The 108,922-nt window shown below is 49.3% G+C and carries 107 protein-coding genes, 2 tRNA genes, 1 other RNA gene and 2 pseudogenes; 66 read left to right on the forward strand and 46 right to left on the reverse strand.

The genetic code is table 11. The features are described from left to right. Positions 1-182: 182 nt before the first annotated feature. The 3 genes from galU to IJG50_08145 form a co-directional block, all read right to left on the reverse strand. Positions 183-1,052 carry a UTP--glucose-1-phosphate uridylyltransferase GalU gene (gene galU, locus IJG50_08135; protein MBQ3379812.1) on the reverse strand — a complete coding sequence of 290 codons (870 nt, stop codon included), beginning with the start codon at positions 1,050-1,052 and terminating at the stop codon, positions 183-185. Between the two features lie 13 nt (positions 1,053-1,065). Then, entirely contained in the window at positions 1,066-1,572 is a 507-nt protein-coding gene (locus IJG50_08140) for a QueT transporter family protein (GenBank protein MBQ3379813.1), read from the reverse strand. Positions 1,573-1,887: 315 nt separating this feature from the next. Next, positions 1,888-5,202 (reverse strand): leucine-rich repeat protein, encoded by a 3,315-nt coding sequence (locus IJG50_08145; GenBank protein ID MBQ3379814.1) that lies wholly within the window; start codon positions 5,200-5,202, stop codon positions 1,888-1,890. A 237-nt stretch (positions 5,203-5,439) separates the two neighbouring features. Here IJG50_08145 and IJG50_08150 point away from each other — a divergent pair, with 237 nt between their 5' ends. From IJG50_08150 to IJG50_08165, 4 genes are all read left to right on the forward strand, one after another. Further along, a complete protein-coding gene (locus IJG50_08150; GenBank protein ID MBQ3379815.1) occupies positions 5,440-8,010 on the forward strand; it encodes a phosphoenolpyruvate synthase in 2,571 nt (856 codons plus the stop codon). 174 nt (positions 8,011-8,184) lie between these two features. After that, positions 8,185-8,904: an SDR family oxidoreductase gene (locus IJG50_08155; protein ID MBQ3379816.1), complete on the forward strand. Its 720-nt coding sequence runs from the start codon at positions 8,185-8,187 to the stop codon at positions 8,902-8,904. A 171-nt stretch (positions 8,905-9,075) separates the two neighbouring features. Further along, positions 9,076-10,044 (forward strand): P1 family peptidase, encoded by a 969-nt coding sequence (locus IJG50_08160; protein MBQ3379817.1) that lies wholly within the window; start codon positions 9,076-9,078, stop codon positions 10,042-10,044. 70 nt (positions 10,045-10,114) lie between these two features. Beyond that, complete coding sequence (locus IJG50_08165; GenBank protein ID MBQ3379818.1) at positions 10,115-10,351, forward strand: hypothetical protein; 237 nt, start codon at positions 10,115-10,117, stop codon at positions 10,349-10,351. Positions 10,352-10,400: 49 nt separating this feature from the next. Here the strand turns inward: IJG50_08165 and IJG50_08170 are convergent, their stop codons facing one another. After that, on the reverse strand, positions 10,401-10,649 hold the full coding sequence (locus tag IJG50_08170; GenBank protein MBQ3379819.1) for an iron-only hydrogenase system regulator: 249 nt from the start codon (positions 10,647-10,649) through the stop codon (positions 10,401-10,403). Between the two features lie 190 nt (positions 10,650-10,839). Between IJG50_08170 and IJG50_08175 the strand changes: the two genes are divergently transcribed. The 26 genes from IJG50_08175 (at position 10,840) to IJG50_08300 (ending at position 35,985) form a co-directional block, all read left to right on the forward strand. After that, positions 10,840-11,136, forward strand: coding sequence for a 30S ribosomal protein S6 (locus IJG50_08175; protein ID MBQ3379820.1), 297 nt, complete (start codon positions 10,840-10,842; stop codon positions 11,134-11,136). 13 nt (positions 11,137-11,149) lie between these two features. Then, on the forward strand, positions 11,150-11,614 hold the full coding sequence (ssb, locus tag IJG50_08180; protein MBQ3379821.1) for a single-stranded DNA-binding protein: 465 nt from the start codon (positions 11,150-11,152) through the stop codon (positions 11,612-11,614). Between the two features lie 21 nt (positions 11,615-11,635). After that, complete coding sequence (locus IJG50_08185) at positions 11,636-11,875, forward strand: 30S ribosomal protein S18 (protein ID MBQ3379822.1); 240 nt, start codon at positions 11,636-11,638, stop codon at positions 11,873-11,875. A 282-nt stretch (positions 11,876-12,157) separates the two neighbouring features. Further along, positions 12,158-13,576, forward strand: coding sequence for a hypothetical protein (locus IJG50_08190; protein MBQ3379823.1), 1,419 nt, complete (start codon positions 12,158-12,160; stop codon positions 13,574-13,576). Between the two features lie 109 nt (positions 13,577-13,685). Next, complete coding sequence (locus IJG50_08195; protein MBQ3379824.1) at positions 13,686-15,077, forward strand: UDP-N-acetylmuramoyl-L-alanine--D-glutamate ligase; 1,392 nt, start codon at positions 13,686-13,688, stop codon at positions 15,075-15,077. A 10-nt stretch (positions 15,078-15,087) separates the two neighbouring features. Continuing rightward, positions 15,088-16,119, forward strand: coding sequence for a M20/M25/M40 family metallo-hydrolase (locus IJG50_08200; protein MBQ3379825.1), 1,032 nt, complete (start codon positions 15,088-15,090; stop codon positions 16,117-16,119). Positions 16,120-16,126: 7 nt separating this feature from the next. Further along, the gene (locus IJG50_08205; GenBank protein ID MBQ3379826.1) at positions 16,127-17,158 is read left to right on the forward strand and encodes a M42 family metallopeptidase; all 1,032 of its coding nucleotides are present in this window, start codon (positions 16,127-16,129) and stop codon (positions 17,156-17,158) included. Further along, positions 17,148-18,134, forward strand: coding sequence for a M42 family metallopeptidase (locus IJG50_08210; protein ID MBQ3379827.1), 987 nt, complete (start codon positions 17,148-17,150; stop codon positions 18,132-18,134). The genes IJG50_08205 and IJG50_08210 overlap by 11 nt, the downstream gene beginning before the upstream one ends. A 54-nt stretch (positions 18,135-18,188) precedes the next feature. Beyond that, positions 18,189-19,451: a methionine gamma-lyase family protein gene (locus IJG50_08215; GenBank protein MBQ3379828.1), complete on the forward strand. Its 1,263-nt coding sequence runs from the start codon at positions 18,189-18,191 to the stop codon at positions 19,449-19,451. 85 nt (positions 19,452-19,536) lie between these two features. Then, on the forward strand, positions 19,537-20,814 hold the full coding sequence (hflX, locus tag IJG50_08220) for a GTPase HflX (GenBank protein MBQ3379829.1): 1,278 nt from the start codon (positions 19,537-19,539) through the stop codon (positions 20,812-20,814). Then, positions 20,804-21,421: a YigZ family protein gene (locus tag IJG50_08225; protein ID MBQ3379830.1), complete on the forward strand. Its 618-nt coding sequence runs from the start codon at positions 20,804-20,806 to the stop codon at positions 21,419-21,421. Before hflX ends, IJG50_08225 begins: the two co-directional genes overlap by 11 nt. Before the next feature lie 12 nt (positions 21,422-21,433). Continuing rightward, the gene (locus tag IJG50_08230) at positions 21,434-22,450 is read left to right on the forward strand and encodes a deoxyguanosinetriphosphate triphosphohydrolase (GenBank protein ID MBQ3379831.1); all 1,017 of its coding nucleotides are present in this window, start codon (positions 21,434-21,436) and stop codon (positions 22,448-22,450) included. A 41-nt stretch (positions 22,451-22,491) separates the two neighbouring features. Further along, positions 22,492-24,213, forward strand: coding sequence for a DNA primase (locus IJG50_08235; GenBank protein ID MBQ3379832.1), 1,722 nt, complete (start codon positions 22,492-22,494; stop codon positions 24,211-24,213). 20 nt (positions 24,214-24,233) lie between these two features. After that, positions 24,234-25,313 (forward strand): RNA polymerase sigma factor RpoD, encoded by a 1,080-nt coding sequence (rpoD, locus tag IJG50_08240; protein ID MBQ3379833.1) that lies wholly within the window; start codon positions 24,234-24,236, stop codon positions 25,311-25,313. Positions 25,314-25,334: 21 nt separating this feature from the next. After that, positions 25,335-26,453 carry an RNA polymerase sigma factor RpoD gene (gene rpoD / locus IJG50_08245; protein MBQ3379834.1) on the forward strand — a complete coding sequence of 373 codons (1,119 nt, stop codon included), beginning with the start codon at positions 25,335-25,337 and terminating at the stop codon, positions 26,451-26,453. A 73-nt stretch (positions 26,454-26,526) separates the two neighbouring features. Beyond that, an RNA gene (gene ffs / locus IJG50_08250) (signal recognition particle sRNA large type) lies at positions 26,527-26,792 on the forward strand. A 50-nt stretch (positions 26,793-26,842) separates the two neighbouring features. After that, positions 26,843-28,552 (forward strand): DNA polymerase III subunit gamma/tau, encoded by a 1,710-nt coding sequence (gene dnaX / locus IJG50_08255; protein MBQ3379835.1) that lies wholly within the window; start codon positions 26,843-26,845, stop codon positions 28,550-28,552. A gap of 36 nt (positions 28,553-28,588) precedes the next feature. Beyond that, complete coding sequence (locus IJG50_08260) at positions 28,589-28,924, forward strand: YbaB/EbfC family nucleoid-associated protein (GenBank protein MBQ3379836.1); 336 nt, start codon at positions 28,589-28,591, stop codon at positions 28,922-28,924. Between the two features lie 3 nt (positions 28,925-28,927). Further along, complete coding sequence (recR, locus tag IJG50_08265) at positions 28,928-29,527, forward strand: recombination protein RecR (GenBank protein ID MBQ3379837.1); 600 nt, start codon at positions 28,928-28,930, stop codon at positions 29,525-29,527. A 72-nt stretch (positions 29,528-29,599) separates the two neighbouring features. Then, the gene (locus IJG50_08270) at positions 29,600-30,580 is read left to right on the forward strand and encodes a macro domain-containing protein (GenBank protein ID MBQ3379838.1); all 981 of its coding nucleotides are present in this window, start codon (positions 29,600-29,602) and stop codon (positions 30,578-30,580) included. A gap of 102 nt (positions 30,581-30,682) precedes the next feature. Further along, positions 30,683-31,330: a VWA domain-containing protein gene (locus tag IJG50_08275; protein ID MBQ3379839.1), complete on the forward strand. Its 648-nt coding sequence runs from the start codon at positions 30,683-30,685 to the stop codon at positions 31,328-31,330. 135 nt (positions 31,331-31,465) lie between these two features. Further along, positions 31,466-32,575 carry an NADH:flavin oxidoreductase gene (locus IJG50_08280; GenBank protein ID MBQ3379840.1) on the forward strand — a complete coding sequence of 370 codons (1,110 nt, stop codon included), beginning with the start codon at positions 31,466-31,468 and terminating at the stop codon, positions 32,573-32,575. Between the two features lie 134 nt (positions 32,576-32,709). Further along, the gene (thiM, locus tag IJG50_08285; protein ID MBQ3379841.1) at positions 32,710-33,531 is read left to right on the forward strand and encodes a hydroxyethylthiazole kinase; all 822 of its coding nucleotides are present in this window, start codon (positions 32,710-32,712) and stop codon (positions 33,529-33,531) included. Further along, positions 33,518-34,180, forward strand: a complete 663-nt coding sequence (thiE, locus tag IJG50_08290; GenBank protein ID MBQ3379842.1) for a thiamine phosphate synthase — start codon at positions 33,518-33,520, stop codon at positions 34,178-34,180. The genes thiM and thiE overlap by 14 nt, the downstream gene beginning before the upstream one ends. A gap of 149 nt (positions 34,181-34,329) precedes the next feature. After that, positions 34,330-35,100 (forward strand): DUF134 domain-containing protein, encoded by a 771-nt coding sequence (locus IJG50_08295; GenBank protein MBQ3379843.1) that lies wholly within the window; start codon positions 34,330-34,332, stop codon positions 35,098-35,100. A gap of 18 nt (positions 35,101-35,118) precedes the next feature. After that, entirely contained in the window at positions 35,119-35,985 is an 867-nt protein-coding gene (locus IJG50_08300) for an Mrp/NBP35 family ATP-binding protein (GenBank protein ID MBQ3379844.1), read from the forward strand. A gap of 41 nt (positions 35,986-36,026) precedes the next feature. Here the strand turns inward: IJG50_08300 and IJG50_08305 are convergent, their stop codons facing one another. The 8 genes from IJG50_08305 to hisZ are packed head-to-tail and all read right to left on the reverse strand — an operon-like array spanning position 36,027 to position 42,646. Beyond that, positions 36,027-36,461, reverse strand: coding sequence for a GNAT family N-acetyltransferase (locus IJG50_08305; GenBank protein MBQ3379845.1), 435 nt, complete (start codon positions 36,459-36,461; stop codon positions 36,027-36,029). A 26-nt stretch (positions 36,462-36,487) separates the two neighbouring features. Beyond that, on the reverse strand, positions 36,488-36,817 hold the full coding sequence (gene hisE, locus IJG50_08310; GenBank protein ID MBQ3379846.1) for a phosphoribosyl-ATP diphosphatase: 330 nt from the start codon (positions 36,815-36,817) through the stop codon (positions 36,488-36,490). Positions 36,818-36,830: 13 nt separating this feature from the next. Then, positions 36,831-37,883 (reverse strand): 1-(5-phosphoribosyl)-5-[(5-phosphoribosylamino)methylideneamino]imidazole-4-carboxamide isomerase, encoded by a 1,053-nt coding sequence (hisA, locus tag IJG50_08315; GenBank protein MBQ3379847.1) that lies wholly within the window; start codon positions 37,881-37,883, stop codon positions 36,831-36,833. Between the two features lie 15 nt (positions 37,884-37,898). After that, positions 37,899-38,468 carry an imidazoleglycerol-phosphate dehydratase HisB gene (gene hisB, locus IJG50_08320; protein MBQ3379848.1) on the reverse strand — a complete coding sequence of 190 codons (570 nt, stop codon included), beginning with the start codon at positions 38,466-38,468 and terminating at the stop codon, positions 37,899-37,901. Between the two features lies 1 nt (position 38,469). Beyond that, complete coding sequence (hisC, locus tag IJG50_08325) at positions 38,470-39,528, reverse strand: histidinol-phosphate transaminase (protein MBQ3379849.1); 1,059 nt, start codon at positions 39,526-39,528, stop codon at positions 38,470-38,472. Beyond that, positions 39,525-40,817, reverse strand: coding sequence for a histidinol dehydrogenase (gene hisD, locus IJG50_08330; protein MBQ3379850.1), 1,293 nt, complete (start codon positions 40,815-40,817; stop codon positions 39,525-39,527). Before hisD ends, hisC begins: the two co-directional genes overlap by 4 nt. 13 nt (positions 40,818-40,830) lie before the next feature. After that, positions 40,831-41,472, reverse strand: a complete 642-nt coding sequence (locus IJG50_08335; protein ID MBQ3379851.1) for an ATP phosphoribosyltransferase — start codon at positions 41,470-41,472, stop codon at positions 40,831-40,833. Further along, on the reverse strand, positions 41,444-42,646 hold the full coding sequence (gene hisZ, locus IJG50_08340) for an ATP phosphoribosyltransferase regulatory subunit (GenBank protein ID MBQ3379852.1): 1,203 nt from the start codon (positions 42,644-42,646) through the stop codon (positions 41,444-41,446). Before hisZ ends, IJG50_08335 begins: the two co-directional genes overlap by 29 nt. A 181-nt stretch (positions 42,647-42,827) precedes the next feature. On the opposite strand from hisZ, the gene IJG50_08345 reads away from it, so the two are divergent. Then, positions 42,828-43,628 (forward strand): type III pantothenate kinase, encoded by an 801-nt coding sequence (locus IJG50_08345; GenBank protein ID MBQ3379853.1) that lies wholly within the window; start codon positions 42,828-42,830, stop codon positions 43,626-43,628. A 108-nt stretch (positions 43,629-43,736) separates the two neighbouring features. On the opposite strand, the gene IJG50_08350 is transcribed toward IJG50_08345, so the two are convergent. Continuing rightward, positions 43,737-44,900: a hypothetical protein gene (locus IJG50_08350; GenBank protein ID MBQ3379854.1), complete on the reverse strand. Its 1,164-nt coding sequence runs from the start codon at positions 44,898-44,900 to the stop codon at positions 43,737-43,739. A 198-nt stretch (positions 44,901-45,098) separates the two neighbouring features. Here IJG50_08350 and IJG50_08355 point away from each other — a divergent pair, with 198 nt between their 5' ends. From IJG50_08355 to IJG50_08380, 6 genes and pseudogenes are all read left to right on the forward strand, one after another. Beyond that, entirely contained in the window at positions 45,099-46,211 is a 1,113-nt protein-coding gene (locus tag IJG50_08355; GenBank protein ID MBQ3379855.1) for an ankyrin repeat domain-containing protein, read from the forward strand. Positions 46,212-46,378: 167 nt separating this feature from the next. After that, positions 46,379-46,465: pseudogene (locus IJG50_08360) on the forward strand (ADP-ribosylglycohydrolase family protein). Then, positions 46,451-46,522 (forward strand): annotated as a pseudogene (locus IJG50_08365) (cupin domain-containing protein). The pseudogenes IJG50_08360 and IJG50_08365 overlap by 15 nt, the downstream one beginning before the upstream one ends. Positions 46,523-46,586: 64 nt before the next feature. Continuing rightward, a complete protein-coding gene (locus IJG50_08370; GenBank protein MBQ3379856.1) occupies positions 46,587-47,579 on the forward strand; it encodes an alpha/beta hydrolase in 993 nt (330 codons plus the stop codon). 25 nt (positions 47,580-47,604) lie between these two features. Then, positions 47,605-48,597 (forward strand): S-layer homology domain-containing protein, encoded by a 993-nt coding sequence (locus tag IJG50_08375; protein MBQ3379857.1) that lies wholly within the window; start codon positions 47,605-47,607, stop codon positions 48,595-48,597. Between the two features lie 70 nt (positions 48,598-48,667). Beyond that, positions 48,668-49,204 (forward strand): flavodoxin family protein, encoded by a 537-nt coding sequence (locus tag IJG50_08380; GenBank protein MBQ3379858.1) that lies wholly within the window; start codon positions 48,668-48,670, stop codon positions 49,202-49,204. A 423-nt stretch (positions 49,205-49,627) separates the two neighbouring features. On the opposite strand, the gene IJG50_08385 is transcribed toward IJG50_08380, so the two are convergent. Further along, positions 49,628-49,996, reverse strand: coding sequence for a helix-turn-helix transcriptional regulator (locus IJG50_08385; GenBank protein ID MBQ3379859.1), 369 nt, complete (start codon positions 49,994-49,996; stop codon positions 49,628-49,630). Positions 49,997-50,141: 145 nt separating this feature from the next. Between IJG50_08385 and IJG50_08390 the strand changes: the two genes are divergently transcribed. Next, on the forward strand, positions 50,142-51,005 hold the full coding sequence (locus IJG50_08390; protein ID MBQ3379860.1) for a hypothetical protein: 864 nt from the start codon (positions 50,142-50,144) through the stop codon (positions 51,003-51,005). Beyond that, positions 51,002-53,704: a bacterial Ig-like domain-containing protein gene (locus IJG50_08395; protein ID MBQ3379861.1), complete on the forward strand. Its 2,703-nt coding sequence runs from the start codon at positions 51,002-51,004 to the stop codon at positions 53,702-53,704. Before IJG50_08390 ends, IJG50_08395 begins: the two co-directional genes overlap by 4 nt. Before the next feature lie 343 nt (positions 53,705-54,047). Here IJG50_08395 and IJG50_08400 read toward each other — a convergent pair whose 3' ends face one another. Both IJG50_08400 and IJG50_08405 read right to left on the reverse strand, forming a co-directional pair. Continuing rightward, the gene (locus IJG50_08400; protein MBQ3379862.1) at positions 54,048-56,210 is read right to left on the reverse strand and encodes an SH3 domain-containing protein; all 2,163 of its coding nucleotides are present in this window, start codon (positions 56,208-56,210) and stop codon (positions 54,048-54,050) included. A 145-nt stretch (positions 56,211-56,355) separates the two neighbouring features. Further along, on the reverse strand, positions 56,356-56,514 hold the full coding sequence (locus IJG50_08405; GenBank protein ID MBQ3379863.1) for a hypothetical protein: 159 nt from the start codon (positions 56,512-56,514) through the stop codon (positions 56,356-56,358). A gap of 225 nt (positions 56,515-56,739) precedes the next feature. Between IJG50_08405 and IJG50_08410 the strand changes: the two genes are divergently transcribed. The 4 genes from IJG50_08410 (at position 56,740) to IJG50_08425 (ending at position 60,396) form a co-directional block, all read left to right on the forward strand. Then, a complete protein-coding gene (locus IJG50_08410) occupies positions 56,740-57,792 on the forward strand; it encodes a thiamine pyrophosphate-dependent dehydrogenase E1 component subunit alpha (protein MBQ3379864.1) in 1,053 nt (350 codons plus the stop codon). Beyond that, positions 57,789-58,763, forward strand: coding sequence for an alpha-ketoacid dehydrogenase subunit beta (locus IJG50_08415; protein ID MBQ3379865.1), 975 nt, complete (start codon positions 57,789-57,791; stop codon positions 58,761-58,763). Before IJG50_08410 ends, IJG50_08415 begins: the two co-directional genes overlap by 4 nt. A gap of 40 nt (positions 58,764-58,803) precedes the next feature. After that, the gene (locus IJG50_08420; protein ID MBQ3379866.1) at positions 58,804-60,090 is read left to right on the forward strand and encodes a 2-oxo acid dehydrogenase subunit E2; all 1,287 of its coding nucleotides are present in this window, start codon (positions 58,804-58,806) and stop codon (positions 60,088-60,090) included. 81 nt (positions 60,091-60,171) lie between these two features. After that, complete coding sequence (locus IJG50_08425; protein ID MBQ3379867.1) at positions 60,172-60,396, forward strand: hypothetical protein; 225 nt, start codon at positions 60,172-60,174, stop codon at positions 60,394-60,396. A gap of 25 nt (positions 60,397-60,421) precedes the next feature. Here IJG50_08425 and IJG50_08430 read toward each other — a convergent pair whose 3' ends face one another. The 7 genes from IJG50_08430 to IJG50_08460 form a co-directional block, all read right to left on the reverse strand. Continuing rightward, a complete protein-coding gene (locus tag IJG50_08430; GenBank protein MBQ3379868.1) occupies positions 60,422-60,631 on the reverse strand; it encodes a hypothetical protein in 210 nt (69 codons plus the stop codon). A 174-nt stretch (positions 60,632-60,805) separates the two neighbouring features. Beyond that, positions 60,806-61,456, reverse strand: coding sequence for an L-fuculose-phosphate aldolase (locus IJG50_08435; GenBank protein ID MBQ3379869.1), 651 nt, complete (start codon positions 61,454-61,456; stop codon positions 60,806-60,808). Between the two features lie 30 nt (positions 61,457-61,486). Beyond that, positions 61,487-62,425: a 3-keto-5-aminohexanoate cleavage protein gene (locus IJG50_08440; protein MBQ3379870.1), complete on the reverse strand. Its 939-nt coding sequence runs from the start codon at positions 62,423-62,425 to the stop codon at positions 61,487-61,489. Between the two features lie 18 nt (positions 62,426-62,443). Continuing rightward, on the reverse strand, positions 62,444-63,520 hold the full coding sequence (locus IJG50_08445) for an alpha/beta hydrolase (GenBank protein MBQ3379871.1): 1,077 nt from the start codon (positions 63,518-63,520) through the stop codon (positions 62,444-62,446). Between the two features lie 16 nt (positions 63,521-63,536). Beyond that, entirely contained in the window at positions 63,537-64,529 is a 993-nt protein-coding gene (locus tag IJG50_08450; GenBank protein ID MBQ3379872.1) for a hypothetical protein, read from the reverse strand. 37 nt (positions 64,530-64,566) lie between these two features. Beyond that, positions 64,567-66,078 (reverse strand): FGGY-family carbohydrate kinase, encoded by a 1,512-nt coding sequence (locus IJG50_08455; protein ID MBQ3379873.1) that lies wholly within the window; start codon positions 66,076-66,078, stop codon positions 64,567-64,569. Between the two features lie 632 nt (positions 66,079-66,710). Then, positions 66,711-67,256 (reverse strand): NADH peroxidase, encoded by a 546-nt coding sequence (locus tag IJG50_08460; protein ID MBQ3379874.1) that lies wholly within the window; start codon positions 67,254-67,256, stop codon positions 66,711-66,713. A 178-nt stretch (positions 67,257-67,434) separates the two neighbouring features. On the opposite strand from IJG50_08460, the gene IJG50_08465 reads away from it, so the two are divergent. Further along, positions 67,435-69,096, forward strand: coding sequence for a glutamine--tRNA ligase/YqeY domain fusion protein (locus IJG50_08465; GenBank protein ID MBQ3379875.1), 1,662 nt, complete (start codon positions 67,435-67,437; stop codon positions 69,094-69,096). A gap of 128 nt (positions 69,097-69,224) precedes the next feature. Then, on the forward strand, positions 69,225-69,767 hold the full coding sequence (locus IJG50_08470; GenBank protein ID MBQ3379876.1) for a TIGR00730 family Rossman fold protein: 543 nt from the start codon (positions 69,225-69,227) through the stop codon (positions 69,765-69,767). A gap of 180 nt (positions 69,768-69,947) precedes the next feature. Here IJG50_08470 and IJG50_08475 read toward each other — a convergent pair whose 3' ends face one another. From IJG50_08475 to IJG50_08485, 3 genes are all read right to left on the reverse strand, one after another. Beyond that, positions 69,948-71,069 carry a DHH family phosphoesterase gene (locus IJG50_08475; protein MBQ3379877.1) on the reverse strand — a complete coding sequence of 374 codons (1,122 nt, stop codon included), beginning with the start codon at positions 71,067-71,069 and terminating at the stop codon, positions 69,948-69,950. Positions 71,070-71,308: 239 nt separating this feature from the next. After that, a complete protein-coding gene (locus tag IJG50_08480; GenBank protein MBQ3379878.1) occupies positions 71,309-72,106 on the reverse strand; it encodes an enoyl-CoA hydratase/isomerase family protein in 798 nt (265 codons plus the stop codon). Positions 72,107-72,139: 33 nt separating this feature from the next. Next, entirely contained in the window at positions 72,140-72,499 is a 360-nt protein-coding gene (locus tag IJG50_08485; GenBank protein MBQ3379879.1) for a hypothetical protein, read from the reverse strand. Positions 72,500-72,642: 143 nt separating this feature from the next. On the opposite strand from IJG50_08485, the gene IJG50_08490 reads away from it, so the two are divergent. The 4 genes from IJG50_08490 (at position 72,643) to IJG50_08505 (ending at position 74,854) form a co-directional block, all read left to right on the forward strand. Then, entirely contained in the window at positions 72,643-72,906 is a 264-nt protein-coding gene (locus tag IJG50_08490; protein MBQ3379880.1) for a type II toxin-antitoxin system Phd/YefM family antitoxin, read from the forward strand. A gap of 188 nt (positions 72,907-73,094) precedes the next feature. Next, positions 73,095-73,970 (forward strand): GIY-YIG nuclease family protein, encoded by an 876-nt coding sequence (locus IJG50_08495; GenBank protein MBQ3379881.1) that lies wholly within the window; start codon positions 73,095-73,097, stop codon positions 73,968-73,970. A gap of 59 nt (positions 73,971-74,029) precedes the next feature. Next, positions 74,030-74,506, forward strand: a complete 477-nt coding sequence (locus IJG50_08500; GenBank protein ID MBQ3379882.1) for a pyridoxamine 5'-phosphate oxidase family protein — start codon at positions 74,030-74,032, stop codon at positions 74,504-74,506. 57 nt (positions 74,507-74,563) lie between these two features. Next, positions 74,564-74,854, forward strand: coding sequence for a DUF4298 domain-containing protein (locus tag IJG50_08505; protein ID MBQ3379883.1), 291 nt, complete (start codon positions 74,564-74,566; stop codon positions 74,852-74,854). 112 nt (positions 74,855-74,966) lie between these two features. Here IJG50_08505 and IJG50_08510 read toward each other — a convergent pair whose 3' ends face one another. The 3 genes from IJG50_08510 to IJG50_08520 all read right to left on the reverse strand — a co-directional run bounded on the left by IJG50_08510 (position 74,967) and on the right by IJG50_08520 (position 79,269). Then, positions 74,967-77,204, reverse strand: a complete 2,238-nt coding sequence (locus IJG50_08510; GenBank protein ID MBQ3379884.1) for an ATP-dependent RecD-like DNA helicase — start codon at positions 77,202-77,204, stop codon at positions 74,967-74,969. 342 nt (positions 77,205-77,546) lie between these two features. Next, entirely contained in the window at positions 77,547-78,734 is a 1,188-nt protein-coding gene (gene metK / locus IJG50_08515; GenBank protein MBQ3379885.1) for a methionine adenosyltransferase, read from the reverse strand. 43 nt (positions 78,735-78,777) lie between these two features. Beyond that, entirely contained in the window at positions 78,778-79,269 is a 492-nt protein-coding gene (locus IJG50_08520; protein MBQ3379886.1) for a small multi-drug export protein, read from the reverse strand. A gap of 310 nt (positions 79,270-79,579) precedes the next feature. Here IJG50_08520 and IJG50_08525 point away from each other — a divergent pair, with 310 nt between their 5' ends. Next, positions 79,580-81,859, forward strand: coding sequence for an amino acid permease (locus tag IJG50_08525; GenBank protein MBQ3379887.1), 2,280 nt, complete (start codon positions 79,580-79,582; stop codon positions 81,857-81,859). A gap of 42 nt (positions 81,860-81,901) precedes the next feature. On the opposite strand, the gene murC is transcribed toward IJG50_08525, so the two are convergent. After that, positions 81,902-83,218: a UDP-N-acetylmuramate--L-alanine ligase gene (murC, locus tag IJG50_08530; protein ID MBQ3379888.1), complete on the reverse strand. Its 1,317-nt coding sequence runs from the start codon at positions 83,216-83,218 to the stop codon at positions 81,902-81,904. Between the two features lie 220 nt (positions 83,219-83,438). Here murC and spoVG point away from each other — a divergent pair, with 220 nt between their 5' ends. Both spoVG and IJG50_08540 read left to right on the forward strand, forming a co-directional pair. Further along, complete coding sequence (gene spoVG / locus IJG50_08535; protein MBQ3379889.1) at positions 83,439-83,726, forward strand: septation regulator SpoVG; 288 nt, start codon at positions 83,439-83,441, stop codon at positions 83,724-83,726. A gap of 116 nt (positions 83,727-83,842) precedes the next feature. After that, a complete protein-coding gene (locus IJG50_08540; GenBank protein ID MBQ3379890.1) occupies positions 83,843-84,613 on the forward strand; it encodes a YdcF family protein in 771 nt (256 codons plus the stop codon). Here IJG50_08540 and IJG50_08545 read toward each other — a convergent pair. From IJG50_08545 to IJG50_08560, 4 genes are all read right to left on the reverse strand, one after another. Then, positions 84,610-87,102 carry a hypothetical protein gene (locus tag IJG50_08545; protein MBQ3379891.1) on the reverse strand — a complete coding sequence of 831 codons (2,493 nt, stop codon included), beginning with the start codon at positions 87,100-87,102 and terminating at the stop codon, positions 84,610-84,612. The genes IJG50_08540 and IJG50_08545 overlap by 4 nt on opposite strands. A gap of 186 nt (positions 87,103-87,288) precedes the next feature. After that, positions 87,289-87,364, reverse strand: a tRNA-Thr gene (locus IJG50_08550). 36 nt (positions 87,365-87,400) lie between these two features. Next, positions 87,401-87,476: transfer RNA gene (locus IJG50_08555), tRNA-Thr, on the reverse strand. Between the two features lie 115 nt (positions 87,477-87,591). Then, entirely contained in the window at positions 87,592-87,822 is a 231-nt protein-coding gene (locus IJG50_08560) for a hypothetical protein (protein ID MBQ3379892.1), read from the reverse strand. A gap of 242 nt (positions 87,823-88,064) precedes the next feature. Between IJG50_08560 and IJG50_08565 the strand changes: the two genes are divergently transcribed. The 6 genes from IJG50_08565 to IJG50_08590 all read left to right on the forward strand — a co-directional run bounded on the left by IJG50_08565 (position 88,065) and on the right by IJG50_08590 (position 92,762). Further along, a complete protein-coding gene (locus IJG50_08565) occupies positions 88,065-88,718 on the forward strand; it encodes a sigma-70 family RNA polymerase sigma factor (protein ID MBQ3379893.1) in 654 nt (217 codons plus the stop codon). Between the two features lie 134 nt (positions 88,719-88,852). Beyond that, positions 88,853-89,146, forward strand: coding sequence for a zinc-ribbon domain containing protein (locus tag IJG50_08570; protein ID MBQ3379894.1), 294 nt, complete (start codon positions 88,853-88,855; stop codon positions 89,144-89,146). 179 nt (positions 89,147-89,325) lie between these two features. Continuing rightward, positions 89,326-89,532: a DUF1858 domain-containing protein gene (locus IJG50_08575; protein MBQ3379895.1), complete on the forward strand. Its 207-nt coding sequence runs from the start codon at positions 89,326-89,328 to the stop codon at positions 89,530-89,532. 74 nt (positions 89,533-89,606) lie between these two features. Beyond that, positions 89,607-90,308 carry an SAM-dependent methyltransferase gene (locus tag IJG50_08580; GenBank protein MBQ3379896.1) on the forward strand — a complete coding sequence of 234 codons (702 nt, stop codon included), beginning with the start codon at positions 89,607-89,609 and terminating at the stop codon, positions 90,306-90,308. Beyond that, positions 90,305-91,396: a Nif3-like dinuclear metal center hexameric protein gene (locus IJG50_08585; protein ID MBQ3379897.1), complete on the forward strand. Its 1,092-nt coding sequence runs from the start codon at positions 90,305-90,307 to the stop codon at positions 91,394-91,396. The genes IJG50_08580 and IJG50_08585 overlap by 4 nt, the downstream gene beginning before the upstream one ends. A gap of 16 nt (positions 91,397-91,412) precedes the next feature. Further along, positions 91,413-92,762 (forward strand): S-layer homology domain-containing protein, encoded by a 1,350-nt coding sequence (locus IJG50_08590; protein MBQ3379898.1) that lies wholly within the window; start codon positions 91,413-91,415, stop codon positions 92,760-92,762. Between the two features lie 282 nt (positions 92,763-93,044). On the opposite strand, the gene IJG50_08595 is transcribed toward IJG50_08590, so the two are convergent. From IJG50_08595 to IJG50_08635, 9 genes are all read right to left on the reverse strand, one after another. Next, entirely contained in the window at positions 93,045-93,656 is a 612-nt protein-coding gene (locus IJG50_08595) for a hypothetical protein (GenBank protein MBQ3379899.1), read from the reverse strand. A 5-nt stretch (positions 93,657-93,661) separates the two neighbouring features. Next, complete coding sequence (locus tag IJG50_08600) at positions 93,662-93,970, reverse strand: hypothetical protein (GenBank protein ID MBQ3379900.1); 309 nt, start codon at positions 93,968-93,970, stop codon at positions 93,662-93,664. Between the two features lie 14 nt (positions 93,971-93,984). Beyond that, positions 93,985-95,262: a hypothetical protein gene (locus tag IJG50_08605; GenBank protein MBQ3379901.1), complete on the reverse strand. Its 1,278-nt coding sequence runs from the start codon at positions 95,260-95,262 to the stop codon at positions 93,985-93,987. Between the two features lie 212 nt (positions 95,263-95,474). Then, positions 95,475-95,864, reverse strand: coding sequence for a DUF1273 family protein (locus tag IJG50_08610; protein MBQ3379902.1), 390 nt, complete (start codon positions 95,862-95,864; stop codon positions 95,475-95,477). A gap of 91 nt (positions 95,865-95,955) precedes the next feature. Next, a complete protein-coding gene (locus tag IJG50_08615) occupies positions 95,956-96,303 on the reverse strand; it encodes a hypothetical protein (GenBank protein MBQ3379903.1) in 348 nt (115 codons plus the stop codon). Then, on the reverse strand, positions 96,287-97,075 hold the full coding sequence (locus IJG50_08620; protein ID MBQ3379904.1) for a pentapeptide repeat-containing protein: 789 nt from the start codon (positions 97,073-97,075) through the stop codon (positions 96,287-96,289). Before IJG50_08620 ends, IJG50_08615 begins: the two co-directional genes overlap by 17 nt. After that, positions 97,076-97,453 carry a pentapeptide repeat-containing protein gene (locus tag IJG50_08625; GenBank protein MBQ3379905.1) on the reverse strand — a complete coding sequence of 126 codons (378 nt, stop codon included), beginning with the start codon at positions 97,451-97,453 and terminating at the stop codon, positions 97,076-97,078. A gap of 110 nt (positions 97,454-97,563) precedes the next feature. After that, a complete protein-coding gene (locus IJG50_08630) occupies positions 97,564-97,866 on the reverse strand; it encodes a hypothetical protein (GenBank protein MBQ3379906.1) in 303 nt (100 codons plus the stop codon). Positions 97,867-98,017: 151 nt separating this feature from the next. Further along, the gene (locus IJG50_08635) at positions 98,018-99,232 is read right to left on the reverse strand and encodes a hypothetical protein (GenBank protein ID MBQ3379907.1); all 1,215 of its coding nucleotides are present in this window, start codon (positions 99,230-99,232) and stop codon (positions 98,018-98,020) included. Positions 99,233-99,395: 163 nt separating this feature from the next. On the opposite strand from IJG50_08635, the gene IJG50_08640 reads away from it, so the two are divergent. Beyond that, positions 99,396-100,133, forward strand: coding sequence for a DnaB-like helicase C-terminal domain-containing protein (locus IJG50_08640; GenBank protein ID MBQ3379908.1), 738 nt, complete (start codon positions 99,396-99,398; stop codon positions 100,131-100,133). 165 nt (positions 100,134-100,298) lie between these two features. Here IJG50_08640 and IJG50_08645 read toward each other — a convergent pair whose 3' ends face one another. The 3 genes from IJG50_08645 to IJG50_08655 all read right to left on the reverse strand — a co-directional run bounded on the left by IJG50_08645 (position 100,299) and on the right by IJG50_08655 (position 102,255). Then, entirely contained in the window at positions 100,299-100,865 is a 567-nt protein-coding gene (locus IJG50_08645) for a sce7726 family protein (protein MBQ3379909.1), read from the reverse strand. Between the two features lie 73 nt (positions 100,866-100,938). Continuing rightward, the gene (locus tag IJG50_08650; protein MBQ3379910.1) at positions 100,939-101,703 is read right to left on the reverse strand and encodes a hypothetical protein; all 765 of its coding nucleotides are present in this window, start codon (positions 101,701-101,703) and stop codon (positions 100,939-100,941) included. Positions 101,704-101,772: 69 nt separating this feature from the next. Further along, positions 101,773-102,255 (reverse strand): hypothetical protein, encoded by a 483-nt coding sequence (locus IJG50_08655; protein ID MBQ3379911.1) that lies wholly within the window; start codon positions 102,253-102,255, stop codon positions 101,773-101,775. 364 nt (positions 102,256-102,619) lie between these two features. Here IJG50_08655 and IJG50_08660 point away from each other — a divergent pair, with 364 nt between their 5' ends. The 7 genes from IJG50_08660 to IJG50_08690 all read left to right on the forward strand — a co-directional run bounded on the left by IJG50_08660 (position 102,620) and on the right by IJG50_08690 (position 108,772). Continuing rightward, positions 102,620-103,474 carry a hypothetical protein gene (locus IJG50_08660; protein ID MBQ3379912.1) on the forward strand — a complete coding sequence of 285 codons (855 nt, stop codon included), beginning with the start codon at positions 102,620-102,622 and terminating at the stop codon, positions 103,472-103,474. A 63-nt stretch (positions 103,475-103,537) separates the two neighbouring features. After that, positions 103,538-103,981 (forward strand): dual specificity protein phosphatase family protein, encoded by a 444-nt coding sequence (locus IJG50_08665; protein ID MBQ3379913.1) that lies wholly within the window; start codon positions 103,538-103,540, stop codon positions 103,979-103,981. Between the two features lie 193 nt (positions 103,982-104,174). Continuing rightward, positions 104,175-104,618: an NADAR family protein gene (locus tag IJG50_08670; protein MBQ3379914.1), complete on the forward strand. Its 444-nt coding sequence runs from the start codon at positions 104,175-104,177 to the stop codon at positions 104,616-104,618. A gap of 161 nt (positions 104,619-104,779) precedes the next feature. After that, on the forward strand, positions 104,780-105,850 hold the full coding sequence (locus IJG50_08675) for a Dam family site-specific DNA-(adenine-N6)-methyltransferase (protein MBQ3379915.1): 1,071 nt from the start codon (positions 104,780-104,782) through the stop codon (positions 105,848-105,850). A gap of 229 nt (positions 105,851-106,079) precedes the next feature. Further along, the gene (locus tag IJG50_08680) at positions 106,080-106,940 is read left to right on the forward strand and encodes a type II restriction endonuclease (GenBank protein MBQ3379916.1); all 861 of its coding nucleotides are present in this window, start codon (positions 106,080-106,082) and stop codon (positions 106,938-106,940) included. A gap of 14 nt (positions 106,941-106,954) precedes the next feature. After that, positions 106,955-108,019 (forward strand): hypothetical protein, encoded by a 1,065-nt coding sequence (locus tag IJG50_08685; GenBank protein MBQ3379917.1) that lies wholly within the window; start codon positions 106,955-106,957, stop codon positions 108,017-108,019. Positions 108,020-108,025: 6 nt separating this feature from the next. Further along, entirely contained in the window at positions 108,026-108,772 is a 747-nt protein-coding gene (locus IJG50_08690) for a methyltransferase domain-containing protein (protein ID MBQ3379918.1), read from the forward strand. The last annotated feature ends 150 nt before the right edge of the window (positions 108,773-108,922 follow it).

Below are 108,922 nucleotides of genomic sequence, written 5' to 3' on the forward strand. Positions count from 1 at the left end.
GCCGCCGCCCTTGACATGCATTCCGTTCCCGCTTATACTGCAAGAAAGGGAGGCCGGAATAATCCGCCCTCCCGCAATATATTATTTTTGCTCTGTTTTACACCATGCTTCGGACTTTACACAAATTTTGGGACAGACCCAAAAAAGATGCAGCGTTTTTTCTTCGCTGCATCTTTTTTTCGTTAGATCCCTTTTACGAGCTGTGTTAAATACGCCTTGAAATCTTTTCCTATTTCGGGGCTTCTCAGCGCATATTCGACTGACGCCTTCATATAGCCTAGCCTGTTTCCCGCATCGTATCTCTTGCCGGCAAAATCAACGGCGTAAACGAGGTTTTTGTCTATAAGCTTTCTTATGGCGTCGGTAAGCTGTATCTCGCCGCCCACGCCGGGGACTGTCGCGTCTATCGCGTCGTATATTTCGGGAGTCAGGATATAATGGCCGAGCGCGGCGTAATTGGACATTTTCTCCTCGACCTTCGGCTTTTCGGCCATGTCGGTCACGCGGAAGAGGCCGTTTTCTATGGTTTGGGGCTTTATTACGCCGTACTTTGAGATGTTTTTGTCGTCTATATACTGCACGCCCAAAATAACGCCGTGAAGCTTCTCATATGCGTCGATAAGCTGGCGCGTGGCAGGCGCGCCGTCGTTATATACTATATCGTCGGCAAGGATAACGGCGAACGGCTCGTCTCCGGTAAAGGCTTTGGCGCAGCGTATCGCATGCCCAAGCCCTTTTTGTTCCTTCTGATATACGAAGTGTATGTTGCCGAGCTCCGTAAGCTCCTTTAGCTTTTTAAGCTCGTCGAACTTTTTCGACGCCGAAAGCTTTGCCTCAAGCTCAAAGTGCGGAACGAAGTATTCCTCCATAGCCGTTTTGCCTCGGCTCGTGATTATCAAGATATCCTCGACGCCCGACGATATGGCTTCCTCCACCACGTAAGATATAGAGGGACGGTCAACGAGCGTAAGCATTTCCTTCGGTACCGTTTTTGATGCGGGAAGCATTCTCGTGCCGAAGCCCGCCGCAGGGATAACGGCTTTTTTTACCATAGTGATTCCTCCTCTATTTTGCAAATGCGTATTTTTGATTTGCCTTCTGTAAGGCGATGACGAGGGGTATGCCTATAACATACACTACGCCTGCCTGGCTTATAAGTATCTGCGTGCCGTTTATCGCAAATAAGGCGGGGTCGAATACGCCCAGCTCAACGAACGTAAGCATCGCGCCTATAACGACGGCGTTGAAGAGGACGGGCGGCAGGGCGCCGAGTACGAGCCTGGGCGCGCGCGCAGTTATGTGCGTTCCGATATAGCGCGTTACTATCGCAGCCGCAAGCGTTGCAGCCGAGCCGCATACTATATCTATCGCGCCGTAGCCGCCGAATACGTTGGCAAGCAGGCATCCGATAAAAAGCCCCGGCACAGCCTGGGGGAATATGAGCGGAAGCAGCGTGAGCGCCTCCGACACCCTAAACTGGATGGGGCCGTAGGAGATAGGCGCAAGCACCAGCGTAAGAGCCAGATATGCTCCCGCGATAAGCGCGCCCGTTACAAGGTCTTTTGTTTTCATTATTCTGTTTTCCTTTCGTAGTTTTGTTTTAAGTCAGGATGTTGCGACTGACTTTTAAGGCGTATGCCTCAAGAATTTCATTATACAGTACAAGCGCAAATTAGGCAAGCTTTTTTTGAAATAAAAATCAGGATCCAGCCGGAAAGATTTTCTTTTACACCTCGGCGGCGGTGGTTTTTCGGCCGTACGACGATAATTAAACGGACATTTCGGTGCGAGAGGCCGTTTTGCTGAAACCTGACTTTTCGCCCCTCCGCTATAGCCTGTGCGCCGGGTCCGCACTTCGGCGGACCCCATCCTGCCTGCGAGCGGTTGTCACGACGCGAGCATAACCGACTCGCATAGCGGAATGCAATCAGCGTTTATGAGGAACAGTTTGTAAATATAGCCGCTCTCTGCGGGTAAGACTCCCGATCTTGGCGGGAGGAACGTACAGTCTTCCATATTGGCCCCATGAAATCGGGCGATAAGGAGCTGCGCGTCGTCTTCAAGCACAGTGGCGCTGTATTTCAGAACGGTACCATCGGAACTTTTCTCCACGCTTGCATATATGTGGCCAGATTCTCCTATGAGGAAACGGAATTCGGCCGTTTCGCTGAAGCATCCGTCCTTTTCGCAGCATGCCTTGAGAGTTGCGCTGGTCCACAGGGTAAAGGGTCCGTAGTATTCTATTCCTTCAATTGCGGGATCGCTCCCGTCGAGAGTGTAATAGATCTTCGCCCCTTCCTCGGCGGTCAGTTCCACCGTGACCGGCTCGTCGCTGATCCCCTGCGGTGTGACGCAGGTCGGCGCGGAAAGGAATGGAGGAACGTCCAGAGACACGATATCGCTTATAAGATATCCCTCTTTCACCGCCGCCGCCTGGATCGTCATGGGCCGGTTTATCTCGATGGGACCAATGTAGACATGCCCGTTATCCTCGTCCGGTTCGGTCCCGTCCGTGGTGTAGTAGATGACCGCTTCCGGATCGCTTTGATCGAAAGTCAGTGTCCACGGACCGGAGGAAGCTTTGATGATTTCCGGTACGGGCTTTTCTGTTTTCTGACGTTGTGAAAGCGGCACGGCGTCCGTGACCGTCTCGCCGCCGGCCAGGATCTGAAGAGCGGCTTTTTCATCCGCGGCGGCGTTTAATACTACACAGGCGTCCGAAGCCCCGACCTCGGAGGAAACGCTACTCTCTTGGCCGCCTACCGTTACCGCGGCACGGATCGTATCGGCTCCGCGCACATCTGCGCGGCTCATGTCTTCCCGCAGGGAAAGAGCGACGCCGGAAGCCGCCGAACCGGTCAGCTTAAGCGAGTCATAGTCGTTTCCTTCCGCGGTATAGGTCACTTCAAAATCTCCTCTAAGATCTATGCTGCGCAGATCGTCAGATACCGTAACCGGTCCCTCTTTGGCAGAAACGCTGATGAAGAGTTCGTCGTTGGCCATGTTTACGCTGCCGACCCCGTCGAATGTGTATTCGCCCGCAGGCATAAGCAGCGTATATACGGGCGTTTCCGCCCGGTCGCCGGGAAGAAGCAGGTGAATGTCAGGGATATCTCCGATGAGTTCTCCGTCTTTCAGCGCAGCGCTTCTGCCGTCAGCATCGGTAACGGTGAACTCGGACGCGGGAACGATGCAATAAGTGTAATCTCCGGCTTCTTCGGCACTGCTAAGCAGCGCAGCCGCGTCTTTTTTATTTTTTTTGGCAAGGCTCGTATAGATATTCTCAACGCTGTAATACGAGGCATATGCGTGCACTTTAAAATCATGATGATCTGACGCGCTGTAAAATATAGACACGCCGTCCTCCGAGATATCGACAGACGCTATCTCATCGCTTGGATCGTATGCATAGAAAGTATATCCGGAGTCTGTTTTTTCATACCCGTACAGGACGATGGTGTGCTCGATCCAGAACTCTTTGAGATGCTCCGCTTTCAGCCACAGCAGCACCGGATACCCACTGTCCATCTGTCTCGCCATTTCGTCGGCCCGCAGGGACTCCGCGAAACTGAAGAGTTTCCAGGCGATGTCCCAGTCCTTCAGATATGTGTACTGGGACAGATGGAAAAGCTCGATCATCTCTCTGAGCTTTTTATGGGCATCGTCGCCTATCTGCGAAGGAAAATAATACGGGTATTTTGCCGTTTTATCATAGTCTGTCGGGTCAAGCTTGCCCTTATAGAACAGCATTGAGGAAACCGCCATTCCATAGCAGCCTCCGTCCCATTTATACATGGAACTGAACAGTTTTGCCTTCGGATACGACAGGCCGGCCTGCTGGTATCTCAATACCGGAAGGTGGTTGTCTTTTTTATATCCGAACGATTCCCGAGTATTGACGAACGGATACCCGTAGTTTATATAATCTCCGTTTTTTTCTATCTGCACCTGTATATCAAAGGTCTCGGTCAGGTTTTCCGTGTTGATGTCAAGTGAGGTATGTCCCGGCCATTGGCCGGTGATGATCCCGTCGTCACTGATCGACGCGTAAGGAATGCCCCCGACTCCTTTTTTGAGGATGTTGTAACTGAGAGTCGTATCCTTCTCTGTTGTGACGGAGGGCCGCAGTGTGATGTACAACTGTTGGCTGGTACCCTTCGTCACAATATGGGGATAGCAAATGATCCCGGTGAGCGGGATATCAACGAGGTTTACGCAGCCGGAAAAAGCGCTGTCCTCGATATAACTTACGTTTTTGGGGATAACGATCCTTGTAAGACCGGTGCAGTCTCTAAAAGCCTCGATCCCAATCTCGGTCAGGCTTTCCGGCAAAGTTACGCTCGTAAGGCCCGTGCAGTTTTTAAACGTCAAGCTCTCGATGACGGTCACGCCTTTTGGTGTTGTCACCGCACTTAAGTTTATGCAGCCGAGGAACGCCCCTTTTCCGATCTTGGAAATGCTTTCGGGCAGCGCGGCCTCGTTAAGGCTCTCGCAGCACGAGAACGCGTACTTGCCTATCGTCGTTACGCCGTTCGGTATCGTCACGGAGGTCAGAGCAGTACAGTTCTCGAAGGCATAATCGCCTATGCTTTTAACCCCGTCCGGAATGTTGATGCTTCGAAGCGAGGAACAGTCTTGGAACGTTTCATTGCCGATGGCTGTAACTTGCTTCGGTATGGCAATATCGGTAAGCTCGGTGCATCCTGAAAACGTGCCGTTCCCGATGTTCGTAATGCCGGAAGGGAGCGAAACGGATCTAAGGCCCGTACACCCTGAAAACGTGTTGTCACCGATGGTAGTAACGCTTTCGGGGAGCTCTATGTGTGTCAGTCCGGTGTGGCCTGAAAAAACGGGACCGGAGATCTCGGTGATCCCTTCGCCAAGGACCACTTCTTTTATATGGTCGTAGGTATAGACCCATATCTGGCCGTTGTTATATGACATTAAATGTTTCTGCGCCCAGGGCTGGACCAGCTGGTTATGATTATACTGGTCATATTTAGCGGTGAGAGCCCCGGCCCCGCTGATGGTCAGCGTTCCGGCGTCGTCCAGGGTCCAGGTAAGGTTGTCCCCGTCCGCGCCGCAGACGCCGGAGACTTCCTCGGCAGAGGCCCATACGGGAAGGGATGTACACAGGACCGCAGCCATGACAAGTATAACAAGCAGCCTCTTTTTCATGGTTTTAAAACGCGTTTCGGGCATTTTTCACCACTCCTTCATTTTCACATATTATCTATGATCATATCACATCATGCGCCAAAAGGATAGCGCCGATTCGCATTTTACCTTGTTTTGGATGTTTTGAAACAAAAAATTCGTGCGGTATTTAAGCGCGGACGCTTGACATATGCGGGCAGCCGTAATAATATAAACTATAGAAAGCAAAGGCGCTTCTTTTATGAGAGGCGTCTTTTTTTTATTTATACGGGAGGTATAGTTATGGCTGCATTTGACAGAGTTAAGTCGGGGATACCCGAAATGGACGCCGCTCTTGATAATATCAGGCTTGGCGACAACGTAGTGTGGCGGGTCTCGGACCTTTGGGAGTTTCGCCTTTTTATGGAACCGTATCTTTTGCAGGCGATAGAGGACAAGAGAAATATAATCTACTTCAGATTTGCAAGCCACGAGCCGCTTGTGGAGGACCGTCCCGAGGTGAAAACGATAAAAGTGCCGCTGTCGCACCGCTTCGAGACGTTTACCGTCGATATACACAACGCCATAGAGCGCGAAGGCAAAGACGCATTTTATATTTTCGACTGCCTTTCCGAGCTTCAGGTCATGTGGGCGACGGATCTTATGATGGGCAACTTCTTTCGCGTAACGTGTCCGTTCCTTTTTATACTTGACACAGTCGCGTTCTTCCCGATAATACGGGGAAAGCATTCCGTTCACGCGATAAACAAGATACTCGATACGACGCAGCTTTTTCTTGACGTATATTCGGATAATAAGAACGTATACGTGCGCCCCGAAAAGGTGTGGAACAGAAGCTCCGATACGATGTTTTTGCCGCACACGTACGAGTCTGAAACGGGACGCTTTCGCCCGGTGCTCGACGGCGTAAAGTCGAGCCGCTTTTATCAGGTGCTCGGCAAAGCGCAGCGTTCGGCAGACGAGCAGTTCATGGATTCGTGGGACAGGTCGTTCAAAAAAGCGAAGGTGCTTTACGAAAACGGAGTGGACATATCGGGCCAGTGCGCCAATATGTGCAACATAATGATGACGCGCGACACGAAAATGCGCGAGATGGTAAAGAAGCATTTTACGCCCGAGGACTATTTCGACGTGCGCGACCACATGATAGGCACGGGCATGATAGGAGGCAAGGCCTGCGGCATGCTTCTTGCAAGGGCGATAATAAGAAATACGGAGCCCGAGATAAACGAGTTTTTGGAGCCGCACGATTCGTTTTACGTAGGCTCGGACGTTTACTATACTTATATCGTTGACAACAATTTCTGGGATCTGCGTATAAAGCAGCGTACCGAGGAGGGGTATTATTCCCTTGCCGCCGATTTTGCAAAGCATCTGATGAACGGCAGCTTTTCCGACGAAATGCGAGAGCAGTTCGCTCATATAATCGAGTATTACGGCCAAGACCCGTATATCGTCCGTTCGAGCAGTATACTTGAGGACGGGTTCGGCAACGCCTTCGCGGGCAAGTACGAGTCGGTGTTCTGCGCAAACAGGGGAACGCTTGCGGAACGCCTTTCGGAATTTGAGAAAGCGATAAAGACGGTATACGCAAGCACGATGAGCCTTTCGGCGCTTGACTACCGCAAGAGGCGCGGGCTTGATAAGCGCGACGAGCAGATGGCGCTTCTCATACAGCGCGTTTCGGGTTCTTACTACGGAGCGTATTATATGCCCTGCGCGGCGGGCGTGGGATATTCGTACAGCCCGTACAGCTTTCTTAAAAGCTCGGATCAGTCGGCGGGCATGCTCCGCTTGGTCATGGGTCTCGGCACTTCCGCCGTTGACAGAACGGAGGGCTCGTACCCGCGGCTAGTAAGCCTCGATATGCCCGAAAAGACTATATATTCAAGCGACGCCGACCGCCACAAGTTCTCGCAGGGCAGAGTTGAGGTCATAAACGCTTCGCTGCAGGATATGGAGCGGCTGCCGCTTCGTGATATAGAGCCCGTGATGCCGGAGTATCTTAAAAATATTCTGCTCGAACACGACTTTGAAGTTGAGAGCCGACTCCGTGAAATGGGGAGAAACGTCTCGTCTACGTTCATATCGTGCCGCGGCCTTGTGAGCAATAAGGCGCTCATGTCGCAGATGCGAAGAATGCTTAAGCGAATACAGGATGAGTACGATTATCCGGTCGATACGGAATTTACGATAAACGTCTCCGACAACGGGGAGTATTCCATAGATCTTCTGCAGTGCAGGCCGCTTCAGGTAATAAGCGACAGGGCGGGCGTTACGATACCTTTGGACGTGCCGAAGGAGCATATACTGTTAGAGAGCAGAGGGGCGTCGATGGGGCTTTCAAAGACTTCGAAGCTTGATTTGATAGTTTGGGTAGATCCTGTGGCCTATTACAATATGCCTTACAGGGAGAAGGCCTCCGTGGCAAAGCTTATCGGCAAGATTAACTGGCATTACCGCGATAAAGACAAGCATATGATGCTGATGGTGCCGGGAAGAGTGGGCACTTCGTCGCCCGAGCTGGGCGTTCCCACTTCATTTGCGGAAATAAGCGAGTTTCAGGTCGTTTGTGAAATGGAGGAATCGCGGGCGGGCTACAATCCCGAGCTCTCTTACGGCAGTCACTTCTTTCAGGACCTTGTTGAGGCCGAGATATTATACACCGCCGTATTCAATAACGAAAAAACATTGCATTTTGCTCCCGAAAAGCTAAAGGGACAGAAAAATATTTTAAAAGAGATAGACGAAAACAGCCAGCTTGAAGAAATCGTTTTTGTTTACGACGTAAGCTCATGCGGCTGCAGGCTTTACAACGACATAAAAAATGAGCATCTTTTGATAACCATATAATAAAGTCGATAAAAAAAGTAAATGCGTATTAAAAAAGGCGGATCGAGCGATATAACCTAAAAAAAAAGCGCGAGCTTGACGCATATTCTTCGGTAATATATAATTTTATCGAAAAAAATAAAGTCGCCGCTTTTTAAAAGCGTTTCAGCGCGACATAAAAATACGGGTGAGACAATGCTGAAAGATAAAACAGCCGTTGTAACGGGCGCCGGCAACGGCATAGGAAAAGCGATATGCGACGTTTTTTTAAATAACGGCGCAAGGGTCATCGGCCTTGATATAATGGATATCGAAGGACCCCGGCAAAATGAGATAAGCTTTTTTAAGGCGGACGTGGCAAGCACTGCCGACTGCGAAAGAGTATATAAAGAGATCGCGGCTTTGCACGATCATATAGATATTCTCGTAAACTGCGCCGGTATAACGATGGACGCCATGACAAAAAAGATGACGGAGAAACAGTTTGACCGCGTGATCGCCGTAAACTTAAAGGGAACGTGGAATCTGACGCGCCTTATAGGTCCCGCCATGCAGCAAAGAAGATCGGGCTCTATAATCAACATATCTTCCGTTGTAGGAGTATTCGGAAACGTAGGTCAGGCAAATTATGCGGCGACCAAAGCGGGCGTTATAGGGATGACAAAGAGCTGGGCAAAGGAATTTGCGATGAAAGGCGGAAACGTTCGCGTAAACGCCATAGCGCCGGGATATACGATGACCGACATGATGAAGACCGTTCCGCCGGACCTTCTGGAAAAATTCAGGGGCATGACCATGTTGGGCAGGCTTGCCGAGCCTTCGGAGATAGCAAACGCCGCATTATTTCTTGCGTCGGATCTCTCAAGCTATGTTACGGGCGAGCTTTTGAATGTAAACGGCGGCATGAGACTTTAAGAAACGTTTTGACTTTAGATGAATAACCGGTATTAAGGCGGCGGAGCATAGGGTCTTTGCCGCTTTTGTTTTTTATGAGGGCGGGGCATAAATCATCTTGTTTTTTCCGTCGTGAAACGGTATAATTATAAAAGTGAAAAACTGCAATGAAAAACGGAGACGTATCGCTTTATGGAAAAGAAGCTCATAAAGATAACAGACATAGACGGTATAAAGATAGGCCACGCGCAGGACGAAAAAAACGCCACGGGCTGCACCGTTATTATATGCGAGAAGGGCGCTTCGTGCGGCTGTGACGTAAGAGGCGGCGGCCCCGCCACGAGAGAAACGGGGCTTTTTCTTCCCGGCAGCGCGCCGCGCAAGATGCACGCCGTTATGCTTTCGGGCGGCAGCGCGTTCGGGCTCGACGCCTGCGGCGGCGCAATGGCGTATCTTGCCGAGAAAAGCATCGGCTATAAGGTGGGTCCTTTTTATGTGCCGCTCGTCGTCGGCGCGTCGGTTTTCGACCTCCCCGTGGGCAGCGGATACGTGTATCCCAATAAGAAAATGGGCTATGAGGCGGCAAAGAACGCAAGCTCGGGCGATATAGCCGAAGGCAATGTGGGCGCGGGCATAGGATGCATAGTAGGCAAGTTTGCGGGCAAGGACTACGCCATGAAGACAGGACTGGGCATATACGGCGTGTCGTACGGTCCGCTCAAGGTGGCGGCTTTGGCCGTTGTGAACGCCGTGGGAAACGTCGTAGATCCCGAAACGGGTAAGTTCGTCGCCGGGATACTCAGCGAAGACGGGCAAAGCATTAGGAGCGCGAAGGAATACTTTCTTAACGCCGCGATCCCCGAAGGCGGCATAGAGAACACAACGCTCTGCTGCATCGTGACGAACGCCGACCTTACTAAGGGCGAGGCGAACCGCACGGCCGTGATAACGCACAACGGCTACGCAAGGACGATAAGCCCCGTACATACGTCGAAGGACGGCGACGCCGTGTTCGTGATGGCTACCGGCGAAATAAAGACCACGCCCGACGTAGTGGGTACGATAGCGGCCGACTGCGCCGCCGAGGCCATACTTCGCGCATCGAAAGTTAAGGGCGCATACGGCTTTAAGGGATATTACGATATTTTCGGAGACGAATAATAACAGTTCCCGCCGCTTTTTTGGGAATGACGATCATAATATAAGAAAACGATATAACGGAGGATATTTTATGGATTACAATTACAATGCGCTGCGATTTGATATCATGTATATGCTCGACGGACTCTATAATCAGGGATTTCCGGGCGCGTTGGAAGCGTATAACATGGCGGAAAAAGCGTCTAACGAGGAGCTTTTGAAGATAGCCGAGGATATGGAGTTCGATTTGAACGATTATCCCGTACCGAGGCGCGAGGATCTGTGGCTGCCGGAGAATAAGAAATTAAAGCGATATAGAGAAGATTAAAAAAGCGCGCCCGTTTTGGGCGCGTTTTTGGCTTTTCGAAAAGCTGTTTCTAATATGATTTTGACGTCACCGTCTTGGTTGAAACGCCCGAAAGTGCGCCAAGCTTTCCCGAAAGCGCGCTCGTAACGTCGTTGGGGGCGTCTAAAACTACGCAGATGACCGAAATACCGCGCTCGCGGTACGGTATTCCCATGCGGCCTATTATGTAATTGCCGTACTCATGAAGCAGGGCGTTTATTGAATCCGCTATGCTTTTATCCTCAACTATTATGGAAATTATGGATATGCGTTTTTCCATATATATGCCTCCTTTGTTATTTCGCTGTTTAAAGGATATCAAAGAAGGGCGGGGCGAGTCAAGCAGACGAGCCTTGGGGAAAAATATATGTTTTTTTACTTGACAAACGCGGACGCTTTTAATATAATTTTATAGTCCTTGCCGCATAAAAACAAAATGCGGCCAAAAGTCCAGAAGGAGGTATAGAAAAATGGAGAAAAAACTTGTCAGCTACGAGACGATTTTTATCGTTGATATGACGGGCGGAGAAGAAGCCGTTGCAGCTGCCGTAGACAAGTTCAAGACTTTGATAGAAAAGTCTGCGACTGTCGAAAGCGTTGACGAATGGGGAAAAAGACGCCTTGCGTATCCGATAAATGACCTTACCGAAGGCTATTACGTTCTCGTCAACTTCCAGAGCGATCCTGAGTTCCCGAAAGAGCTCGACCGTATCTACAATATCAATGATGCTATTTTACGTTCCATTATTATCAGAAAAGATGCGTAAGGTGGTGTAACGGGTGAATAAAGTTATATTATTGGGACGCTTAACAGCCGACCCCGAGCTTAGAACTACCCCGTCAGGCATTTCAGTTACTACTATACGTGTTGCCGTAAGCAGGCGTTTCGCCCGTCAGGGCGATCCCGTGACCGCCGATTTTTTTGATGTAGTCTGCTGGAGACAGACGGCCGAATTTGTATCGAGATATTTTACAAAGGGCCGTATGATCGCAATAGTCGGCAGCCTTCAGACAAGAAAATGGCAGGACAAGGACGGCAACAACCGCTATTCCACAGAAGTTGTGGCGGATGAGGTATATTTTGCCGATTCCAAAAAAGACGCTTCCGCTTCCGGAGCCGACTCCTCGTTCAGAAGTGCGCCGCAAGCCCCTCAGGGCGATATGGGCGCGCCGATAGGAGGATACACGCCGGCACAGCGCGGAGATTTTGAAGAAGTTGACGACGGCGACGAACTGCCGTTTTGATCCGAAACAGGAGGTAAGACGATGGAAAGAGAAAGACCTTATAAGAACAGACGTGCAAAGAGAAAGGTTTGCCAGTTCTGCGTTGATAAAGTTGAACATATCGATTACAAGGATACTGCTCGTCTGAGAAGATACATTTCGGACAGAGCAAAGATACAGCCCAGACGCATCACCGGCACCTGCGCTAAGCATCAGCGCCAGCTCACCGAAGCTATCAAGCGCGCACGTCATATCGCTCTTTTACCGTTCACGGCTGAATAAGAGCAAAAAACGTAAACATAGACCCTTTTTGCAAATGAATGCAAAGAGGGTCTGTTTTTTTATGATCTGATATGATATCGCCCTAAGAAATGAACAAATAAAAAATATATAAAAGCCGCAGGCATAAAGAGGGGAAAAAGGCAAAATATGCTTTTTTCTTTTTTTACAAATATGATCCATATCATTTGACGGCGCGTCGATTTAGGACCGTTTATTGAAAAACGAGGTAATTTCGGGTAAAATAATAATAAACTTGATTTTGTGGGAAAGGCGGTGAGTGCGGTGCCGGATAAAAAAGACGATCTTTTTGGAGATATGTTTGATTTTAACGGCGACAAAAAGACAGATATGAGCGAGAAGTATATCGCATATAAGATCTTTCAGGAAACGATCAAAGATCTTGACGGCGAACACGACGACGAATTTGATGATGAATATGACGACGAACATGACGACGAATATGACGATAAACACGACGACGCGACAGAATACGCCGAGCCTGATTCGTATAGAGCGCCGCCGCCCGCGCCGTCCGTGCCGCCGCCGGACGAGAGCGACGACCCCGACCGGATAGGATCGCCGCCGGACGGACCGATAACGCTCGAGGAATACCGAAAAAGGCAGCGCGAAAGCGCAAAGGGCGCATTTTATGTATTCCTTATTACTCTTGTGCTGTCGGCCATACCTATACTTCTCATAATCGGCGGCATAAGCACGCTACTCGACTATCATATGAACGCCACAGGCCTTGGGCTCGTGCTTTTGTGCGTCGGCGTGATCCTTTTATGCATTGTATTCGCGCTTGCTTTTATGCCGCTGCTTGGCTTTGTGACAGAGGAGGTGTCAACAAACCGACGATTGTACGAAGCGTCTCTGACGGAGGAGACGAAAAGTCGCAAGATTAAAAAAACGCGCGTGGCCGGAGTGATATTTCTCGTCGTTTTTCTTGCAGCCGTCCTGTTCGTATGCGCCTACGTTCTGCTTGACCTGCACAGCGCGCACGAAATATATCTTAACGCCGAGGAGTACGCTCTTGAGGGACGTTACGAAGAGGCGCTTACGCTGCTTGAGTCTATTGAAGGCAAGGAACAAAATAGGGCAGGCGCGCTTGCCGCGTATTGCAGGGCGCGCTTGGATTACAATAACGGCCTCGTCTATAAGGCATATGAAGAGTTTGGTTGGAAAGATTATAATTATGAATCGGAGGAGCTTTCCAAAAAGGCAAAAATGTTTAAGCAAATGCTTGAGCAGCGAAAAGATGAGCTTGATCGTAAAGCTGAGAGGGAAGCAAAAAAGCTCTATGGCGACAAGGAGCCTTACGTCGGTATGAGCGAAGCATACATAAATTACACATCGCTCGGCAGAGCGGACGACGTGGACTTACAGTTTGACGAAGTCAGCAGCTATGAAGCGGGCAAAACGAGATACAGAATGACTAGCACGTATTATTTTTACCGCGGATATACGCTCATAGTCAAAGTGCAATGCGTTGACGGACGCGTAAAGCAGATCTGGGATTACAGAGAAAAGGAGACGGTAAACGATAAACCGGGCGCCGCTTCGCATTCCGCGTACACGGATCCGGGCTTACCCGCGTCCGAGGACTTTGACCACCCCTCGGATTTCTACGAGTGGTATATTGACGACTTCATAGATTACGAAGAGGCGGAGGATTATTATTACGACCACGGCGGACGCTGACAAAAGGCGGGAAATCGACGACGCCCGCCTTTTTTCTTTTTTTAATTGAAAAAAACCTCATATGTGTATATAATATATTAGTTAAATAAAAATTATTTCGGAGGCTTTTATGGACAACGCCTATAAAAAATATTTTGAAGGCTTAAAAGGGAAAAAGGTGGCGGTAATAGGTATCGGCATATCGAACCTGCCGCTTATATATATGCTTCTTTCCTGCGGAGCGGACGTTTGCGCGCGCGACAAAAAAACAAAGGAGGCGCTCGGCAAAACGTATGACGAGCTTGTAAGCCGCGGCGCGCGCGTTATAGCGGGCGACGACTATCTTTTGGATCTTACGGAGGAGATAATCTTTAAAACGCCCGGTATGCGCTACGACGTGAAGGAGCTTGCCGCCGCTCGCGAGGCGGGACGCACGGTGACGAGCGAGATGGAAGTCTTTATGGAGCTTTGCCCGGCGCGCGTATTCGCCGTTACGGGTTCAGACGGGAAGACAACTACGACTACGCTCATATACGAAATGCTGAAAAAAGAAGGATATACGTGTCATTTGGGCGGCAATATCGGCGCGCCTCTTTTGCCGAAGATAGCCGAGATAAAAAAAGACGACATGGTAGTTTTGGAGCTTTCAAGCTTCCAGCTCCACACGATGAAAAAGAGCCCCGACGCGGCGCTCATCACCAATCTTTCGCCGAACCACCTTGATTATCACAAGTCGATGGACGAATACGTAGACGCAAAGAAGAACATATATCTTCATCAGCGCGCCGACGCGCGCCTCGTATTGAACCGTGACAACGATATAACGAACGATATATATTCCAAAATGAAGGACAAGCGCGAGACGCTCGGCTTTTCAAAAACGCTTCACGCCGAAGACGGCGCATATCTTGACGGCGGCGATATAGTTATGTTAAAAAACGGGGAAAAGACGCGCGTCATGTCGAAAGACGACATTTATCTTCCCGGAATGCGCAACGTTGAGAATTATCTTGCAGCGACGGCCATGGTGTGGGGATACGTTTCGCCCGAGACGATACTTTATACGGCGAGAAACTTTAAAGGCGTGGCGCACAGGATAGAATTCGTAAGAGAGCTTCACGGCGTCCGCTATTACAACGACTCCATCGCCTCAAGCCCGACGAGGACGCTTGCGGGACTCAACTCGTTCGACCAAAAGCTTATCGTTATCGCCGGAGGATACGACAAGAACCTCGACTACACGGTAATGGGCGACGCGCTCATAGAGAAAGTAAAAACGCTCGTCTTAACGGGCGCGACGGCCAAAAAGATAGAGACCGCCGTAACGGAGAATAAGAATTATCGCGGCGCGCCCGAAATAATACGCGCCGACAGCTTTAAAAACGCGGTCATTGCGGCTGCATACGCGGCGCGCGAGGGCGACACAGTCATTCTTTCTCCCGCATCCGCAAGCTTCGACTTATTTAAAAACTTTGAGGAAAGAGGAAACGAGTTTAAGCGTATAGTAAACGAATTAAACTGACAAGACGCATATGAAAACGGACGAAATACTTGAAAAATTATGCCGAACGGACGGGGTGTCCGGATTTGAGGAGAAAATCGCCTCGCTTTGCACAGAGCTTTTAAAGGACGCGGGCGCAGACGAGGTATATACCGACGCATTGGGGAGCGTACATGCCGTTTTTGAGCCGCGGGGCGAGGCTGTGCGCACCGTGCTTTTGGACGCGCATATGGACGAGGTCGGCCTTATGGTGAGCGGCGTATGTGAAAACGGAATGATAAAATTTGTAAACATTGGCGGCGTAGACGCGCGCGTTCTGCCTGCCATGCGCGTGAAGATCCACGGCAAGCGCGATTATTTCGGCGTTATAACCAATCTTCCGCCTCATATCACAAGCTCGGGAGACTATAAAAAAGCCGTGCCCATAGACGAGATGTTCATTGACGCGGGCCTTTCGTATGAGGAGGCTTCGGAAAACATCTCCGCAGGCGACGCCGTGAGCTTTTTTACACCGGCGGGAACGATGCTCGGCGGGCGCTTTCTTTCAAAGGCGCTCGACGACAGGGCGGGTATCACGGCGCTTTTATACGCGGCGGGCGAGCTTAAAGGAAAGCTTATGAATACGCGTATCCACGTGCTTTTTTCCACGCAGGAGGAATTTTCGCTGTCAGGCGCGGCGGCGGGAGCGTATCTTTCCGGCGCCGATATGTGCATATGCGTTGACGTTGGACATGCAAGTACGCCCGATTCGAGATCCGACGATACATTTGAGCTTTCGGGCGGTCCTATGATAGGCGCGGCTCCGAGCCTTAAAAAGCGGTTCACGCGCGAGATCATAGATTTGGCCCGGTCGCTTGATATGACGTATCAGGTGGAAGTAATGGGCGGATCGTCCGGCACCAATGCATGGAGCATAGCGATATCGGGGCGCGGCATACCGTGCGCGCTGATCTCGATACCGCTAAGATATATGCACACGGGCGCGGAGGTGGTCTCCGTCTCCGATATCGAGGACGCAGGCAGGCTTGCGGCCGAGTATGTTTTACAAAAGGACAGGGGGTAGAAGGACCGTGGAGCTTATTGAGACGCTGTGCCGCCTTCGCGGAGTGACGGGAGACGAGGACGACGTTTCGTCGTATATAGAAGCGCGCATGAAAGAGGCCGGGTGCGAAGTCGTCGGCGACAGAATGGGGAACCTCATAGTAAAAAAACAGGGAAAAAACAGGCCGAAAACGCCCGTAACGCTGTATGCGCACATGGACGAGGTGGGCCTTATCATATCGAAGATACAGTCGGACGGGTTTTTAAGGTTCAAAACGGTGGGCGGCATTGACCCTCGCGTTCTTTTGTCAAAGACTGTTTTTGTAGGAGAAAATCGCATACGCGGCGTTATCGGCGTAAAGGCGGTACATCTTCAGACTAAGGAGACGCGCGAAAAGGCGCCCGATATCGACAAAATGTATATAGACGTCGGAGCAAAGGACGGGGACGAAGCAGAAAAATACGTGTCTTTGGGCGACTTCGCCTGCTTCGACGATGAGACTGTATATTTCGGTCAAAGGCGCATTTGCGCAAAGGCGCTTGACGATCGCGCAGGCTGCGCCGCGATAATGGAGACGCTGTCGGGCGAGCTTGAATACGATGTAAAAGCCGTATTTACCGTGGGCGAGGAGATAGGAACGCGCGGCGCGCGCGTAGCAGCAAAGGAAGCCGAAAGCGGCGTGGCCGTTATCGTTGAAACGACGACGTGCGCCGATTTTGACGGCGTGCCCGAAAACAAGAAGGTAACTCGGCTGGGCGAAGGGCCTGCGATATCGTTCATCGACAACTCTACGTTCTACGATCCAAAGCTCGTAAAGCTCGCGCTCTCGTGCGCCGAACAAAACGGTATATCGCATCAGATAAAAAAAAGCGGCGCAGGCGGAAACGACGCGGGCGCCGTATCGCAGGGCTTCGGAGGACATAAGGCGCTGAGCGTGTCCATGCCGTGCAGATATCTTCATTCGCCGTCAAGCGTGATATCGCTTGACGATTACGACAATACTAAGCGGCTTATCGCCGCGCTTATAAATAAATTGGGGGAACAGGGCTATGAATATTGATACGTCTCTTTTACTTGAATTATGCTCCGCTTTCGGCCCGTCGGGACATGAGAGCGGGATATCCGAGCTTATAGCGTCGAAGCTTCGGCCTTTTTCCGATGAGATATACAGCGACGCTTTGGGAAATCTCGTGGTGAGAAAGAAGGGCGCGGGCAAGCGCGTCATGCTGGCCGCGCATATGGATTCGGTCGGCCTTATAGTTACGAATATCACGGATGACGGATTTTTATACTGCGCGCCCGTAGGCGGCGTGTCGCCGTTTTACGCGCTTTCGGGATACGTGCGCTTCGAGAACGGTACGCGCGGCGTGATCATGTGCGGCACGAAGACGAAACGCGCCGAATTAAAGATTTCGGATATGTTTATAGACATAGGCGCGCGGGACGACAAAGAGGCGCAGAAGCTCGTCTCAGTAGGCGACGCCTGCGTTGTTGAGCACGAGGGCTTTGTTCAGAACGGACGCGTATTTTCAAACTTTCTTGACGACCGTATAGGCTGCTTTGTGCTTTTGGAGGCCTTTAAACGCTTAAAGGAGACCGACAATGATATATACTTTGTTTTCACCGTGCAGGAGGAGCTGGGCCTTAGGGGCGCGCGCGCCGTTTCGTATTCTATTGAGCCGGACGTCGCCCTTTCGGTGGACGTTATGACTGCGCCGGACACGCCCGATTCGTCGGGACACGGGCTTAAGCTCGGCGGCGGAGCAGGCATAAAGGTGAAGGACGGCTCGGTCATCACGCACAGAGAGGTGCGCGCGGCGCTTTGCGATATCGCAAAGGAGAAAGGCGTAAAGTATCAGCTCGAGGTCGCGCCGTCGGGCGGGACCGACGCGGGCGCGATACATCAAAGCCGCGCCGGAGTAAGAACTGGCGGACTTTCCGTTCCGTCGAGATATACCCATTCGGCGGGAGAATGCATAGACATTGCGGACGCGGAAGCCGCAATAAGTCTGGCGGCCGAATTTGCGGTAAGATAAACAAAAAAAATAAAAATTCCGCAGGAGGCGGAATTTTTATTTAAGGAGAAGACGATGTTCGATATAGACGAAAGAGTATTGAATTTATGCGGCGAGGCTGAAAAGAGCGTACGCCCCCAGTTTGAGCGCATAGACGAGATATGCAGATACAACACGATGAAGGTGCATCATGCTTTTTATAAGAACAAAGTAAGCGAGACGCACTTTATAGGCACCACAGGATACGGCTATTCCGACAGGGGCAGAGACGACCTTGACCGCGTATACGCCGACGCCTTTGAATGCGAGGACGCGCTTGTGCGCCATTCGATAGTTTCCGGCACGCACGCGCTTGACATAGCGCTTTTCGGACTTATGAGGCCAGGGAAAACGCTTTTATCGATCACGGGAAAGCCCTACGACACGCTTGACGAGATAATAGGCATAGCGGGGAAGAAGGGCGCGGGATCGCTTATTGATTTCGGAGTAAAATACCGCCAGACGGAGCTTAAAGACGGCCGAATAGATACTGACGCGGCCATAGAGGCGATGGACGATACGGTGAGCGTCGTGTTCGTGCAGCGCTCAAAGGGATACGCCTCCGACAGGCGCACGCTCACCTCAAAGGAGATAGGCGACGCGGCGAAAACAATAAAGGAAAAGTATCCCGACGTCGTCGTTTTGGTCGATAACTGTTACGGCGAATTCGTAGAGAAGCACGAACCGGTATACTACGGCGCGGACGTTATCGTAGGCTCGCTTATAAAAAATCCCGGCGGCAGCCTTGCGCGTTCGGGCGGCTATATGGCGGGCCGCGCCGATCTTATCGAGCTTATATCATACAGACTCACCTCGCCCGGAATAGGGCGCGAGGTGGGCGCCTCGCTAGGACAGAACCTCGATATGTACCGCGGATTTTATATGGCGCCGCATATAACGGCGCAGGCGTTAAAGACGAGCGTGTTCTGCGCGGAGGTTTATAAGCGGCTCGGATTTCATGTGAGCCCCGCGCCCGACGAGATAAGAAGCGATATAATCCTTGCGATAACGCTGGGAAGCGATAAGCTGCTTTCCGCGTTCTGCCGGGGGATACAGATGGGGGCGCCCGTTGATTCGTTTGTAACGCCCGAACCGTGGGATATGCCGGGCTATCAGGATAAGGTCATAATGGCGGCGGGCGCGTTCATCGGCGGCGCATCCATAGAGCTTTCGGCGGACGGACCGATGCGCGAGCCTTATATAGCTTACGTGCAGGGCGGCATAACGTGGGAAAGCGGATATCTTGGGATCGCGCTTTCAGTCGAAAAGCTGTTCTCGGAAGGACTTATAAATATTTAACGCGCGAAAAAAGTGTTTTTTGAGTGAAGCGGCGTATTAAATATATAGACAGGTGTTTTTTTAGAGTATTTTTTCGAGAGTTGTAATGAATAATTTTGACAAAGAAGAAAAAAGACCGCGTGAAAAAGCAATATTGGTAGGCGTTGAGTTTACTGCGGCGGGTCATAAGGGCAGCAGCCTTGAAAGCTTAAAGGAGCTGTCAAGGCTTTTAGACACTGCGGGAGGAGAAACTGTTTTTACAGTATTCCAAAAAAGGCCCGCTCCCGATCCCGCCACTTATGTGGGAGAGGGCAAGACTGACGAGATAAAGCGCGCCGCGGAGGCGCTCTCTGCGACTTTAGTCGTTTTCGACGCGGAGCTTAAGCCCACGCATATCAAAAATCTTTCGGACGAGCTCGGCGTAATGGTCATAGACAAAAGCACGCTGATACTCGATATTTTTGCGCTTCACGCCTCCACGCGAGAGGGAAAGATAGGCGTGGAGCTCGCTCAGCTTAAATATCAGCTTCCGCGGCTTCTCGGCATGGGACGCAATCTGTCGAGGCTGGGCGGCGGCATCGGCACGCGAGGCCCCGGCGAAACGAAGCTTGAGACAGACCGCCGCCATATCCGCGCGCGCATCGAGATGCTTGAGCGTGAGCTTTCCGACATACAGCGCACGCGGAGCGTGCAGAGGAAGGCGCGCACGAAAAGCACGATACCCAAAATAGCCATAATAGGATATACGAACGCGGGCAAATCAACGCTTCTTAATCATCTCACCGACGCCGGAGTGCTTGCCGAGGACAAGCTGTTCGCAACGCTTTCGACCACTACGAGAAGGCTTAGTATATCGGACACATGCGAAGCGCTAATAACCGATACGGTAGGTTTTATAAACGATCTGCCGCGCCATCTTTTCGAGGCGTTTGCCTCTACGTTCGACGAACTTAGGTGGGCTGACCTTTTTTGGCACGTAGTGGATATATCTGACGAGGATCATAAAGACCAGATGAAAGCGGTGCATGAGCTTATCGCGCGCATGGACGCTGAGGCGACCGACTGTATAACAGTTTACAATAAATGCGACGCTTCAAGCGGCGAACGGCTTGATTTTTCGTCGGATGCCGTATATATTTCCGCAAAAACGGGCGAAGGCATAGGCGAGCTTCTTTCTCTTACCGAGAAGAAGCTTCAGAACAGGAAAAAACAGATGCGCCTTATTATACCTTACGACAAAGGAGGCCTTGTAAGCCTTCTTCATGAAACGTCGAAGGTCATATGCGAGGAATACCGCGAAAGCGGCGTTCTTATAAGCGCGATAGTCGATGCGCAGGTTTACGGGAAAGTGAAAGAGCACGAGGTGGCGGACGATGGAGTATAAAACGGTAAAAAGCGAGGCAACTGGCGAATTTATTGAAAAGCGTTCGCGCTTTTTATGTCACGTAAAGCCCGTTTCGACTAATGAGGAAGCCGTTAAATTCATAAACGAAAAGAAGTCCAAATACTGGGACGCCACGCATAACGTGTACGCGTACATACTGCGCGAAGGCGGTATAATGCGCTACTCCGACGACGGAGAGCCGCAGGGCACGGCGGGACAGCCCGCGCTGGAGGTTTTGCGCCGCGAAGAGCTTTATGACCTTGTCGTCGTTATAACACGCTATTTCGGCGGTATAATGCTTGGCGCGGGGGGCCTTGTGCGCGCCTACGCAAGAGGCGCGAAGGAGGCCGTTGAGGCCGGCGGCGTCGCGCTCATGTGTTTGTGCCGAGACTTCGAGCTTAAAATAGAATACGCTCAGTACGAGCAGACGAAAAAGACTTTGGAAGCCATGGGCGCGGTTATTGCCGATACAGAGTACGCCGACAAGGTGACGATAAAGTATTACGTAAAGAAAAGCGAAGAGGACAAGCTTTCACACGCTCTTACGGAGCTTACGAACGGAGCGGCTTCGCCGAAGGCTTTGAAAGAAAGATTTATGCCTATTTAAGGAGGCGGTCTTATGACGATAAAGGACAGGATAGAGTTATTCGAGGAGAACTGTCTTTCGCCTTACGCGGCGAAGAGCAAAAACGCTCACAGAAGCGCGCCCGACACGCCCAACGATATGAGAGGCGAGTTTCAGCGCGACCGCGACAGGATAATCCACTCAAAGGCTTTCCGCCGCCTTATGCATAAGACCCAGGTATTTATTTCGCCTCAGGCGGACCATTACAGAACGAGGCTTACGCATACGTTCGAGGTCATGCAGATAGCGCGCTCAATTGCGCGCGCGCTTATGCTCAACGAGGACCTGACGGAGGCCGTTTCGCTGGGACACGACCTCGGTCATACGCCGTTCGGCCACGCGGGCGAGCGCGCCCTTTCCGAGCTTTTCAAAAGCGAGGGCGGCTTTGACCACGCCTGCCAGAGCGTGAGAGTCGTGCGGCTTTTGGAAAAGGACGGGCGCGGACTTAATCTTACGGACGAGGTATGCGACGGCATACTCAATCATTCTACGGGCAAAAGGGCAAAAACGCTTGAAGGCCGGATAGTCAATTTAGCCGACAAGATCGCCTATATAAACCATGACATAGACGACGCGATAAGCGCGGGGATCCTGTCGTCGGAGGCGCTGCCTTCCGAGCTTACGGATATATTCGGCGATACGGGGCGAAAGCGCATCGATACGATGATACGAAGCGTCGTTGATTATAGCAGGAACAAAGGCGACGTGAAGATGGAGCCTTCTTCGCTTAAAGCAATGTACGAGCTTAGAAAGTTTCTTTTTGAGAGCGTATACAACAATCCGAAGGTGCGCGGCGAGGAGCCGAAGGTCCATTCGCTCATCATGCAGCTTTTTGAGTATTTTACGGCGCACCCCGAAAAGCTGCCGAACGATTACGCCTTTGTCGCAGAGCGCGACGGCGTGAGGGCTTCGGTGCGCGATTATATCGCCGGCATGACGGACAGATACGCGCTTGAGATGTATAAGTCGCTGTTTTTGCCGAGGTCGTTTACCATGAAGGCGAACGACTGACACAAACGGCAAATAAATTGCAAAGGCAGGAGGTGGACGACGTGGATATAATAGGGCGGGAAACGCTGGCCGACATACGCGCGGCATGCGATATTGCAGATATAGTGTCGCAGTATGTGCCGCTTACAAAAAGCGGGAGCGGATATCTTAAGGGACTTTGCCCGTTCCATTCGGAAAAGACGCCGTCGTTTACCGTAACTCCCGCCAAAGGCATATATAAATGCTTCGGCTGCGGCGAAAGCGGCGACGTAATAACATTTATAATGAAAATAGAGGGCCTTGAATTTGTAGAGGCCGTGAAATTTCTTGCACAGAAGGCAAATATCGAGATAAAAATGAGTAAAGAGGGCGAGCAGCTTTTAAAACAGAGGCGCTCTCTCTATGAAATAAACCGCGACGCCGCGCGCTACTATAACGCCGTGCTTACTGCGGACAACGAAAACGACGGTATCTTGTATCTTAGGAAACGCGGGCTTTCGGACAGGCTGATAAAAACATACGGCCTCGGATTTTCTCTTAATACGTGGGACGGCGTAACTTCGCATCTTTTGGCGAAGGGGTATTCGCCCTCGCAGCTTGTCGAGCTGGGCCTTTCGGTAAAAAACAAGTCAGGAGGGCTTTACGACAGATTCAGAAACCGCGTGATGTTTCCTATAATCGACATATCGGGCAATGTTATAGGCTTCGGAGGACGTACCGTGTCAAACGAAGGAGCGAAGTACTTGAATTCTCCCGAAAGCCCGATATTCAAAAAGAGCGAAAACCTGTTTTCACTCAATTTTGCAAAAGCTCAAAAAAGCGACACGCTCATTCTGGCTGAAGGATATATGGATGTTATATCGCTTTACGGCGCGGGCTTTAAATATGCCGCGGCGTCTTTGGGCACCTCGCTTACGGCGCAGCAGGCGCGTCTTGCCGCCAGATTTTTTAAAAAGATAGCGATAGCATACGATTCCGACAACGCGGGAAGGGCGGCCTCGGCAAAAGCATTGAATCTTTTTTCCGATCTGAACGTCGAAGTAAAGGTGCTCGATCTGGGAGACAAAAAGGACCCGGACGAATTCATCCGCGCATACGGAGCGGGCGCGTTTTCAAAGCTTTTCGACTCGTCGAAGGGATACATAGATTACTCGCTTTATGAGCTTTCGCAAAAAAACGACGTAAGCGACCCGCGAGGGAAGGTCTCTTTTCTTCGCGGCGCGGCGGCCATACTTGCCGACGTGAAAAGCTCGCTCGAACGCGACGTATATATTTCAAAGATCGCGGCGGAATACGACGTATCGCGCGAGGCGCTGGAGGGCGAGATAAAGCGCATTGTAAGAAATAACAGGCGGCAGGCCGAAACAAAGCGAAAACGCGAGCTTATATCGCCTGCGGCAAAGAAGAACGCTCCGCCGACGTCAGAGCAGCTTCTACTTTCCATATTATTCGACGAGCCCGCGCTTTGGGACGAAATAAGCCAAAGGATCTCGCCTGAGGATATGAAAGACGAAAAAGATGCAAAAATACTTAAATATATCATCGACGCATACGACGAAGGCCGTCTTCCGGATATATCCGAAGCCCATTTATACCTTTCGGCAGATGAGGTGGGATATCTTGCTTCGATGATGCAGCACAGCTTTACCGACAGGAAAGGCGCTCTTTTGGATATTACGGCTCATCTGGAGGAGGAGCGCCTTAAAGAGGAGAGCGTTCTAAAAGAGGACGTTACGAAAAAATGGGTAGAGCTTCTTAAGAAGAAAAAAGCAGGCAATTCTTAAAAAGAAGGACGGAGATAAATATGGCAGAAGAAAAGACCAATATATTAAAGGAACTTGTAGAGACCGCCAAAAAGCGCGGAAGCATGTCCAATAAAGAGATATTGGATATGCTGGAGGATGTGGATATCGACGTAGAGGTGATGGAAAAGCTCTATGAAACGCTTGAAAGCCTTGGCATAGAGATAGCTCCGGATGAGGAGGATTTTTCACCCGAGGATCTGTCCTTACCTGAGGAACAGGGCGAATCGCAGCCTTCGTCCGGCGAGTCGTTCGCAATAGACGATCCCGTGAGAATGTATTTAAAGGAAATAGGAAAGGTAAATCTTCTGTCGGGCGATGAGGAGATAGAGCTGGCAAAGCGAATGGCCGAGGGCGATGAAGAGGCCAAAAAGAAGCTTGCCGAGGCAAACTTAAGACTTGTGGTAAGTATAGCAAAGCGCTACGTGGGGCGCGGTATGCTCTTTCTCGATCTTATACAGGAGGGCAACATGGGCCTTATCAAGGCAGTGGAAAAATTTGACTATACACGCGGATATAAATTTTCCACTTATGCGACGTGGTGGATACGTCAGGCCATAACGCGCGCGATAGCCGACCAGGCGCGCACGATACGCATACCCGTTCACATGGTGGAGACCATAAATAAAATAATAAGAGTTTCGCGTCAGCTGCTTCAGGAATTGGGACATGATCCGCAGCCGGAGGATATAGCAAAAGAGATAAATATGCCCGTTGAAAAGGTGCGCGAGATCATGAAGATAGCACAGGAGCCCGTATCGCTTGAAACGCCGATAGGCGAAGAAGAGGACAGTCATCTCGGCGATTTTATTCAGGACAACGACTCTCCGGAGCCTGCCGTTGCCGCCGCCGAAACGCTCTTAAAGGAGCAGCTTGCAGAAGTGTTAAAAACTCTTACCGAAAGAGAAGCTACAGTGCTGCAGCGCCGCTTCGGCTTGATCGACGGGCGCGCCAGAACTCTTGAGGAAGTCGGCAAGGAGTTTAACGTTACAAGAGAGCGTATACGTCAGATAGAAGCGAAAGCTTTAAGAAAACTGCGTCATCCCAGCCGCTCCAAACGGCTCAAAGACTTTTTGGACTAGAATATTATTTTGGAGGAAAGCATGGCTGACGATAAGAACATAATCCTAAACAGAATAATTGCGATAGTTAAAGAAAAGGGTAGCATATCGCAAAAGGATATGCTTGATATACTTGACGAAGCCGATATGGACGTTGACGCAGTTGAAAAACTGTATGACGCCATGGAAGACGTTGGAATAAAAATAACGGAAGACCTTGAAGGAGATATGGAGTTTACACAGGAGGAATTCCAAAATGCCGAAACTGACGAGGAGCCTTCCGTTTCGGACGCACACACAGCCCACACCGACCGTGCGGTATACGATCCTGTAAGAATGTATTTAAGGGAAATAGGCAGCATATCGCTTTTGTCAGCTCCACAAGAGCTTTTATATGCGGAGATGATGACAAACGGAGATATGGATGCAAGGAACAAGCTCATAGAAGCCAATCTCCGCCTTGTTGTGAGCATAGCAAAAAGATATGTCGGCCGCGGCATACCTTTTTTAGACCTGATACAGGAGGGCAACATAGGCCTTATGAAGGCGGTAGAAAAGTTTGATTATACGCGCGGCTATAAGTTTTCCACATATGCAACGTGGTGGATACGCCAGTCGGTATCGCGCGCAATAGCTGATCAGGCGCGCACGATACGCATCCCCGTACATATGGTGGAGACTATAAACAAGATAAACCGCGTTTCGCGCAGGCTTACCCAGGAATTGGGGCATGAGCCCACGCCCGAAGAGATAGCGCGCGAGCTTTCAATGAGTCCCGAAAGAGTAAACGATATAATGAAGCTCGCTCAAGAGCCTGTGTCGCTTGATATGCCTATCGGCGAGGAGGACGACGGAACTTTGGGAGACTTTATCAAGGATTCCGACTCGCCGGACCCCGAACAGCTTGCATCGCTTGAAATGCTGAAGGCTCAGATCGCCGAAGTGCTTACAAAGCTTACTCCCAGAGAAGCGGAGGTGATACGTATGCGCTTCGGGCTTTTGCCCGACGGACGAATACGAACGCTCGAAGAAACGGGCATGCACTTCAATGTAACGCGTGAGCGTGTGCGTCAGATAGAGGCCAAGGCTTTAAGAAAGCTGAGACATCCGAGCCGCTCAAAGCAGCTCAGGGATTTTTATGCATACACAAAGGGTTTGTAATTTAGTTAAGATTGGGGATTGCAAACTATGAGCGTATAAGTTATAATATTAAAAGCTGTGGCTTTAAGTAAGGCTGTGCTAGCCGGGGAGGCAGCGGCGCCCTGTCGCCTGCAATCCGCTATAGCAGGGGTGAATCCCCGTTTTAGGGGCGCGTCGGTGTGGTCAGTCTTTTGTAAGTGGTTATGACGAATTGGTCTTGTGCAATAAAAACCTGTGAACCTTGTCAGGCGGGGAACCGAGCAGCAATAAGCAGTGATTTTTGTGTGCCGCAAGGGCGCCTGTTCCGAGCTAACTGCAAAATAAACGCATGGCGGTGTCGTTTCGAGATCGGGTGCGCAGCCTTACTTGGAGCCGCAGCTTTTGAATTTTAAAAAAAGAAGGGTGCAAATATGTATCAGGCGCTTTACCGGAAATACCGTCCAAAGGTCTTTTCGGACGTGGTAGGTCAGGACCATATAACTACCACGCTTAAAAATGAGATAAAGCTTGGCCGTATCGCCCATGCATACCTTTTTACGGGTACGCGCGGAACGGGCAAGACAACGTGCGCCAAAATATTTGCAAAGGCAATAAATTGTCTTTCCCCGCATGACGGCGAACCGTGCGGAGAATGTGAAATATGCAAAGGCGTAGAAAACGAGAGCATCTTAGACGTTATCGAAATGGACGCGGCGTCTAATTCCGGCGTTGACAACATGCGCGATATCATTGAAGACGTGCGCAGCGCGCCGCTTATGACAAGGTATAAGGTTTACATAATCGACGAGGTGCACGCCCTGTCGGCGAATGCCTTCAACGCGCTTTTAAAGACGCTTGAGGAGCCGCCTGCGGATACGGTCTTTATACTGGCCACTACCGAAGTACATAAGCTTGCGGCAACTATTCTGTCACGATGCCAGCGCTTCGATTTCAGACGTGTGGATACGGAACTTATTGCCGAAGTCATCTCAAAGATACTTAAGAGTCAGGAGATATCGTTTGATGAAGACGCAGCCATGGAAGTTGCGCGTATGGGACGCGGATCTGTGCGCGATGCGCTTTCGGTGCTTGAGCGCTGCATATCGGCAGACGAACGCTTAACGCGCGAGCATGTGCTGTCCATATTGGGCATGGCGAACGATGAGATGCTTTTGACCTTTTTGGACTGTTTTCATAATAAAGATCTTACGCGCGCCCTTTTGACGATGGAGCAGGTTTACGCCGGCGGAAAGGATATAAGCGTGCTTTGCGAGCGGCTTATCTGGATGTGCCGCTGCGTACTTGTGGCAAAGTCGGGAAAGGCGGGAGCCGCGCTTATACAAAACAGCGAAAGCGGTGCGAAGGAAATAATCGAATTTTCGCGCAAGGTATCGCTTACCGAGGCGCTTTGGTGGTCTAAGGAGCTGTCGTCAACGCTTGACCGACTGCCGCGTACCACATCTCACCGTATAGTATTTGAAATGTGTTTGATACGCCTTTGCGAGGAAAGGCTTTCTAATGACGAGGCGGCGCTTTCGGAGCGCGTAGCGAGGCTTGAAGATATGGTGTCGTCACAAGATCTCGTCATGCGGCCGGCAGGCGACTTAAAGCCTGCAAGTGTTTCCCCCAAAATGGCAAAGCCCGAAGAATATGAAGCGCCGCAAATAAATATATGTGCGGCTGATGAAAAAGAAGATGAAACGGCGCCCTTTGAGCCCGCAAAGCCCGAGGAAAACAAAGATGAGGCGATGACGCCCATAAAGGAGGAAGCCGCCGCTTCGCCTGCGCCTGAATATGAGGAAGGCCTCCCGTTCGGCAAATACGCAAGGACGATAGCCGAGATAATGAAAGACGATCCGATGACGGGAAGCCTTATGAAAAATACGGCAGCATATGCATATAAAACGCATATCGAGATAATCTGCGCAAACATTTTTGATAAAGAGCTTTTGGAAAAGAATAAAAAAACCATAGAAGAAGCTATATCAAAACAGCTCGGCAAAAAGATGAAGGTAGAGCTTGCAGCAGGTAAAAAAAGCGATGCGCCGAAGATGCAAAAACGCGCTGCTGCCGAGCCCGATCCGCTCGATTCCATAGCGGAATATGACGAAGACAACAATATAACTTTTGACGATCTATAAAAACTAACATTTAAAGGAGAGAACGATATGGCAAAAATGCCCAGAGGAGCAATGCCCAGAGGCGGTATGCCCAACATGAACAATATGATAAAGCAGGCACAGAAAATGCAGGCTGAGATGCAGAAAATACAGGACGAGTTTGAAACGAAGGAATTTGAGGTATCCTCAGGCGGCGGGGCCGTGAACGTGAAGATAAGCGGCAAGCTTGAGATACTTGCTCTCGACATAAAGCCCGACGTGGTAGACCCCGAAGATATCGACATGCTGTCTGATCTTATAACTGCCGCCGTGAACGAAGCTATAAGAAAGGCGACGTCTGAAAGAGAAGAGGCCCTCGGCAAGATAACGGGCGGTATGGGCGGCCTGTTTTAAGCTATGAGCTATTATATAGCGCCCGTTGCAAGACTTATAGAACAGTTCGAGCGTCTGCCCGGCATAGGCCATAAGAACGCGCAGAGGCTTGCTTTCTATGTGCTTCGCATGGAGGAAAGCGAGGCCGAAGCCTTTGCCAGGGCTATAATCGACGCAAGAAAAAACGTGACCTACTGCCGCGTTTGCCAAAACATTTCGCAAACGGAGGTCTGCAAGCTCTGCGCCGACGAGACGCGCGACAAAAAGACGATATGCGTAGTCGAGCAGCCGAAGGACGTGGCCGCGATAGAGCGCACGCACCGCTACCGCGGCAGCTATCATGTGCTGCACGGCGTGATCTCGCCCATTGACAACGTGGGACCCGCCGATATACGCGCGCGAGAGCTTTTAATGCGCTTAGGCGAGGACGATATATCCGAGGTGATAATGGCGACGAATCCCACGGTGGAGGGAGACGCCACGGCCATGTATCTTTCGCGCCTTATAAAGCAGCTCGGCGTCAAGGTGACGCGCATCGCCTACGGCATACCCGTCGGCGGCGACCTTGAATACGCCGACGACGTGACGCTCATGCGCGCGCTGGAGGGACGGCGGGAAATATAGAAAAACACGCGGCGGCTTTGGGCTTGCCGCGTATTGTTTTATTATTGTAAGATACTTAAGGACGGTGAAAAAATGCCCCTTTTATTTGTAAGAAGCGACGTCACGAAAATGAAATGCGACGCCATAGTTAACGCCGTTGACAACGATATGGATCCCGGAGGCGGCGCCGACGCGGCCATACATAAGGCGGCCGGACCGGGGCTTTTTGAGGAATGCGCGGCTTTGGGCGGCTGCGCCACGGGCATGGCGAAGATAACGGGCGCATACGATCTGCCGTGTAAGTATATAATACATACGGCGGGGCCGCGCTGGCGCGGGGGAAACGCGGGCGAGGAGGACGCGCTCGTATCATGCTACAGTCAGTCTCTTTTACTTGCCCTTTCCCACGGCTGCGAAAGCATAGCCTTTCCTCTTATATCGAGCGGCAGCTTCGGTTATCCGAAAGAAAAGGCGCTGAAGACGGCGGAAAACGCCATACGCGCTTTCCTTTCGGAAAACGATATGACGGTTTATATCGTTTTCTACGATAAAGAAAGCTTTGCCATAGGAAAGAGCCTTAAATACGATATAGAGGAATATATCGACGAGCGAAGCGTCGACGAGGTATACCATCAAAGGCCTCTCCACTCTGAGAGGGAGCGCTTTTCCGTTTTTGCAGGTTCGGCGGCGGCGCCTAAGGAGGACAAAAGCTTAAAGGACGCGCTTTCGGCGCTGGACGAGAGCTTTTCGCAGATGCTTTTAAGACTGATAACCCAAAAGGGCATGACGGACGCCGAATGCTACAAAAAGGCCAATATCGACAGGAAGCTCTTTTCCAAGATAAGAAACAACGTAAACTACAAGCCGAAGAAAACTACGGCCGTCGCGTTCGCCGTCGCGCTCGAGCTTTCGCTTGACGAAACGCGCGAGCTTCTTATGAAGGCGGGCTTTGCGCTCTCGCACAGCAGCAAGTTCGACGTGATCATAGAGTATTTCATAAGCAGAGGAAATTATAATATATTTGAGATAAACGAAGCGCTGTTCGAGTTCGATCAGGCGCTTTTGGGCGCGTAAAAATGTCGCATACGAAGCGACCCAAGGAAAAGTTTCCCGGGATATAATGTGACCGTAAGATAAAGACACGGTCACATTATTTTATTAAGGGAGGAAACGACGATGAAAAACGACGTAACGGAGCTTGTGTTCATTCTTGACCGCAGCGGTTCCATGGCGGGGCTTGAGGACGACACGATAGGAGGCTTTAATTCGCTTATTGAGAAGCAGAAGAAAGAGACGGGCAAATGCCTCGTGTCCACGGTGCTTTTTAACAGTGAAAGCAAGGTGATACACGACCGCATGGGCCTTGACGACGTGCCGAAAATGACGCGCGGGGACTACGTGCCCTGCGGCTCGACCGCGCTTATAGACGCGATAGGCTGCGCTGTAGGCCATATCGGGAACATACATAAATACGCGCGCCCCGAGGACGTGCCAAAGCATACGATGTTCATTATAACGACGGACGGCATGGAAAACGCGAGCCACATATATTCGAGCGACGAAGTAAAGCGCATGATAAGCCGCCGAAAGGAGAAAGAGGGCTGGGAGTTCATATTCATCGGAGCGAATATAGACGCCGTAGAAACGGCGGGGAGATTTGGCATCGACGCGGGGCACGCCGCAAATTACCACGCCGACAGAGAGGGCACGGCTGTAGTTTACGAGGCGGTGAGCGATACCGTAAGAGCCGTAAGACGCGTCGGCAGCGTAGGCTCCGGCTGGCAAAAGAAGATAAACGACGACTATAATAAGAGAAGAAAGTAAAATACTGCGCGGACGGCAGACACCGTCCGCGCTACGCTTTCTAAATTGTAAGTACTTGAATTATAATAGAATATATGATATTTTAAAAGCACAGATACCGCGGTTATTAAAAAATAAAAATAAGGGGTGCGAAAAATGTCAGGTTTATTTTCCGAGATCACGATAAAGAATACGAAATTAAAAAACAGGATAGTCTTTCCGGCGATGCTCGTGTGCGATATAGACGCGCCGAACGGACATGTAAGCCGAGCTTATCTCGATCATTACGAGTGGGTAAGCGACAGAGGCGTGGGCATGATAATCGCCGGAGCGGCTTACGTCAGCGAAAACGGCAAAATGACGCCCAAATCACAGCTTGGTGTATCTTCCGACGAACATATAGAGGGCCTGTCCAAGATCCCCGAAATATGCCATAAAAAAGGAGTGCCGGTGCTCATGCTCATAAACCATGCGGGAGTAAATGCAGCAGGTACGGATGATTATGTGGCGTCGTCCGTTTTAAGAGTGGAATCGAAGATCTTCAACACGGTGGCGATATCGAGAGAAATGACGAAGGAAGAGATAAAGAAATACGAGCAGGATTATGTTGACGCTGCCGTAAGATGCGAAAAAGCAGGCTTTGACGGAGTGCAGGTGCAGTGTGCGCACACATATCTTTTCGATACCTTCCTTTCGAGTGAAAAGAATAAGCGCACCGACGAATACGGCGGAAGTCTTGAGAACCGCGCAAGGATAGTCGTTGAGACGATACAAGCGATAAAGAAGCGCGTAGGCCCCGACTTCATCGTGGCCGTAAGAATGCCGTACAATGCGCCTTCGATAGAGGACGCAGTAGAGTTTGCAAAGATGTTTGAGGCGGCGGGCGCGGATTATATAGAGGTATCATGGGGAACGCTCAGCTTCGTTGCCGTAACGGCGGGCGAAGGCCCCAAGGCCCCCGAAGGCTTTAAATTTGACAATATCCCCTACGGCGCATCACAGATAAAAAAAGCCGTATCCGTTCCGGTAGGCGGCGTGTGGATGATGCGCTCGGAAAGCGCGCACGAAATGATAGAAAACGGATACAGCGACACCGTGGACGTGCTTCGCGGCATACTTATAGACCCCGACTGGGTAGAGAAGGCAAAAGAAAAGAAGCCGTCTAACAAGTGCTTAAACTGCAAGCCCATATGCCGCTGGTATATGGACAGAACAAAGTGTCCGCAGTGGAACAAGCTGCCCGCAGAGATACGCTTAAATCGGTAATAAAGATCCCCTTTTTATGTTGTTCCTATCGGCAGGGCGCACGGTCATACGGCCGTGCGCTCTGCCTATATATTGACAATAGCGTTTGAGGCGTTATAGAATATATAAAAAACATACAAAACGGAGGCGGAGCAATGTTTGAGAATATAATAAAAAACGTAAGAGAAAAAACGCCCCTCGTTCATTGCATCACAAACAACGTTACGGTAAACGACGTTGCAAACATACTGCTTGCATGCGGAGGCTCTCCGATAATGGCGCAGGACGCGCGTGAAGCCGCCGAAATAACGGCGCTTTCAGATGCGCTTTATCTCAATATCGGCACGTTGAGCGAACAGTCCGTTAAAAGTATGATAATATCGGCGCGCGCAGCCGAAAAGAAGGGCATACCCGTCGTGCTCGATCCCGTGGGCGCGGGAGCGTCGTCGTTTCGTACAGAAAGCGCAAAAAGCATTCTTGCCGCCGCGCCTGTATCGATAATACGCGGCAACGTCTCCGAAATAATGACGCTTGCCGGAATAAAAGCCCATACGAAGGGCGTTGACGCGGGAAACGCCGATACGTCGCGCTCCACTGTGGATCTTCTTGTGGATACGGCGAAAAACCTGGCCCGCACGACCGGCGCGGTCGTAGGCATTTCGGGAAAGACCGATATAGCGACCGACGGCAGGCGCGTAGTTCTTATTAAGAACGGACACAGCGATATGGCGAAGATCACGGGTACGGGATGTATGCTTACGGCTGTTGCCGCCGCATATGCCGCCGCAAACCCCGACGATCTGCTAAACGCTTTAGCGACTGCGTTTTGCGCGGTGGGGCTTGCGGGTCAGCGCGCAAGGGAGCGCATGGTCTTGGAAAACGCCGGGAACGCGTCGCTTCGTATGTGGTTTATAGATAATATATATAAAATGGGATATAACGATTTGAAAGGTGGAGCAAAATATGAGATTTACTAAAACGCCGGACGCATTAAGAAAGTCGATGCATCTTTATGCTATAACAGACAGAAAATTCTTAAAGGAAGGGCAGACGCTTGCAGACCAGGTGAGAGAAGCGATAGAGGGCGGCGCGACGTTCATCCAGATAAGAGAAAAGAACATATCGTTCGACGAATACGTGCGCCTTTCAAAGGAAGTAAAGGCCGTGACCGACGAATACGGCGTGCCGTTCGTTGTGAACGACGACGTTGACGTGGCGCTTGCCTGCGGCGCGGACGGCGCGCACGTGGGGCAGGAGGACCTTGACAGCGGCGAGGCGAGAAGAAAGCTCGGCCCGAACGCGATACTCGGCGTTTCCGCATCGAGCGTAGAGGAGCTTTTGGCGGCAGTAGAGAGCGGCGCGGATTATTTGGGCGTGGGCGCGATATTCCCCACGGGCACAAAGCTCGACGCAGACCCCGTGACGTATGAGATGCTAAAGAAAATATGCGAGGCCTCGACTGTGCCGATAGTTGCGATAGGCGGCATATCGAAGGACAATATCTTAAAGCTAAAGGGAAGCGGCATAGACGGCGTTGCCATAGTTTCGGCCATCTTCGGCGCGGACGATATAAGAAAAAGCGCAGCCGAGCTTTCAAGGCTTACCGACGAGGTAACGGGAAAGTAACAAATAAACAGGCTTTAGGTTTATCTGCCGAAAGAGTTTTTTTCGGCAGATATTTTTTGCTTAAAAATAGCCGCTTACGCCTTTACACTATACGCCTTACGTGATATAATCGACATATGACGGAAACAATGAGAAAGGAGGCCGACTGTATGGCAAGACCGCAGAGATGCCGCAGAATATGCAAAGAGCCGACGTTCGACTCATTTTTTCCCGGCGGCAGGGAGTGTGCCGGAGCCGTTACGCTGTCGGTCGATGAATTTGAGGTCATACGTCTTGTCGATTACGAAAAGAACACGCATGAGCAGTGCGCGGCGCGCATGGATATATCACGCACGACCGTTACCGAGATATACGAAAGCGCCAGATTCAAGCTTTCGGACAGCATCGTGAACGGGAAAAAGCTTGTTATAGGCGGCGGAAATTACCGTCTGTGCGACGGGGTCGAGCAAAAAAGCTGCGGTATGCAGTGCCATGTGACCGAGTACGTCAGTGATAAAATAATCAAACAAAAAGGAGAAAATATTATGAGGGTAGCCGTAACGTACGAAAACGGACAGGTATTTCAGCATTTCGGCCATACGAAGCAGTTTATGCTGTTTGACATTGAAAATAACGAAGTGGTCTCGTCACAGATCATCGACGTTTCGGGCGGCGGCCACGGCGCGCTTGCAGGCTTTCTTTCCTCAAATAACGTAGATACGCTCATCTGCGGCGGCATAGGCGGCGGCGCGAAGGATGCGCTTACAAATGCGGGTATAAAGTATTACGGCGGCGTTCGCGGAAGCGTTGAAAGAGCCGCTTCCGATTTTGCGAAGGGCTCGCTTTTATACGATCCGTTCGCAAGCTGCAGCGACAGTAAAGGGCACGGCCATCATCACGGCGAAGGACACGAATGCGGCGAACACGGATGTCACGAATAATTTGGAGGCGACTGTAAAATGAGTGATAAATGCAACAACAACTGCGCCGAGTGCGGCGCGGACTGCGCAGAAAGAAAAGAGAAGCAGAGCTTTTTGGAAAGCCCCATGTCTTCTACCAATGTGGGAAAGATAATCGGCGTAGTAAGCGGAAAGGGCGGCGTGGGAAAATCGCTTGTTACAACGCTCCTTGCGTCGGCCATGAGAAAAAGCGGCTTTGAAACGGCCGTACTTGACGCGGACATAACGGGCCCTTCCGTTCCGAAGATCCTCGGAATAAAAGAAAAGGCGTATTCCGACGGCGAGGGCATATATCCCGTTTTAAGCAAAAGCGATATAAAGGTGATGTCGATAAACCTTCTTTTACCCGACGAGACCGATCCCGTCGTATGGCGCGGCCCGATAATCGCGGGCGCGGTAAAGCAGTTCTGGACCGACGTAGTATGGGGCGACGTGGACTATATGTTCGTGGATATGCCCCCCGGAACGGGCGACGTACCGCTTACGGTGTTCCAGTCGCTTCCGATAGACGGCATAATCATCGTGGCTTCGCCTCAACAGCTTGTGGAAATGATAGTGAGCAAGGCGTTCAAAATGGCAGAGACTATGGATATCCCCGTTTTGGGACTCGTTGAGAACATGTCGTATTACGTATGCCCCAACTGCAAAGAGAAGCATTTTATCTTCGGCGACAGCAAGATAGAAGAGCTTGCCGAAAGGTTCGGCATAAAGACGACGGCAAGGATACCGATAGACGAAAAGCTTGCCGCTCTCTGCGACAGCGGCGATATAGAATCGCTTGAGCAGAGCTGGACGGACGATATCGTAAAGGCGATAAAGGACGCGCCCGCAAGATTTGCAGGCGCCGAGGGCGCAGTACTTTCATAAAAGCAAAAGAGCTGCCGAAGGGACCTCCCTTCGGCAGTTCGCTATTCCAAGATCATATTTATATGCGGTATTTCGTCTATCAGGTATTCATCGGATACTTTAACGAAGCCTAACCTTTCGTAGAACTCCTTCGTATACGTTTGGGCGGCTATTTTTATTCTTTTTGCGCCGAGTTCGCTTTTCGCAATGCGTATGCCCTCGCGCACTATGGCGCTTCCCGTTCCCGCGTGCCTTTTTGCGGAGATAACGCGGGTTATTTTTACCTCGCCGGGTGAAAACCCCTTTGAAAGTATGCGAAGGCAGGCGGCAAGCTCGCCGCCGTGTGTCATAAATACGTGGAGCGCGTCCTGATCCTTGTCGTCCATATCGAGATAGCGGCTCTGCTGCTCCACCACGAATACGGACGAGCGGAGCTTCAGTATCTCGTAAAGCTCGTAAACGGTAAGCTCGTCAAAGCGTTTTACATGAAGTTCCATACGGCGTTTCTCCGATCGAAAGTTTATCAGGTGTTCTTATCTACCTGTTTCATCTTTTTTAAGTTGCCCGACTTTTTGCGGCGCTCGCGCAGGTTATCTTCCACCTCGCGCACGTCTATATCAAGCTCGGCAAGCATTACGTTAAGATGATACAGAAGATCCGCCGTCTCGTTTATGACAGGCTCTTTTTCGCCGTTCTTTGCGGCGATTATCGTTTCGGCGCACTCCTCGCCGACTTTTTTAAGTATCTTGTCTATGCCCTCTCTGAACAGATAGGCCGTGTACGAGCCTTCCTCTTTGCTCTCTCTTCTCGAGATGACAACGTCGTACATCTCGGCTAAAATACTGTCGTTCATGTTGTTTCCTCCGTTAGAATTTTTTAAGAGTTCGATAAAAGCAGGAGCGGTTTCCCGTGTGGCACGCCGCGCCTATCTGCTCTACCGTGATAAGCAGCGTGTCGCAGTCGCAGTCGTAGAATATTTCCGATACGTTCTGTATGTGGCCGCTCGTTGCGCCTTTGTTCCAAAGCTCGCCGCGCGAACGCGACCAAAACCATGTCTGCCCCGTAAGCAGCGTGCGCTTTAATGATTCGCGGTCCATGTATGCGAGCATCAGCGTCTTATTAGTTATTTTATCCTCAACTACGGCGGGTATCAAGTCGTTTTTTTCAAAAAACGGCTCTATATCATAAGGGAATGGCGGAGGGCCGTTTTTCTTTACGCTTATCGCCAGGGAAAGATCGAGCATTCCCGAATAGAGTGACTTTCCGGCGATAACGCCGTAAAGCCCCATGCGCGAGACTGTGTTTATATCCTCGATATCCCTTACGCCGCCGCTTGCTATGATATTGCACGACACCGCGTCGGAAAGCGCCCAAAGCTGAGAGAAGTTGGGGCGCGCAAGCGTGCCGTCGCGCCCGATATCCGTAAAGACTATCGTCTTTACGCCGATATCCTCCATAGCGCGCGCAAGCTCGATATAGCTTACCTTGCTGTCGGAAAGCCAGCCTTCGGTGCTTACGTATCCTTCTTTTGCGTCGATACCTACGGTTATCTTGTCGCCGAAAGCCTTTACCGCTTCAACGACGAGCGGTTTATTTTTAAGCGCGACGCTGCCCAATATCACATGGCTTGCGCCTGCCGAAAGCACCGCCTCTATGGTTGCCATGTCTCTTACGCCGCCGCCGAATTCTATTTCAAGCGGCGCGGCCGCCTTTATTTCCGAAAGCACGTCTAAATTCTTAGGCTTTCCTGCCTTTGCGCCGTCGAGATCGACGACGTGAAGATGGCGCGCGCCGGCGTCGTAGAATTTTTTAGCCGTATCCGCCGCGCTGTCGGCTACAGTATGAGCCGTGTCATAGCGCCCTTTATAAAGGCGCACCGGCGTTTTGTTGATAAGGTCGATAGCGGGAAGTATTATCATATAAAAGCCTCCGTTCTATAAAACGCCCTTGCTTGAAAGCGCGCCGCCGCCGCTTTTTGAAACGGCCTCTTTAAGCGCGCGGGCAAGCGCCTTGTAAAGCGCTTCCGTCGCGTGATGCGCGTTCTCGCCGTACAAAAGCTTCGCATGGAGCGTTACTCCGGCGTTTACGGCAAAGGCACGGAAGAACTCAACGGTCATCTGAGTATCGTAATCGCCGCACATGGGAGCCTTAAAGTCCGCGTCGAACACTAAAAACGGGCGGTTTGATATGTCGAGCGAAACGAAGGCGAGCGCTTCGTCCATGGGAACATACGCCGTGCCGAAGCGCGAGATGCCCGACTTGTCGCCTAAGGCCTCAAAAAATGCGCGCCCCAAAACGATGCCGCAGTCCTCAACGGTGTGGTGGCAGTCAACATGAAGGTCGCCCTCGCAGGAAAGCGTCATATCGAAGCCGCCGTGAACGCACATGGCCGTGAGCATATGGTCAAAAAAGCCGACGCCCGTTTTTATGTCGCTTTTGCCGCTTCCGTAAAGCTCCAGCTCCAATGAAATATTCGTTTCTTTCGTTTTTCTTTCCGTTTTCACGTCAAATCTCCTTTAAAACTTTTTTAAAAGCCGCTAAAAACTCATCGTTTTCATCGCGCGAGCCTGCCGTTACGCGAAGGTATTCGCCCGCAAGGCATCTTATGGCAATACCCTCTTTTTTTAACGCCTCGAATACCTTTACGGCGTTTTTTCCGCGCATGAGCGCGAAATTTGAAACGGTAGGTATAAGCTCAAAGCCGCCGTTGGGGCATACGTCTTTAAGCTTCGACTCAAGATATTTTCTTTCGTTTACTATGGTCTCCGTTACGGATCTAAGCTTTTTTGCGTCCGAAAGCATAACGCAGGCCGCCGCCTGAGTGAGCGAATTTACGTTGAACGGCGATTTTACCTTGCGTATAACGGAGGTAAGCTCCTTGTTAGTCACGGCAAAGCCGAGACGCGCAGCCGCAAAGCCCGCCGCCTTTGACGCCGTGCGAAGCACGATGAGATTGTCAAAGCTCTCTACGTCGCGCACGACAGTATCGCCGTAAAAATCCATATACGCCTCGTCTATGATGCAAAGCGCCTGAACGCTTTTTGTGAGCTTTATTATCTCGTCGCGGCTGTACGCCTGTCCCAGCGGATTGCATGGATTTGAAAACATAACGGCGCGCGGCTTCTTTACGTTCACGTCGGCTATGAGCTCGTCGCACGGTATCTTATACATGCCGTCCGGCCGGTCGAACGATACGACAGAAAGCTCTTTAAGCTGTGCGTAGAACTCGTACATCGAAAAATCGGGCGGAGTTATGTAAAGCTTGTCGCCGGCGGAGAAAAAGCCCTGTATTATAACGTTTATAAGCTCGTCGGAGCCGTTTCCCGGCGTGATAAGATCAGGCGAAACGTCTATATAGGCGGCGTACTTTTTTACCGCCTCCGCCGCAAGCGGGTCGGGATAGCGGTTAAAGCTTACCGAAGAGACGGCCTCGGCTATCTTCTTTCTCGTTTCCGCGTCGGGCAGAAAAGGGCTTTCATTCGCGTCAAGGCGGATCTTATATACGTCCGTATTCGGCACATATTCCTTCATTGCCGCCATGCGCGGCGATATGTATTTGTTCAAAGGCTTTTGTCCTCCTTCATTCTTACTGTTATGGAGCCTGCGTGCGCGTCAAAGCCCTCCGCCATAGCGAACGTGACGGTATCGCGCGCGGCGGCGCTCAAGGCTTCGCCTGAAAACTCTATGAAGTTTATTTTTTTCACAAAGCTGTCCACGTTAAGGCCCGAGAAAAAGCGCGCGCTGCCGCCCGTGGGAAGCACGTGGCTCGGCCCCGCGATATAGTCGCCTATCGGCTCGGGCGTCATCGGGCCCAAAAACACGGCGCCCGCGTTTCTTATCCTGTCAAGATATTTTCCGGCGTCTGAAAGCATTATCTCAAGATGCTCCGGCGCTATTTCGTTTGCAAGCTCTATGCAGTCGTCTATGCTTTTGCATACGACTATGCGCGAATAATCCGAAAGCGAACGCTCTATCGTTTCTCTGCGGCCAAGGCGCGCCGTCTGTATCGAAAGCTCGCGCTTGACCTTATTCGCGAAATCCTCGGAGAGGCATAAGAGTATTGCCGAAGCCATAACGTCGTGCTCCGCCTGCGACAAAAGGTCTGCCGCGGCATACGCGGGATCGGCGTTGTCGTCGGCTATTACCATGACCTCCGACGGTCCGGCTATCATGTCTATATCGACTACGCCGTATAAAAGACGCTTCGCCGTTGCAACGAATATATTGCCGGGGCCTACTATCTTGTCGGCGCGCTCTATCGACTCGGTGCCGTATGCGGCGGCGGCTACGCCCTGCGCGCCGCCTGCCTTGTATATCTTTTTTACGCCCGCTATGCGCGCGGCGGCAAGGATATTTTTGTTAAGTCTGCCGTCTTTGCCGGGCGGCGTTATTATGAACACCTCACTCACGCCGGCAACGAGCGCGGGCACGGCGTTCATAAGCACCGACGAGGGGTAGGCCGCGCGTCCGCCGGGGACGTAAAGCGCCGCTCTTTTAAGCGGGATAATCCGCTGCCCCATACGCGCGCCGTTCTTTTCGGTCTCCCACGAGGAGCGAAGCTGCCTTTTATGAAAATCGTAAATATTTTCGGCCGACTTTTCCATTGAGCGCACGAGCGCGGGATCGGCCGAAGCATACGCCGCCTCTATCTCTTTTTCGTCCGCGGCAAATTCGCCTATCGAAACGCCGTCGAACTGCATCGTATAACGTCTTACGGCCTCGTCGCCGCCGGTTTTAACGTCTTCTATTATCTTTGCCACAGAAGCGGTTATCCGCTCGTCGGCCTGGGCGTTTCTGCCGCGCACGAGCTTTATTATCTCGCCTTCGTTTGAACTGTCGATTATCCTTATCATAGGAGGTCTCCTTTTAAAGCGCTGTTTTTACGAGAGCGGTAAGCTCGGATACTTCGTCCTTTTTAAGCTTCATGCTCACGGTATTTACGATAAGGCGCGCGGAAATGTCGTACATTTTTTCAAGCACGACGAGCCCGTTTTCTTTTAGTGTCGAGCCTGTCTCAACTATATCCACTATCGCGTCGGAAAGCTCCAAAAGGGGAGCAAGCTCTACAGAGCCCTCTATTTTTATGATGTCTACGTCGAGATTGCGTTCGTTAAAATAACGCTTTGCCACGTTGGGATATTTCGATGCGATCTTTATTTGACGGTAGTCCGAATAAAGCTGCGTGCCGGGCAGACCTGCCACGCAGAAGGAGCATACGCCCGTTTTAAAGTCGAGCACCTCGTAATATGCACCGCCGTTTTCCATTATCGTGTCTTTGCCTACTATGCCGGCGTCGCATACGCCGTGCTCAACGTAGGTGATAACGTCGGGCGCCTTGGCAAGCACGAATTCGTAATCGCCAGCCTGTATTATCAGCTTTCGTCCCTTTTCGATAAGCGGCGTCATATCGAGACCCGCGCGGGAGAGAAGCTTTACGATATCCTTTTCAACGCGCCCTTTCGTCAGGGCGATACGCAGTTTACTCATTATTTTCGCCTCCGAATCCATAGTTTTCCGACTTTCCGTCCGAGATGAACACAACGCGGGAGAACGCGCCGCTTTTTGCCTTTGCCAAAGCCTCGGAAAGAGAATCGAAAAGGCTCATCTCGGCACATACGCCCGCCTCGAAGAGAGCGGCAAGCTCTTCTTCGCCGCGCTTGTAATCAGAGGGCGCGTGGCAGTGCACCAAAACGCGCTCGGCGCTTTTTTGGGGCGCGTTCTTTTTGAGCGCGATGACGATGCTGTCAACGTCTATGGCAAATCCGGTGGAGGGAAGGCCCGCGCCGAACGCTTCACAAAGCGTGTCGTATCGTCCGCCCGAAAGCGCGGCGTCGCCGAGACCCTTTAAGTATCCTCTGAACACAAGTCCCGTGTAGTATTCTATCGAGTGTACAAGTCCCAGATCTATCGAAAGATACTTTTCATATCCGAGCGAGCATAAAAGGTCGTAAACTTCCTTCAGATGAAGTATCACGGCTTTTGCGCTGCTGTTTGGCGCGAGATTTAACGCTTCGTCGAGCACCTCCTTGCCGCCGAACAGCGTGGGAAGGCTGCCCATGGCGCGTCTGTCGCCTATGGCGTAGCGCTCAACGAGATCGGACAGCGCCGCAAAATCCTTGCGCTCAACAAGCGTTCTCGCACGGTCGGAAAGCTCCTCCGAGTCGAAAGCGCACTCTGCAAGCGCCTTGAAGTAGCCTATATGTCCAAGCTCTATCTTAAAGCCGTCAAGCCCCAGTGCAAGAAAGCTCTCGATAGCGGTGATTATCACTTCAACGTCTGAGCGAAAGCCGCCCGCGCCCACTATTTCAACGCCGCACTGCGTTATTTCGTCGCGGCGCGCTTTAAGCGCCTTGTTGCGCCTGAACACCTGCTGACAATACCAGAGGCGGTAGGGCATCAGCTGGGGATCGAGCTTTGTCGCGCATACGCGAAGTATCGGCGCCGTAACGTCGGGACGAAGGGAGAGTATGCGTCCCTGCGCGTCGAATAAATTATACATAGACTCCTGAGGAAGCTCTGATGCGGAAAATACATCGTAAAACTCCAGCGTGGGAGTGATTATCTCATTAAATCCGCGTTTTGTAAACGCTGTTTTCAGGCGTTCTTCGATCATACGCTTCAAAGACGCCTCATAAGGGAGCATGTCGAACATTCCGACAGGCGTTATCTTATTGTTTCCCATATATAATATTTCCTTCCTTGCTTTATTACTTTACTATACTACTGCAATAAAACATATGTGTCAAGCCCCTTTTTTCTTGACATCATCATCAGTCGTTCATATACTTAATATATGATCTGAAATATATGATAAGATAATTTTATGAATATATCAAATCCTATGTTTAAGGAGGCACCTTATAATGGTTCTGGCTATTGATATAGGTAATACGAATATCGTAATGGGCGCTATATCCGAGGAAGACGGCAAAAGAAAAATAATGTTTACTTCGCGCATATCTACAGACAAGAGCAAGACCGCCGACCAGCACGCAGTAGAGGTAAAAGATATATTCCATATGTACGGACTCGACGTATCTGCGCTTGACGGAGCGATAATCGCATCTGTCGTGCCTTCGCTTTCGTTTGTGTTCGCAAGCGCGATAGAGCGCGTTATCGGCATAAAGCCGATGATGGTGGAGCCGGGCATGAAAACGGGGCTTGATATAAAAATAGACAATCCGGCCCAGCTCGGAAGCGATATAGTCGTTTCGTGCGTTGCCGCCATAGAAAAGTATCCCACTCCGCTTTGCGTTATCGATCTGGGAACGGCGACGACGATAACGGTAGTTGACAAAAAGAACGCAATACTCGGATGCCTTATCATACCCGGTATAAGGATATCATTGGAAGCGCTTCGCACCAACACATCCCAGCTTCAGGACATAAGCCTTGACGCGCCGAAAAGCCTTATCGGAAAGAACACTATCGACAGCATGAAATCGGGACTTATCATAGGAAACGCCGTCATGTTCGACGGGGTGCTCGACCGAATAGAAAAACAGCTCGGACGCGAGCTTACGGCCGTGGCTACGGGCGATCCCGCGCAGTTCGTCATTCCTCACTGCATGAGAGACATTTCGATAGACGATGATCTCATGATGGACGGACTTTATATACTTTATAAGAAGAACGCCGACACAAAGGCGGTAAAGCATAAATAAAAAAGAAAAAGCTCCAAAGCGATCTATATTTCGCTGCGGCGCTTTTTCGTTGCGCTTTACCGGCATTGCCCCTTGCGAACATTTTAAAAGCATAACGTATGCGCCTGTCTAAATAAAGAACTGAACTATTATCCCCACAAAAGCTATTATAAGTCCGAGCACGGTCAAAAATGTGATGAGCATATTGTTTCTTTCGGAATACATAAGGTTAAGATCGGCTTCAAGAAGTTCGAGCATATATTTTACCTTTTCAACAAGCGGCGCAATATTCTGGCTTTCCTGGATCACCCGCCCCAAAGAGCCTATTTCGCTTATCTCTACCTGTTCTGCCTTGTTAAGGACGGTAAGCACGCGCTTTCTGTAATTTCCCGCTTCCCTTATGCGTTTATAGAAAGACCTGTTCTCACGCGACTTGTTTTTATAGGCGGAAACGCCGTTTATTAGAGTTTTTAGCGACATAACGAATTCAACGGAGAAGAGTATCCCGTGGTTCACCGTGAGCGGGCAGCTTCCCATATAGAAATAATCGTCGACGCCGCCGTATGTTTTACGGCCGTATTCCTCCTGACGCTCAAGATAGTCAAGCCGCTCTTTCGAGTCTATCAGGTTCACGAAAACAAACGAGCCCTCGTATGCATATAGCTTCATAAATCTGCGGCTGCCCCAGGTGTGGGAAAGCCCCGCGCGCACCGTATTTTCGGGTACGAAGGCGTATCCCTCGTCGCCGGATATAAGTCCGTAAAGAAGCGGCGCTTCGGCTTTCTCTAATTCATCGACGGTATCATACGGTGAAGACGATCCCGTTATTTCCAAAAGATAGCTTTTTGATACGGGGTCGGATGGTGTTCCAAGCTGCGCGCAGAGCCGTTTTGCCAATTCATCGAACGAGCAGGGCGCAGATTTGGGAAAAGCAAGCGGCCTTTTCATACCCGATTGACGAAGCGCTATAAGCTCGTCGGACGATTTATTGTCAAACGAAAAGTGGTGAGATACGCAGAAGACGCCGGAGTCGGGGATAAAGGTGAGCATCGTACAGCCAAGCTCGGGTAAAAGAATACGCGCGACCTCATAAGTCTGTCCGCCTCCGTGAAGGAATCTTTGCGCCGTCTGAAGCTCTGAAAAGTAAGACTTTTCCTTATACTCCGCATACTCGTCGTATACTGTTGCCGAGGGGAACAAACGCACGGCGCAGTCAATAAAATCTTTTTTTGAATTCCAGCGCAGCGTAATGAAGTAATATGCATATGATATATTTCCGCTTACGTTTTCCATATTGCGTCCTTTCCGATAGAAAGATTTAATTCCTAAGCAGGCAAAAAATTCGGTTTGTTATCTTTAGTATACCACAGCGCGAGGCGAAAGGGACGTTTTACGGCAATCCGAAAGCATTTTTCTTTAAAATTGACACCGCGGTGCGCGAATGTGATAAAATTGATAAAAAAGCAAGCGTAAAACACCGGCGCGCGCATAGTGAAAGGAAAAACGATGAATAATGTACCATTTTGGTCTAAATACATGGAGCGATTAAACCTTCATGATGCTTGTTGGATTATGGGAAACTGCGAAACAATTAAAGAAATAGTAAACAGATCGCCATATTATTCGCTTTTGCCCATAAGGTTTTATAATTACGGTTCATGGAATTATCGCGAGGATTACGATATTCATTCTGTCGGCTGTTTTAGAAACGGTTTTGAGTTGGTGAGAATATCTGATATTTGCTCGTCAAAAGCTCATTTTGCACAAAAGCTTTGGGAGAAAGCGGCTGAAGAAACCCGAAAAAGATATCCCGAAATAGAAGCGCTATCTTTCGGCGCACAGTCTGCCGATGGCATATATCCCATACAGTTCAGGTATGATATTCAAGAATTGACTGAAGCTCAGCGACAAATAATGAAGGACATAATAGACGATGGTTTTACTGTCGATGAGTATATGGATATAAAGCATTACGAAAAAGAAAGAAGGAAGATTTGGAAATATGAAGGGGTTGTAAAATATACGCGAGATGAGATGAGGGAGATAATACTTGGCACCCCTCACGGGAAAATGCCTTCAATTGAGTTGAGGAAAAGAGTATCATTCTCATATGAAGAATGTGAAGAATACTATAAATGCTTTGACGAGCGCATGTTGCTTTTGGGAAACCAGATAAGGGCATACAATTATTATCTACCGCAAAACACACCATTGTTTGAGGCCGCTAAGCAAGGAAACAAGGAAAGAATCAAAGAATTGATTGCAGACGGGTATTCGCTGAATGAAATAAGCCCAAGCGGGGAGACGGCGTTTTCTTTACTGTTAGATGCTATTACAGAAAAAAGCAAAATGGCAGATGACGATAGAGCTTTTCTGGATTATATTATTGAGCATGGTGTAAATGTGAACCTAATAGGCGTAACAGCAGTTGCAGAGCCGCCAGTGTTCAATGCGTTTGTTTTTAGAAACGATGATTTGTATAAATGGCTTCTCGACCACGGCGCAGATACAAATGTCCAAATATTTTATGATCTTTGGGACGGATATGATTCGTATACAGCAGATGAGTGGATAAATGAGCATATGAATATCAGCGAAGATTAAAAGCGGTTTAATATATTGTGATAAAAAAGCAAGTGAAGAATACTCAGTGCGCCATCGCTTTCGGAATTTTCAAATGTCGCCCGTCATGTGACCAAAAGAGGCGGCGCGCGATGGCATATTGTGACTGTAAGATAAAACGCACGCACAATATGAAAGGAGTGACTCGTATGTACGGAGCAATATTGGGAGATATCATAGGTTCGCCTTACGAATTTGACAGAGGTGAAAAGACGAAGGAGTTTCCGCTTTTCAATGTGACCTTTGAACCGGGCTGCCGTAATAACTGGCATATCCATCACGCGGACAAGGGACGGCGGCCGAATCGTGCGGCTTATGATATTTATAACTTGATTTATCAAAGGAGGAACAACAAAAATGATGAAAGAAGCTTTAGATCTGACAAAAGAATGGGATAAGACCTTCAAAAAGAGCGATAAAGTCGATCATAAAAAGGTGACGTTTCATAGCAGATACGGCATAACGCTTGCGGCCGACCTGTACGAGCCGAAAAATGCTTCAGGGAAGCTGCCCGCTATCGCCGTTTGCGGTCCGTTCGGCGCGGTAAAGGAGCAGTGCAGCGGCCTGTATGCGCAGACTATGGCCGAGCGTGGATTTATAACAATGGCGTTCGACCCTTCGTTTACGGGAGAGAGCGGCGGACAGCCGAGATATATGGCCTCGCCCGATATAAATACGGAGGACTTTCAGGCGGCCGTTGACTTTTTGTCCGTTTATGAGAAGGCCGATCCCGAAAGAATCGGCATAATAGGCATATGCGGCTGGGGCGGCTTGGCTGTAAACGCCGCCGCGCTGGACACGCGCATAAAGGCGACTGCCTCAATGACGATGTACGACATGACGCGCGTAAACGCAAAGGGCTATTTCGACTCCGCCGACAGCGAGGAGGCGCGCTATAACATGAAAGCCGCGCTGAACGCTCAGCGTACAGCCGACTATAAAAGCGGCGATCATGAGCAGGGGGGCGGCGTTATAGACCCGCTGCCGGACGACGCGCCCTTCTTCGTAAAGGATTATCACGCATATTACAAGACTCCGCGCGGCTATCATAAGCGTTCGCTCAACTCAAACAACGGCTGGAACAAAACGGGCTGTATGTCGTTTATAAATCAGCCCATACTCATGTATTCAAACGAGATAAGAAGCGCCGTTTTATTGGTTCACGGCGAAAAGGCGCACTCGTGCTATTTCTCGCGCGACGCGTATGAGGCCATGGTGAAAGACTCAAAGTATGCCGAAAACAAGGAGCTTATGATCATCCCGAACGCGGTGCATACGGACCTGTACGATAAGGTTGATATAATACCGTTCGATAAGCTTGACCGGTTCTTTAATGACAATTTGAAATGATCAAAGTCTGAAAGGAGATTTTGATATGATAAAACGCATGACGGCGCTTGTCCTTATACTGATTTTCGGTCTTACTCTGCCCGCTTGCGCCTTTGACGTATCGGATGAAGGCGAAAACGCGAGGGATGCGGGCGCCTTTATTGATGTGCCCGCTGACGCGTGGTACGCCGAAGCGGCAGCCTCCGTTTGCGAACGCGGCCTTATGACGGGCGTCGGCGAAGGCAGGTTTTCGCCCGACGGCCACTTTACGCGCGCGCAGCTTGCAACGGTGCTTTACCGTATGGCGGGCGAGCCGGAAGCTTCCTCAGAGGACGGCTTTACGGATACCGATCCCAACGCATGGTATGCGCGGGCAGTTTTTTGGGCGTGGCAAAACAAAGTTATAAACGGCGTAGGCGACGGCCTTTTCGCGCCCGACACGCCTGCTACGCAGCAGATGCTTGTTACCATGCTTTGGCGCATGGCGGGCGAGCCTGCGGCTTTAAAGGCAGAAGATGCAGACGAATATGCTTCCGTGGCTTCAGGCTGGGCAAGAGCGAACGGCGCAGCGCCCACACAGGGAGAATATGTTTATGCGCCAAAGGAAACGGCAACGCGCGCTCAGACGGCTTATATTTTAGAAAGATATCTTGACCTTTCGGACGCGGCGCAGCCGCAGGCCGAAAAGATAACGCTTACTGCGGCGGGGCGCACGCTCGAGGTGGAATGGTATGAAAACAGTACTGTCGAGGCGCTTCGGGAACTTTTAAAGAAGGGTGACATAACTCTTACGATGACCGACTACGGCGGCTTTGAAAAAGGCGCGCCGCTTCCGGAAGCGCTGCCTGAAAACAATGAGCAGATGAATACAGACGCAGGAGACATAATTCTCTATCGCGGACAGCAGTTCGTGATCTATTACGATAAGAACAGCTGGTCGCTTACTCCGCTGGGAAAGATAACAGGCTTAGAAAAAAGCGAGTTGAGAGAACTTTTGGGAGAGGGCGACGTTACGGCTGTGCTTTCGATCGGCGAATAAAACAAAGACGGCAGGCAGGCCGCAAGCGGCCGATGAAATCTTAGAAAGACAAAATAGGGGGCAAAGGCAAATGAAAATCATTCTTCTTATGGGCAGTCCCAATAAAAACGGTTCAACGGCGATATTGGCCGCCGAATTTATGCGCGGCGCGCGCGAGGCGGGACATGACGTTGAATTTATAGACGTATGCCGCGCGGACGTCCATCCGTGCACGGGATGTGTGCGCTGCGGCTATGAGGGGCCGTGCGTTCAAAAGGACGGCATGGAGACGATCAGGGCAAAGCTTCTGTCGTGCGATATGGTCGTATTTGCCACGCCGCTTTATTATTACGGCATGAGTGCGCAGCTTAAAACGACGATAGACCGATTCTGTGCATTTAACAGCAGCCTGAACTCTCGAAGGCTCCGTTCGGCGCTTATTTCCGTTGCGTGGAACGACGACGACTGGACGTTCGATGCGCTTACGGCGCATTATAAAACGCTTGTGCGATATGTAAATCTTAAGGATATGGGAACGGTGCTCGGACGTGGCTGCGGCACGCCTGCGCAGACGAAAAGGAGCCGCTATCCCGATGAGGCGTATAAGCTGGGAAAAAGCGTTAATTAAAGAAGGGAAGCTTTATGTATAACAAAACTATAAAGCTGTGCGAGGGTGTGCGCACCTGCGGCGTTGATCGCCGCGGGCTTTTCGTTACGTCGAAGGCGCGCGCTTGAAGCGCAGCTTCGGGAGCTTGCCAACAGCACGTCGGCAAGCTGCAAGCGATCACGGATGAACATTTTGCAAAGCCCACGCTTGTTTTGGATTTTGAACCTGACACAGACGAATAAAGATAAAAGCAAAACGGGAGCAGTTTGACGGCTGCTCCCGTTTATGATCCCGACTCTTCTAATGGACAAAAATGCGGAAACACGCAAAAAAAGTCAATAGCCTGTTGTAAACCCCTCTGTTTTTGGGTATAATGCTAATGAGCAAAAGCACGGCAGCGGCAATAAAACCGCTCCGTGCTTTTTGTTATGATAGTTTTTTATATCATCCGAGCTTACCTGTCTTGCCGGAAATCGACTTTGATGAGTTTTGCGTCTGTCTTGCGTTGATTTTAATAAAGGCTTTGCCTTGCTCCAAATAAAGCTCCTGCTGCTGTGAAGACAGCGAGCGGAAAATTCTTAAAAGCTCGTTTTCTTTTTCGCTTTTTGTTTGCGCGTTCGGAAGCCCCAAAAGGTAATCCGCCGTAACGCCGAAATATCGGGCAAGCAGCTTTAACGTCTCAAAATCGGGCTCGCTTGTTCCCTGCATATATCCGCCCAAAGTCGAGGGCGGCATCATTAGATCGGATGCGAGCTTTTTTTGTGTGATATCATGTTCATCCAAAAGTTCCCGAAGTCTTTCTGAAAAAGTCATAATGCCGCACCTGCCTTCGCGAAAGATTTAATCAAGCTAATTGTAAGAGATATGATAAGACAAACGTTCTTAAAAACTTGTAAAACGTTGACAAAACGAGATATACGTTATAAAATCGAATTATGGAAAAGGAGGGAGTGAAATTATGAGCATAAGCATTCATACAGCCGCAAACACGGTGCTGCAAATGGAAAGCGATTTGCAAAAGCGGCTGAAAGGAAAAGACAAAAAGTTCTGGCAGAATACTTATATCAAAAAGCAGATCGACAAGCGGATTGAGACGGGCGAAGAAGCACAGTTTACGCTTGAGGATCACATACGGGCTATGGTATACGCCATGCTGAGCTCATGCCGTAAGTGGTCGGAGATTGAAGATATGATCGATCCTGAAACAGGACGTATTCCCCCGGTAGACGAGGCATTTCTGCAATATGACACAAAACAGCTGCCTTCAACTAAAGAAGAGCTTCAAAAAATCGTTGAAAGCAAGCTGAATGATAAGAAATACCTTACCGATGTGCAGTATGAGGCGTTGGCCGAGGTCAATATTCCAAAGCTTATCGAGTGGAATAAAAAGCCCGGTGGGATCGATGGATTTTACAAAACCTTTTTAGACCGTGACCCGACGGGATTATCTCTTGTTAAAGCGCTTTCCGAGACGGGAGAAAACAAGCTGGCGGGGCTTGGCGAGGCCTTGGCGTCGGAGTATTTAAGAAACGTAGGTTACGACTATCCGAAGCCGGATCGCCATCTCAGAAGAATGCTCGGAGGAAAACGGCTCGCTTTCTCAGAAAGAGAAGATGCTACTCCCAAGGAAGCATTCGTCGCCGTGCGCGCAATCGCGGATGAAATCGGCCAAGAAGGGACAGGCCCCGCAAAGGTGGATTATATTCTTTGGTCATATTGCGCGTCCGGCTATGGCGAGATATGCACGGCGGATCCGAAATGCAGCGAATGCGCGGCAAATAAGCTTTGCCGCTATCCGAAAAGAAATGAGGCGGTAAAATGAAACGAATAATGTATCTTGTTCTTTCGGCGGCTATGGTTTTTTCTATGCTTGCGGGAGCAAGCATAAATGTCGGAGCCACGGGAAAGGCCATAGAGATTTGGAGCATTGAGGATTTGTACGATATTCGATACGCTCCGGATAAAGACTATATCATGATGGCGGATATTGATATGGAAAAGGATAAAAACTCCGGCTATATGGGAACGGACGGGATTTGGCCTACGATAGAGTCGTTTTCAGGCTGTTTCGACGGAAACGGACATACTATCTCCTATCTGAACGCCAATCTCTTTACGACGAACAGCGGCGAGATAAAGGATTTGACTCTTTATGGGTCACAAGAACCCTTGCTTACAACAAATGAGGGAGTTCTTGACGGTGTGACTGTAAACAGAGCCTCGTGTATAAACATGCTCGCACAGTACAATACAGGAAGCGTTTTAAACTGTAAGGTCTGTGATTCGCATTTTAGTTATTTGGGTAAGGTTGCTCATGCCTACACATTGGCTAACTCAAGCGGTATGGTTTCGAATAACAGCGGTTTAATGGTGAATTGCGGTATTATCAACTGTTCATGGCTTTTTGCTTATGATTACTACTACTATGGTAGGCATCCAAACGATGAGGTGTGTTACTCTCCTTGCAAGAAAGGTAACCAGGTCTACAATGCGGTTTTTATATGCAGTGCTATTTGCAGCAAAAATACCGGGACAATAAAAAATTCATTTTGTATAGCCAGTGAAGATGTCAACAAGGAATGGACATATTATTATAACGATAAAGGCAATATAAAAGAAAGCATTTTTTTCTGCAAATATCAAGACGGTCAAATAGAGAACTGCTATGCCAATACAGACTTATGCTATTATTCTAAAACCCAAAAAACTGGTTCTGTAAATTGCTTTTATACTACCTCAGGCACATTGACATGCGCAGACGATCCGCAGTTAACAAACTGCTACGTTAATACGGGGAGCATATCATTAGAGCTTATGAAGCGCGAGAGCACTTTTTCGGGCTTCGATTTTGAAAACACATGGATAATTGATAAAAACGTAGAATATCCTTATCCGCAGCTTCGTTCCAACAGGCAGGATGCGGCAAAGACGATTGAGAGCATCTCATTCAAAACCAAGCCGTCCCATACTACGTATACGGTGGAAGAGAGTATCTTGGCAGACGGGGAACTTACGGTAAACTATATTGACAACACTTCCGAAACCGTGCCGATCACAGCCGCCATGCTATCCGGATATGACATGAGCGTTATAGGCGAACAGAGCGTGACCGTTACGTATCGTGACAAGTCGCTGACGTATACGATCACCGTAAAGCCACCGCACGCGGTTACCGGCGTTACTTTGATCTCCGGCCCGAATAAAACAGAATTTATAAAAGGCGCGGCGCTTGATTATACGGGAGCCGTAGTCCGTGTTCAGTATGCCGATGGAACATTTGAGGATATAAATCTTACTCCGGACAACACAACAGGCGGCAGCACGGAAGCGACCGGTTTTTACAACGTGACCTATACAAACGGAGATTATAAGGTGACGTTTCGCATCAACGTAAAAGAAAAAGCCGCCGGAGACGACGGAGCGCCCGCCCCTGTGACGATAACGGATATACGCTGCACGAACGGAGCCGTTTCTCTCTCGTGGAAAACTGTGCCCGGCGCAGACGGTTACAGATTATACCGTAAGACCGGCAGCGGCAAGTGGACGACTATAGTTTCGTCAACAACGGCAACGTCGTACACGGATACGACAGTGACCGAGGGCAAAACGTACACGTATACACTGCGCTCCGTTAAAGACGGCGCATGGAGCACGGGATATAACGATACGGCGAAGTCGATAAAGGTAGAGGCAGCGGCGCCCGAGCCTGTGACAATAACGGATATACGCTGTGCGAACGGCGCCGTTAGCCTCGCATGGAACACGGTACCCGGCGCAGACGGCTACAGATTATACCGTAAGACCGGGAGCGGCAAGTGGACAACTATAGTTTCGTCAACAACGGCAACGTCGTACACGGATACGACAGTGACCGAGGGTAAGACGTACACGTATACACTGCGCTCCGTTAAAGGCGGCATATGGAGCACGGGATACAACGACACATCGAAGTCGGTAAAGGTAGAGCCGGCCGCGCCCGAGCCTGTGACGATAACGGATATACGCTGTGCGAACGGCGCCGTTTCTCTCGCATGGAACGCGGTCCCCGGTGCAGACGGCTACAGAATATACCGTAAGACCGGGAGCGGCAAGTGGACGACTATAGTTTCGTTAACAACGGCAACGTCGTACACGGATACGACCGTGACCGAGGGCAAGACATATACATATACTCTTCGCTCCGTTAAAGGCGGCGGATGGAGCACGGGATACAATGACACAGCGAAGTCGATAAAGGTAGAGGCAACTGTGCCCGAACCGGTGACAATAACGGATATACGTAGCGCGAACGGCGCCGTTACCCTTTCGTGGAAAGCTGTCCCCGGAGCAGACGGATACAGAATATATCGTAAGACCGGCAGCGGCAAATGGACGACTATAGTTTCGTTAACAACGGCAACATCGTACACGGATACGGCAGTGACCGCGGGCAAGACATACAAGTATACACTGCGCTCCGTTAAAGACGGCTTATGGAGCACGGGATATAACGACACAGCTAAGTCGATAATGGCTAAGTAGACAATCGAGATAACAGCCTCTCGCGACGAACGGTACTTAATTTGTTAGACGATATGGCACATTGATTGTGAATGGAAGTTGTTCATGACAGGGGTTGAATCTATCCTTACAACCATATCGAATGTGATTGTATCTGTTTGGTAGTATAAGCGGCCGACGAATCGGGCGGATTATTTCGACGACGGTCGCGAGTGGTTGGAGTTGGCCTGCCAGAGTGTTTACGACGGAGGTACGGACAGATACGCCATCAAAAATCCGCCTGCGGCGGATTGAATAAAGAAAATAAGGAAAAAAGCACGGGAAGCGGCAATAAAACCGCCCCGTGCTTTTTGTTATATTCTTTCTACGAAGCTGCGGCAGCCTCGGCGTTTGCATCGCCGGACTCGCTCGTTTCTGTCGGGCCTGCGTCCGCCGCTGTGTCTCCCGCCGTATCCGCAGCCGTATCGGCAGGCGCATCTTCGGCCGCCGTATCGGCTGCGGTTTCGCCTTCGCCTTCGCTTTCGACACTCTCCGCCGCCTCGGCTTCCGCCTGCGCCGCGGCTTCGGCGGCTTCTTTTTCATCTTCAAGCATATCGTTATATTGCATTATCACGGTCGCAAGCTGTGCGCGCGTAAGGTTCGAGCGGGGGCCTAGCGTCGATTCCGACGTTCCGGCAATAAGCCCCTTTATATGCGCCCAAAGCAAAGCTGTGCGCGCATAGTCGGAGATTTCCCCGCTGTCCTCGAAGCCCGCAAGACCCATGGCCCCGCCTTCGTCGGGTACGCCCGCGCAGCGCATCATCATTACCGCAAGCTGTTCGCGCGTGACGCTCATGTCGGGCGAGAACTCCGTCTCGGACGTCCCGTTTATAACGCCCGCCTCATATCCCCACGAAACGGCCTTCGCATAAGACGCGCCCTCGGGGATATCGGCAAACGCGGCGTCCGAGCTTTCGGGATCGGGCGAACCCGAAAGCCGCCAAAGCGCCTCGATCACCTCCGCGCGCGAAGCAACGTCGTCGGGGCGGAAGTATCCGTCGGGCGCATCCATAAGGCCGCTTTCGATGCAGTATTTCACGCCGTCGTGGTACCACGAAAGAGAAGGTATCGCGCTTTCTTCGCCGCTTGAGAGCTGCCACGGTATATAAACTTGTTTAAGCTCGCGCATCCACGTTTTGCCGTTCATGCGGCGCATATCGAGCGTGTTGAGCGTAACGCTTCGCACGCGCTGGCGCTTTCCTTCCTCCCACGGACTTGACACGCTGCCTATGGTGCTTAAAACGTAATATTCACCCTCGTATTCGCCTAAATACAGCATCTGGTGACCGGGGAAATTTAAGATCGTGCCGAGCGGCATTTCGTCAAGCACGGCCTCCTTTTCTTCGGTGGAGGCGTTTGCAAGATCGAGCTTCGGAAAATCAACTGCCCACTGCCAATTTACGTTCCGGGGAAGGTCGAGGCCGAAGCAGGAGTATATGCTTCTTACTAAGCTTGAGCAGTCCTCGTTGTTCAGTGAGCCGCCCCAGCCGTATGCGTCGCCCAAAGACGAGAAGGCGACCTCGGCGATATTCGCCTTCGTAAGCGGCAGATACCCTTCCGACAGCTTTTCGCGCGCGTTAAGGAGCGAGGCCTGCTTGCGGTAGCTGCCGTCCTCGCATCTTACGGGGAGATATGCGGCGTAATTGTGAAGCGGCAGGCGGTTTATAACGAGCTCGCCGGGATCGGCGTCTATACGCTCAAACGAAGCGCCTGTCGTGATAAGGCGGCGCGAGGTCTCGGGGGCCGTTATCGAATAATCGGTATACATCTTGTCGCCGTAGAAAACGAGCCGCTTTTCATCGGGGATATCCCACGCAGAGAGCCATTCGTCGCGGTCGCGGCAGACGGCGACGCAGTTTACGTCCACCCAGCCGGAGCAGCAGGAGTTGTATATGTGATAGAATTTGCCGTCGGCGGAGGTCGTAAAGATTACAACGGGCTCGTTTATTTTAAGGCCCACCAGCGCGCGATAGTCGAAGTCCGCATCGTCCATATCGTCGAGTATCGGCTTGTCCGTCGGCAGGCATATAAGCTCGGTGCGCTCCGTCACTATGCCGTAGCGCACGGGCATCTCGCGTTTCGCATGTCGGTCCTTCGTATTAGCTACCACCTTGTCGTAGTATTCCTGCGAGGCGATCTTGCCACGGTCGTCATACGTCCAGCCGAGATAATACGCAGTATCGGCCTCGGCGCTCGCCTTTAAGCCTTCGCAGCGCGTAATACCGTTAAAGACGGCGGGCACGTTTTTAAGGTCGTGCATATTGCTGCCCTCCGCCGAAAGCGCGGCATCGTTTATGCGGGCGATCTCTTCGGGCGTGGCGAGCACGCCGTCCCGATCGTCCTGCAGCTCTGACCAAAACGACGCCTCGGTCATCTCATCCGTTATCCCGGGGAATGCCGAAGTTTCCGCCATTGCGGGCATGGCCGCACACGCGGCGACGCACAAGCCGAGAAGCAATGACGCCATTCTCTTTGCAGTTTTTTTCATGGTTTTCACTTCCGTATATGTTTTTTTATTTTATATTGTAGCATTTAAGATGAGTGATGTAAACATAGTCATGGGAAGCCGGAAAAATGAAAACTCATCGGCATGAAGCACAAAATTTAAAGCGGCCGCCTTCCGAGCAGCCGCTTTATTCATTTTCGATGCCGCCGTCGCCGCCGTCGCCGCCTGCGTCGTCGTCGCCTATGCGGCTCAGAGCATCGTAAATACCGCAGCTGTGGCAAAAGAAGCCGATTCGACTAAGGAAACATCCCAAAAAGAGCAGGAGAGCGAAAACACTTAAAATCATATCCCCAAAAAAGCGAGAGGGCCGCGCGCCCTCTTTCTTTTTTTGTCTCCCCGAGCCTTATTGGCAAAAACAGCGCACGAATATAATACCTTGTCGCAGCTTTAAAATTAAGAGGATGCTTCTGTCAGTTTCCACAAAAACACATATTCGGTTTTGTACGCATACACGGTTAAAATATACAAATTTTATGCTATAATTGATATATAATTGTAACATATCACAAAAATGCAAAAAACGAGCGAAAAATCAGCGGTAAATAAATGCGCAAAACATAAAGGAGGTTTTTTAATGGCTATCACCAAAGATGAGCAAAAAGCGATATACATAAGCATGATGCGTATACGCCGGTTTGAAGAAGCGGCCGAAAGGCTTTTAAAGGAAAAGCGCATGCCGGGCTTTGCGCACCTCTATATCGGCGAGGAGGCCATAGCTTCAGCAGTATGCGCGAACCTCAGGCGGGACGACTACATTACGAGCACGCACCGCGGCCACGGCCACTGCATAGCAAAGGGCGCGGACCTTAGATTCATGATGGCCGAGCTGTACGGAAAAGAGGCGGGATACTGCAAGGGCAAGGGCGGCTCGATGCACATCGCCGATACGGACATAGGCATTTTAGGCGCCGACGGCATCGTAGGCGCGGGCCAACCCATAAGCGTGGGCGCGGCCCTTTCCGCGCAGGTGCGCGGCACCGATCAGGTCACCGTCTGCTTCTTCGGAGACGGCTCCACGAATCAGGGCACGTTCCACGAATCGCTCAACCTCGCTTCAATTTGGAAGCTGCCGGTCGTTTTCATCTGCGAAAACAATCTGTATCAGATAACCGTGCCGTTTTCATATCACTCGAATATTCGGGATATCGCTGTGAGGGCGCAGGCCTACGATATCCCCGGCGTGACTGTTGACGGCAACGATGTTATGGCCGTTTACGAGGCCGCGAAGGTAGCCGTTGAACGCGCAAGAAGGGGAGAGGGCCCCAAGCTTATCGAATGCAAGACGTATCGCCATCGCGGCCACTTCTCAGGCGACCCCGCAAGCTACAGGCCGAAGGATGAGGTAGAGGCGTGGCTCAAACGAGATCCGATACCGAGATACGAGCAGTTTCTCATTGATAACGGCGTTATGACGAGAGAAGAACTCGACGAGGCCGCAGCACAGGTGGAAAAGGAGATCGCGGACGCCATTGCGTTCGCCGAGGCGCAGCCGTATCCGCCGGTGGAGAACACCGTAAAGGACGTATACAGCGAAGATATCGTAAAGGAGGCGCGTGACAGATGAAGACTACTATGACATTCGGCGCGGCGACCCGCGAAGCCATCATAAAATGTATGCGCGAGGACAAAAGCGTTATAATCTTCGGCGAGGACGTAGGCGTAACGGGCGGCACTTACGGCGTGAGCCGCGGCCTTCAAGAGGAATTCGGCTTTCTTAGAGTGCGCGACACCCCCGTTTCCGAGTCCGGCTTTTGCGGGGCTGCGGTCGGCGCGGCCGCAACAGGACTTCGTCCCATCGCGGAGCTTATGATGATCGACTTTATCGGCGTTGCAATGGACCAGATATTCAATCAGGCCGCAAAGATGCGCTATATGTTCGGCGGCAAGCTTTCGCTGCCCATTGTATTCAGAGCCGCATCGGGCGGCGGAACGAGCTCCGCGGCGCAGCATTCGCAGACGCTGGAAGCGTGGCTTACGCACGTTCCGGGACTCAAGGTCATAGCGCCGTCCAATCCGCAGGACGCCTATGGAATGATGATAACTGCCATACGCGACAACGACCCCGTATTCGTTATGGAACACAAGCTGCTCTATTCAAAGCAGGGAGAAGTCAATCTTGATGCGCCTCCCGTACCGCTCGGCAAGGGCAGAGTGGCAAGGGAAGGCGGCGACGTTTCGATAATCACGTACAGTAAGCAGGTCACGGACGCGCTCGATGCGGCAAAGACGCTTGCGGCGGAGGGAATAAGCGCCGAGGTCATCGACCTTCGTTCGCTCTTCCCGCTCGACTTTGATCTGATAACCGAAAGCATTAAAAAGACGGGCAGGGCGGTAGTTTTCACCGAGGAGAATAAGCGCGGAGGCTACGGCGGCGAGATAAGCGCGCAGATCGGCGAAGAGCTTTTCGACTGGCTCGACGCGCCCGTCGTGCGCATCGGCGCGCTCAATACGCCCGTTCCGTATTCGCCCGTGCTCGAAAAGTATTATCTCCCGTGCGCGGCCGATATCGTAAGCGCCGTAAAAAAGATGATGTAGCGGCACGTCTTAAAAAATGATTGTAAATGAGGTAAGTATTATGGCTGAATATATAATTTTACCGATGCTCGGACAGACAATGGAAACGGGCACGATATCAAAATGGCTCGTAAAAGAAGGCGATGCCGTCAAGGAAGGTCAGGATATTTTCGATCTGGAGTCCGATAAGCTTACGAATACGGAGACTGCCGCTCGCGGAGGCGTGATAAGAAAGATACTTGTGCCCGAGGGCGAAGAGGTCCCGGTGCTTTCCCGCGTTGCGATAATAGGCGACGCGAATGAGGACGTTTCCGCGATGCTTTCCGAGTCCGGCGTAAAGTGCCCGCCCGCTTTCGCAGCGGCGTCCGAAGAGCCGAAGGCGCAAAAAGCCGCAGATTTGGCGGCGGAAAGGATAATAGCGTCGCCGAGGGCGAAAAAGTTCGCCAGTGAGAATGATATTGACCTTTCTCTTGTGAAGGGAACGGGCCCGGGGGGCAGAATAGTCGAAAAGGACGTTGAAAAGTATCTGCTTTATGCGATCTCGATGGACACAGCGCCCGCCCCGAAAAGCGTACCCGAGCCCGAAAAGCCCGCTTCGGCCGTTCCCACGGATAAAAAAGCTCCCCTCAAGGCCGAAAAGTCTGCGGAAGCTGCAAAGGTTTTGAGACCCGACGAGGAGATAAAGCCGATGAACGGTATGCGCAGAGCTATAGCGAACAATATGCTAAAGTCCGTTCGGACGAGCCCAACAGTAACGTATACGATAAGCGTCGATATGACGAATATAAAGGCGTTCCGCGAACAGCTCAAGGCAAACGGCCTTAAGGTAAGCTACACGGATATACTCGTAAAGTTTGTCGCAAAGGCGCTGCTCGATTTCCCGATAGTCAACGGCAGCATCGACGGCGATAATATTATTTATAAGCATTACGTTAATATGGGCGTTGCCGTTGCCCTTAACGACGGGCTTATAGTGCCCAACGTAAAGAACGCCGACAAGAAGGGACTTATGCAGATATCGCGCGAGATAGGCGAGCTTGCCGAGAAGGCGAGAAGCGGCCGCCTGACTCTGGACGATTATACCGGAGGCACGTTCACTATCACGAATCTCGGAATGTACGGCATAGAGAGTTTCACTCCGATAATAAATCAGCCCGAATCGGCGATACTCGGTGTGAACGCGATGGCGGACAGACCGGTGTTCAACGAAGAAGGAGAGCTGGTAAGAAAGACGTTCATGCCGCTTTCTCTTACGGCGGACCACCGTTCAATTGACGGCGCCGTGGCCGCGCAGTTTTTGCACAGAGTAAAGACACTTTTGGAAAACCCCGCCCTTATGGAAGCGTAAGGCTTTTTCGAATACATCATAAAACCGCGCCGCCGGGAGATCTCCGACGGCGCGGTGTATTGGATAAAAGGAGCTGATAAAATGTCGTTCAAAGCATGGCAGCTTGCGGCTTTGGAGGAGTACGGCTATATGGACACAAGCGACGGTCTTATAAACCGCGTGGCGTATAAGCTCGCGCAAAGCCCGCATGATACTATTGATACCCAAGAATTTCGTGAGGCCTGTATTTCGTCGGGCGTTGATCCCGATTCGTTTACGCAAAGCGACCTTTCGAAGCTTCAAAGAAAACTTGATGAGATAACGTAGAGCGGCCGCCTTCCGAGCAGCCGCTCTATTCATTTTCAATGACGCCGTCGCCGCCGTCGCCGCCTGCGTCGTCGTCGCCTATGCGGCTCAGAGCATCGTAGATGCCGCAACCGGACGAATCTTCGTCGACTTCCGTTTCGGGCGGCGCCGCGGCAGATATATCCGGCCCGCATCCCGCAAGAAGCGCAAAGCAGACGAGCGAAACGGCTATCAGAATAAGCTTTATACTTTTCATTGCGCGCCTCCGTTCGTTTTTCGCGGCACGTGCCGCGCGCAGTTTTACGATATAAGTATAATATATCCGCGCCGCCGTTTCAAGCGGATCCGCCCGACAAAAGCGAGGGAAGACGCGCACGCCCCCTTGCTTCACGTTTTATTAGTACACGCCGCAGGCTCAGATGTATTGACGTTACTTCTTTGTCTGTCCGTAGGTTCTGAATCTCACGGCAAGGTTCTTCATTTCTTCCTCGGGCAGTATCAGCGGCTTTCCGATGCACCGCGCAAGGTGGTAATTCCGGCAGCATTCCTCGATGGTCTGCGCTATGGAGAACGCTCGGGCAATATTCGGGCCTCCTGCCACGAGACCGTGATTTGCGAGCAGCACACAGCTTCGCTCTTTCATATATTCGCAGGCGATATCCGCAAGCTGTTGCGTACCGAACGATCTGTACGGCGCGCACTTAACGTCGGGACCCGCCATGGCCACGAGATAGCTCGACGCCGGAAGTCCTTCTCCCAAGGTGGCAAGCGCCGTTGCGTAGGGCGAATGAGTATGTACGACCGCCCGTATGTCGTTTCGCTTATTATAGAACACAGAGTGAAGAAGATACTCGCTTGACGGCTTAAGCTCGCCGTCTACCTTTGACGTGTCGGACGCCTTCATGATTACTACATCCTGGGGCCTCGTTTCAAAATAGTCAACCCCGCTGGGGCTTATTGCCATATATCCGGTGTCGGGGTCAAAAATGCTTATATTGCCGCCCGTTCCGCTGGTAAGTCCCGCAGTTATGAGCTTCTTGCCGTACTCGACTACAAGCTCTCTTTCTTTTTTCATCAGCATAAAAATATCCTCGCTTTTTGTAAACGTATCTTAAAATCCGTAAATTTTCAGAAGCTCCCCGCGCGCTGCTATGGGTCTTCCTACGTCCTTTGCAATATCCTGCGCCTGCTTTAAAAGCTCAAGATTTGTCGGCTTCTTATTGGGGTCGAAATGCATCTCCAGACCGACCTTTAGATGGCCGCCGAGTTCAATGACTCTGCGCATTATCGGTATCTCGTCTTCGCTGGGAGCGCCCCATATGGAAACGAACCACGGCATACGGCTCTCCTCCATCATGTACATATAGTAGTAGAGCGTCTCAAGACTTGCGGGCATACCTGCAGTGTTCGCGCCGTCCATGGATATAAGGCCGTAATCACCCATAAGATAAAGGTCGAGGGTAGAACCCTTAGGCAGAAGTCCTCTCTTCTCGTAATGGAGCGCGAGCCTCATAAATCCCGGCTCGAATACGCTGAATATAATGCCCATGCCCTTTTCGCGGCACATCTTCACCTGTGCGTTGAGCCTGTCGTATCCGTAGCCGTGGGTAAGTCCCGATATGTAGCCTTCATCATCAATGGTACGCCCTAAATTGACGACGCCGTTGTCTATGACGCAGAGCTTTATTTTGCGCTTGTCGTGAAGTATTCCCACGTGCTCAAGGCCGTGCTCCTCGGGAGTGAGCATTCCTACGGCGCAGGTGCTGCCGTACATAACTCCGTCGGGGTATTTTTCAAATACTCTGTCCCAGGTCTTAAGGTAATCGTCGGCTGCAGCCTCGCCCTTTAAGCTGTAATTCGTATTGTGTGCATGAACGGCACAGGCTCCCGCATCAAAGCATTTGATGGCTTCCGCGACAAGCTCGTCGTGTCCCACCGGGAGATTGGGGTTCATGGCCTTCGTTCTTGCTCCGTTGATATGCGCCTCGATTATGACCGGAGTATCCCATTTTGGGGCCATGTTTTCATACTTTGAAAAAGCTGTCATCATTATACCTCCGTTACGTTTTTAGAGTGATTTAAGAAAGTCCAGAATAAGCGACGATACCTCATTGGGACGCTCTATCTCCTCCCAATGGCCGCAGTTCTCAAGAACCTTGACGCCGCGAAGGTCGTCGCACACCTTCGGCAGATTTGCAATAGCGTCCCTTGACCAGATAGTCACCCAGTCTCTGTCGCCTCCGATGTAGAGCGCGGGGATTTTTATGCGCTCTTCGATATTGCCGTAAAGCTCCCAGTCGAGATCCACGGCCTTATAGTAGTAAAGCGCATGCCTGAATCCGCAGCTCTCCCAATTCGCGGCAAGTATCTCAAGATCCTCCTCGGGCAGAAAGTAGGGATTATCAACAGGCGCCCGTTTGGATGGCGTCACGGGGGCGTATCTGTCGGAGCATACGCTTGCGCCCCTGAAAAGCTCAACTATCTGCTCGTCCGTGAGCTCTGTCGCTTTGTTATCTATCAGAATCTGCGGCTTCGGAAGCAGATGTGACCATCCGAAAAGCGCATTGAAGAGCCAGTCCTTCGGACAATCCATCTGAATAAGCGCCGGTTCTATCTTAGCAAAGTTGTCGGAATAGAATATCTTGTCCTCGCCGGCGATTTCCCGGTATATCTGCGAAGGCAGCTTTGTGCGGCCTTCGCTCAAGGGCAGCGCAAATGCATCGCGCCCGCCGAACACGTTTGAGATGCCCACCACGCCCGAAAAGCATTCGGGATAGAACCAGGCCGCGCTCCATGCGATAATAGCTCCCCAGTCGTGACCAATTATCGCCGCCTTTTTTTCGCCTAACGCCTTAACCGTCTCGGCGCAGTCGCATGCGAGGTTCTTCAGCGTATACTGAGCATAGTCCTCGGGCTTTGAGCTTCTTCCCACGCCGCGGGTATCAATGGCCACCGCGCGGTATCCTGCCTTCGACAGCGCAAGAAGCTGATGCTTCCACGAATACCAGAATTCGGGGAAGCCGTGAACTAAAAGCGCCATAGGCCCTTCGCCGGCCTCCACATAGTGAATGCGCTGCCCGTTGGCCTTGACGGTGCCGTCCTTTAAGGCAAGCTTTTCACCGTTTACATCAATAGTGCACATCATACGTATCACTCCTTTTTTATTTATTGAGCTGCTTAAGATTGAAAACACAGCGTCCGCTTCTGTTATTCAGCCATTCCAAGACCGCCGCGTTCATTATCCTCGAATGATGCTCCTCCACTTCAAATGCCGCGCCTGCAATATGAGGCGTCGCCAGCACGTTGGGAAGCTTTATAAGCTCATAATCCTTGTTTGAGGGCGGCTCGTTCGGGAAAACGTCAAGAAGCGCGCCGCGTATCCTGCTTTCCCTAAGCAGCCCGTAAAGCGCGTCGTAATCAGCCACGACCGCGCGGGAGGAGTTGACGAAAAGCGCGTCGGGCTTCATTAACGCCATGAGTTCTCCCGTTATCATGCCCTTGGTCGAATCGTTCACGGGCAGGTGCACCGACACGATGTCGCTTTCGGCGAATATATTCTCAATAGGCGCATATTCGCAGCCGTTTATCGTCTCATTGATAAAGGCGTCGTAGTATGCTCCTTCGCAGCCGAAGCTTTTTAGCATATTCCAAAGCGCCCTTGCGACTGCGCCGAATCCCACGAATCCGACCTTTCTGCCGCATATCTCGTGGCCGGTGTAGTGGAAGAAGGGGTACGCGGGATTTTCGCGCCACTCTCCGTTTTTGAGCCACGGCACGGCGTCATACATGAGCCTCTCAAACATTATGAGCTGTCCTATAACAAGCTCCGCCACTGACTGTGCGTTTCTTGCTGGAGTTACAAGCACAGGTATCCCGAGCTTAGAAGCATACGCCACATCCACATTGACGGGATTTGCGCGGCATACGCCTATGAATTTGAGTCCCTTGTTCTCATCAAGCACCACCCTTGTGATGCGGTCGAGCTCTACGATCACCGCATCGGGAGCTTCCTCTTTAAGTATCGCGCACATCTCGTCTTCCTTTCGTGACTTGAGCTCCGTAGGCGGCATATGCACGATGTCGTCAAATACTTTTCCCAGCTCATTGAGGCACTTTTTGCTGTACCTTGTAGTTACAAGCAGCTTCACAGGCATTCATCCTCTCTTGTTGTTATTTTTCGCGGGTATAAGACTACTGGTTCCGCAAAAGCTTTGAAAGTGCGGCAAAATCGTCGATCGTGTGCTCATACACGCTTTTATATATCTTGAACATCTCGTCGTAATGCGCTGCCCATTCGGGGTCGGGCAAAACGGTCTTCGTGATCTCCACGCAGTCAGCCGCAGCCTTTTCTATCGATTCATATTCGCCGATGGCGGGCATCATCATTATCGCAAGTCCCGCAGGCGCGCCGAAGCTCACTTTTGGCACCTCGATAGGTACGTTTATGACTGACGCCTTTATTTTAAGCCAAATATCGCTCTTTGCACAGCCGCCCGATACTCTCAGTTTATCGATGGACGCGCCGACGCGCTTCGCCATTTCCATATTGTCTCTAAGCGCGAAGGAAGCGCCCTCGAGCACTGCGCGCATCATTTCCGCAGCGTTCGTGTTCATGCTTAGTCCGAAGAACACGCCTCGCGCGTCGCTGTTCCATATGGGGCTGCGCTCGCCCATCATATAGGGGAGAAATATAAGGTTCCCGGGTTTTGGCGCGTCACGAAGGATCATCTTGTCCATGATCACATACTTTGTGCCATCTTCGTTTTCACCGCCCATGAGCGCATCGCGGAACCATTTGTAGGATGCGCCCGTCGTGCTCATCGCGGCAAACAAGGTGCTTCTTCCTTTGCCGAGACCTACGCCCGTGGAAAGACCGTCAACCAGCATTATCCTGTTTAAAGGCATCATGAACACCGAAGACGTTCCCGTTGCTTCGAAGGCAAGTCCCTCCGAGAAGACGCCTGCCTCGATGCCTGCGGCCGACGCGTCCACATGCCCCGCTATAACGGGAGTGCCCGCTTGAAGCCCCGTTTCCGCGGCTGCCTGTTTCGTCACATATCCAGCAATGCCGTCGCCGTCGAATATTTTCGGCAGCAGGGAAGGATCGAGTCCCGCGGCTTTAAGCAGCTCGTAGGCATAATCGCCCGTATTTATATCATATATGAGGGCCGTTGCCGCATTGCCGCGGTCGACGGTGTATTCGCCCGTCAGACGATACGTTATATAGCCGTTCGCCTGAAGGAACATGCGGGTCTTTTTGAGAAGCTCTGGTTCGTGCCGCTCGAACCACATGTATTTCACGGGGAGATGCTGTGCGTCGGCGCTCTTTCCCGTAATGCGGCGCACCGTGTCGTTGTCCACCCTTTGAAGGAACTCCCCGCACTCCGCAGAAGCCCGTCTGTCCATCCAGATAATTGCTTTTCTTAAGGGACGGCCGTACTCGTCCAAAGGCAGAAGGCACGGCGTCTGACCGCTCACTCCCACTGCCTTTATACGCGCGGGATCGACGCCGCTTTTTGAAAGCACCTCTTTTATTGCCTGCGACACGCCCCCGAACCAGTCCTCGGGATCCTGCTCCGCCCAGGACTGCACAGGATAACTCACCGGGTATTCTCTGACGGCCTGTGCCACGGCCTTCAGCTTATCCCCAAAAAGCACACATTTCAGCGTTGTTGTGCCTATATCTATAGCAAGCTTATACATAAAACCGCCCCTTTCAATCATAAATTATTATACATTTATTGCCGCACGGCCTTATTCTTATTATACATGTTTTTTCATGTAAAGTAAATATCCGGTTCGACCATGGGTATGGCTTTGCTGGTTTCATCTACACTAATTGTTTTATTATAGCAGAAAGGATATAATCGTCACTCATTATAATAGTATACTTAGAGGTTTTTGAGGAATAAAAAATAGAATTATTGTTTAGAAAAAAGATTATATAAAGCTTATTAAAGCAATGGTTCTGTTAAAGCTTTGTTTAATAGGCTGTTTTGCGTTAAACTATACATACAAAACTGTACAATTCTTTTGATGTATAAGTTTAAGCGTATTCTTTGCATTTGGAAACTGTTTTCTGAGTGAAAAGTACAAGAAAAGTACAATAGCGAACAAAAACACAAAAGGAGCAAGGTCGCCCTTGCTCCTTTGAAAAATGCTTGAATCAAAAGCCGTATGCTTATGCCTCTTTGTCTGCCAGCATATTAAGAGAGATATGCAGGTGAATGGCCGCGCATACAAGCGCAGACAAAGCGAGCCATAGCACCAAGAGATCTTTTATTACGTTCCCTTTTTTCATGATGGTCTCCTTTTTGCGCGAATATGCTTTTATCTTACTTGAAGTATCTGTTTAAGAGGCCAAGGAAAGCCTTGCCGTGACGAGCCTCGTCCTTCGCCATCTCGTGAACGGTGTCGTGGATAGCGTCAAGATTTAATTGCTTTGCAAGCGTTGCAAGCTCCTTCTTGCCTGCCGTTGCGCCGTGCTCTGCGTCAACGCGGAGCTGGAGATTCTTCTTCGTGTCGGGATAAACTACTTCGCCCAAAAGCTCTGCAAACTTTGCAGCGTGCTCTGCTTCCTCAAATGCTATTCTCTTATAAGCCTCTGCAACCTCGGGATAACCGTCGCGGTCAGCCTGACGGCTCATAGCGAGATACATGCCTACTTCGGTGCACTCGCCCATGAAATTCTGCTGGAGACCTTCAATTATTCTCGGGTCAACGTCCTTTGCAACGCCGATTCTGTGCTCGTCTGCAAATTCCAAAACGCCTTCTTTAACTTCATTGAACTTAGATGCGGGAGCCTTGCACTGGGGGCACTTCTCCGGAGGAGCGTCGCCCTCGTGGGTGTAACCGCAGATAGAACATACAAACTTAGCCATAATATTTCCTCCTATCGAATAAAATAAGTGTTGCGCACAACTATAATATAACGAAACGAAAGAGTATTTGTCAAGCTTTTAACGCATTATTTATTTTGCCTGTTTTATCATAGAAATCATTGATATTTGCGCCCGTTTGTGATATACTATTTGCCAGAATTTTTATGGGAGGCGCAGTATGAGCGAAGAGATAAAGACCCCGACTAATTTTATACATGATTTTATAGAACAGGACTTAAAAGAGGGCAAAGCGGACCATATACAAACGCGTTTTCCGCCCGAACCCAACGGATATCTTCATATAGGCCATGCAAAGGCGATATATATCGACTTTGAAACGGCGAAAAAATACAATGGCATATGCAATCTCCGCCTTGACGATACGAACCCCACAAAAGAGGACGTAGAATACGTAGATGCGATAAAAGAGGACATACACTGGCTCGGATTTGAGTATGCGAATATATTCTACGCATCCGATTATTACGAGTTCCTTCTTGAGTGCGCGTACAGGCTCATAAATAAGGGGCTGGCATACGTGTGCGACCTTTCGGCGGACGAGATACGCGAGTACCGCGGTACCTTAAAGGAGCCGGGCCGCGAAAGCCCTTACCGTAACCGCTCCGTGGAGGAAAATCTCGACCTTTTCAACCGCATGAAGGCGGGCGAGTTTGCCGAGGGAAGCCATGTTCTTCGCGCCAAGATAGATATGGCTTCAAACAATCTAAATATGCGCGACCCCGTAATATACCGCATACTTTTTGCAAATCATCACCGCACGGGCGAGAAATACTGCGTATATCCGATGTACGACTTCGCGCATCCGCTTTCGGACTCATACGAGGGCGTTACGCATTCGCTCTGCTCGCTTGAATTTGAGGATCACCGCCCGCTTTACGACTGGGTTATAAAGAACGCCGACGCGCCGTATCCGTCGCGCCAGATAGAGTTTGCCCGCCTAAATATGACTTATACCGTAATGTCGAAAAGAAAGCTCCGCGAGCTTATCGAGCAGGGCATCGTGTCCGACTGGGACGACCCGCGTCTGCCCACGCTTCGCGGCATAAGAAGACTCGGCTATCCGCCCGAGGCCGTTATCGAGTTTATAGAGAAGAACGGCGTTTCCAAGACAAACAGCGTAGTTGATTACGAGTTTTTGGAATTCTGCGTGCGAAACCGCCTCTCCGAGAGCGCAAAGCGCGTGATGGCGGTGCTCGATCCCATAAAGCTCGTTATAGACAATTATCCCGAGAACGAAGTCGAGTACGTGGAGGGCGAATATCACCCCGACCGCGAGGATCTGGGCAAGCGCAGTCTGCCGTTCTCGCGCGAGCTTTACATCGAGCGCACAGACTTTACCGAGACGCCGCCGAAGGGCTATTACCGCCTGTTCCCCGGAAACGAAGTGCGCCTGCGCCATGCGTATTACGTGACGTGCACTCATGCCGTGAAGGATGAAAACGGCAACGTCGTTGAAGTTCACGCAACTTACGATCCCGCCACGAAGGGCGGATGGAGCGAGGACGGCCGCAAGGTGCGCGGCACGATACACTGGGTATCGGCGGCGCACGCGAAAGACGTTCAGGCCGATATATACGAGCGCCTTTTTAGGGAGGCCGACCCCGACGTGTTCGACGATTATCACGAGGCGCTTAATCCAAACTCGAAGGTGACGCTTACGGGCTGCAAGCTTGAAAACAGCTTGGGCGAGCTTAAGCCCGGCGACACGTTCCAGTTCATGCGCCACGGCTACTTCTGCATTGATAAGACCTCTACGCCTGACAAAGTTATATTTAACAGAACGGTCGCGCTTAAAGACAGCTTTAAAAAGAAGAAATAATTTAGAGTAAAACGGGGCGCTTCGAAGGGAGCGCCTTTTCATTTTTTGCCTGAAAGGCAGCCGGCAGCGTTAGTGCGCGGGGATAGTTTTTTTAAAAATCGATAAATACATTTAACATAGGTGTGAATATGAACATAACAGTATACCTTGGATCGAATACGGGCAACAGCGACAGATTTATATCGGCAATAAAGGAACTCGGAGCATTTATCGGACAAAGAGGCGATACGCTTGTCTACGGCGGTTCGAAAATAGGGCTTATGGGCATTCTTGCGGACAGCGTGCTTGCCTCGGGCGGTCCGGTCATCGGCGTCGAACCGCAGATGTTCGTTGACGAAGAGCTTCAGCACAGCGCGATAACAGAACTGATAGTGACTGAAAATATGTCCGAGAGAAAGGCAAAAATGATCGAGCTCGGAGACGCCTTTATAGCCTTTCCCGGCGGACTGGGAACGCTCGAAGAGATCTCGGAGATCATGTCGCTCGTTTCGCTTGGTATTATTGATTCACCATGTATTTTGTATGATCTTGACGGCTATTATAATTGCCTTAAAGAGCTTCTTGATACGATGATCTCGTATGAATTGTCTTCAAAGAGAAAACAGAAGGACATCCGTTTTGTAAGCAGTATTTCCGAAATCGAAGAAATACTAAACGGCGTCGAAGTATAAGATCCCCCAAAGGGGAGCATTTCTTTTTTATAAAAGTATAAAAAGGGCAAAGATAAAACAGGCGCGACCCAAGCGGCCGCGCCTGTTTTGTGTACGTTGTTCTGGATCTTGGGGTGAAAGATCCGATGCTCGCCGTTATTTCGGACAGCGGACGATCTTATCGACAAACAGAAAATCATCTTATTCTTTGGGATAGGCCTCCAGAACACCCGTTATAGCCGGAACAAGCACCTGCTTTCGGGACATACCCGAATCAAATCTGAATGAAGTTCCGTCAAAAGCAGCGTCCGGAAAAGCGTTCCTTATCACATCCGCTGCAGTATCATCAGACGGCACAATAAAAGTCATGGATATTCCGTCGTGAAGAATGTTTATCTGTGCAAACGCCATATCCATTCCTGTCGCAGCAAGAGTCGACACAGCGATCTTCTTCATTCGTTCCGACATTTCTTTGGCGTCGTTTTCGTCATAAACATTTATGCAGCCGATAGAAAAATTTCCCCCTGTTGTTTCATATTCCTTATAGTCGCCAAAAAAGATCTCCTCATCCGTCATTCCTTCATAAGAGATCGACTGTTTATACATTTCGAGATATAAAGCGTCTTTATCTGAGATCTCCGCCAGATCACAAAGCGCTTTTACTGCTTCACGGTCTGCGGTCGTGGCCGTATTGTTCTCAAAGTTATTCGTGTCTGAGAGGATCGCGCCGAGCAGCAGAAAAGCCGTCTGTTTATCAAGCTCGATTCCATAATTGCGGTATCGTATCCAGATTATCGTGGCTGTCGCCCCGAGGGGTCTTGCATCATAGATGATCTGGTTGCCGGTCTCCACGGTCCCGTCGCCGTGATGGTCTATGATGCTTATGATATTTGCTTTTTCCATTCCGTCTGCCGACTGCGAATAATCACTGTGATCGATCAGGACAATATTCAGGCCGGATGCATCCTCCAAGAGCTTGGGCGTTTCCGCTTTGGCAGATTTTAGAATATACTCTGTTTCTTTATTGATACCGCCAAGAACTACAGGCATTGCGTCATAACCCATATTTTGAAGCAAAGCCGCGTAAGCGATGGAACAGCAAACCGTGTCCGCATCGGGGCTCTTATGCCCGGTTACGTAGATCTTGCCTTCGATTTCGCCAAGCCCTTCAAGTTCACTGCGATTAAGAAGGATATTAAGCTTTTGCTCTTTTTGGTTTTGTATTGCTTCATAGCGCTCTCCTAAGAAGAAACAGCCAATGCCTGCTGCCAAAACAAGCAAAGCGACACATACCAGAGCGATCCGGTGTTTTCTGTGCTTCATATTCGTTTCCCCTTTGCAAAGTCTGATCAGCTGGAATTATTATACCATCACTATGCAGTATGGTCAATCGACTACCTTTCGGGGGCATTCCATTTTTTGTAAAAGTGACAAAATGGCAAAGACAAAACAGGCGTGACCTAAGCGGCCGCGCCTGTTTATTATTTCATTTATCATTAAATGCGCCGCAAACGGGCATTGATAACGATACCGACCGATCACGGGCGTACGTTTATGCATGTTTAGTCAAGTCCCTTGAATTCGGGTTCGCGCTTTTCAAGGAAAGCGGCGATAGCTTCCTTCATGTCGGGCGTATCGAGGCAGAGCACGCACTGGATCTCCTCTGCAAGGAGAGCGGCAGCCTGCGAGCTTTCCTTAGCGGCGTTCACGCATTTCTTTGCTATCTGCACGGAGAGCGGCGGCAGCTTCGCCATCTTTCTTGCCATTGCGATAGTCGTATCATAGAGCTCTTCGGCGGGAACTATCTTTTCAACTATGCCGTATTCGAGCGCTTCGCGGCCGACTACCTCGTCGCAGGTGAGCACCATATACTTTGCGCGCGCGGGGCCGATAAGCTTGGTAAGTCTTACGCCGCCGCCGATATCGGGAGCAAGTCCGTATTTTACTTCCGGCATGGAGAAGCGCGTCTTTTCGGTTGCGATGCGGAAGTCGCACCAGAGCGCAAGCTCAAAACCCGCGCCGATGCACACGCCCTGAACGCCGCATACTACGGGCACGTTGCAGCGATCCCAGTATTCGTTTAACATCTGCTCGTTGTGAAGATTTTTAAACGCCCACTTCGGGTTTGCAATGTTCAAGAAGTTTAAGTCTATGCCGGCGCTGAAATGCTTGCCCTCGGCAACTACCGCTATCGCGCGGATATCGCCGTCTGCGATCTTCTTCGTGATCTTCGGCTGAAGCTCGGCCATCTCGTCGAAGTAGGTCTGCGACATGGTGTTCATTTTCTTGGGATTGCAAAGGGTGAGAACGCCTACGCGATCCTCGATGATCTCAAATTTGATATGATTTCCGGTGTACATTGTTTTCGCTCCTTATATTTATATTTTTGATTTTTATGAATAGGGGTGCTGCATGGCGCCGAGCATTATTCGGCGGCTCATGAGCGCGCTTTCTCTGTCATGTTCGGGCAGCGAGGGGCTTATAACGGTATCGTAGAGCCTGCACGGAAAATCGGGGCAGGGCGAGCAGTCGGGCAGCTCGTTTTTTAATACGCAGCAGGCGTATATTTCGCACGTCTCCGCGCCGAAGTCGCACATATGCGCAGGCGCGCCGCAGCTTTTATTGCAGCCGCCGCACTCGCCGCCGTATCGCGCGCAGCCGTCGCAGTTCCAGCCGCAGCAGGCCATATCCGTAGTGAAGTCCGTAAGACCACCCCCAAAGGCAGAATTTGATAATATAAGTATATCATACAAATCCGCACGGGGCAAGGCATAAAAAGAGGACGGCAGGGGCCGTCCTTGCTGCGATATATAAAAAATCGCATGGCGATCATAATATTCTTGCGTTTTGTACATAATTATGTTATAATAACGAGCAAAGAAAGGGGGCTTACACTATGCCGCAAATCAGACCGATAACGGACCTTCGCAATACGAACGAGATCTCCGAGATTTGCCATGCAAAAAAGGAGCCTGTTTTTATCACAAAAAACGGTTACGGCGATCTTGTTGTGATGAGTATCGAAGCATACGAGGAATTGATAGAGAACTCATCTGCGGATGCGGCAATCAGGGAAGCGGAAGACGAGGTAAGAGAGGGCGGAAAGCTTCTTGACGCCCGCGACGCGCTGTCAACGCTTCGAAGAAAGCACAGACTATGAAATATAAAGTGAAGTTATATCCTCGTGCATATCGTAACCGTGCGCTATTCACCGAGCCGGTTCTGAAGAAGCCGGGCACAGCAGAAGCGTTTGCATTTTTTCGACAATTAAAGTATAATATCGGTAATAATTCTGATGCGCGGTTGAAAGAATAACTTCGCTGAAGTATAAGGGCGAAAAGGGATAATATTATGTCGTGGGGAAAAACATTGCAGGTATTTCTTATGGACGGCGAGCCAAACGGCAGGATAAAGTGTACGCTTGCTAATTGGACCGGCATTGCGTATAAGATTCCTAACAATAAAGAAAAACTTGAAAAGTCTAAAGATATTGGCGTTCTGAAGCAGAGCGGAGTTTACTTTTTGTTCGGCATGGACGATAAAGATCCGGAAGTTTACATAGGGCAGGCCGGAGTGCGAAAAAACGGAGAGGGGCTTTTGCTTCGCATACAGGAAGATCACCCGTCAATGGAATTTTGGAATGAGGCCGTAATGTTTACAACAACGAACGGCTCATTCGGGCCGACGGAAATAAGTTATCTCGAAAATCGATTCTATAAGCTGGCTGATAATGCAAATCGTTATAATGTAAAAAACAATATCGAGCCCAGTCTCGGAAATGTCACGGAAGAAAAAGAAAGCGAATTAGAAGAATTTATTGAGTATGCAGCAATAATAATGGGGGCACTCGGTCACAAGGTATTTGAGCCGTACACTGCAATTTCGTCAGATGCTGATAAGGGACCTTTGCTGTATTTTGAATATAATGGGTATAAGGCAACGGGGAAAAGGACGAATAACGGTTTTCTTGTATGCAAAGGAAGTCAAATAAATCCGAATATGACAAACGCATGTCCCGCAAGCGCCGTTAAAAATCGCAAAAAATATGCTGCTATAATTGATTATACAAATCGTCTTACAAAAGATGTCGAATTATCGAGCCCGTCTGCTGCTGCATGCTTTGTGGGCGGTGCATCTTTAAGCGGCAACGTTATGTGGAAAGATGAGAACGGCAAAACGCTTCGTCAGCTGAACGAAGAAATGCAAGCCGAAGCTTCAGAATAATTGAAGTATCGTATTATATAATGTAATAAAACACCAATCTACACACAGGAGAAATATATATGTTTCGTGACGTTGCGAGAGTAAAACAAAAGCTTACAAAAGAAGAATGTATAGAAATACTCAAGGCCGAGCCGCGCGGAGTTTTGTCGGTCTTGGGCGACGACGGATATCCTTACGGGATGCCCTTAAATCACTGGTACTGCGAGGAGGACGGCCGCCTCTATTTTCACTCGGGCAAGAAGGGGCATAAAGTGGACGCGCTGAAAGCCTGCGACAAGGTCTCGTTCTGCGTATACGACAAGGGATATCGCAAGGAGGGCGAGTGGGCGCTCAATATAAAGAGCGTCATAGTATTCGGCAGAGTAAAGTTCATCGAAGACTACGAGCGCGCGATGGATATAAGCCGTAAGCTCAGCTTAAAATATACAAAAGACATGGAATATATCGAGGAAGAGATAAGAAAACACGGCGCGGCTACGCTCTGTTTTGAGCTTATACCGGAGCACATAACGGGAAAGCTCGTAAACGAGGCATGAGGTTTACATAATTTTTAGACATTCGCAAAGCGGCAGGTTTTGAGCCGCCCAAAAGCTATGGATAATAAAGAACAGATCGCGCGTATAACTAAATATGAAGCCATGATGATAAGGGCCGGGCGTCTCATGGGAGCGGAGCTTTCAAAGGACGATGAGGACGAGCTTCGCGTGATAATGGGGGAGCTTGAGGCGTATTATACGGGCGGCGAGTGGATGAGCGACTTTGCCTGCGACGAAGCGGGCCTTTTGCCGCCACAGCTTAAAAGAGGCGTTCTCTCGGAGGACGGCCTCTACAATTTGCTTGAAGCTTACGGCGAGCTTACGAAGGAAAAGGACGCAGAGCTTTGACGTGCGAAGCGTAAAGCCGTTCTCTTAGTCGAGGCCGTATCGCCGGCGGCTGAAATGAATAAAAAAGAGCAAGTCATTGAGGCTTGCTCTTTTTTCGATATAGAGAGGATCTTTAATAAAGCGTCATATCGTCGCCCGATTTTTCCATGACGAGCGTTTGTATCATCTCACGAAGCAGCGTGTACCGCTTTGAATGACGCAGATTGTCTACCATCTGCGTAAGCGTTTCGTAGTCGCCCACAACGATCAAAAGCTCCTTTGCGCGCGTGAACGCCGTATAGAGTATCTCGCGGTTTCTAAGCCTCACGGGGCAGTGATAAAGCGGCAGTATCACGGCGTTAAACTCGCTGCCCTGGCTTTTATGCACCGTGATGGCGTATGCAAGCTCAAGCTCGCCTATGCTTGCGAACGGATAAGAGGCAAGCTTATCGTCGTAGTCAACGACAAGTATCTCGTGCGCCGCGTCTATCTGCGCCACGCGCCCTATATCACCGTTGAAAACGCCCGTGGAGCTTATGCCGTCGGACTTTTTTATCCATTCGATGTCGTAATTGTTCTTCGTCTGCATCACCTTGTCGCCCAGCTTGAGTACCACGTCGCGCCGCCTTATGTGGGGCATAGAAAATGATGGGTTCAGGCGCTCCTGAAGGCGGGCGTTAAGCTCCTTTGTGCCAAGCGCGCCCAGCTTTGTCGGGGTGATTATCTGTATATCGGTAAACGGGTCGTAGCCGTAGGCGTTCGGCAGGCGGCGGGCAATGAGGTCGGCGGCCTTCTTTGCGCCAAGCTCTTCGTCGTTTACGTATAAGAAGAAAAAGTCGCCCTCTTTTCTGTCGAGCACGGGATATTCGCCGTTTAGTATGCCGTGTGACGACACTATGATATTGCTCTGCGCCGCCTGGCGGAATATCTCGTCAAGCTCGACCGTGTCGGCGCATTCCGATTCGATTATATCGAGTAGCACATTGCCCGCGCCGACGGAAGGGAGCTGATTATAGTCGCCCACGAGTATGAGATGCGCCTTCCTTTTTAGCGCGCGCATAAGTGCCTCCATTAAGAGTATGTCTATCATCGAGCATTCGTCGGCTATTACTACGTCGGCCGAAAGCGGGCGGCGTTCGTTTCGCGCAAATTCGGGCGTAAGGCTGCCCTCCATCGGCTTTACCTCAAGTAAGCGGTGTATGGTCTTCGCCTCGCGCCCCGAAAGCTGGGTCATGCGCTGGGCGGCGCGGCCGGTGGGAGCGCAGAGCGCCACTTTTTTGCCTAAAGCCTCAAACATATCTATCATGGCGTTTACGGTAGTCGTTTTGCCGGTGCCGGGGCCGCCCGTGAGCACCATGAAGCGGCGCGCGGCGGCGTGCTTTACGGCTTCGCGCTGCATTGCGGCATATTCGATGCCCGTTTCATTTTCGGTCTCGTCGATTATCGCGTCTATGTCCTCGCCGTAATCGGTTTCGTCATTAGCCATCTCGGCCACGCGGGACGCGACGTAGCTTTCCGCCTCGTAAAGACGCGGCAGAAAAACACAGTCGTGACGCTGTGACTCCATTATCACAACTTCTCCGTCAGAGAACATCTCTTCGATTATTTCAAGTATCTCGTCCTCTAAAAAGTCGTCAAGCAGATTTCCCGCAACGGCCGTGAGCTTTAGCTTGGGTATATAAGTATGGCCGTTTTGCAGGTTGTGAGTGAGTATATGTATTACGGCGGCTCTCACTCGCCGCGAGTCGCTTAAGTTGAAGCCAAGCTCCTTTGCTATCCTGTCGGCAGTATCGAAGCCAACGCCGATATTCGGACGGCATAAGATATAGGGATTTTGCTTTAACAGCGCGGGCGCGTCGTTTCCGTATACGGAGTATGCGGCAACGGCTTGCTCGGGCGTAAGAGAGAGCTTTGAAAACTCCTCCATAACGCGCTTTATTCCCATGCGGTAGTCGAACAGCCTGCCTATTTCCTCGGCCTTTTTCTTTGTTATGCCCTGGATGGACGAAAGCGACATGGGAGACTCTGCTATGATATCGAATGTGGCCTCGCCGAAAGCGTCTACTATGCGTCCCGCCAACACCTCGCCTACGCCCTTTATTGCGCCGGAGGCAAGAAAGCTTCGCATCGCGTTTTCACTCGAGGGCAGCGTGCGCTCGCAGGAGATGACCTTGAACTGTTTGCCGTATGAGGCGTGATTTACATATACGCCCTCGGCCGTTATGCCTTCGCCCACCATTAGATACGGCATCGTGCCGACCATGACGATATCGCCTTCGTCGGTCGCCACCTCGCATACGGCGTAGCCGTTTTCTTCGTTTTGGAATAATATATCTGTTACCGTTCCGCTCAGTTTCTCGGTCTTGTCCATAGAGCTTCCTCCGCCGCAATGATTTCTATCACTAAATAAATTTTATCATATTATGCGCGCAATTTACAGGACAGAATGAAAAAAGCTTAGAAGCTTATTGCCTCGGAGCCTATATTGGAGCGTCCAAAAAAGAGGCCGGAATCGTAGATCGTCGAGTGTCGCCGTATGATATACGGTAGCGAGACGATCGGCGATAGACGAAAGCGCCGTAACCCAAAGGTTACGGCGCAAAAGCTCATTGGAAACGGTGTGTATGAAAAACATGATGCATAAAATGCCCACACACGCTTTTTTTACTTTTAATTTTCTTTTTTCGGCGGTCTGGCCCTTTTGTGGACGCGATTACTTTAAGCCTGCTTCTTTTGCGAGAATGTCAGCCTTGTCGGTCTGTTCGAATTTAAGACCGAGCTCTTCTCTTCCCAGGTGGCCGTAAGCCGCAAGGTTTCTGTATATCGGCTTTCTTAAGTCGAGCGTCTTTATTATCTGCGTCGGGCGAAGATCGAAATGCTTGTCAACGAGCGCCTCTATCTTGTCCTGCGGTATTTTGTTCGTGCCGAAGGTCTCAACGAGCACGGATACGGGCTTTGCAACGCCTATCGCGTAAGCTATCTGCACCTCGCAGCGCGAAGCAAGACCTGCTGCAACTATGTTCTTTGCTATGTAGCGTGCAGCGTAAGCCGCGCTTCTGTCTACCTTTGTCGGGTCCTTGCCGGAGAACGCGCCGCCGCCGTGACGCGCGTATCCGCCGTAGGTGTCAACGATTATCTTTCTGCCGGTAACGCCGGAGTCGCCCTCGGGACCGCCGACAACGAAGCGGCCCGTAGGATTTACGAATATTTTCGTTTCATTGTCCATAAGCTTTTTGTCAACGATAGGATCGATAACGTATTTGATAACGTCCTTTCGTATCTGATCCAAAGAAACGTCGGCGCTGTGCTGGGAGGATACTACTATGGTATTTATGCGAACGGGCTTGTCGTCTTCGTATTCAACGGTGACCTGAGTTTTTCCGTCGGGGCCGAGATACGAAAGGGTGCCGTCTTTTCTTACCTTTGTGAGCTGCTTTGCAAGTTTGTGCGCCAAAGAAATGGGAAGCGGCATAAGCTCGGGCGTTTCGTCGCATGCATAGCCGAACATAAGTCCCTGGTCGCCTGCGCCGCCCTGATCGTCCGTGTCCTTGCCTTCCTTTGCTTCGCTTGCAAGGTTTACGCCCATTGCGATATCGGGCGACTGCTCGTCAATAGAGGTGATAACGGCGCAGGTATCCGCGTCGAAGCCCCAGCGCTTGTCCTTATATCCGATGTCGGATATAACGTTTCTTGCAAGCTTGGGTATATCTATATTTGCGGTTGTTGTGATCTCGCCCATAACGAGCACAAGGCCGGTGGTTACGGCAACTTCACATGCAACGCGCGCCGTGGGGTCTTTTTCAATGATGGCGTCGAGAACGCTGTCGGCGATCTGGTCGCACACCTTATCGGGATGTCCCTCGGTAACAGATTCGGATGTAAAGATCATTTTTTTCGACATGTTTTAAAATTCCTCCTAATATGGGATGTGTCCCCATAATAATTTATTTAATAAAGTCAAGAAAACCTAAAAAACCATATGAAATGCCGCTCATTATAAGCCCCGAAATAAGCACGCCGATGAAGATGCTGGGCAGCGCGGTGCGAAAGCGCATATCGAGAAACGTGGCTGCGAGCGCTCCCGTCCATGCGCCCGTGCCGGGAATGGGGAGCATTACGAAAACGATAAGCCCGAAAGTTGAATATCTTAAGATCTTTCGCTTATTCTTTTCCACCTTGCCTTCTATCCACAAGATCAAACGCTCGAAGCGGGGAAATCGCTTTAGCCACTTGAGTATCGCGCGGGCGAACAGCATTATAAACGGTACGGGTATCATATTGCCGATAACGCATAATATATAGCTTTCCGGAAACGGCATCCCCAAGCCGGCGGCCAGGGGAATGGCTCCGCGCAGCTCAAACACGGGAATCATTGAAAGGAAAAATACCGACAATATTTCCCAAAGTCCTGCGTCTAAGTTAAAAAGAGCCTGCATCTATTACCTCAAAAGCATTAATGTTTTACTGATTGATTATATCATTCGTTTTTTTACAAGTCAATCAAAAATAAGACAAGTACGAAGTTTTGACAAAAAGTTTTTAAGGTTTATCGGCGTATTATATCGTAGTTTTGAATAAAATACGAAAAAAGTCGGATGTGAACGCATTCGCCGCCTGTTTTTTGCGGCCCGCAAAAGCCTTGATTTAGATTTAAAGTGAGATATAATAAAATATAAAGCAATAATAAAAGGATCGGACGGACCGCCGATGCGCGTCCGCCGCTTTTAAAAATTACGAAAGCTATTTTTGCTCGAAAAAACTAACGACCTTACCGAAGCGGGAAAGAAGCGCGATAATATGCAGGAAAAACTTAATAATTCAGCTAAAGGCGGCCTTCTGCCGTATCTTTCGCCTGCCGGAGCGTGGGCCTTCGCGCTTGGAACGAGCGTAGGATGGGGCTCGCTTGTAGTAACGAGCAGCTCCTATCTTTCAAAGGGCGGCCCTTTGGGCAGCGTGCTGGGCCTTTTGATAGGCGCCGTCGTAATGATAATAATCAGCAAAAATTATAATTATCTCATAAACTGTTATCCCGACTCCGGCGGCGCATATGCGTATGCCAAGGAGACGCTGGGATACGATCACGGCTTTCTTACGGCGTGGTTTTTAGTGCTCACGTATTTTACGATGCTCTGGGCAAACGCCACGTCGCTGCCGCTTTTTGCTCATTATTTTCTCGGAGATACGTTCAAGTTCGGCGTCCATTATTCGATACTCGGATATGAGGTCTATTTCGGAGAGGCGTTTTTGTCGATAGCCGCGATAATCGTTATCATGCTTTTATGCATGAATTTCAAAAAAGCGGCGTCGCGCGCAATGATAGTGATGGCCGTATTGTTCAGCGTCGTGATAGTCGTGTGCTTTATCGCCGCAATGGCGGGACGCGACGCGTCGGCCTTCCCGTTCGAGCCGTCGCTTTTGCCGGATACGGGAGCGATCCGCCAGGTAATAGGCATTGCCATTATTTCGCCGTGGGCGTTTATCGGCTTTGAAAGCATATCCCATGCGACCGAGGAGTTTTCGTTCAAACGGAAAAAAGCGTTTTGTATATTGACGACAGCCATCATATCGTCTACCGTGCTTTATATATTCGTAACGCTGCTTTCGATAACCGCGTTTCCCGAAGGATACCAAAGCTGGACACAGTACATAGCCGATCTCGGAAATTTAAGAGGCATAACGGGTATACCGGCCTTTTATGCGGCGCAGTATTATCTCGGAAAACCGGGAATAGTCATGATGAGCGCGGCTTTACTTGCGCTCGTTCTTACAAGCCTCATAGGTAATACGATGGCGCTCTCACGCCTTATATATGCGCTTTCGAAGGACAAAATAATACCTGCGCGTTTTGCGAAGTTAAGCGGGGACGGCATACCTTCGAACGCCGTTATGCTGGTGGCCGGGATATCCGTCTTTATACCGTTTCTCGGCAGAACGACAATAGGATGGATAGTAGACGTTACGACGCTTGGCGCTGTAATAATATACGGTTACGTTTCCGCCTCTGCCGCGAAGCTTGCAAAGAAGAGGGGCGACAAGCCGGTGCGCACGTCCGGCGCGGTCGGTATAATCCTTATGATAATAGTCGGTCTTTATCTGCTCGTGCCTAATTTTATGTCCGACGGCGCTATGGCAACTGAGTCGTATATCCTGTTTACCGTATGGGCGGTGCTTGGATTTGTGTTCTTCAGGCATACGCTGAAAAACGACAAGGAAAAGCGGTTCGGCAAGTCGACGGTCGTATGGATAGCGCTGCTTTCGCTTATGCTGTTTACTTCGCTCGTGTGGATGAACCAGGCTAACGTTAAGGCGACGAGCGAAACGATAACGCACGTGAGGGAATATTACAGCATCGGGGAGCAGTACGCCGAGGATGAGAGCCGTTTTATAGAGCACGAGATGAGCGAGCTGCAGAATTCCAATATGAGAAGCATGATGATAGTCGTTCTCATGTTTGCCGTTTCCGTAGCGGTGCTTCTTAATAACTATTATATTATGAGAAAACGCGCCGAAGCATCCGAGACGGAGCTGGGCAACGTAAAAAGCATGGCAAACAGAGACCCGCTTACGGGAGTAAAGAGCAAGCACGCCTATGCGGAGAGCGAAAAGAAGCTCGATATGCAGATAGAAACGGGAAGCATAGAGCAGTTTTCCGTAGTTGTCTGCGACGTGAACGGACTTAAATACATAAACGACACGTTCGGTCATAAAGCGGGCGACGCATATATCCGCAGCGCAAGCATTATGATATGCGACGTTTTTCAGCACAGCCCCGTATTCAGAGTCGGCGGCGACGAATTCGTGATCTTCCTTACGGGAAGAGATTACAACAACCGCCACGAGCTCGTTTCAAAGATGAACGAAAAGGCGGAAGCGAATATCACGGCGGGCGACGTTGTGGTAGCCGTGGGCATGTCGGATTATATTAAAGATAAGGATAAAAATACGCGCGACGTATTTGAACGCGCAGACGCGCTTATGTACGACAGAAAAAAGAAGCTAAAAGAAATGGGCGCGCATTCGAGATAAAGCGGCGAAAACAAAAGGCGGGATATGCCCCGCCTTTTTGTTTTACTGTTTCTTCTCGCCCAAAAGAAGCTGATATACCTCGTAAACGCTGCCCGCGCCCATCGTTATGATAAGGTCGCCGGGCTTTGCCGTAAAGCGCAGATACCGCGCTATCATCTCAAAGCTTTGGAAGAAAAGCCCGTTCTCGGCGCGAATGGCAAGGTCGTAAGACGATATGCCGGTGAGGTTTTTCTCGCGCGCCGGATATATCTCGGCGTAGACGGTCACGTCGGCAAGCTTCAGCGCGTCGATGAATTCGTCGAAGAACGCTATCGTGCGCGAGAAGGTATGCGGCTGAAATACGCAGTATATCCTTTCGTAGTTCATCGACTTGGCCGCCGTGAGCGTGGCGCGTATCTCGGTCGGATGGTGGGCGTAATCGTCGATAATGTCGGCGCCGTTTATGCTGCCCACGCGCTCGAAGCGGCGGCGCGTGCCGTAGAAGCTTTCAACGCCGGACGAAAACGATCCCGGCGATATGCCGAGCGCGATGCATACGCCGCAGCAGGCAAGGCTGTTTAAAATGTTGTGCTTGCCGGGGATGCTTAAATTTATATGCGCGTAGAACTCGCCCTTGTAATATACGTCAAATTCGGGGCAGCGGTTTTCGCCCGTCTTAATGTTTTTGGCCCGGATATCAAGCCCGTCGGAATCTATGCCGTAAAGCAGCACTCTGCATTTCGCGTCGGATACGACGTCGCGCGCGTTCTCGTCGTCGCCGCACGCCACCGCAAGCCCGGCGGGACCGCAAAGTCCGACAAATTCCTTAAACGAAGCCTTTATCTGATCGATGCCGCCGGTGAAGTAATCGAGATGATCCTCCTCCACGTTTAAAACGACGGCGATATTCGGCGACATTGAAAGAAAGCTGTCAACATATTCGCACGCCTCCGTAACAAGATAATCGGACGCGCCTACGCGGATATTTCCGCCTATCGACGAAAGCACGCCGCCTACAAGGCAGGTGGGGTCTAAGTTTTCCGCTACGAGTATCTGCGATATCATCGAAGTAGTAGTAGTTTTTCCGTGAGTGCCCGATACGCCTATCGAATGCTTGTAGCCGCGCATTATAACGCCTAAAAGCACGGCGCGTTCATAGGAGGGAATGTTCATCGAAGCGGCCTGCGCGCGCTCGGGGTTGTCCGCCTTTACGGCTGCGGTGTATATAACTACGTCCGAGCCGAACACGTTTGCGGAGTCGTGGCCTATATATATCTTTGCGCCTTGGCTTCTTAGCGACTCAACAAGACGGCTCTCTCTTATATCGGAGCCGGTAACGGTGTAGCCGCGCAGTATAAGTATTTCGGCAAGCGCGCTCATGCTTATGCCGCCTATGCCGATAAAATGTATATGTTTCGCATTTTTAAGATGCGCTTCAAGTTCGTCTTTAAGCTGTTCGTGAGTCAAAACGGGGAGCTCCCTTCGATTTGGAAATGATTAAAATATACCAAGAATATTATATTGCATCCGAAAGAAAATATAAACAGTAAAAGCGAAAAATCTTTGTTTTTTTCATAAAATTTATCACGAGGTACCGGTTTTGAGAATAACAGATGTAAAGATAAGGAAACTTACGAACAAAAACAAGCTTCGCGCCGTGATGTCGGTCACGTTCGACGACGAGATAGCGATACATGATATAAAGATAATCGACACGGGCGACAGGCTGTTCGTGGCCATGCCGTCGAGAAAGAACGCCGTCGGCGCATACAAGGATATAGCGCACCCCATAAACGCGCAGACGAGGAGGGAGCTTTCAAAGCGCCTGATAGACGAATATAAAAAAGCGTGTGAAGCGGGGGCAAACGTGGACGGCGTTTTACAGTAAAAGCGTTTTTTAATATATATTCGCCGATTTTTAAAAAAAACAGCCGCCGCATCAGAACAAAATCCTGTCGTATTGCGTCTTAACTATATTAAGGACAAGTATGACCGGAGGAAAAAATGGCAAACACACACGAAAAAGCGTTTTATATAATACTTACGATACTGTCGTTATTATGCGGCGTCACCTGCTGTTTTCTTACCGGAGCGCGCTTCGGAGCCTTCTTCTTTTTCTGCTTCGCGGCGGGGGCGGGGGTGCTTTCGATATCAGCCGCGCGCTTTAAAAGATCGAAATACGCAAGGTTCATGCTGCGCGTCGGAAGGATCGTGCTTATATGCTGGCTTATAAGCCTTGTCATAGTCGAGGGCTTTATAATCTCGGGCGAAAAAACAGACCCCGAAGCCGACAAGGCGTCATGCATCATAGTGCTAGGCACGGGAGTGAACGGGTATACGCCGTCGCTTTGCATGGTGTCGCGCCTTCAGGCGGCGTATGAGCTTCTCTCGGACGATCCCGACACGGTCGCCGTGCTCTCGGGCGGGCAGGGGGAAGGCGAATATATAACGGAGGCGCAGGCGATGTATACATGGCTTACGTCGCACGGCATAGATGAAAAGCGCCTCTACATGGAGGACGCTTCACGAAATACGCTTGAGAATATCAAATTTTCAAAAGCGCTCATAGAGGAGCGCGGCATAAACGTCGAGGACGGCGTAGCGGTAGTGACTAATGAATTTCATCTTTGGCGCTCGTGCCGCATCGCAGAGCTTAGCGGAATAAAAGCATACGGCGTTTGTGCCGAAACGCCGTATGCTTATCTGAAAATTGTATATCATATACGTGAATACTTCTCCGTTACGGGGCTTCTTATAACGGGCAGGCTCTTTTAAAACGTCTTGCCGCGGTAATCGTAGGGCTTGTTTCGAAGAAGCATTGCGGGAAGCTGTACGCGCGATTCTATGCCGCCCTTTTCGTAAATGCGCTCAAGCTCGCGCTTTACGGTAGACTGCGATATCGAAAGACGCTGCGCGATCTCGCGGTTGTTAAGCCCCTTTGAAGCGAAGTAAGCTACTTCGTATTCGCGCTTTGTAAGACCTACGCCGAGCTTTTTGAGCATGGCCACGGTCTTTTTGTAAGATTCCAGTCCGTAATCGACAAGCTCTCTTATTCTTATCTTGTGCTCCTTAGAAAGCTCCACGCGGTCAAGTATCGACAGCACGCGGTCGCCGTATTCCACAAAAGGCAGATATATCCTGTCGGGTATCGCGGCGTTAAGCGCAAGCGTGAGCATCTCTTCGGCCTCGGCCTTGTGGCCGAGCTTCTCGTGAGCCAGCGCCGCGTGTACATATGCGTATATCTGCGCTATAACAGTCGGGAAGTAGGAGGCGCGCCGCATGATCTTATCAAAGTTTTCGAGATAGCGCCTGTGCTGACCCGAGAAGATAAGACACGCGCCGAAAACTATATCGGCGTTAGGCTGCGCTATAAAGTTTAAGTGCTTGCCGTAGCGGCCTTCCTTTATCCATTCGGGTATCGAATCAAAGTATCCGTATCTCATGTTGGCCCATGCCTGGCATAGCTTTATTGACGGATAAAGCTGCGCGTCAACGGCATTTTCTATTATGTCAACTTCAAGATTAAGTATTATCTTATACATCTGCTCGCCGTCGCCGCGCATGAATGTCGTGCGTGAAAGCAGAAATGCGGCCGCAAGCATTATTTCCTTCATGCCGTGCGACTCAGCCATGCTGTACGCGCGCTTTGCGGCAGTATATGCGTTTTCATAGTCGCCGCGCAAAAACATTGCTTCCGCGCTCATAACGAGCTCTGCGGGGTAACCGTGGTTATTGGCAAGGCGGTAATACGTTTCAAGCATGCGCTCAAGCTCTTCTATAGTTTTATCAAGAAGCCCGCTCTCGCGGTGGAACATATAGAGCACGGAGATGGCGCCGCCCGTCCAAAGGCGGCCTGTGCCTACCATCGTTTTTGCTTTGTCGCCCAAAAGCACATAGCCGCGCGCGTGATATTCGGCCATTTCGTCTATGCGGTTGAACCGTGCGAATGCAAGAAGCATATAGTACATTCCGGAAACGTAATGAGCCACTTCCTTTGAGAGCGTACCCGAATCGAGCACCGCTTTTATGCGGTCTATCATCTGATAATATTCAAAAAATTCATTAAGCGAATAATGAGCCATCGCTATTACGCTCATAGCCTCGGGCTTTTGATTCAGTATCTTTTTATCGACATGCTTTATAAAGTTCGCAATTACGGGGTCGTGAAAGCGTTCTATAATAAGCGAGCCGCACTCCGCAATGGCGTCAAGCGCCATCGAAGGCTCTCCCGCGCGTATGCACAGCTTTACAATGGGTATAAGCTCGTCGTTCTCGCGGTACAGATCGCCCACCTTTTTTATAACGGCGCGGCGAAAATCGTTGTCGCGCTTTAAAAACTCTTTTGCCAACATATCCCTAAGGAAATTGTGGAACATCACAACGCCGCGCGCCTCGTCGAACCGCACGAGCGCGTTTTCGCCGAAGATCTCGTCGGGCGATTCAACGAGGTCGGCTATGTCAAACATAGATGCGGCCTGCAAAAGCGTGAACGTATCGAAAAAGCTGCATATTATGAGCCTGTCTTTCGACTCGTCCGAAAGCGGATCGAAAAGCGCCGTGCGCACAAGCTCGTTCATATCCGAGATCAAAGATATCTCGTTTGTCTTGATGAATATGAGGAGATTAAGGTGTACGGCTGCCGCCATGCCGTGCGTAGACAGGTAGATCGACTTTGCGTCCTCCTCGCTTATGCGCGCGCCGACACGCGAAAAATATGCTCTTATATCCTCCGGATGGAATTCAAAATCCTCCTGCGACAACCAAAGAATACGCGACGTCGTCTCCAAAAATCCGACGTCCTTGTTTCTTGAGATGAGAACGATATGAAGGCCGCCTGCGTTATGGTCGGCAAAAGCGGAGATGACCTCTCCGGGAATGTGCGGATTTAAAAGCTCGTAATTGTCCACGATTATATACATTTCATCGGGGCAGTATACGGTATCGATGATCTTAAGCGCGTCCTCCAGGGTATCCTCCGAGGGACAGCCTATCCTTGAAAGCAGCTCGCCCGATGGTTTATCAAACTTTTGAATGGCGAGGCAGACTTTTGACCATGCTTCCTGCGGGTAATAGTCGCTTACGGTTATAAAAAAGACTTTGTCGTTTGCAAGCCTGTCAAAGAAGTCTTTAAGGGCGACCGTTTTTCCGAAGCCCGAAGGCGCGCTTACATACGTTACGGGGTGTTCCGGTATTTTTTTTATCTTGTCTCTTACTTGCTTTCTGAAATACAGCGTATCGGTATCATATTTTTTCTGTTTAGGCATAATAACACTCTTTTCGGTAAAACACATGCGATAGTGATATAAAAAATTTACATATATATAATATCACATATCTGAAGTTTGTCAAATATTAATATTAAAAAGAGTTTTAAATCATATTTTATTAGTAAAAATACCGCAATGCGCAGATGAAAAAATCGGCAGCCCGCAAAGCGAGACTGCCGATCATGGAGCTACCGATCCGATTCGAACGGACGACCTGCTCATTACGAGTGAGCTGCTCTACCTGCTGAGCCACGGTAGCATATATGCGGGATAACTATCCCGCATATAGATAAAATGGAGCTGTCTAGCAGAGTCGAACTGCCGACCTCATCCTTACCAAGGATGTGCTCTACCTTCTGAGCTAAGACAGCATTTATTAAGAACATTAGCTATTATATAAAATAATAAACAAGTTGTCAAGATTATTTTTTACTTTGTTTTAAAATAATCCTGACAACATAGATTTATTCTTTTAAAAACATACGATCAGTAAACTTCTTTGACCTCAACGTTATACACGTGCTTCATTTTAAGAACTGCGCGGTCGATCTCGTCCCATGCAAAAAACTCTACGGTAGTATTTACAGAGCTCTCCATTTTTTCGCTTGCAGCGTCAAGCAACGATTGGAAATCGGCGGCCGCCTCCGAAAGATTATCGCCTCCGGAAAGCTCGAACTTGCCTGCGGAAAAAGGATTTTCGATATAAACTTTATTCATGTTATTTTCCTCCGGTCTGCTGTTTGTTATTTGGTTATATTTGTATTATAACACAATTTGTTCGGGGCGGATAGTAGAAATAAACAAAAACATAAGAAAAATAAACGAAAAAACAAAAAAATAATATAAAATTGTCGCTTTTAACAAAAAAACAGTTCATATAATTTTAAAATTTAAAATACTTGACAACATATTAAAAAGCTAATATAATCATTGTATTACATTATGTCGGTGGTGAGACTGTGAAAGACAAGGCCGATCCTTTTGTCGAACGGCTTTCCGATGATGAGCTTGCCAAGCTGGCTTTTGATGCGCAGAGAGGCGATGAAAAATCGCTTGAACGGGTGCTTATAGAGCTTTCCGGCATGGTTCGTGCTGTTTCGCGTGTATATTATCTTGCAGGCGCAGAGCGCGACGATGTAATACAGGAGGGAATGATAGGTCTTTTTATGGCCGTCATGAATTATGACACAAATAAAGGCAAAAGCTTTTTGAGATTTGCAAAGGTCTGTGTTAACAACAGGATAGCTTCGGCAGTGAAGTCGGCTTCACGAAAGAAGCACAGTCCGCTGAATTTCTATATTTCGGTAGGTCCCGATCGATCTTGGGACGAACGCACGGACGAGCTTTTGACCGCTTTTTCGCATGACGGCATAACGGATCCCGAAAGTCTTATCATTAGGCGCGAGGATGAGCGCATTACGATGCGCGATCTTTTGGATGTGCTTACTCCGCTTGAAAATAATGTGCTGATTTGTTATCTTCGGGGCATGTCCTATGAAGAGATATCAAAATCGCTCGGCAGAACTCGGAAATCAGTGGAAAATGCTGTTTTCAGGATCAGAAGAAAACTGCGCACCCATTATACCACAGGCGAAAATAAATTTATCATATAGAAGCCGATATTTGGGACGGGCTTTTAAATATTTACCCTGGTAGCTTAATTACAGAGCACTGGTTTTCAGAGGTGCCGGTTTAAATCCGGTCAGGGTTGTAGTAATAAACATAATTTTAAAGCGAGGTAAAACTAATGTACACTGACAAGACACTGGTATGCAAAGAATGCGGCGAGGAGTTTGTATTCACTGCCGGCGAACAGGAATTCTACGCTGAAAAGGGTTTTATGAACGAACCGCAGAGATGCAAGACCTGCCGTCAGAATCGCAAAAATGCCGATAAGCCTGCAAGGGAGTATCATACGGCAATTTGTGCAGCATGCGGAAAAGAAGCAAGAGTTCCGTTCAAGCCCAGAAATGACAGACCCATCTATTGCAGCGAATGCTTCCAGAAGCAGAAGGATGCTGCTGCGGCTGAAAATGCATAATATCGTCCGAATGTAAGTATTAAATACGCGGGCATGGGGGCGCCTTAAGAGATTAAGCGCCTCTTTTTTGCGTTTGACGATTCCACCGTTTGTTTCTTTTTAGGAAATCGCTTGCAAACGGTATAAAAAAGGTATATTATATTATCAATAAAAAAATATATTTTCGGAGGAAAACGATAATGGACTACGTAGTAACGAAAAAGAATACGATAGAAGACGTTCTTGCGATGGACAAGGGCACGGCAAAGTATTTTCTTGAGATCGGAATGCACTGCTTAGGCTGCCCGATGTCGCGCAGAGAAACGATAGAGCAGGCATGCGCGGTTCACGGTACCGACGCGGACGAGCTTATCGAAAATCTCAATCAGTATTTATCCGAGCTTTAAGAGTTTGCTGTTTTTTGATGTTAAAAGCCGCCGCGTTTTCGGCGGCTTTTTTTCATGATTCGGAGGATTCGGATATGAATATGACCCCGAGGCTCGGAAAACGCCTTAAAACGGTTTTCGATATGGCGCCGTATGCCGAAACGGCTGCCGATATCGGGTGCGACCATGCGCAGCTTGCCGTAAGCTTGTACTTATCGGGCAAGGCCTCTCATGTATTCGCAAGCGACATACGCGAGGGACCGCTTCGTGCCGCGCGCGAGAACTTAGCGCGCTTTAAATGCGAGGCGGGCGTAAGCACTCTGCTTTCGGCGGGACTTGACGGCGTGATAGACAAAAACGTCGAAGTTTACATAATCGCGGGAATGGGCGGAGAAACGATAGCTGAAATAATCGACGCGCATAAGGCCGCCTTTACGGGGCGCGAGACATTTGTGCTCCAGCCGCAGTCGTCTGTCGAAGACCTGAGACGTTATCTTTATAAGAACGGATTTGTCATAGATGACGAACGTCTCGCATTCGAGCAGGGGCATTTGTATACGGCGATGCGCGCGCACTTTTCCGGCAGCGCGCGAGAGTGCGAGGAAGTATATTATTATATAGGCAAACAGCTTTTTCATAACCGCGATCCGCTGCTTTTTGAGCTTATCGAAAGAAGGATACGCGAGCATGAAAAGATAAAAGACGGCCTTCTTCGCGCGGGACAAAATGAAAAAGCGCATAAAACCGAAAGACTCATTGAAGATATGAAAAAGCTTTTAAAGGAGGTCAAAAGGTGAAAGCAGGCGAGATATATACAAAGCTTTGCGAATATATGCCGATAAGGCTGAAAGAGGATTGGGACAATTCCGGCTTTCTTTTGGGAGATATGAATAAGGAAGTTAAGCGTGTGCTCGTAACTTTAGACGTAACGGCCGATGCGGCGAAGGAGGCGAAAGAAGGCAAATTTGACCTTATAGTTTCGCATCATCCGCTAATATTTACGCCTTTAAAGAGCATAACGTCAAACGACCCCGTTTCGCGCGTTGTCACAATGCTTATAAAGAACGATATTTCTGTTATCTCGATGCATACGAATTACGACTCTGCGAAAATCGGAGTGGGCGATGTGCTAGCGCGTGCTTTGGGCGTTAAAAACGCGCGCGTGTTCGGCGCGTCGCGCACGGAAACTTATATGAAGCTTTGCGTATTCGTGCCCATAGAGGATAAAGAGCGCGTCATGGAGGCGATATTTGCGAACGGGGCGGGCGTTTTGGGCGATTACAGCGAATGCTCATTCTCATCTGACGGAACGGGCACGTTCAAGCCTTTAGATGGCGCCAGCCCGTATATCGGCACGGTGGGAAGGCGCGAGTCGGCGCCCGAGGTAAAGCTTGAGGCGATACTTCCGAAGTCAAAGGCGGCAAAGATAATATCGGCCATGCGTGAAGCGCACCCCTACGAGGAGCCGGCGTTCGACCTTTACGACATAGAGTATCCGAGGGAAGAATACGGCTACGGGAAGATAGGCGAGATAGATGAGACGGATTTTCTCGATTTTGCGCGCATGGTGAAGAAAAAGCTTTCATGTGACCGCATAAGGTTCGTTCAAACCTGCGACAAGGTGCGGCGCGTCGCCGTGGGCGGCGGTTCGTGCGCTTTTCTTATACCCGAGGCGCAGGCTGCCGGAGCCGACGTATTCGTAACGGGCGACGCGAAATATCACGAAATGCTCGACGCGCGCGAGAGCGGCATGTCCGTCATTGCGGCGGGACATTTTCAAACGGAGGATATAGCAATACCGCCCTTAGTAGAGCTTATAAAGGGCTTCGGCGATATTTATGTAAAAAAGAGCGAAACGCACAAGGCGTGCGAGCAGTATTTATGAAAACGGAGGGAAAGTTATGAAAAGAAAGATAATATCTATAGTGCTGGCGGCTGTGATGCTTGTTATGATGATCCCCCTGGGAGCCTCGGCCGAAGCCGCTTCATACGGCCGCATACCGATATATATAGGCTTTGCCGATATCGACTATATGGCGGACCAGATACTTAAAGAGATACCGACCGAAGGCAAGACTCCGACTGAGCAGATACGCGCGGTACACGACTGGATACTGAAAAACTGCAAGCGCGACGGCTGGGACGGAACGTACTATTTTGACGAGGACGCGATAGAGCCCGCAGTGGAGACGTATTACAACGAGCTTGTAAAAAAGCTTGACCGCGGAGAAGCGGCCATAAGGCTCGACCTTGAGAGCGAGTATATGCCGGGCAGCGATAAGGGATATTTCCTTTCATATGATTCAAGGGCGTATATCGCCAACTTCGCATATGAAATGATGCTCACGCGCACGGGCGACTGCGCTCACTTTTCGGCGCTGTTTACGGTCCTTTTGGGACATCTCGGATTTGACTGCCGCCTTATCGACGGCGAATTCATAAACGGCGACGGTTCGAGAGTGGAGCATAAGTGGAGCTATGTGCTCGCAGGCGACAGGTATTATTGGGTAGACGTAAGAATGGACCATGCAAACTATGCAAGAAGCGGCAAACTCGATTATCAGTATTTTATGATAGAGGACACCGACGCATGGTCAAAACAGCACAGCTTCGACCATACGTATGCCGATATATTAAAGGCGCATGCAGGCGACGTCGGAGCGCTTTATGAGCAGGCGGCAGTGCCTGCCGATCTTGAGCCTTGGGAGAGATGCAGCGACTGGGCGAAAGGCTACATGAAGCGCGCCTACGACGGCGGCCTTATACCCGACGCGCTTATGGGAGCGGACCTTACCGAAAATATAACGAGAGCGGAGTTTGCCGCAGTATCCGTAAAGCTTTACGAAACGCTTTCGGGCAAGGCGGCGCCTTCGTTCGCGGGCGAAGATCCGTTTACCGACACGAGCGACGAAAATGTTTTAAAGGCATACGCCTTAGGCGTTGTAAACGGTATGGGCGGCGGCCTTTTCGCTCCGCAGGGCACGCTCACGCGCGAGCAGGCGGCAACGATGCTCGGCCGCGTTTACGAGCTTTATTCGCTCGGCAAAGTTAAGACGGGCGAAAGCCTTGAACGCTCGGAGGTGGTACCTTTTTCCGACGACGCGCAGATAGGCGCATGGGCGAAGAATTATATATACTTCTTCGCCGGAAAAGATATCATAAACGGCGTAGGAAACAACACGTTCGCGCCGCTTGCGTCAATGACGCGCGAAGCGGCACTGAAGATAGCCGTGGAAACGTCAGGGAAGTAAAGAAGAAAATGAACGGGGAGACGCCTTAAAAAGGACGCCTCCCTAAGTTTTTTTGAAGATTTTTGATGCGCCGCAGCGTCCCGGTCGGGGAGAGGGAGTATAAGACTTGTTAAACCGGACGCCGAAGCCCGGAGCACGCCTTTTGAGCGCCGGGAATTTAGGCTTCTGCCGCCTTTATTTACGGAAAAGCATCTATTGTAAATATTCTTACCTGTGCCGTATTGATACTGTAAGGCCGGTCGATCCTTTTGAAGCAAAACCGTATGTCGTTAATGATATCCTCTATGCCAAAGTGATATTATACATGAAAGTCTCGATCAGTTCGTAAAACTCGGATAAGCCGGAACATATATCCGAGTTCATATGGATCGAGTCGATCATATACCTCTCTTTGCTTTTTGTATCGTACACGATCCTGTCTTCCGGGATATCCGCCGCTTTTTCTGCCGAAACGGTGTGGGGCAGAATAAAGGACGACAATCTGAAATTCAAAATACACACAGGGTCCAGATCCCACTCGCGGTTGCTGTGAAACTTGATCAGGCAGTATTGCGCCTGCAGTTTTTCTGATTCAGCCGCATAGCAGATAGTCATCGCGTCATGATAAAAGCCGTTGCTCTCTTTAGTAAGCTTCGACAGGATTTTTTCGTTGACGTCATAATCTCTGATATCTGACGGCTGCATAAGCTCAGGCGCAGACGCTGATGCAGCGCCGACGTCGGATATCTTTTGCAAAAAAATCTGAACACAGAAGAAACTGTCATAAAGATAATACTCGTCTTCTTTTCTAAGCGCAAAGACATACTCCTGCATTTTCCGGCTTATGACCTCTTCAACGCCGCAGCAGTCTTCCGCAAAGCGGGCAGAAAAGAGCAGACGTTTTCCAAGCAGCATAGGGATCAGTTCCTCGACCGAAGGATAAAGAACAGTGACGCCGTCAGTCGGGATAAAACGCAGCGGAAGCCGCACTTAATATACAAATAGGTCCTGCCGTCCGATTCGTCTTCGTCGTCGATTTGCAGAGTATAAGCATCTAAAAGGATCCCCAATACATGTGCGGGGTCAAATCTTCGGTCTGTTTTTTTCTTCGGGTCGTTATCGATTTTGACCACAGCGAACTCTCGTCCGTCTAAAAAGCTTCTGATATCGTTTTCATTAAGATCTGTTATGACCATCTTAATGTCGTCGAAACTGTTTACTATTCTCATATAAGACGCCTCTCTTATTTATTGTTATCGGTTATCGAGCCGCTGCATCTGCGGTATTCCAGCAGCACGTCGTCTCCGTGCTTGTCACCGATAAGATAACGCAATTCGTTTTCCGTAAGCTCATCATTCATACGGGAATTGATATCATCCCAATGCTTTTTCCCTTTTTCTGCGTCTCCCGAGATGTATTTTTGCACCTGCCAAAGAAGCCCTTCTCCCTCGAAAAGGATATTCTTGTTATTCGACCTGATACGATACAGCGGCGAGAGCAGCGGACGGCAGCGCTCCCAACAATGCCCGTGCTTCAGAGCGCCTGTGTCCCATTTTCCGTCTTCACGGCGAAACAGCGCCGTCACGCCGCAGCAGTCGTCGCCCACTGTAAGAAGCAGAACGTGCTTTACGGGCGCAAAGGGCAGACAGTTCACCTCGACAATGTCGCCCGGCTTGTAAGGGATCGGAAGATTAAGATCCCATCCGCGGGAATATTTGCGTTCGTGGGCGCTCCAATACGGGCGATCGTCTCCGGTGGGTTTCGTTTTTTCAAATAAAACGATCTCGTCCCGGATCAAATAGTAGGTATAGAGATGCTCCATTTCTCCGTTTTCGGCGGAGGACCACTTGTCAAGCACGGTCCAGCACTCCGTCTCGTCGTTCCATTCCTCTTCTTTCATCTCGTCCCGGACGTATTTAAGCGCGGCGTCCAAAGACAACATCGGGACCGAGCGGCGGCTTTCGTTTTCGTCCGAAAGGTCCTCGTCGTACCAAGCTTCATTAAGCAGAAGGATCTCTCCGGGCTTTAATTCCAAAGAATCCAAAGCGAGGCGGATATCCTTAAAATGTGAGGTAAAAGAATCATCAAAATCCCACTTTAGAAATTCGATTTTTTCTTCCGTTTCATAGCCGCGCCCCAAAAGCTCTGAAGTGATTTTATCCAGAGCGGCGTGGAACAGATCCTCCCGACACGTCAGTTTTTTGAAAAACGCGGCTTTCGTTTCAAGCGGGACGGGAGAGGCAAGCATAAGATCCATCACCTGATATCGATTAAGCTTGTGTTTCAATAAGTGTTCCCGCATCTCTTTTGACGGCAGGAACGTTCGAAGAAGCTCTTCGTATTCCTGTTTTGTTATTTCCGTATTCTCGTTTCTGGGCGGCAGTATTTTGCGAAGATCGTCAAATGAGGCGACGTTTTTGACGCCGATGCCCTCAACGGCGACTTCAACAGCTTCGTTTTTATCAATGCACGCAAGTATTTCCAAAAAAGTATCGATGTCTTGACCGTTCCATAAGATCATTATGACGCCTCCTGTTCAAATCGTTTTCTTAAGGGTCGTAAGGCATTGTGGATCGTCTTCCAATGCTTATTCTTGTGCTTCGTCCCGGACATAACGAGAAGCGGCATCCATAGGCGGCATAAACATCCGAAGAACGTGCTCATATTCTATCGGTGTCAGTTTTGGCCGCAGTTTTTCCCGGAACGCTTCGCCAGGCACTTTCCGAGTACCCTTCATTTATCTCGTCCTCGGCTCCCTGCGATGCAGATGACCTTGAGCCCCCGCGCTTTCGCATACTTGATCGTTTCCTTCGTGCCGCCGGGGGCCCCGGTGTATGCCGCGATGAGCAGGGATGCGTGGTCTGCCATCCGGTTGTTTCGCCGGAAGAAAGCGCTTCGAGAGGGCTTGTCGCTTATATAATGCACCTCGTCCGCACTCCGGAGGATGCGGAAATAGCGCTTTTTTAAATCGTTGTCCCACCTGTTTTCCATGCCGAAAAAAGCGGCGGCTGCGATCAGCCGAAGCGGTTTGCCGTCTTCTTTTAGTTTCATAACAGACTCCGCCGCCCAAAGGTCCACTCCGCGCTGCATTCCGGTGATGAATCGTGTGTACCCGGCTTCCACCGCTTTTTCGAATATCTTGATCCCATATGATATCTATATTTTCACGGCCGTTGGTTTAAATGCGTTTTTTTGAGCTTTTTTGCGGTAATGATCAGATCCATATCCACCAGTAGTCGAATAGTTTTCTATGATAATTGCCTTTGGGCGGCAGTGCATCAAGAGGCTGGCGCCTGACCAAGCGGTTTGAAATTTTTTTAAGAAGCTTTTGCGTTTGGCTGTTTTTTCCCCGCTGGACAATGTCGGTATATATGATCTCGTCGGTGATATCACCCCATTCTATTTTCCTCCAGATAGAAGGTCTGTATCCGATGTACAGCAAAGCGTTCAGCAGTTTCCGCTTATGGTTTTTCTGTCGCTTCATACTGACATAACGCTTTTCTTTTTCAAGAAGGCGCTCCATCGAAAGGTCAATATCAATTTCGTCAGCGGGCGACGTCATCCACATCCTCATCCTCATCCTCATCATCGTCATATTCGTCATCCTCATCATCGTCATATTCGTCATCCTCATCGTCATAGTCATCTCCGATCTCGTACAGCTCCGCCTCGGTGCGGGTCAAAAAGAAATGGATCCCGCTGCCGTCTGTGAGCAGATCGTCGTCAAAAGCATCCCTGGGATAAACTGTCTTGCCCTTTCGGTATATGATATCCTTATCAGCGTCGCTGACTGCCTCATCGCAAGGTACGCCGCTTTTGTCCCAAATGTCCAAAACGATCGCTTCGGACGCTCTGCACTGAGCGACGAAAGCGCCTGTCCGCTTGGCGCTCTCCAAAATCAGCAGCTTTACGATACGGTCATCCCGACACTTTTTCCAGGCGATAAAGGAGCCCTCCTCGGGGCATCTCATGTGCGGATGAAAGCCGACAGCCCCGGTAAAACTCTTCCCATCCAGTGAGCAGTCAGCGAAGTCGGCGCCGGTCACATCGGCGTCTCTGAAATCGGCATAGTATGACCAACGCACACTGTCAAGCCTCGCCTGACGCAAGCTGGCCTTCCTAAAGGAAGCATAGTCAAGATCGGCAAGATAAAGCTCCGCGCTGTCAAGACAGGCCGCTTCAAAGTTGCAGTCGCATAATTCCGCTGCGGTCAGGATCGCACCTTTAAGATCGGCCCCCTTGAAATCGGAATCCCACAGAGTCGAGCCTCGCATGACGGCAAATCGCATAGCGGCTTCTTCTAGACAGGCGTGCGTTATATTCGCATAAGACATCTATGCGCCGCTTAAGTCAGCTTTTGTTAAATCGGCTTCATCAAGACTTGCTCCGATCAGGACGGCCTCCTTAAGCTTCGCTCCCGCAAGATTTGCTTTCTCCAGGTATGCGCCGGACAGATCCGCAAAGGAGAGATCGACGCCTGAAAGGTCGGCTCCCGCAAGATTCATTTCTCTAAGACATGCCTTATGTCCCTTGGTGTGATCCTCCAGCCACATTTTATGATCGCTTATGATCTGCGGCAGCTTCTCTTTATCCTTTGGCGACCCTTTTATCACTGTTGCAAACATAGAAAACGATATAGCCATTTCATTTAGCCCCCCTTTTTGATTTTGCACTTTGATCATACAATGACAGATGCGCCAAAAATGGGACATAAGAGAAAAGGCGCCGCGCCGGATGAGGTTTACAGTCACATCGGGGCGGCGTTTTTGCCGCCGTTTCGTTTTATTTACGGCGTCATTATATTGCAGGCGATGGGCGTTTTTTAACCCGCCCGGAAGTTTGCCGCATTGCCCGCCTGATCCCACAAATCATAGAGATCATAGGCAAACATTTTGAAGAACGCTGTTTTATTTATCTCCTTTTCCTTTTTGATCTCGCTTGTATCCGCTGAAAGGCCGCCTTGAAACAGCTCATTTCTTATATTCTCTTCATCCATCAAATGAAGAAGGTCCGCCATTTTCCCGATCCGCTCACCCCACTCTTCCGCCGTGTACATGGGCGGATACCCGCAATAATGCTGCTGCAAATGCCGAAGCAGCGGCTCCGGGGTTTCGATGAACCACAAATCAACCGCCCGGGCGTCCCGACGGGCATATCCGCGAATAAACCTTTGACATCGTGCCTGAAATGCTCTGTACGTGCGGACAATACGCATATGTTTCCGCTTAAGAAACATGATCTTCAACTTGATCTTTTAATTCCGTTTAAGCATCATTTCATTCATTGTGCTCATTCATATTCTCCGATTGAGACGTCTTGCGGTCTTTTGTTGCAATGCTGTCAACAACACGCTCCAGTTCAAAAAACGCGTCCTCGTATGTATCATACTTATTTCCGTTTATGAACCAATCTCTCTGCGCGGGTATCAGAAACTTACCGCGAAACAGCTTCGCCTGCATCTCATTTCCATTCGCGTTTTGCTTATCCTCTGCGCTGTCATGCGGACGATCATTCGCAACTCTAAGTTCAGACTTGAACTTCATAAGAGGCTGACCGTTACTGCCTTTGACCAGAAATCCGCCGCAGTTTAAATAGTCAAAATAAATCAAGTCGAGGCCATAGTTATCTGTCAGCAAATCTTCTGCGAACTCGAAAAGCGACATGAAATTCGCCGTTTCCTGGGCCGACAGCACCATACCCGTATCATTCAGAACGACAGGATCATCCGAAACATGAATGCGTATGTATTTATTATCTGTTACTGTATAAGGGTAACTATACAAAACGACTGTTACGTCAACGGTATTTACAGCAGGCTCTGACAGCAGATCCCGAACAGCACTGCGAAGCTCGGCAATTTCGCGGTCAAAGCAATATTTATACAATGCCGCCTCCGCATCCCGAACAGTATCAGGCAGTTCTTCTTTGGGATCGTTTTGCTCTTGCTGCCGACGCTTGTCTGTCAAGATCTCCTCATACTTGTAATGGTTTGTACGCTCAAAATCTTTTTCTGCGTCCGCGATGCTCCGCTTGAATTCTTCCCGACCTCTTTTAAATTCATCCCTCGTATAGCCGAAAAAGGACGCTTTATAAAGAATGTATGCAAGCATCTCGTCAGATTTGGAGAGCGATAGCTTCGTATCCGCAACATGGTAACCGAGCCATTCTTCCCGATCAGTCAGGATCCAACTGTAACTCACTATGTGTTCGTTTTCAATCTCCTTCAGAGATACCAATTCGGCTGCCGTTATGGGCCTGCCGCGCTCGTATGATTCGACAGCGAAAAATACCATTTCGCTGTTCTCTCTCGGTGTATAGCTGAGGATATCGGAAATATAGGCGTCAATGCGCCGACGGTAGGAGGCGTCGGTCTCAAAAAGCGGCATATCCCTGCTTTTGATCTTAGAGCGATCAAGACGGTCATACTCGGCATACAGGCGGATAAGTTCATCTTTTCCTATGGCGTGCAGCCATTCATACACAGTATTCATGATGAGATCCTTGTATTATAGGCGTGCACATAGAAAATGTAATCGTATTCATTTTGAGACCTCCTTTATTTTTGTACCTTTAGTATACAAGAACGGATGCACTGAAAATGGGACGTCTCATTGGATATAATGGCGTCACCGAAAGGAAAAGGAGGTTTTGCAAATGTATTCTATGCGAAAAGGCGCCGGCTCAGTCATTCAAACAGGCTTGAGGGAACTTGATGATCTAATTGGCGGATTCTATCCGGGTGAACTGGTTGTGATCGCTGCACGGCCCGGCATGGGGAAGACCGCGCTCGGCATTCAAACAGCGATAAATGCGTCAAAATGTACGGGGAAAAAGGTCGTATATTTTTCTTTGGAGTTGTCAAACGAACAGTTGAAAAAACGGATCGTCAAAGCAGATGCTGCATTCAATGCTTCGACGATCATTATCAGCGACAGTCCCGGCGCTTCTGTCGCAGATATGAAAATATTGTGCTGCGGCATGGGAGATTTGGGCTTGGTCGTGATCGACTACTTGCAGCTTCTTAACCGGCGGCAGCATGATAGGGACAGGCCGCATAAGATCGCCGAAACAAGCTGCGGTATAAAAAACATGGCGAGAGAGTTGAATGTACCGGTCGTTTGTGTAAGTCAGCTCTCAGGCGCTCTTGAAAAGCGGGAGAATAAGCGCCCGTCGCTCAGAGGCATGACACATTCGGATTATGGCGCGCTCGTGCAGGACGCCGACGTGATCATTGGCCTGTACCGTGAGAGTTATTACCGCGATAAATGTGAAAATCCTTATACTGCCGAAGCCATTGTGCTGAAAAACCGGTACGGGGAGATCGGTACCGTACCGCTTCGTTTTCTCCCGGAATGCGTGGCATTTATCTCCGCCGCGCAGCAAAGCGAGTAAGCGGAAAAGTAAACAGCGCCCGATGGGTTTTTCGTCCCACAGGGCGCTGCATCGCTCTATCGTTGAATGATCGCTCAATACACCTGCATCTCATTTTGGCGCCGCGCCGGATGAGGTTTACAGTCAAATCGGGCGCGGCGTTTTTGCCGCCGTTTTGTATTTTATTTACGGCCTTTTATTTTTCAGGGAAGTATAATCCCGCTCAAACAGTTCCTCGATCATATCTGTCTTGAGCTTCACGGCTTCTACGGACTCCAGAATGTATTTTTCAACGAATGACCGGCTTTTTTGGGGATATTTAAAGAGCTTGTTCTTTTTCTGGATGTGTGATAGCTCCCGCCGCCAGAGCAGCTTCAGCTGTTGTTTCGTTTTGGACTTGACGGACGGCTTAGGCCGGCGCAGTTCGTATTGATCAAGCTTGCCGCCCTCTTCGTTCACAACAATGATGCCCCAGTCTTCGGGGACGTGCTCCGAGACGCGGGCGGCGTGGGAAGAACCCACGACGATCATATTAAGGTCAAAAAAGCGGTCATAATCCTTTATCTGCCCGGGAAGGCGGGTATAAGTATCGGCGTCGCTTTTTATCTCGATCCCTATAAGGTCGGTATTTGTTACCATCACGAGATCCGCGCGGGATCTGCCGATGACAAGCTCGTCAAAGAACCTGACTTTTCCGTATTGAGTTTCTAAAAACAGGCATAAACCGTCTCTTATGTCCGCGTCATACAGCATATCCGCACCTCTTATGTATTTGCTTTCGCTTTGCCGCCACCACAGTATTTGGAGAAGTGGGGGGAGGGTGTTTTCACAGATGTTTTCTCTTTTCAATGGGAGTATAAGAAACGGCGTTAAAAGATAACACGCCCTGTTTATTCCAATATTTTTTGATAGCACTTCCATATGTCCAAAGGAAAACATCAATATCCTTATACGTATACTCATCAAGTTTATATAGATACCTAAATAAATCGTATGATTCCTTAAATACTCTGTACTCGCTCCATGTGCTTTTTTTGCAATTTTGGTTTTTTTGCTCAAGATAATAATTTAGAAGCGTAACAACAAGGCTATCATAGATAGGCAATCCATCAGTACAAAAATTTCTGGACACAAAGCTAAAAACTTTTGTTGCGAATGAATACTCATATCTACCTGTTATCTTTTTGCACACCTCAACAAACTCATCAATTCCCGATGCTTGGTTATCCATTTCGATGCCGCTCTTTTTGTACAATTTATCAATTTCTGTTTTACACATACGGCCAGTGTTATCTCTGTTCCAAGCTTCATTATTCCATTTTTGTTTTTCTATCCTTATCTGCGTATTGTATTTCGCATTAATCGTCCATAAGGCTGTTGGAAATGTATCATTACTTCCAATGTATTCAAATATTTTATCGTCATTATTTTTGTAATTGCTTACATCTCTGGGCAGATACTCGCAAATATTAACTTCATCGCCTTTTGAGAACAACTTAATTTTTTCAACTTTTTCTCCTTTCCAGACACGTGAACAGATAGATATCATGTTTTTTATCTCATCTGGTTCTCTTATCAATTCAAACAGCATAATCATTTCTCCTTTCTCACGTTTGAATATGTTTTCGATACAGATTTGATTTTGAACTTTACTTCTCTCTCACAGCTGTTCCACATCCTCATCCTCATCCTCATCTTCATAATATTGCTCCCGCAGCCACCCCACGTTTTCATTGAAATCCCGGATAAACGATCCATACGTCGTCATATCCGCCTCAAGAGGGGCGCAGCCTGCGGGAACGTGCATATTCAGGCTGATCGGGAGCGGGTTTGCTCCGTAGCCGCAATCAAAGTTGTTTTCAATGGCATAACTCAAGCCCTCTGCGAAAATGCAGAAGGTGTCTGCTGTCGACCCCCGCATTCCTTTGGGATATCCCCGATAAAACAAATCGCCGAACCGAACGACGTACTTATAGAGCAGCAGTCTGTTTCTTGGGATGTGATCGCCTGGAATATTGTTCTTTTCAAAATGATAGGTCTCAAAAATCAGACGTTGGGCAAGCTCTGCATCAAGTTCATTTTCGTATATCATGCGCTCCAACAAATCGTTCCAGCATGACGTCAGTTCATTATAATCTCTCATGGCAGCCCCCTCAACGTTTGAATCGCAATAGTTTTATTCTTCGTCATACATGTTCAAATCTCCTTTCTTCGTTTCTTTTTGACCGATGCGGCCCGCGTCGGTGTATTTTCACGGGACATTTGGAAACGTTCATAACAGAAGCTTCTTCGGCTGCTTTACATACATTTACATTATATCGTTTCCGTTATAATAATACAACGCCGGATGGGTGAAAAACGTCCCATAAGACCCTTGGGATCGAATCGTCTTTTGCTAGTTTTTTAGAAATGATACGTTACAAATATTATACTATCAATTCTCTTTCGCGGCGGAAGCTGCAATCGGATTCCCAGGTATGGTATAATTATAAAAAGGAGTGATGAGTATGGAAAAGCAATCATTATTCTATAATGAAATCGAGAGTTCCAAGAAATCGAAATATCATTTGGAAACAAATGCCTCGGGTGTTGTTTCTTTAACACAAGAGAATGTGTTTAAAGTATTAGCTATGATTAGCTATGATCCATCTTATAAAAAAGTATTTGATGTGACCTCAAAAGGAGAATTAAAGAACGGCAAAAACACGCCTATTACAGAAGAAGTAGATATAGATAAGTATACGGTTAATGATAACGACAATTATAGAGACGGATATTTTGGTTCATCGGCATATTGGTTTTCAAAGTTAAACGAGTCTGAAAAATGTAATGAGTTTAGGTATTTTTTATTTAAAACAATTTGCGCAGTAGACAATGAAAACAGCACACATCTAAATGGTGATGGTGTTGGTAGAATACAAATATGGGAGCGCCTTTGTGAGATAACTGAAAGTAAAGTATCAGTATTGAAAGAATTCTTAAAGACAGAAGATTTTTCTAAGGAAGAAAAAATGAAGCTGTTAAGAATAATATCAAAAGAAACAAGTCCTGAAAAAGGCAAACACCCAAGGAAAAACATTTCCTTTGCATCTAAATATTGCCATTACGCAAGTATAGCACTATTAAAGGAAGAAAAGGAAGATTATGCAGATAAATTTCCTATATATGATACAATTGTAAAAAAAGCATTGCCTCGTTATATCGAGGTTAACAAAGAAAACTATTATAGCAAATCTGTAATAACTGCATATAAGGAGTTCACAAAAGCTATTACAGAATTGAGTAACAAAGAACGTATAAGCAAAAATGGAATAGACCAATTATTATGGTATTATTATAAAGGACACGATTTGATTAAATAAGAGTTTTAAGATGCACCCCTTTTGGTGCATCTTTTTTCTTATCCTCCATATAGGTGATAACATATGAACATCAAAATACTGAGCAGAACAAAAGCGGTCAAGCTGAGTTACAAAGATCTTGAAGGCACAAAGGTAATAATTTCGATAAGCGACCCAGAGAGCGAAAGGGCGCACTTTAATAGGGAGAATAATTCGATCAAAGAGGTGCTGTATCTTTCTTTTTATGACGTCGGCGAAGAAACAATGGATGCTTTCGGCACCGGCGGACGTATGACTGCCGACGACGCCAAAAAGACAGCCCGTTTTGTTATTAAGTGGAAGGATATGGCCGACGCGATCTGGATAAATTGCGAGGCCGGCGTCTCGCGCAGCGCAGGCATTGCCTTGTCGATAATGGAATATCTGAATATGGATCTTAGTCCTGTACTAAAGAGCACGGTCTATTGTCCGAATATGCTCTGTTACGAGCTGACAAAAAAAGCCCTTTCGGAAGCGCTTGACGGCTGAAGCAACGCTCATACGGCAGCTTCAACGTTAAGGGATAAAGGCTTTACAAAGTTTACGGGGGCGCGGCGTTTAAAAGCTGCTAAGTCTTTTGCAAACAGTTTAAATCGCGGGCCGCATAATGCGCACATGTCCTGTTTTCGGAACATGCGCCGTGGTATTATTACAATAGAAAAAACAAAGGAGTGTATAAAAGATGGCTGAGGCAATAAAGAGTTTTAAAGGGGAATATGCATTTTTATCTAATTTTTATCCCTGCACGGTTGAGTATGAGGGCATGGAATACCCCTCGGCGGAGCATGCCTTTCAGGCGGCTAAGACACTGGATACAGAGAAGCGCAAATCATTTCAGGCGTATCCCTCTCCTGCTGCAGCAAAGAGAGGCGGAAGGCGAGTGAAGCTTCGTCCCGATTGGGAGGAGGTAAAGATAGGGATCATGAAGGAGATCGTCCGCGACAAGTTCACAAGGAATGCCTCGGACATGGATATAAAAAATGCCCTGCTCCTTACGGGAGAGGCATATCTGGAGGAGGGCAATAATCATAATGATAGGTTCTGGGGCGCCGTAAAGGGAGTGGGCAGAAACGAGCTGGGAAAGATACTCATGGAGGTGCGCGATGAGCTTAGGGCACAGGGATAGATAAGGCGGTCTTGAGGCGTTGGAGAAGTAGAAAAGCAGAAATATGCGGGGAGATGTCTTGCAAAAGAAGCGTCTCCCCAAATTTTTTGCGCCAAAAATGATATTGATTTTGTTCCAGAAATAGAATATAATATATACAACAAAACAGATGGAGAGATACTATGCAGCAGATTCAATATATCTCGGCTGATGAAGCCGCTAAAAAATGGGGAATATCGCATCGGCGTGTTATAACGCTTTGCAAAGAGAATAGGATACCGAATGTGGCAATGCTCGGCCATATGTGGATTATACCTGTTGAGGCAGAAAAACCCATTGACGGTCGGACTACCAGATATGATAAAAAGAATCCAGCGAAACCATTTATAAAATGGGCAGGGGGAAAAGGACAATTGTTGCCTACCATACGCAAATATTATCCTCCTAATATGGGAACAGAAATCACAAAATACTGCGAACCAATGGTAGGAGCTGGAGCTGTATTGTTTGACGTATTAAATACTTATGATATGGATGAGGTATATATTTGTGACACCAACATCGAATTGATAAACGCTTACACGGTGGTACGTGACAATCCCGATAGATTGATAGGGTTTCTCTCTGCTTTTGAGCAAGACCACCTTAGCTGCAAAGATAGCGACAGAAAGGAATACTATTATCAGCAGCGAGAACGTTTTAATACAGAAATGATGCATCCAACTAAGAGCAATTCTACTCTTCGTGCTGCTTTGTTTATTTATCTTAACAAGACATGCTTTAACGGTCTGTATCGCGTCAATCGTAAAGGACTGTATAATGTTCCTATGGGATCTTACAAAAAACCGACAATTTGTGACAGCGATAATATCAACAAAACCTCGGCTCTTTTACAGGGCGTAACAATTCTTTTCGGAGACTATACATGCATTGAACAATATGCAGATGAACATACATTTGTATACTTTGATCCGCCATATCGTCCGTTGACAAAGACAGCTGAGTTTACTTCATATACTGCGGACAACTTTAATGATGAGGATCAAATCAGACTGGGAGAGTTTATTAAGTCTTTGACGGCAGCAAAAGTAATGGCAAGCAATTCAGATCCGCATAACGTGAATGAATATGATAACTTCTTTGACGATTTATACTCCGGGTTAAATATAAGTCGAGTGTCTGCCAATCGTGCTATTAACAGTAAAGGAAAAGGCAGAGGTAAGATTCACGAATTGCTGATAACGAATTATTAGAAAAGTAGTTTTTATGTATGACGAAACAAAAATAGAATTAACTGCAAAATTATACAGCTTTCGGAAAAGATGATAAGGCGAAGTGGACATTAAAGGAAGCGCAGGATATGTATAATGATGAACTAAAGATTTCGGCTGAAAGCAATTATAAATGTCCAATTGAAAGCGCCGAAGCTCTATATGACACTATCAAGAAGTTTGTTCAGCAAGATTAAGAGGACGATGAATTATGAGAGATTTTACAACGTGGCTGTCCGGTTTTCGTAGCAGCATCTCAGATTATACTTATTATGTAAACTACAGCAAGGTTTACCGAAATGTTGAAGAAATCAAGGTAGAATTGAATATTCTTAATTCTTTAATAGGCTCAAAGGATATTGAAAATGATTTTGAAAAGTTAGCGGGCAAATATCCTGCAATTTTGAAGTGTATCCCCGTTTTGCTGGCAGTTCGTTCAAAAGAAATCTATGCGATTGACAGCGATGGTGAATATACATATAGTTTCAAAAATGAGAAACTTACCGGTTCGCAAATTGAGCAATATAAGATTTTTATGAGGAAGACCGGTCTGTTTGATTTGATTGCCAATCATATTATAAGCAATCTTGTAGATTATGCCACCGGAGTTGAAACGGGATTGGAATCAAACGGTCGGAAAAATCGCGGAGGTCACTTAATGGAGAACCTTGTAGAGGGTTTTATTCAGAAAGCGGGATTTATTAAAGACATAACTTATTTCAAGGAAATGTATATCCATGAAATTGTTGATAAGTGGAACATAGATTTATCAGCCATTTCCAATCAGGGAAAAATGGAGAAACGCTTTGATTTTGTGATAAAGACTGATAATATGATTTACGGCATTGAAACAAACTTTTATGCCAGCGGCGGGTCAAAGTTAAACGAAACTGCCCGCAGCTATAAGCAAATTAATCAAGAGGTTGAAACTATTGACGGATTCACATTTGTATGGTTTACCGATGGTAAAGGATGGGAGAGCGCGAAGCACAACCTGGAAGAAACCTTTGATGTTATGGAGCATATATATAACATCAACGATTTGGAAAATGGCATTTTGAACAAACTATAAGGAGTCAAGCTGTTATGCAAGGCGGATTATTTATAGCATTATATGATGAAAACACATTGAAATTATACTTAAAAAGAGGAATTTACGGCTTTCTTATGAAACCGGTATTCACTAATCAACCGTCAAGTAGGAGCCGCCATTATGCTATATTGGCGGATTATGCCTGCAGCAGGGAAGGCAGCGATTTATTTTTCTTTTTAAACAGAAAAATCGTATATGGCGGAAAAATCTACGGAAATAAAAAGTCTGGTTCATTCTATATCAACGGAAAGAATAGTCCTCTTGGTATAAAATCGCAGGCAAATCTATTTTGGGATGAAACAGAAAGGTATGTACCGACTGAAAAGGAAGGCGTTTTTAAGGTTAAAGGTGCAGAAAAAGCACAGCCTTATATTTTTCAGTTTCACCAAAATGCAGATACGGGCAAATATATTGCTTCAGATGATTTATATTTTGAATTAGGCAAATACCCTTATCCATTACCATCTAATAGCATGCAGGGAATGGGATTTTGTACTTTAACACCGGGGGAAGTATCGGTTTTAATGAATAAGATTCAAACATCTGATAGAAAACTTGATTTTTCTGTGACTGATGAAATCAATAAAAAAGGCGACGAAACAATTTTTGACGAATCAATGGTTGACATTAAAGATGACTTTATAAATGAAGCTCAACTAGAATTTACAATTCTTTCTTCGTTAAAACCGTTTGCCTCATTCTTAACGGAGGACTACATATTGTGTCGTCAAGTACCAATCTCTCCGTTTAAGCCAATGGATATGGATAGAGCGGATATATGTTTGTACAGCATGAGCAATCCTATAAAAGACGGTACAATACCTAATATTGTGATTGAATTAAAAAGAGGTAAAGCGAGTTATAAAGCATATGAACAAGTCAATCGTTATTTGAAATGGATAGAACAAATCAGCACAAAAGAAGAATTTGAAAATGTAAGAGCATATATAATTGCTGATTCTTTTGCAAAAATACACAAGGAAAAAGTCGACACTATATATGCGGATAAAATAGGATTGTTTTCCATTAGTAAAATGGAGTTTGAAGAAATAGAGTAGAATCATATGAGAAGTCAAATAAAAAAATGGGAACCCGAAGATTTTGAGTTGGAAATGACAACACATTGGTCATTTCCAAAGCGCGGTGATTGGGCAACTCACGATGCAAAATGGAGAGGAAACTGGTCGCCATATATTCCGCGTAATATCCTTCTGCGCTATTCGCAAGAGGGTGATTTGGTACTTGATCAATTTGCCGGAGGCGGTACAACCCTTGTTGAAGCAAAACTCCTTAATCGTGACATTATCGGCGTAGATGTAAACGATATAGCATTAAACAGGTGCAGAGAAAAAACATCTTTTGACCGTGAAGGCGCTAACGGGAAAGTATATATTCATAAAGGCGATGCGAGAAAACTTGATTTTATTCCGGACAGCAGCATTGACCTTATCTGCACACATCCGCCATATGCAGATATTATCAAATACAGCGACGATATTCCCGCAGATTTGTCGTTGCTGAAAGTAAAAGACTTTCTATTTGAGATGAAATCAGTCGCTTCAGAGTGTTACCGCGTTCTAAAAAAGGACAAATTTTGCGCTGTGCTCATGGGGGACACGCGGAAAAAAGGACATATGATACCTATGTCGTTTGATGTTATGCGTATATTTGAAGATGCCGGATTTAAGTTAAAAGAATTGATTATCAAGGAACAGCACAACTGCAAAGCCACGGGATATTGGAAAACAAACAGTGTGAAGTATAATTTTTTGTTGATTGCGCATGAATACCTGTTTGTATTTAAAAAGTAGCGTAAATAATAGAGGCCGTCCCGAAAATTGTGTAAACCTCCGATAAGGTGTAAAATAGAAGCACCATATTGGAGGTTTAATTATGAGCAGCAGAAGAAAACGCAGTTCCGAGGAACGAGCACGGAGGGAGAAAATTCGTGAATTGCTGCA

Source organism: Clostridia bacterium (assembly GCA_017405765.1).
GTDB lineage: Bacteria > Bacillota > Clostridia > Oscillospirales > RGIG577 > RGIG577.

What these genes read in the sequence shown, in the direction of transcription:
- galU (MBQ3379812.1), bottom strand. Translation starts at nt 1,052, where the DNA reads ATGGTAAAAAAAGCCGTTATCCCTGCGGCGGGCTTCGGCACGAGAATG.
- IJG50_08140 (MBQ3379813.1), bottom strand. Translation starts at nt 1,572, where the DNA reads ATGAAAACAAAAGACCTTGTAACGGGCGCGCTTATCGCGGGAGCATAT.
- IJG50_08145 (MBQ3379814.1), bottom strand. Translation starts at nt 5,202, where the DNA reads ATGCCCGAAACGCGTTTTAAAACCATGAAAAAGAGGCTGCTTGTTATA.
- IJG50_08150 (MBQ3379815.1), top strand. Translation starts at nt 5,440, where the DNA reads ATGGCTGCATTTGACAGAGTTAAGTCGGGGATACCCGAAATGGACGCC.
- IJG50_08155 (MBQ3379816.1), top strand. Translation starts at nt 8,185, where the DNA reads ATGCTGAAAGATAAAACAGCCGTTGTAACGGGCGCCGGCAACGGCATA.
- IJG50_08160 (MBQ3379817.1), top strand. Translation starts at nt 9,076, where the DNA reads ATGGAAAAGAAGCTCATAAAGATAACAGACATAGACGGTATAAAGATA.
- IJG50_08165 (MBQ3379818.1), top strand. Translation starts at nt 10,115, where the DNA reads ATGGATTACAATTACAATGCGCTGCGATTTGATATCATGTATATGCTC.
- IJG50_08170 (MBQ3379819.1), bottom strand. Translation starts at nt 10,649, where the DNA reads ATGGAAAAACGCATATCCATAATTTCCATAATAGTTGAGGATAAAAGC.
- IJG50_08175 (MBQ3379820.1), top strand. Translation starts at nt 10,840, where the DNA reads ATGGAGAAAAAACTTGTCAGCTACGAGACGATTTTTATCGTTGATATG.
- IJG50_08185 (MBQ3379822.1), top strand. Translation starts at nt 11,636, where the DNA reads ATGGAAAGAGAAAGACCTTATAAGAACAGACGTGCAAAGAGAAAGGTT.
- IJG50_08195 (MBQ3379824.1), top strand. Translation starts at nt 13,686, where the DNA reads ATGGACAACGCCTATAAAAAATATTTTGAAGGCTTAAAAGGGAAAAAG.
- IJG50_08200 (MBQ3379825.1), top strand. Translation starts at nt 15,088, where the DNA reads ATGAAAACGGACGAAATACTTGAAAAATTATGCCGAACGGACGGGGTG.
- IJG50_08210 (MBQ3379827.1), top strand. Translation starts at nt 17,148, where the DNA reads ATGAATATTGATACGTCTCTTTTACTTGAATTATGCTCCGCTTTCGGC.
- IJG50_08215 (MBQ3379828.1), top strand. Translation starts at nt 18,189, where the DNA reads ATGTTCGATATAGACGAAAGAGTATTGAATTTATGCGGCGAGGCTGAA.
- hflX (MBQ3379829.1), top strand. Translation starts at nt 19,537, where the DNA reads ATGAATAATTTTGACAAAGAAGAAAAAAGACCGCGTGAAAAAGCAATA.
- IJG50_08225 (MBQ3379830.1), top strand. Translation starts at nt 20,804, where the DNA reads ATGGAGTATAAAACGGTAAAAAGCGAGGCAACTGGCGAATTTATTGAA.
- IJG50_08230 (MBQ3379831.1), top strand. Translation starts at nt 21,434, where the DNA reads ATGACGATAAAGGACAGGATAGAGTTATTCGAGGAGAACTGTCTTTCG.
- rpoD (MBQ3379833.1), top strand. Translation starts at nt 24,234, where the DNA reads ATGGCAGAAGAAAAGACCAATATATTAAAGGAACTTGTAGAGACCGCC.
- rpoD (MBQ3379834.1), top strand. Translation starts at nt 25,335, where the DNA reads ATGGCTGACGATAAGAACATAATCCTAAACAGAATAATTGCGATAGTT.
- dnaX (MBQ3379835.1), top strand. Translation starts at nt 26,843, where the DNA reads ATGTATCAGGCGCTTTACCGGAAATACCGTCCAAAGGTCTTTTCGGAC.
- IJG50_08260 (MBQ3379836.1), top strand. Translation starts at nt 28,589, where the DNA reads ATGCCCAGAGGAGCAATGCCCAGAGGCGGTATGCCCAACATGAACAAT.
- recR (MBQ3379837.1), top strand. Translation starts at nt 28,928, where the DNA reads ATGAGCTATTATATAGCGCCCGTTGCAAGACTTATAGAACAGTTCGAG.
- IJG50_08270 (MBQ3379838.1), top strand. Translation starts at nt 29,600, where the DNA reads ATGCCCCTTTTATTTGTAAGAAGCGACGTCACGAAAATGAAATGCGAC.
- IJG50_08275 (MBQ3379839.1), top strand. Translation starts at nt 30,683, where the DNA reads ATGAAAAACGACGTAACGGAGCTTGTGTTCATTCTTGACCGCAGCGGT.
- IJG50_08280 (MBQ3379840.1), top strand. Translation starts at nt 31,466, where the DNA reads ATGTCAGGTTTATTTTCCGAGATCACGATAAAGAATACGAAATTAAAA.
- thiM (MBQ3379841.1), top strand. Translation starts at nt 32,710, where the DNA reads ATGTTTGAGAATATAATAAAAAACGTAAGAGAAAAAACGCCCCTCGTT.
- thiE (MBQ3379842.1), top strand. Translation starts at nt 33,518, where the DNA reads ATGAGATTTACTAAAACGCCGGACGCATTAAGAAAGTCGATGCATCTT.
- IJG50_08295 (MBQ3379843.1), top strand. Translation starts at nt 34,330, where the DNA reads ATGGCAAGACCGCAGAGATGCCGCAGAATATGCAAAGAGCCGACGTTC.
- IJG50_08300 (MBQ3379844.1), top strand. Translation starts at nt 35,119, where the DNA reads ATGAGTGATAAATGCAACAACAACTGCGCCGAGTGCGGCGCGGACTGC.
- IJG50_08305 (MBQ3379845.1), bottom strand. Translation starts at nt 36,461, where the DNA reads ATGGAACTTCATGTAAAACGCTTTGACGAGCTTACCGTTTACGAGCTT.
- hisE (MBQ3379846.1), bottom strand. Translation starts at nt 36,817, where the DNA reads ATGAACGACAGTATTTTAGCCGAGATGTACGACGTTGTCATCTCGAGA.
- hisA (MBQ3379847.1), bottom strand. Translation starts at nt 37,883, where the DNA reads ATGATAATACTTCCCGCTATCGACCTTATCAACAAAACGCCGGTGCGC.
- hisD (MBQ3379850.1), bottom strand. Translation starts at nt 40,817, where the DNA reads ATGATAAGGATAATCGACAGTTCAAACGAAGGCGAGATAATAAAGCTC.
- IJG50_08335 (MBQ3379851.1), bottom strand. Translation starts at nt 41,472, where the DNA reads ATGGATTCGGAGGCGAAAATAATGAGTAAACTGCGTATCGCCCTGACG.
- hisZ (MBQ3379852.1), bottom strand. Translation starts at nt 42,646, where the DNA reads ATGGGAAACAATAAGATAACGCCTGTCGGAATGTTCGACATGCTCCCT.
- IJG50_08345 (MBQ3379853.1), top strand. Translation starts at nt 42,828, where the DNA reads ATGGTTCTGGCTATTGATATAGGTAATACGAATATCGTAATGGGCGCT.
- IJG50_08350 (MBQ3379854.1), bottom strand. Translation starts at nt 44,900, where the DNA reads ATGGAAAACGTAAGCGGAAATATATCATATGCATATTACTTCATTACG.
- IJG50_08370 (MBQ3379856.1), top strand. Translation starts at nt 46,587, where the DNA reads ATGATGAAAGAAGCTTTAGATCTGACAAAAGAATGGGATAAGACCTTC.
- IJG50_08375 (MBQ3379857.1), top strand. Translation starts at nt 47,605, where the DNA reads ATGATAAAACGCATGACGGCGCTTGTCCTTATACTGATTTTCGGTCTT.
- IJG50_08380 (MBQ3379858.1), top strand. Translation starts at nt 48,668, where the DNA reads ATGAAAATCATTCTTCTTATGGGCAGTCCCAATAAAAACGGTTCAACG.
- IJG50_08385 (MBQ3379859.1), bottom strand. Translation starts at nt 49,996, where the DNA reads ATGACTTTTTCAGAAAGACTTCGGGAACTTTTGGATGAACATGATATC.
- IJG50_08390 (MBQ3379860.1), top strand. Translation starts at nt 50,142, where the DNA reads ATGAGCATAAGCATTCATACAGCCGCAAACACGGTGCTGCAAATGGAA.
- IJG50_08395 (MBQ3379861.1), top strand. Translation starts at nt 51,002, where the DNA reads ATGAAACGAATAATGTATCTTGTTCTTTCGGCGGCTATGGTTTTTTCT.
- IJG50_08400 (MBQ3379862.1), bottom strand. Translation starts at nt 56,210, where the DNA reads ATGAAAAAAACTGCAAAGAGAATGGCGTCATTGCTTCTCGGCTTGTGC.
- IJG50_08405 (MBQ3379863.1), bottom strand. Translation starts at nt 56,514, where the DNA reads ATGATTTTAAGTGTTTTCGCTCTCCTGCTCTTTTTGGGATGTTTCCTT.
- IJG50_08410 (MBQ3379864.1), top strand. Translation starts at nt 56,740, where the DNA reads ATGCAAAAAACGAGCGAAAAATCAGCGGTAAATAAATGCGCAAAACAT.
- IJG50_08415 (MBQ3379865.1), top strand. Translation starts at nt 57,789, where the DNA reads ATGAAGACTACTATGACATTCGGCGCGGCGACCCGCGAAGCCATCATA.
- IJG50_08420 (MBQ3379866.1), top strand. Translation starts at nt 58,804, where the DNA reads ATGGCTGAATATATAATTTTACCGATGCTCGGACAGACAATGGAAACG.
- IJG50_08425 (MBQ3379867.1), top strand. Translation starts at nt 60,172, where the DNA reads ATGTCGTTCAAAGCATGGCAGCTTGCGGCTTTGGAGGAGTACGGCTAT.
- IJG50_08430 (MBQ3379868.1), bottom strand. Translation starts at nt 60,631, where the DNA reads ATGAAAAGTATAAAGCTTATTCTGATAGCCGTTTCGCTCGTCTGCTTT.
- IJG50_08435 (MBQ3379869.1), bottom strand. Translation starts at nt 61,456, where the DNA reads ATGCTGATGAAAAAAGAAAGAGAGCTTGTAGTCGAGTACGGCAAGAAG.
- IJG50_08440 (MBQ3379870.1), bottom strand. Translation starts at nt 62,425, where the DNA reads ATGATGACAGCTTTTTCAAAGTATGAAAACATGGCCCCAAAATGGGAT.
- IJG50_08445 (MBQ3379871.1), bottom strand. Translation starts at nt 63,520, where the DNA reads ATGATGTGCACTATTGATGTAAACGGTGAAAAGCTTGCCTTAAAGGAC.
- IJG50_08450 (MBQ3379872.1), bottom strand. Translation starts at nt 64,529, where the DNA reads ATGCCTGTGAAGCTGCTTGTAACTACAAGGTACAGCAAAAAGTGCCTC.
- IJG50_08455 (MBQ3379873.1), bottom strand. Translation starts at nt 66,078, where the DNA reads ATGTATAAGCTTGCTATAGATATAGGCACAACAACGCTGAAATGTGTG.
- IJG50_08460 (MBQ3379874.1), bottom strand. Translation starts at nt 67,256, where the DNA reads ATGGCTAAGTTTGTATGTTCTATCTGCGGTTACACCCACGAGGGCGAC.
- IJG50_08465 (MBQ3379875.1), top strand. Translation starts at nt 67,435, where the DNA reads ATGAGCGAAGAGATAAAGACCCCGACTAATTTTATACATGATTTTATA.
- IJG50_08470 (MBQ3379876.1), top strand. Translation starts at nt 69,225, where the DNA reads ATGAACATAACAGTATACCTTGGATCGAATACGGGCAACAGCGACAGA.
- IJG50_08475 (MBQ3379877.1), bottom strand. Translation starts at nt 71,069, where the DNA reads ATGAAGCACAGAAAACACCGGATCGCTCTGGTATGTGTCGCTTTGCTT.
- IJG50_08480 (MBQ3379878.1), bottom strand. Translation starts at nt 72,106, where the DNA reads ATGTACACCGGAAATCATATCAAATTTGAGATCATCGAGGATCGCGTA.
- IJG50_08490 (MBQ3379880.1), top strand. Translation starts at nt 72,643, where the DNA reads ATGCCGCAAATCAGACCGATAACGGACCTTCGCAATACGAACGAGATC.
- IJG50_08500 (MBQ3379882.1), top strand. Translation starts at nt 74,030, where the DNA reads ATGTTTCGTGACGTTGCGAGAGTAAAACAAAAGCTTACAAAAGAAGAA.
- IJG50_08505 (MBQ3379883.1), top strand. Translation starts at nt 74,564, where the DNA reads ATGGATAATAAAGAACAGATCGCGCGTATAACTAAATATGAAGCCATG.
- IJG50_08510 (MBQ3379884.1), bottom strand. Translation starts at nt 77,204, where the DNA reads ATGGACAAGACCGAGAAACTGAGCGGAACGGTAACAGATATATTATTC.
- metK (MBQ3379885.1), bottom strand. Translation starts at nt 78,734, where the DNA reads ATGTCGAAAAAAATGATCTTTACATCCGAATCTGTTACCGAGGGACAT.
- IJG50_08520 (MBQ3379886.1), bottom strand. Translation starts at nt 79,269, where the DNA reads ATGCAGGCTCTTTTTAACTTAGACGCAGGACTTTGGGAAATATTGTCG.
- murC (MBQ3379888.1), bottom strand. Translation starts at nt 83,218, where the DNA reads ATGAGCGCGCTTGCCGAAATACTTATACTGCGCGGCTACACCGTTACC.
- IJG50_08540 (MBQ3379890.1), top strand. Translation starts at nt 83,843, where the DNA reads ATGGCAAACACACACGAAAAAGCGTTTTATATAATACTTACGATACTG.
- IJG50_08545 (MBQ3379891.1), bottom strand. Translation starts at nt 87,102, where the DNA reads ATGCCTAAACAGAAAAAATATGATACCGATACGCTGTATTTCAGAAAG.
- IJG50_08560 (MBQ3379892.1), bottom strand. Translation starts at nt 87,822, where the DNA reads ATGAATAAAGTTTATATCGAAAATCCTTTTTCCGCAGGCAAGTTCGAG.
- IJG50_08570 (MBQ3379894.1), top strand. Translation starts at nt 88,853, where the DNA reads ATGTACACTGACAAGACACTGGTATGCAAAGAATGCGGCGAGGAGTTT.
- IJG50_08575 (MBQ3379895.1), top strand. Translation starts at nt 89,326, where the DNA reads ATGGACTACGTAGTAACGAAAAAGAATACGATAGAAGACGTTCTTGCG.
- IJG50_08580 (MBQ3379896.1), top strand. Translation starts at nt 89,607, where the DNA reads ATGAATATGACCCCGAGGCTCGGAAAACGCCTTAAAACGGTTTTCGAT.
- IJG50_08590 (MBQ3379898.1), top strand. Translation starts at nt 91,413, where the DNA reads ATGAAAAGAAAGATAATATCTATAGTGCTGGCGGCTGTGATGCTTGTT.
- IJG50_08595 (MBQ3379899.1), bottom strand. Translation starts at nt 93,656, where the DNA reads ATGCTGCTTGGAAAACGTCTGCTCTTTTCTGCCCGCTTTGCGGAAGAC.
- IJG50_08600 (MBQ3379900.1), bottom strand. Translation starts at nt 93,970, where the DNA reads ATGAGAATAGTAAACAGTTTCGACGACATTAAGATGGTCATAACAGAT.
- IJG50_08605 (MBQ3379901.1), bottom strand. Translation starts at nt 95,262, where the DNA reads ATGATCTTATGGAACGGTCAAGACATCGATACTTTTTTGGAAATACTT.
- IJG50_08615 (MBQ3379903.1), bottom strand. Translation starts at nt 96,303, where the DNA reads ATGACGTCGCCCGCTGACGAAATTGATATTGACCTTTCGATGGAGCGC.
- IJG50_08620 (MBQ3379904.1), bottom strand. Translation starts at nt 97,075, where the DNA reads ATGTCTTATGCGAATATAACGCACGCCTGTCTAGAAGAAGCCGCTATG.
- IJG50_08625 (MBQ3379905.1), bottom strand. Translation starts at nt 97,453, where the DNA reads ATGTCCCATTTTTGGCGCATCTGTCATTGTATGATCAAAGTGCAAAAT.
- IJG50_08635 (MBQ3379907.1), bottom strand. Translation starts at nt 99,232, where the DNA reads ATGAATACTGTGTATGAATGGCTGCACGCCATAGGAAAAGATGAACTT.
- IJG50_08640 (MBQ3379908.1), top strand. Translation starts at nt 99,396, where the DNA reads ATGTATTCTATGCGAAAAGGCGCCGGCTCAGTCATTCAAACAGGCTTG.
- IJG50_08645 (MBQ3379909.1), bottom strand. Translation starts at nt 100,865, where the DNA reads ATGCTGTATGACGCGGACATAAGAGACGGTTTATGCCTGTTTTTAGAA.
- IJG50_08650 (MBQ3379910.1), bottom strand. Translation starts at nt 101,703, where the DNA reads ATGCTGTTTGAATTGATAAGAGAACCAGATGAGATAAAAAACATGATA.
- IJG50_08655 (MBQ3379911.1), bottom strand. Translation starts at nt 102,255, where the DNA reads ATGAGAGATTATAATGAACTGACGTCATGCTGGAACGATTTGTTGGAG.
- IJG50_08660 (MBQ3379912.1), top strand. Translation starts at nt 102,620, where the DNA reads ATGGAAAAGCAATCATTATTCTATAATGAAATCGAGAGTTCCAAGAAA.
- IJG50_08665 (MBQ3379913.1), top strand. Translation starts at nt 103,538, where the DNA reads ATGAACATCAAAATACTGAGCAGAACAAAAGCGGTCAAGCTGAGTTAC.
- IJG50_08670 (MBQ3379914.1), top strand. Translation starts at nt 104,175, where the DNA reads ATGGCTGAGGCAATAAAGAGTTTTAAAGGGGAATATGCATTTTTATCT.
- IJG50_08675 (MBQ3379915.1), top strand. Translation starts at nt 104,780, where the DNA reads ATGCAGCAGATTCAATATATCTCGGCTGATGAAGCCGCTAAAAAATGG.
- IJG50_08680 (MBQ3379916.1), top strand. Translation starts at nt 106,080, where the DNA reads ATGAGAGATTTTACAACGTGGCTGTCCGGTTTTCGTAGCAGCATCTCA.
- IJG50_08685 (MBQ3379917.1), top strand. Translation starts at nt 106,955, where the DNA reads ATGCAAGGCGGATTATTTATAGCATTATATGATGAAAACACATTGAAA.
- IJG50_08690 (MBQ3379918.1), top strand. Translation starts at nt 108,026, where the DNA reads ATGAGAAGTCAAATAAAAAAATGGGAACCCGAAGATTTTGAGTTGGAA.